The following is a 115,343-nucleotide window of genomic DNA, read 5'->3' on the forward strand; positions in this document are numbered from 1 at the left end:
CGGCGGCCATGGTCTTGCGACAGCCTATTATCTCGCCAAGGAGCATGGGATTCGCAATATTGCGGTCGTCGAAAAGGGCTGGCTCGGCTCCGGCAATATCGGCCGCAACACGACCGCGATCCGTTCGAACTATCTCCTCACCGAAAACCAGCACTTCTACGAAGCATCGATGAAGCTCTGGGAAACGCTATCGCAGGACCTCAACTACAATGTGATGTTTTCCCAGCGCGGCGTCATCAACCTTGCCCATACGCTGCCGCAGCTCGACGTTTACGCCCGTCGCGGCAACCAGATGCGTCTCAATGGCATCGATTGCGAGTTGATGAACCCGCAGCAAATCAAGAAACTGATCCCCGGCCTCGACATCAGCAACAATGCGCGTTTTCCGATTCTCGGCGGGCTCATGCAGCGCAGTGCCGGAACGGCGCGCCATGACGCAGTCGTCTGGGGCTATGCCCGCGCCGCCGACCAGCTTGGCGTCGATATCATCGAGAACTGCGAGGTCACAAGCTTCCTCAAGGACGGCGATACCATTACCGGCGTCATGACGACGCGCGGTCCGATCAAGGCCAAGAAGGTCGGCTGCGCGGTGGCCGGCCATACCAGCGAACTCATGCGCCGCGCCGGTGTCGACCGCCTCCCGCTTGAATCGCACGTGCTACAGGCCTTTGTCTCCGAGGCCCTGAAGCCCGTTGTCGACACGGTCGCGACCTTCGGCGGGGGACATCTCTATTTCAGCCAGTCGGACAAGGGCGGACTTGTGTTCGGCGGCGATATCGACGGCTATAATTCCTATGCGCAGCGTGGCAACCTTCCGGTCGTCGAAGATGTAATGAGCGAATTCGTCGCCGTCATCCCGGCACTGGCACGCGTCAAGCTGCTTCGCTCCTGGGGCGGCATCATGGACATGACCATGGACGGCTCCCCCATCATCACGACGGGGCCATTGCCCGGCATGTATCTGAATACAGGCTGGTGCTATGGCGGGTTCAAGGCGACGCCGATTTCGGGAAAATGCTTCGCCTGGACCATCGCCAAGGATGAGCCGCACCCGCTTTCCGCGCCGTTTACGCTCGACCGGTTCTATCGCGGCTATGTCATTGACGACAAGGGACAGGGCCCCACCCCGAGACTGCACTAGCGCGTCGTCCGGTCCTTCACCTGCTTGATCGCAGTATCGAGCCGCGAGGCTGCAATATTCGAGGGCTGAACGGGGTCCGTTTCCGCGACGAGCGAGGTCGATTCCACGGGCCTTTCCGATAATGCGGAAGCCTTGCGCCTCCGGACCTGGGATGCCTCCATCATTCCGATTATCAAGGCAATGCCCAAGGCGACGCCTACCGGCAGGATAATGCCCTTATCGACACTGAATAGCGTTCCGATGATGACCACGGCAACGATAAGCCACCGCAGCGGCCGGATGCCATGTGCTTTCTCGTCAAGGGCGGTGTCTGTATCGACAGGCAATTCCGCAATTGGCGCGACCTCTTCCGGCAAAGCCGGATCTTCGGCTGCGCCGCCGATCGTTTGCGAAGGTTGAGTGGCTTCCGCCAGATCTTCTACCGGCACAGGCTGAGCGTCGCCATCGCCTGGCACGATGCTGCGCGCTTCTTCGTCGCCACGCCGGTTGAGCTCGGCCTTGATCGCGGCCATCTCGGCGCGCAAGCGATCAACTGCCTCCTGTTCGGCTTCCTCCGGGGTGAGACTGCGGGCCGTTTCGGGCCACGATCGCTGCAGATCGTCGCTCGCTGCGGCCAGACGCAAAGCGCGCATACGATGATAGCGTTCGAGTTCGCTTTCGTGACGAAACGATGGCCCTGAACCTTCAGCCGGCTCTTCCGGCTGGCCCGCAAACGAGAGCAGCGACCGTGGCCGCTTCTTCGTCTCGTTCTCGCGATTACTCATCTGCAACCCAACTCCAGCACTGCCGTAACCTGTGTCTTTCGTTCATAGACGAAGGTTAATTCAATCTAAAGTGACGTCAAAAATAAATGGTTAATTGGAACCTGCACAGGTCAGTGGCGATCGGCGGTTGACCCGAAGCACCGGAGCGGATCAAAGTGCGCCAAAATCAGGGAGAAAGATAATGGCTGAGAATGTGGTTTTGGTCGGGTGCGGCAATATGGGTTTTGCCATGCTCAAGGGCTGGCTCGATGCCGGCGTGCTGAAGCCGGGCCAGGTGCATGTCGTGGAACCGACCGACGCGTTACGGGAACGGGCGGCAGGATTGGGGGTGGAAGCCGTTGCCAATGCCAGCCGCCTGCCCGCCGACCTTGCACCGCGCGTCATCCTCGTCGCGGTCAAACCGCAGGTCATGGGCGACGTGCTTCCAGCCTATCAGCGTTTCGCGAGGACGGCGACATTCGTCAGCGTCGCTGCCGGCATCACCGTCGCATTCTTTGAAAAAAACCTCGGCAAGGACGCCGCCATTATTCGCACGATTCCGAACACGCCAGCGGCGATCGGGAAAGGCATGATCGTCACCTACCGCAACAGCAATGTGGAGGACGAGGATGCGCGTTTCGTCAATACACTGCTCAAGACGAGCGGCGCTGTCGCTTCGGTCGCCGACGAGAGCCTGATCGACGCGGTGACCGCAGTTTCAGGCTCGGGCCCGGCCTACGTGTTTCATTTCATCGAATGCCTGACCGAGGCAGCAGTCGCCGCAGGGATCGAACGCAGCACCGCGGAACTATTGGCGATGCAGACCGTCTATGGCGCGGGTGCGCTTGCTGCTTCGAGCAAGGACACGCCAACGACGCTACGCGAACAGGTCACAAGCCCCAACGGCACAACCGCTGCAGCGCTCAACGTGTTGATGGGGGAGAACCGAATGCAAAAGCTTGTCACCGAAGCTGTCGATGCGGCGCACCAGCGCGCCATCGAACTTGGCAAAGTTTGAGCTTTCACCCCTGCAAGGCTTGCTCTAGCCTGCGTGCATGAACGTTCATTCGTCCCCTGATATTGTCGCGGCGACGGCGCAACGCGCTTACGGCGCCGCGCGGCTTTCCGTCAAACATGTGAACGGCCGAACCCGCATCGCCTCGCTCTATCAGGAGGGTTGCGCCAAGATTCGCCTGCCCGAGCGCGACGACCACGGTCTTGAGGCGGTGATGATCAACACGTCCGGCGGCCTGACCGGCGGCGACAGGATGCGCTGGGAGTTCGATGTCAGGGAGAACTGCAGGGCGCAGATCACGACGCAGGCTTGCGAGCGCATTTATCGCGCGTCCGCCGATACCGCCGAAGCCGAAACGAAGCTTCACATCGGCGAAGAGGCTTCGCTGGCGTGGCTGCCACAGGAAACCATTGTCTTCGAGAAATCGGCCTTGCGCCGCAGCCTGAATATCAGTCTTGCCGCGACAAGCCGCGCACTGATCATCGAGCCGATCGTTTTCGGGCGCAAGGCAATGGGCGAAAACATCGAGACTGCAACGATCCATGACCGCTGGCGCATCTGGCGCGACGACAGGCTCGTCCATGCCGAGGATTTTCGTCTTGGTCCCGATGCCGGTTCGATGCTCCGCCAACCAGCCCTGCTCGGCGGTGCGCGGGCCATGGCAACGGTATTGCTGCTCGGCGCCGATGCGGAGCGCCATCTCGATGCAGCGCGGAAAATAATTGGCGCGAGAGGCGGCGCCTCCTTCTGGTCTGGCAAGCTTCTTGCGAGACTGATCGACGGCGATGCCTATAACCTGCGAAAGCGGCTGGTTCCTTTGATCGAACTGCTGAACGAAGAGGCTGGCGTGCCTAAAGTCTGGGCAATCTAGTCGCGAATGTAAGTACAATTTCTAGGGGAAACGATGAACCTCACTCCACGGGAAAAAGACAAGCTTCTCATTTCCATGGCGGCAATGGTCGCGCGCCGGCGGCTGGAGCGCGGCGTCAAGCTCAATCACCCCGAAGCCATTGCCCTGATCAGTGATTTCGTTGTCGAGGGCGCCCGCGACGGACGCTCCGTCGCCGATCTCATGGAAGCGGGTGCCCATGTCGTTACGCGCGAGCAGGTCATGGAGGGCATTGCCGAGATGATCCACGACATCCAGGTCGAGGCAACGTTCCCGGACGGTACGAAGCTTGTCACCGTACATGAACCGATCCGCTAGGAGCAGACGATGATCCCAGGAGAAATCATCCCCGCCAAGGGCGACATCGAACTCAACGCCGGCGCGAGCACGGTGACCTTGAAGGTCGCCAACCGGGGCGACCGGCCGGTTCAGGTCGGTTCGCATTACCATTTCTTCGAGACCAATTCCGCCCTCGACTTCGAGCGCGGAAAAGCCCGCGGCATGCGCCTCGATATTGCCGCCGGCACCGCAGTCCGCTTCGAGCCCGGACAGGAGCGCGACGTCACGCTGGTGCCGCTCGGCGGGAACCGGACCGTCTACGGATTCCAGCAAAAGATCATGGGCAAGCTTTGAGAATACCGCTTGAATCTTTCATGCCGAAAAGCGACCGGAAGATATCCGATCGCAACGCGCTTACCAAATTGCCGGGCAGAAGCGGGCGGTCAGCTCGGCTTCTTGGTGACCAGCGTCAGCAGACCCTTGGAATCAAGACTTGCAATGACAACGGCAGCGGACGTCAGGCCCTTTTCCTTGAGGGCGGCCGAAACCTGGGGCGACTTGTCGATCGAGGTCCGGAGCTTCTGTACGTCCGTATCGCTGCGCTTGGCGATAGCCTCGTTGACCTGGCTCTTCGTCCCTTCGGGCAGTTCGTTGATATCGACAATGTTGATGGTGGTGATCGGCGTCGCGCCGGCTTTTGCTGGCGCCTCGGTCTTGCCGGCCGGCTGTTCAGCCGACGGGGCCTGCGGAGCGGCGGACTGCGCGTAGGCAACGGATGTCGCCAGCGGGAATGCCGCACACAGCGTCAGGACTATCATCTTTCGCATCGTTTTTCCTTTCATGCGATTGGCGAACGATCATCTACTGATGACGGGCGCAGTTCACATGCGGAATTCGATCTGAAGCGGTCAGCAATCGGGTCTTGTCGGGGCAATAACACGGCGAGAATGTGTCGCGCTGAACCGGCAATACCGCAGCCTACTCATCCAAGAGGGAATGTTCATGCCCGCTAAAATCAGCCGTTCCGCCTATGCCCGCATGTTCGGCCCGACGACGGGCGACCGTGTGCGCCTTGCCGATACCGAACTCTTCATCGAAGTCGAGAACGACTTCACTGTCTATGGCGAAGAAGTGAAATTCGGCGGCGGCAAGGTCATTCGCGACGGCATGGGACAGAGCCAGATCGCACGGGCGGATGGTGCTGTCGATACCGTCATTACCAATGCCTTGATCGTCGATCATACCGGCATCTACAAGGCCGATGTCGGCCTTAAAGACGGTTTGATTGCCTCCATCGGCAAGGCCGGCAATCCCGACACGCAGGCCGGCGTTTCGATCATCATCGGGCCGGGCACGGAAATCATCGCAGGCGAAGGCAAGATCCTGACCGCTGGCGGCATGGACGCACATATCCATTTTATCTGTCCGCAGCAGATCGAGGAAGCGCTGATGTCGGGCGTGACCACGATGTTCGGAGGCGGAACCGGCCCGGCCCATGGAACCTTGGCCACCACCTGTACCCCCGGGCCATGGCATTTGGCACGAATGATCCAGTCCTTCGACAATATTCCGATGAATATCGGCCTTTCCGGCAAGGGCAACGCCTCGCAGCCAAAGGCACTCGTTGAAATGATCCTCGGCGGAGCCTGCTCGCTGAAACTGCACGAGGATTGGGGAACGACCCCTGCAGCCATCGATAATTGCCTGACCGTTGCCGATGAATACGACGTACAGGTGATGATCCACACCGATACACTCAATGAAAGCGGCTTCGTCGAGGATACGGTCAACGCCTTCAAGGGGCGCACCATCCATGCATTTCACACGGAAGGCGCCGGGGGCGGCCACGCGCCCGACATCATCAGGATCTGCGGACTGGCGAACGTCATTCCTTCATCGACCAATCCGACCCGGCCTTATACGAAAAACACGATCGCCGAGCATCTCGACATGCTGATGGTCTGTCATCATCTCTCTTCGTCGATCCCGGAGGACGTTGCCTTTGCCGAGAGCCGCATCCGCAAGGAGACCATCGCGGCTGAAGACATACTCCACGATATCGGGGCTTTCTCGATCATCTCGTCCGACAGCCAGGCGATGGGCCGTGTCGGCGAAGTGCTGATCCGCACCTGGCAGACGGCCGACAAGATGAAGCGGCAGCGCGGAAGCCTGCCGCAGGAGACCGGCGACAACGACAATTTCAGGGTAAAGCGGTATATAGCGAAATACACGATCAATCCTGCCATCGCGCAAGGGATCTCGCGGCATGTCGGTTCGATCGAAACCGGCAAGCGGGCCGATCTTGTGCTGTGGAACCCGGCCTTCTTCGGCGTGAAACCCGATCTTGTGCTGCTTGGCGGCTCGATTGCCGCCGCGCCCATGGGCGATCCCAATGCCTCGATCCCAACACCGCAGCCTGTGCACTACCGCTACATGTTCGGCGCCTATGGCCGCAATGTCAGCAATTCGTCGGTGACATTCGTGAGCAAGGCAGCTGAGGAGGCCGGCCTGCGGCAGTCGCTTGGCGTCGACAAGCAGTTCATCGGCGTCGAGAACACGCGCGGCGGCATTTCAAAAGCTTCGATGATCCATAATGACGCGACGCCTCATGTCGAGGTCGACCCCGAGACCTACGAGGTGCGGGCCGACGGCGAATTGCTGACCTGCGAGCCGGCCACTATACTGCCGATGGCGCAGCGCTATTTCTTGTTCTGATGGATGGTAAATTGATGAAAGAGCACTTCAAGCGGCTGGCCTACTATAATAAATGGGCCAATACCCGCATATATGACGCTGCCGCGACGCTTGACAGTGAAGACTATTATGCCGACCGGCGGGCGTTCTTCCGGTCCGTGCATGGCACGCTGAATCATATTCTGGCCATCGACAAATTGTGGTTCGGGCGGATTACGGGCAATCCCTACATTCCGCCGAGCCTCGACGTCATCCTTCATGACAACCTCGCGGATCTACGGGCGACCCGCGACGCATTTGACAATCACATCATCGATGTCATCGGCGACCTCGGCGAGGATCGCGTCACCGGCGTGTTCCGCTGGACGACGATGGAAGGCGCGCCCTATGCATCGACGCTCGATCGCTGCCTGACGCAGAACTTCAACCACCAGACACACCATCGCGGGCAAGTACATACCCTGCTCAGCCAGTTGACCGGCAATGCGCCGCCGCTCGACTTCTTCTTGTGCATGAACGACGATTTCAATGAGGAAGACCATTTGCAATGAAACGGGTAACCGATCACGACCACGCCGGGCACTATCATGGCGCACCGTTCGACAGCGTCGTCCTTGCCCATGATGAGCGGCATTTGCGGCGTAAGGTTCTGACCTTACGGAACGGCGAACAAATTCTCGTTGACCTGCCCGAGGCGATCGCCTTTGCCCATGGCGACGTCCTTGTGCTCGAAGACGGGCGCATGGCCGAAATCATTGCCGCCGACGAGCAGCTTTACGAGGTCGTGCCGCGCGATCGCCAGCATCTGGCGGAGCTTGCCTGGCACCTTGGCAACCGTCACCTGCCGGCGCAGCTGGAAGAACAGCGGATCGTGATCCTGCGCGACCATGTCATCAAGGCCATGCTCGAGGGGCTGGGGGCAAGGGTCAATGAGATAGTCGCCCCCTTTCACCCGCTGCGCGGGGCATATCATGGCGGGCACGGGCACCATCATCACGGGCACGGCCATGAGCATGAGCATGAGCATGAGCATGAGCATGAGCATGATTGAGGCCGTCGCTTACGTGAGGCCTATGTCGTGAACACCCCTCACCTCATCCGCCTCATGACCTGGTTGTCGCCGGCGTTCCCCGTCGGGGCGTTTTCGTACAGCCATGGCATCGAGCGGGTGATCCACGACGGCATTATTCGCGACAGGGCGACGCTCGAAGACTGGCTGCGCGACCTCTTCCACCAGGGCTCTGTATGGAACGATGCCGTCCTTTTTGCTGCGGCGTGGAGCGAGCCTGATGCCGGTGAGGATATCGCCGCGCTTGGCGCGGCGATGGCGGGCTCGGCCGAGCGATACATGGAAACGATGCTGCAAGGTAGCGCTTTCATCCAGGCGGCAAGCCATTGGATGGCCGAGCAATCCGCAGACGATCTACCCTATCCTGTAGCTGTCGCGAAAGTCGCAGCCTCAAACGGTGTAGAACTCGAACCGGCGCTTGCGGCCTATCTCCATGCTGTCCTGTCCAACCTCATCCAGGGCGCGGTCAGGCTGGTGCCGCTCGGGCAAAGCCAGGGCGTTGCCCTTATGGCTTCGCTTGAGCCGGCGATCCTTGGCGTGGCAAGTGCCGCAGCACGGTCCAGCCTCGATGATCTCGGCTCGGCCGCGATCATGTCGGAAATCGCCGCCATGCAACATGAAACACAATATTCGAGGGTCTTTCGCTCATGATTTCCCAGAATGGACCATTGCGGGTCGGCATTGGCGGCCCCGTCGGCTCGGGCAAAACCACCGTCACGGAAATGCTGTGCAAGGCGATGCGCGGCAGATATTCCGTCGCGGTCGTCACCAACGATATCTATACAAAGGAAGATGCGCTCATTCTCAACCGCTTGCAGGCGCTGCCGGAGGACCGGATCATGGGTGTGGAGACCGGGGGTTGTCCCCATACGGCTATCCGCGAGGATGCGACAATCAATCTGCAGGCCATTGCCGAGATGAACAAGCGGCATCCCGATCTCGACATCATCTTCATCGAATCGGGCGGCGACAATCTGGCGGCGACGTTCTCGCCCGATCTTGCTGACCTCACCCTCTACGTGATCTCGGTGTGCCAGGGCGAGAAGATCCCGCGCAAGGGCGGTCCGGGCATCACCCGATCCGATCTCCTGATCATCAACAAGAAGGACCTTGCGCCCTATGTCGGCGCTGATCTCGAGGTGATGGATGCAGACACGAAGAGACAGCGCGGCGGCAAGCCCTATGTCTTTACGGATATGCTGCGCCGCGACGGGCTCGATGCCGTCATTGCCTTCATCGAAGCAGCCGGCGGCCTACGCCAAGCGGCTTAGCGCATCGCTGGGCTTGATCATCGCTTCGGCCAGGATCTCATAGGACCTGATCCGCGCCTTGTGATCGAAAATCTGTCCCGTGACCATGACTTCATCGGCGCCGGTGCGTTGCATGAACTCCCCTACACCGGCCTTGACCGTCGCGCGCGAGCCAACGACGCTGCACGACAATGCCTGCCGAAGAATTGCCTTGGAGTGCAGGTCGAGTGTTTCCTCGTAGTTTTCGACCGGCGGCGGCAGCGGGCCGGGCCTGCCGGTGCGCAAGTTTACGAAGGCCTGTTGCTGCGAGCTCTGCAGGAGTTTTGCCTCCGCATCTGTTTCGGCCGCAAAGACATTGAGGCCAAGCATTACGTAGGGCTGATCGATATGTCCTGAAGGCTCGAAGCGGGCACGGTAGATTTCGATGGCCCGCTCCATTTCCGCTGGCGCAAAATGCGACGCGAAGGCGTATGGAAGCCCGAGCGCCGCAGCAAGCTGCGCGCCAAAGAGGCTAGAGCCCAATATCCAGACCGGCACGTTCGTGCCAGCACCCGGTACCGCGATGACCCGCTGGCCGGGTTCCGGGTCCAGCAGATAGCCCATCAACTCGACCACATCCTGCGGAAAACCGTTGACGTCCTGATTGAGATTGCGGCGCAGCGCCTGCGCCGTGATCTGATCGGTCCCGGGCGCGCGGCCGACGCCGAGATCAATGCGGCCCGGATGCAGCGAAGCGAGCGTGCCGAAGGCCTCTGCTACCATCAGCGGCGCATGATTTGGCAACATGATGCCGCCAGCGCCCACGCGGATGGTCGAAGTTCCAGCGGCAATATGAGCGATGACGACCGCAGTCGCCGCGCTGGCAATACCGCGCATGCTGTGATGCTCGGCAAGCCACAAGCGGTTATAGCCGAGCCGTTCGGCATTCTGGGCGAGATCGAGTGAATTGCGAAGCGATTGCCCGGCATTGCTGCCTTCGGCGATCGGTGAGAGGTCGAGGACGGATATTGGGGTCATCGGCTTCATATAGGCGCGCCCCTGCGCGGCGCAATGCGCCCCCGCCGTTTCATGATTCACAAATATTGAAGCATCTTCCCCGAAAGGATCGGACGGTTTCATTTATCTGTAGATCGTCGGCTCCCGCATCTCAGGACTCCAAAAAAATTGCCCTTCGGTGCCGCTAACGCGAGCGGGGGGCAATCTGGCTCGAAAGCCATTTCGAGCCTGGCCGTTGATGTTTTCGATAAATTGTGGAAGAACGCGCATACTGGCGTCCAATCTTTTCCAATTGGCGTGCATGCGCACGCACATGAGTTTACCTCTAAATGTCTGACTTATCACATCAAATTGCCGCCGTTGTTCTGCGCAGTATCCATTGATCTGTATTGCGTATTTTAACGTGATTATATATGTTTATATACGTTTAATGGAGAGCTTTCTAATGGACGTCCCGGCGCTACCAAAAGAACGGCAGAAATTCATCCTCGATCGCCTGCAAAATACGGGAAGAGTCATAGCGGCAGAGATTGCGGCGGAAGTCGGTGCGACAGAGGACACGGTTAGACGAGATTTGCGGCATTTGGCCAAGGAGGGGCTTTGTCAAAGGGTCTATGGGGGCGCGTTGACGATCCATAAGATCTCCACCCCTCTGCATGTGCGAGAGGACGAGAATAGGGATCGAAAAAGGCGGCTTGCGCTACGGGCGGTACAACTGTTGAGGACAGGAGATGTCGTGTTCATTGACGCAGGTTCAACGAACACTGAAATCGCAAGGCTGCTGCCTGACAACTTGAATTTGCGCGTGATCACAAACGCGCCGGCCGTGGCAAACGCCATCTTGGGCAGGTCCGGTATTGAAGTCGATATTATCGGCGGACACCTCGATCGCACCACAGGTGGCTCGCTGGGAGCACGTGCTGTTAGCGAAGTTCGATCGATAAGGCCGAGCATCTGCTTCCCGGGCATCTGTGCGCTGGATTCTGAACTGGGACTAACGGCGTTTGATCCTGAGGACGCGTTTATGAAGGCTAACATTATAGCGTCGAGTGCTCGCGTCGTAGCTGTAGCGACAAGGGAAAAGATCGCCACGTGCGCTCCATATGTTGTCTCAGCCGCCGACAAGATTACAGATCTGGTGGTCGAGGCCGGTATCGAGGAAGACACTCTCACTGCATATGCGAAGATTGGATTGGCAATTCAGGTGGTGGATGGACTGAAAGATGAGTGAAAGCGGGGCGAAACACCGACTGATTGCCGCAAGGATTTCCACAACTATTGTTTTTCTGGTAAACGGCATTGGCATCGGCGCGTGGGCCGCGTGCGTGCCAGCTTTGCGCCACTCGCTTTCCCTAACGGATTCTGCCCTGTCTCTTTGCCTCCTTGCGTTCTCGGGCGGTGGGCTCGTTGGCATGCCTGCGGCGGCTTGGTTGGTCTCGCGTGTGGGCAGTCAATACGCAACGATGCTCTTAGGCTTGATTTTTCCGATCACAATGGTCCTTCCGGGGTTTGCACCCACGCTTCCTGTTTTGATTTTCGCTGCACTGATCTTTGGCATGGGAAAGGGCTTCCTCGATGTGGCAATGAACACGTTTGCCGCTGCGCTACAGACCGCCTGGGGATCATCGATAATGTCGTCTTTTCATGCGGCCTTTAGCGTCGGCGGTCTAGTCGGTTCGATTTCGATCGGCCTGATGTTCGTGAATGGATTGAGCGTCTTGATGGGCCTTGCGCTCCTGGCCATTTTTTCCGTGGTAGCGATAGGAGCCTGCATAGCATTTGGACTGCAAGTTAAGATTGAAGAGGGACGTGAGAGAGACACGCGTGCGTTCGCTATCCCTTCCCCTGCGTTGTTTGGAATTGGATTGCTTTGTTTTCTTGGCCTTCTGATGGAAGGCGGCATGGCCGATTGGTCCGGCGTCTACATGACGACCGTTGTCAAAGTGTCCACTGCACAAGCCGCTATGGGATACGCTGCCTTTTCTCTGATGATGGTTGCGGGCCGCGTCCTCGGTGATTGGTTTGTCGGCGTCTTCGGCGAACGGGCCTCATTGCTGATGGGTGCGACCTCAGCCGCTTGCGGGTTTGCCATCTCACTGGGCAGCCCTACATTTGAACTTTCTGTGTTCGGCTTCGCATTGGTAGGACTGGGGGCATCAAATCTTGTGCCTCTGCTCTTTAGCGCCGCTTCTCGAACTGTGGGCCTACCTCCAGCAACAGCCATTGCGATGACGGCTTCGATCGGCTACGCCGGGTTTCTGATCGGCCCTCCGCTGATAGGCTTCGCGTCTGATCATATCGGGATGCGGCTTGCGCTTGTCTCACTATTTCTCTCGGCCGTCCTTATAGGCACCTTTGGTCCGAGGCTGCTTGCCGTCCAAGCTGCGATCAAGCCCTTCAAGCTTAACGCATAGCGAGGTTCATGGATGCGATGAAACTATTTCGTGGTTGTAGTCGCTAAATCCACGGCATTGTTGTTAAAACAATCGACGAGCCTGCCGCGAGGCTAACGCGGCCGCCCAACGGCTGGTCTCAGAGCGAACGGGAGTGAAGACGCAGTTCCGGCCCTTTGAGGGCACGCGTCTCCTGCGACAACTGCTCATCGGCCTCACGAATAGCGGTCTCGATGAAATAAGCGATCATCTCAAAACCTTCATCATCTGCCATGGCGCAGAGTCTCGAGAGTTCGTCTTTTAATTCTTCAAGTTTATTGGCTCTCTTCGTCATTCCGTTCCATCCATCCAATAAATCCCGGCTCGCCCCATCACATCAGTCCGCCGGCACTAGCCATGAGCAACGCCGGGTGCAAGGCGTTCCACGATACTTCCGCGGAATTTCCCCGTCATAGTTAATGTGCTTGTTGATTCCGACAAGACTTCGCACAAACAATAATCGCAACTTGCTCGTATTGAAAAGACCCCATATATCCTCAAATCATTGTGACAACTTGTAATAGTAATATAAACTTTCATTAAAATTTTACATGACGTTGCACAAGCCACTGAAAAGCCTGTCCTATTGCGTCAAGCCGCAATTAAAGACTTATCAAAAATGTGAGAGTTGAACTTCGGCCTTGCCGCAGATTTTCTGTGATTTCGTCTTTACGGCCTGATCGATAATTCCCGATGCCAAGTCCGAGACGATCTCGACCGCGATATCCTCCGGAAGGCCGGTCTCTTTCATGCCCTTGCGCATCGCAGTTTCGCTGGCCTCGCTGGTGCCGCAAATATAGGAGCGCGCCTCAAGATAGGCTGCACGTTCAAGCTGCGGGTTGTTGACTTCGTCGCCCTCGCCGCCTTTTGGTACTGAAGACTGCACTTCGCTCTTGATGCTGAAAGCCTGGACAGGTGCATAGCCCGCGGCAACTGATATTATCAGCCCTGCTGCGAGTACGGGGATACATGATTTAGAGAATTGCATTGCCCTGCCCCTTCCAACCAAGTTCAACCGGCGCTCGCAGAATTGCTATTCGCCTCATTCATAGGTTGTTAACGGATTGGGGACTGGTTCCGTTCCAATTGTATAGTCAACGCTCCGTGATAGAGGCGTGACGGACTGGCGACGCAAATTGCTGCAATGCACCAAATGCAATGCTGCTATGCAATATTGTGCATATTAAATCAGATCAGTTGAGTTATTCTCAAATCAGGAATTTTCGGCAGCGTCACCTCCTCCCGGCTCTGTCGAAACGGATGGCCTCTCTCCTCCCAGAAGGCTTTCCATACCCAACGAAACCCACCGCACCTCCTCCCGCGGTGGGTTTTGTCGTTTCAGGGCTCTAACCGTCCAGCATCCGGTATGAAGAAAGCCGCCTCGCGAAATCGCCAGGCGGCTGCACTAAGCACGGTCGAATTCGATAAAACTATTGAGGCGCGGCGAGCTTCGCCGGCTTTGCCGCATCGGCTACGCTCGGTTCCTTCGACGGCGATGCGCGTGTGGTCAATGATTTCGGCGGCGGCACGTAGTAGGTATCCTTGGCCGGCGACGGCCCTGATGCGGCCGTGCTGCCGGCCTTCATTCCAGTGGTGCAGCCCGCAACGACGAGGAGGCCAAGGGCGATGACGGACAGTGCTGCTCGCATTCGATATTCCTTTGCGTGATGGCGCCAAAGGGGCGCTTGAGAATCGCTACCCCGTTGACCATTCAATCGTGGCGATACCGCGTCAAGGCATCAGCGAATGAGAATGGCGCGCAAGTCGTTGACATTCGTCCCGGTCGGGCCCGGCACAAAAAGATCGTCGATCGCTGCGAATGCAGTCCAGGCATCATTGCTGTTGAGGTGTGCCGACGCGTCATTCCCCTTGGCAAGGAGCCGCGCCACTGTCGTGCTGTCGGCAAAGGCTCCGGCATTGTCCTCGGAACCGTCGATACCGTCCGTATCGGCCGCAAAGGCGCTGATACCATCCACACCGTCGATATCAATGGCGAGCGACAGCAGGAATTCGCTGTTGCGCCCGCCCTTGCCTTTGCCGCGAACGGTTACGGTCGTCTCGCCGCCGGAAAGAATGACGACCGGCTTCTTGAACGGCTGGTCCTTCATAAGAACCTGCTTGGCCATCGCTGCGTGGACGTGGGCAACCTCGCGCGCTTCGCCTTCGATCGCATCCGAAAGGATCACAGCCTGTATATCCATGGCGCGCGCCACCCTGGCAGCCGCTTCGAGCGAGACCGCAGCAGATGCAATCACATGGTGTTCATGCCCCGTAAAGACGCTGTCCGAGGGCTTGGGCGCATCGGCTTTGGCCGAGTTGAGATGAGCGAGCGCGGCCTTGGGCAAATCAAGATTGTAGCGTTCGACAATGCGTAGCGCGTTTTCGCGCGTGGTCTCGTCGGTAACGGTCGGGCCGGAGGCCACGAATGCCGGGTTGTCGCCGGGAATGTCCGATACGATCAGTGAGTAGACGCGGGCCGGATGTGCCGCTGCCGCGAGCCGCCCGCCCTTGATCGTCGAAAGATGCTTGCGCACCGCATTCATCGCCGAAATGGGCGCGCCCGAGGCAAGCAGCATCTTGTTGACGGCAATCTCGTCGTCCAGCGTCATGCCTTCCGGAGGCGAAGGGAGAAGTGCGGACCCGCCGCCTGAAATAAGAGCCACCACCAGATCGTCAGCCGACAGGTCCGACACTGTTTCAAGCAGGCGCTTGGACGCGACCAGCCCAGCAGCATCGGGAACCGGATGCGATGCTTCAATGATTTCGATTTGTTTGCAGGGCGCGCCAAAGCCGTAGCGGGTGACCACGACACCTTCGAGCGGACCGTCCCAGACCTTCTCGAAGGCGCTGGCCATTTGCGCCGAGCCCTTGCCAGCGCCGATGACAATGGTCCTGCCCTTCGGCTTCGGCGGCAAGTGTGCAGCAATCGTCCGCTCAGGATCAGCGGCATCAACTGCGGCCTGAAACAGCTTTACGAAGAATTCCTTGTCCTCACCCATTTTCACACTTCCAGATCAAAAACCAAAACGCCCGCAACACTGTCTGCCGTGGCGGCAACGATGCGCCCTGCTATGGCCTGGTGTTCGGGATGGACGAGATAGGCGTCGCGCGCCGTAGCGTCGGCAAAATCGAGAATAAACCCCTCGGAATAGCCCTTGTCCATGCCTGCCTCCGGGCTGACATTGCCGCCATATGAGATTGCCAGCGCACCGGGAAGATTGTCGCAAAGTATTTGCAGATCGCGATAGATCGATTGGCGCTCCTGCGCGGTGACTTCGTCGCGAAAGCGGAGAAATACACAATGGCGGATCAAGACCGGAACCCCTCTAGAATAATGCACGGGCTGGACGTCGTAATGTCCGGCTGCGCATCCTGAACAGATTGCCGGAAATTGCGAGCGCTATTTCCGCCTTAAGCCAAAATAACATCAGGCGAAGCAAGGACTACATCGCTTTCGCAAGAAGCTGTTCAACGGAGAGAGCCATAGCAAGCAGTCGACGGTCCGCGCCGTGTCGCCCAATCAGCATCAAGCCGCCCGGCAAGGCCATGCCGGGCATAGGCAGGCTGATCGCCGTCAGATCGAACTGGTTGGCTACCTGCGTGTTGCGCAGAAGCAATCCTTCGATCTCCCGGTATCGCTGCTCGTGGGCGGCGACTTCCTTGATCAGTGGTGCAACGATTGGACAGGTCGGCACAGCAATAAGATCGAAGGCGCTGATCCGCCGATCCATCGCCTCTACAAGCGCACGCCGGCGCTGCATCAACGCGATGTATTCACTCTCGGGGACAGCAAGGCGGCGAAGCAGAGGACGACGAACACGTTGATCGACATCCAGGCCCTTATCATGCAGCCAGTCGGCGTGGACCCTGCTTCCCTCAATGCCGGCGATCGAGCCGACGGAGGTTGCGACAGCCATTGCATCGATAAGATCGTCAATCGAGCAATCTGCAAGGATGGCACCGGCGCCCTCGAAGGTGCTTAGGCTAGTCTCGAATGCCGTAGCGATCGATGGTTCGGTCAGGTCGAAGAGTTGGCTGCGCGGCACACCGATTCGCAGGCCCTTGAGCGCGATGGGCATGGGCACGGCCGGTAACACATCGGCCATGATGGCATCCGCCAGCGCGCAGTCCGCGACGGAGCGCGCCAGTGGCCCGAGAGAATCAAGGCTGGGAGAGAGCGGAAAGGCGCCCTGAAGCGGGATGCGCCTTGCCGTTGGCTTGAAGCCGACGACGCCATTCAACGCCGCGGGAATGCGGATAGAACCGCCAGTGTCGGAACCGATGGCTATTTCGCTCGTGCCTTCGGCAACTGAAATGCCGGCGCCTATCGAAGAACCGCCCGCGACCCGGTCAGGATCACCTGCATTTCCTGCGACAGGATAGTGCGGATTAAGACCGACCGCTGTAAAGGCAAACTCAGTCATGAGCGTCTTGCCGATGATCACGGCGCCGGCTTTGCGTAATCTTTCCACCACCACGGCGTCGGCTACGGCGGCTGCAGCGGTTCGTCGGATGACGGATCCCGACAGTGTCGGTTCGCCGGCGACATCGAGAAGGTCCTTGATCGAGACGATGCGCCCGTCAAGCGGACCGAGGGAGCCGCCTTCTGCGGCACGTCTGTCCGCAGCCTCGGCGGCGTTGCGCGCCGCGTCAGCATAGACCTTGACAAAGACACGCTCGTCGTCTCGGCGGGCATCGAGTTTGGCGAGCGCCAGTTCGAGCCGTTCGCGTGCTGATGGTACGGTTTGCATCTCTACCCGCTGCAGTTGTTTGCACCGAGATATAGCGGCTGGCGATCCAACTTTGGAAGAGGACCTCGCCAACATTCGGTTGCTGCTATGCAGCATCATCAATGCTGCCCTGCAACATTGGCAATTTTCTTGCCTGCCGAAGCGACGCATATTTCGTTTCAGGGAGGCCAACGAAATTAAAAAGGGGTATAAAAAAATGAGCCTTCGCAACCGTATTCTTCAGTATCGCCAGTACCGCCAGAATCTTCATGAACTCAGCCGCTGCACCGATCGCAATCTTGCCGATCTTGGTATTGCCCGCGCTGACATCCGCCGCGTTGCCTGGCAGGCCGCACTTTAATTGCCGCACAATTGATTTATGGCGTTCGTGACCATGTATTCGCGAGCGCCATGTGCATTTTTGGCTAGCGAATGAGCGTTCCGGCCAGCATGCCTGCCACCGCACCGGCGCTCTTGACCAGGAAATTCCCGAAGTCCGGATGCCGACCCGGGATGAAGTGCTGTGCGTATTCGAGCAATCCGCATGCGAGTACGATTAAGACTGTGTTTGCGACCCGTCGCGTGGGATAGGTCAGGCTGAACAGCCCTCCAACCACGACAAAGGCGGTGAGCCGCTCAACATCCGGCCCGAACGGCGTGATCGGGCGCAGGCCGATGGGGCCAACTGTTACGATGACCACCAACGCCAGCACAATCCAGGCAAACAGGTGATAGCGCGCGGGGATACCAGCGAGCGCTTTGTGAAGCCTGCGCCAGTTCATTTTGCCTCTCCCCGCGTTGCAATGGACTCAAACGTCAGCACGCTTGATATTTGGGCCAAATCCTGCGCGGAGGCAATCTGTTGGCGGCCGCTTCTCAATACTCCCTGAAGGCGCGAGACATGCTGTCGATCACGGGCTTGGCCAGATATTCAAAGAATGTGCGCTCATGCGTCTGGATCAGGATATCCGCCGGCATGCCGGGCGTTGGCGTGAAACCGTGCACCCGCGCAAGTTCGTCCGCCGGAATGCTGACACGGGCGAGATAGACTTCCTGGTGCTGGTTGGTGTCGGTCATCGAGTCGGCCGATACATAGTCGACACGCCCGTTGATGATCGGCGTGGTACGCTGATTGAGCGCGCTGAGACGTACATGCGCAACCTGCCCTTCCTTGACCTCATCGATCTGCATGCGCGGAATTTGCGCCTCGATGATGAGCGGCACGCCGGCTGGCAGGATCTCGATGATCGGCTTGCCGGTCTCAATAACGCCGCCCGGCGTGTGATAGTAGAGCCGTATGATCGTGCCGGCCACCGGCGCTTTTACAACGGTGCGCTCGAGGATGTTTTCTGCCTGGCGCGATTGCTCGCGTACAGTGTCGAGTTCGGCTTCGGCGCTTTGTATCTCGTCAAGGGCTGCCTGCTTTTCAGTATCCTTTGTCTGGATCATTTCCTTCTGCAGCTTCTCGATCTGCGCGTTGACTTCCTCGATCTCGGCGTCGAGCCGGGCGATGGTGCCCTCGCCATCGGCAATGGCGCGCTCCAGCACATTGACCTCAGAGCGAGCCATAAGCCCCTGACGGAAGAGAGAATCCTTTGCTACGTACTCGTCCTTCAAGAGGGCCAACTGTTTTTTGGTGGAGATGATCTGCGCGTTACGGCCAATGCGGCGAAATTCGAGCGCCGAGATATTACGCTGCATCATCTGGTATTCATTGGCATATTTGGAGTGAGCGGCATTGAAGTTGTCGCTCTGGCTGTCATTGACCGCCTTTATTTCGGGATTGGCGATATTATCGAGGATGATTGCCGGCGGCTGATACCGGTCTTCCCCGCGTACGATCGCGTGCAGCCGGGCAAGAATTGCCTCAAGGCGGGCCTGACGCAAGTAAAGTTGCTGCGCATTGGCGCGCGGTGCGGTTTCATCGAGCGTCAGCAGGTCGTCGCCCTCCCTGACGCGGTCGCCTTCGCGGACCAGCAGGTCCTTGATAATGCCGCCTTCGAGATGCTGCACGATCTTGTTCTTGCCGGTGGCGACGAATGTGCCTGGTGCAATCACCGCTGCGGCAAGCGGCGCCGTAGCCGCCCAAGTGCCGAAACCACCGAAACAGACGATGATCAGCATGATGCCGAACCTGGTGTAGGGCTTGATGGAGCGCGGAACCCCATCGTACCATTGAAGATCGTTAACGACGTGCGTGGCCATCTTTTATCCCACCTATTCCGCCGCTTCGATGCTCGGCATGATCCCGGCTTCCTTGTTCTTGCGCGCTATCGCTTCAAGCACGGTCGCGCGCGAGCCAAACATCGTCACCGTACCGTTGCTGAGCACCATGATCTTGTCGACGCAGCTGAGCAGCGCCGGGCGCTGCGTGATCGTGACAACCGTGATCTTGTGCTTCTTGGCGTGCGACAGCGCCTTGGTCAGCGCCGCATCGCCCTGCGAGTCGAGGTTGGAATTAGGCTCATCGAGGACGACCAGTGTCGGGCTGCCGAAGAAGGCACGCGCAAGTGCGATGCGCTGTTTCTGCCCGCCCGAGAGCGGCGCACCGTCACCTGCCACAACGGTTTCGTAGCCTTGCGGGAAGCTCGCGATCAATTCGTGCACATCGGCAAGGATAGCCGCGTCGTAAATCGCCTCGTCGGTCACGTCCTCGCGCATGCGGGCGATGTTGGCCTTGATCGTCCCCGGGAAGAGCTGCACATCCTGCGGCAGGTAGCCGATGTTTTCGCCGAACTGCCGTTGGTCCCAATTGCGTAGATCCATGAGATCGAGACGGACGCTGCCCGAAGTTGGCAGGATCGAGCCGACCAGCATCTTGCCGAGTGTCGTCTTGCCCGCGCCGGAATTGCCGATAATCGCAAGGGATTCGCCCGGCATCAGCGTAAAGGAAATGCCGTTGAGAATGACCTTCTTGTTCGGTGGCGGCACGTAGAGAATACGATCGACGTCCAGCCTGCCCTCCGGGGTCGGCAGGCGAAGCCGCTCGAAATTCAGCGGCGAGGTCTGCAGGAGGTTCTTGATGCGGCCAAAGGCGGAGCGGAACTGGATGAAGCTGTTCCAGCCTTCAATGGCGCCCTCGATCGGCGCGAGCGCACGGCCGGCGATGATCGAAGCCGCGATCACCATGCCGCCGGTCATCTGACCGTCGATGGCAAGGTGGGCACCCCAGCCGAGCATGGTCACTTGCGTCAACAGGCGCGAGCATTTGGAGATGGTCGCGAAAACGATGTTACGATCCTGCGCCTTGACCTGCGCACGCAGCGAACCGGCCATATCGCGGCCCCAGATGCGAACAGCTTCGGGGATCATGGCAAGGGCATTGATGATCTGCGAATTGCGCGACATGGAATCGAGATGCAGCATGGCGCGGCTCTGGAAGTTGGTCGCCTCGGCGAACGAGGCGGCGGTTGCGCGCTGGTTGATGAAGGCGATGCAGATCAGGATCAGCGACGACACGACAACGATGTAACCGAGGTGCGGATGGACGAAGAATACCGCAACGAGAAAAATCGGGGCGATCGGCGCATCGAAGAATGAGAGGAGGGTCCCCGACGTCAAGAAGGAGCGCAGCTGCTGCAGGTCGCCAAGCACCTGATAATCCTTGCCATTGCCGTTCAGCGAGGCGCGCGCGGCTGCGCTGAGGATTGGGGCGCCAAGCTGGACTGCGACCTCGACCGCGGTGCGCATCAGGATGAAGCGGCGTATCGCATCGAGCACCACCTGGATAACGACGGCACCGACAATCACCAGCGTCAGCATTATTAGCGTATCGGTCGAGCGGCTCGTCAGGACGCGGTCTGAGATCTGAAAGAGATAGATCGGTATGGCGAGAACGAGGATGTTCAAGAACAGGGTGAAGCCCATGACGATTACGAGATTCTTGCGAACCGCCGTGACACCGTTGTTGAAACTGTCGCTGAAACTGGCGGTGGCAACGCGCTTGTGAAAGCTGGCGGCCGCGCCGCGATCGGCCTCGCGCTTCATGACTGGCCCACGATCGCCTTCGATAACTTTCCCGACTTCGCGTGCCAGGGGATTGCCAGCGGCGGAGGTCTCCGTTTTCATATCGGGCGTTTCGCTCAAGGGGATCGCGGCAGCGTTGTCGAGCGTTTCAGGATCAACCGGTGCCGCGATCGGCATTTCCTCGACCGACGTTTTTTCGGCAGCGGGCATAGCCGTGGCGCTTTCTTCCGGCTCACGGCGGTAGAGCTTGAGAATCGTTTCCTCCATCTCGGCGAGAAGATTGTCGAAGCGGTTTTGCTCATTTCCGCGCGCTGCCTGCCGCCCATTTTCCATGGCGACCCGCAAATTTGCCTGCTCTTCATGTTTCATCTATTTCGCGCCCCCCTGGCGCACGTCTTCTTGTTCTTACGAGAGGACCGTCTGCATGACATCGACTGAGTGGCTGGTGTCGGGTACGTGAATGGATGTCGAATGGTCTGCCGGCGTCGAAGCGTCTGCGTCGTGATCGAGGAATGCTACGACCTCGTTGGCCAAAGGCTGTCCCTGACCCGGCCCTGTGCTTGGCGGCTGTGATCCGATGATTTCAGCCTGGATCAGAATGGCATCGGAATAGAGCGCGCCGCCGACATAGGACAGCCCGGTGCCGTGGGTGTCGTGGTCGACGATGGCCGCGATATTCACCAATGCATTGGAACCCGTGCTGATGTCCCATTGCGTGTTCGATGTTGCGGCAAGAAGTGAATCCTCGTAATGCGCGACATAGTCGGAATCGCCGAGAATATTCACCTGCTCGACATAATTGAGATCGTAGACGCTCCCGGTGATATAGAGCGCGCGGAGACCCTCGATGCCGTGAAAGTTCGGGTCGCTGCCAAAACCATCCGGCATTTTGTAGTTGCCGCTGGCAAGTCCTGTGAGTGCGTCCTGATAATGCTGCGGTATCCCCGTAACCCAGTTGGTCGCGTCGCCACTCTGAATACTGGCGGCATTCCACAACAGGTTGTCACTGGTCGAAAGCTTGCCGTTATTTGCGCCAGCTGCACCGCCCGTGGTCAGGGTGTCGTTGTCGAACAGAATATTCGTCTGGAAGATGAAATTGCCGTCGTAATAGTGCCCACCGATCATGACGAGATCGTAGGTGTTGCACAGTTCGGCGAAGGTTGCAGTGTTCATCGACATGTTCGCGCCGGTGGTGATCGTCGTATAGGAACCGGTCGCGTTGAGCACATGCATGTCATTGTCGGAGATGAAGCTGTACTGGGAGATCCAGTTCATCTGCAGGAGATCGCCATTGATGACGGTGATTTGCCAGTTCTGCGGAAGGTGCGTCGTATCGCCGGACGATGCTGGCGTTCCGCCGGTACTATCCGCCTGATGCACGAAGTTGGCGATGTTCATCGCGTTGGTGGAAGGCTGGCACAGGGATTGCTGTCCCGCGAAACCGTTCTCGAACGTATCGCTGTCGCTATAGGCATTGGTCTGCACGATCGCATCGATGCGATAATGATTGCCGGCCACCGCGAAATGCCCGCTTATCGCATCAAGGCTCGTGAGGACGACTTGGTTGACCATAAGGTTCGCGCCGGCCTGAACGGTCACCGAACCCGCAAGGTCCGAACCATCGGTCAATATGGATTGGCTCGACACAATGGTGGGTTGTGCCGCGTCATGGTCCGTCGCCTTGATGAAATCCGGAAGCGATTGGCTGATGCCCGGCGCGCTCGTCACCTGCTCGCCATTGACAAACAGGCCGTCAATGGCCGGTCCTGTAATAACCGTGACACCCGGTGTCGCCGCAAGCGGTCCTGTCGCTGCCGCATGGATGAAACCAAGCTGATCGTTAAAGAACTGCGCGACCTCGGCGCCGTTGCCCGGAACGGCCGCTGATGTGAAGGATTCGGAGACCGCGAATGCCTGCGAGGACAGGTGCGCGAAGCCAGCATCGTCGGTGAAATCGAGATTCACCGGCATCTTGTTGCCCATGATGACGATGTCGTTGTCCTGCATGTGGTTGGTCTGCTTTAAGACCATCGACGTCTCGGAGGCACCGGACCCGAAATAGGGTCCCTCTTCCACGACCCCATGCGCGACATCTGAACCCGATCCGTGCGGATGGGTTGGCGTGTGCGGCAGTCGGTGCATCCCGATTTCGATTTCGTCCAGATTGACGTCGACCCAGGGCATCGATGGCAGGCCGACCGGCGACCATGGCACCGGCGTGTAATCAATATGCGTGTCCGAGAACACCGGCGGCAATTGCGGAGTCGCGTGTGTATCGATTGCAAGAATGTCTTTGAAATGCGGATCGGCGTCGGGGGTGATCTTGAATTCGCGGTATTCCAGCCGCGCTCTCGCGGCTTCGATGGATGTGTGGAAATAACCTACGAAATGGGCAATTGACTCTGAAATCTGATCACTGAAACCCAGCATTGCAGTCCCCGCCACATTCACGGCATCTGCCTTTGGACAAAGAGGTCTGCGCAAATTTCGCGCAGACCAATGTCAGGCAGTTTGCCTGCGTGTTACCGTTACTCGCTGTCACCACTGATGGTGGTATGCGTGTAGGTTCCATTGATAACGGTAGCGTCGAATGCGTTTTGCTGCAGGTTAGCGCCTAGAACGATATCCTGCGTGAACGCTGTTGATGTCAGATTGGCTGCGGCACTTGCCGCACTGGAGCCAGCCACATCGTCGCCGGCATGTGCGCCGCCGCCGTGATTGCCGAACCAGCTGTCCCAACCGTCAGCACCACTTCCGATACCATCGCCCGCTGTAGCAGCGCCCCCGGTTGCATCCAGCGTTACGCTGCCCGAGTTGTCTTGGCTGACATGAGAGAGCTGATCGTTGTCGACGAGATCGGCCACCTGATTAATGGCGAATCCGGTGTTTGTTCCCGCACCGTTAAACGCGCCATTGAAGATGTCCGAAAAGTGAACGTCGTTGCCTGGATCGAAGTTGATACTGCCCGAGTCGGTTATGAACATGTTGTCGAAGTTGGTGTGGCTCAGATCGAGATCTGCAAAGTCGTTGTCGGTTGGCAGATATCCATCCAGGTTTACACCGACATCGACATGCACGGCCGTATCCGACGTGTTGGTGTTGGTATTTGCGTTGTGGTTGTCACTTTCATTGAGGTTGGCATTAAGATTGCCATTGGCATTCAGATTGCCATTGCCATTGAGGTTACCATTGCCGTTGAGGTTACCGTTGCCATTCCAGTTCGAATTGTCCGAACTTGAATGTTGATCCTGGCTTTGGCTTTGCCCCTGTCCCTGTCCTTGCCCTTGAGCCTCTAGTTGCCCCTGGGCTTGCCCCTGCAACTGTAAGGCCAGCGCGGCGGCCACAGCGGACGCATCGGCATCTGCAGTCGCTGACGGATCGCCGCCTGGGTGGAAATTGTAGGTGTTGTTCTTACTGTTACTCATAAAAAGCCCTCCGATGTTTTGTTTTCGGAGCTAGCAAGAACCTCTATGCATTTCCAACGAGGTTTTTATGCGAGCTCGCATTGGTCTTTTATTTTAACAGACGTCGGTTATTATGATAACAAACCAGCGTGTTTCTGGATTGCTATTGCCAATGGTATAGATTTTGTTTTTTACACGAGAGTTTTTACTTGCGTTTTCCCCACACACAAACGTCGCGCAAGCCTTGTAAGGTTAGCCCCAAAGCCATCCAAGGTTAAGCTACCAATTCTGTTTAGGGGTGGGATTACCACTTCACACAACCTAAGGTGCTGGCAGGCTCATCAAAAAGTGCAATCTTTTCAGCATCGTCGCGGAGCAGCTTTTTAGAGGTGGAGCGAGCCATGGATTAGGGCGTCCGGCGGGTCTTAGTCCCTATTGTCGAGGTGGCCCTTCGCGCACTAGTTCCACCTTTCAGCGCGCCTCCTGCTAGGCACAACAAACTATTGAGTTTTCGGTGGTCACGGCCGTGTCACGCACGATTTATTAATCCTTCCTTAATCAACAGGGATAGTTGAGGCGCAGGGAGCAGAACGACACTAAATAAACGAACTCACCCGAATAAAAAAACAATAAGAGCAAACAAATCCGGAGGGAAAATACTTCCCTCACTAAAAGGGCGTAGGGGCTTATTATGAGCGCAACAATATCGCATACCAGGTCGGACCATGTACATCATGGGGCGAAGAATGAAGACGGCTCTAAATTCAGAAACGGCATCTTTATCTATGCCGAAGCTGGAGTGGTTTTCCAGGGATTGGTTCAATCACTGGAACGCACCTTCCCTGATCTAAAGATCCGCCTTTCGAGCAAGCTCAACGAAACCGAAGAATTCGATGAGAACACAGGTCTCGTCCTTATTCATGCCGGCTTCGCCTTCGATCTCGCAGACAGCGTCGAACGTTGCAAGCATCGCTTTCCGCATGCTTCGATCACTTTGATGATCGATGAAAACAGCACCGGCATTCACGAATACAACACACTCTTCGACAGCAAGCAGGTTCAGGGATTGCTTCCCTTCAGCCTGAAGCTCGATATCTGGCTTGCAGTCGTATGGCTGCTGCTGAATGGCGGTGAATACTATCCGTCGACCATCGTTCGCTCGATGGAAAAGACAGCGCCTGCCAAGTCGCAAGGTGGGAACGGCCAGGCGAAGAGCGCGGCCGGACCGATGAAGTCGCTGACCATTCGCGAACATCAGATCCTCGAACTGCTTTCCGAAGGACTGCAGAACAAGATCATCGCGGATCGGCTGGCCCTGTCGGAGCACACGGTGAAGGTGCACGTCCATAATCTCATCCGCAAGCTGCGCGTCCATAACCGGACCCAGGCTGCCGCGATCTATCGCGACAGTATCGATCAGGAGGAGGCCCGGCCCCCTTTTAGAGGGTATAGCGCACCACTCCAGCATCCGCAGAGCACATATGTGATGAGCCAGGCCGTCTGAGCTAATCCGAGGCAAGGCAAATGTCCCGCATCAATGACGTACTGATGCTGGTGGGCAAACTGAACTACACGTGGACGAACACCGAAAGCCTGTTCATCTACCTGATTGCCCACCTGCTGGACACCAACAAGGAAGCGGCGACCGTCATCTTCCTGACGTTGAACACGACGCGTGCCCGCATCGATCTGATCGAGCGGCTGGCGAAGATCAGTTCGACGCCGCCTGAAACCAAGGCCGCAGTGCTCGAGATCACCGGGCGTATGTCGCGCGAACAGCGGCTGCGGAACAAATACAACCATTGCATCTATTCGTTCGATGAGGCTGGCGTGCTGACATCGACGCAGCTGATGCGCATCGTCGACATGGACGACAACCTCAAATACGGCAAGGTCGAAGCCCTGGACGACCAGGAGCTTCAGCGCATCCAGGCAACGATCGACGCCATTATCGAAGTTAATCGGGATATATGGGCGTTCATCAAGCTGTACAGGATACCGGTATGACGAGCCCCCAGTTCCATCCATCGTGATTCCCGGTGCACCGGCCCATGTCGCCGACGCGGCATGGAACCTCGTTTTGCATCATTTCTAGTAGTTATTGCTATGGCGTTTACGGCACCGTTAATCATTATTAATTATTGACGAAATATCAATATACTATACCCTATTCTTGGTACAATGATTGAGGAAATCGTGAAATATAAAGACTAACCGCTAATATTCAAATATAAATCCGAAAATTCTCCGATTTGTACACTAAACAACCAGAGACGCTTCTTTTTGTGGAAAAAGAAACGTCGAGCCGCTTAAAAGCTGCGGCTACGAATGAAGCAACGTTCTGCGTCGCCGTGGGGGAGGACGCAGGCAAGAATGAAAAGGGTCATTTTGGGGGGCCTGCAACGTGACACACATGCCAGAACCGCTGGACAAACAGCGGCGGAAAAAGACGACGATACGACGCCAGGATCAAGAAGAGACACGGCGCGCTATCGCTTCGATTGCCGGACTCGTTGACGGGTCCTTGGTGGTACTGACCGGAATTTACCCGGCCATGCGTGACAACGAGTTCAGTCGTTGCACTTCCCGTTCCGCGGCGAATGTCGACCGGGCCTAAAGCCCACCGAGTGAACAGAAAATGCAATTTCACGCAACATTATGCCAAGGGTATCATGAGTAACCGCCTGCAAAACTTCTGCCCATCCAAGACAGTGCATTCACGGATCGTCAATGCCTTGTGGATCGAATATGGCGGCACGCCATGGAACATGGCTCCCGACTGGGAGCCGGAACGCGCCTGGGCGCGCCAGCTCGACCTGACGCTCATCCCGAACCTCGGACCTATGTCCGTGGCCATTCTCGTGCAATGGCTTGCAGCCGGCGATGAGGACGAACAGTCGAAATAGTGAGATCTTCCATCACAATCCTCAGCGCACAACATTTGCTGCGTTCACCTGGAGGTACGCGCATTTTCCCGCTGTCGGGATTGGAATGGAATCGAAGTGATTATGGTCTGGGACAGGGGTGCTACGCCGAAATTCTGACTGGCATACTATAGAATTCCGGCGTAGGTCCCCCACTGACTGCCCGCTTGCTCCCACACACGCTTGAATGCTTTTTTGTTTTGTTTTCATGCGTTAAACTTGCGACCACGGGTTGAGACTATGAATGCTCCCGTTACGCAAGCGTGACTCAAACCGCGTTTTTGCGACTAAAGTCGCAGATTCGGATAATTAATTGGGTCTAGGCGCAATTAGACCGAATTCATTCATGCGATATCGGCTTCCGGCGGTGTTGTCCCGAACACTTTGAACTGCGCCAGTTATCATTTCAGGAGATAGAAGCCTTCAGCCGCGAAGCTTGCGCCACTGCGTCGTCGCGTTGAAGCGCCATCCGGCAAATTCAGGAGAAACGTCTCCAGGAGCCGAAGGCTTGCCTTCCAAGAGGATGCCGAGCAGCGCTTCCGCATCCTCGCGCTTGATGTTGCGCATATGCGGCTTCAGCCGGTCAGCCGGATTTTCGATATCCGCAGCGACAGCGTCGAAGATGCGCCGCCAGCTGCGCTCCTTGAAGAACACTGCATCCGCCCTGGCGCGGATCAGCTCATGCTCGTCCGGACGAATGGAGCCAGCGGCGAGTGCGGCGTCGAGCGTGGCGTCGACGGTCACCATGGCTTCGCTGAAGGCAAGATAGCCGAATTCGGCCGGCGCATGCACCTGCGCGACCGCCGCATCGTCCTCGAGCCCGCCATGGGCATAGCGCTCGAAAACATGACCAATACCGATCATGCCGAAGGGGTGGCACTCGGCTGCGCGCAGCGCACCCATGCTCGCCGCGCCGTAAACCGTCGCGCCGGCCGAGAGGGCGTGCAGAATCTCCTTGTGCCAGACGGCCGCGACATCCTCGAAGCGTCCGTCAACGAGCGCAATGACGTCAAAGCCCTGATCGACCGCATGGGTAATGTCGCCGCATTTCGCCGGGCCGCGGCACGTCAGGCCATATTCAGGGAGAACCCTGTCCTCGCCGCTTTTCAGCGGCACGAATTTGGTGCCGGACAGGCTCGGACCTGCAAAGAGAACCTGCATCGCCCCTCCTACTGCCGCAGCATGGCGTTGAGGGCACGCCCGCCGAAACGGTGCTTGCGCGTGCCGGCGGGACTTTCAAGCTCATTCACGAGCACGCGGCAGACCGACATGCCATAGGCTTCGCCGCCGAGCGGCACGGCGATGACGCTGCCGATGCCGCATCGACGCAGCGGTTCGAGATAGGTTTCGAGGCTGGCGCGCGCATGCGGCTCCGGCTCCTCGAAACGCCAATGGTCCGAAGGCGTCGCATGTATGTAGACGGCAAGGTCGGGTGCGAGGCGCTGGTGATATTCCGACGGGTCGAAATCGTCGCGCGCGCCGGAAATATTGGTGATGCGGGTCTGCGCCGCCTCGGTGATGGCGCGCATGGCGGCAACGCGCGGCGACAAATGGCAGCCATAGCCGGCGGCGAGGTCGAAATGCAGATAGGTTCCGTGCTGGGTGGCGGGGCTGATCGTCGCCATGAACACCGGCAGGCCGATATCGGATGTCGTGTTGAAGAGCCGCAGGACGAAATTTGCCGCCGCGATGCGCTCGGCCATCCAGTCGATGCCGGCATCGGCAAAAACCGCGGGATCGACACAGCGCGCATGAACGCCGGCATCGCGCTGGAAGCGCCACAGTTCGGTGGCGTCACGTTCGACGCGCTCACAAAGCCCGTGAATCACCGCCTCGAGCAGGCAATTGCCGGAAGCAAGGCCGTCGGTCGACTGGCAATAGTGGAAGGACTGCCGTTCCGCCGTGAAATCGAGTGTCACCAGTTCGCGCGGCACGAATACCGGACTGTCCTTCAGAAGATCGTAACCTTCGAGCCAATGATCGGTCTCGTCGGGGCCGGCCTCGTCCGCGCCGCGCATCAGCAGCATGCGCCCGTCAAAGACATCGTGGCCAGCATCGCGCAAGGCGCGGCGGCTGGCGGCAAAGGAAGCCACCGGAATGTTTTCGGCTATGGCGATTTCCGCCGCTTCCATGACCGCCGAGGCGCGGGCGTGGGCCGCGGTAACGCCCTTGCCCTGGCTGACGGCGAGGGTGCGGCTGTTGGGCCGCACAGCCATCCACACGGGAATGCCGATGCGATCGAGGCCGGTGACCTCGGCCATGCGCACGATGCCGAGCGCAGAAAAATGCGGACGCAAACGATTTACCGTCGCATCCGCATCGATCAGGCGCGTGGAGGATGGTTCGCCGGCGCGGAAGGCGGTGCGAAGCCTTGCTTCGTCAGCCGCCAACCGATCGCGAACCCCGGCCAATGGTTTCATTGCAACTCCATCTGGCCGCACATTACGCATTCAACACAAATCAACTCCGAATGCCGTTCTCGTCAGTTCAACCCTGCGTGATGTGTAGAGATCGATCGATCGGACGCATTGGAAAGGCCATCGAAGGAAAACATACGATCTGAGGCGTCGCTTCGGCGGTCAAATGACAATGCGTGGTCAGAGGTATCGCTCCTGTTATCGAAGAATAGGGCTCGATCAGACGCATCGCTTCTCTTGTCGAACGACAGGGCTCGATCGGACGCATCATTGCGACCGGTACACCCCGGCGTCATGCCGGCGATCCTATTGATTGAACTCAGAAATTCCTGACCCGCCAAACCAAGCGATCCAATCAGATCGCGATCAAGATACTCAGCGGTATGTGTGTCCAAGTTTACGAGCCAGAGATTGTTTGTTTCCGGATCATCTACGATTTGATACTTTGCCATGCGAATTACCTTTCTATGAAGGAGAGCCCACATGGCAAAACTACTCTGATTCTATGGGAGATCAAGAAGAGCGAGTAAACTCGCCTTATATCTTTTTATCCTTATACTTTTGGCTATTCGTCAATCAACATCATAGCAGATGCCTCATTACGATTATCGGACGCAATCGCAACGTCTACACCCTTAATCATTGCAATGCCGTGGCTTCTGGCCTTGTTCACAGTTCGAATAAAGGAGGCGTCTGCGCCTTCAAAGCTCTCCAATGCAGCCTCTGTGAATGGCTCGATCCGGCGTTCCTCCAGATTGATCAGCCACAGATCTTTACTGCCAGCTTCGCCCACGATGAAATATTTGGCCATGCACGCGTTCCTTACGCTAGGGGGATTACTGAAAACCTGCTTCTCGCAGGGATGCCTCATATTTTTTTAGATGAGCCGGGAGTCTAAGGCAGACACTCCTAGTCCATTCCTCGATACGAAAGCCGGGATTGTCTTCCAGAGCATATTTTCGATACTGCTCTGCTTTCTCTTTCTCACCCAGCATTGCCCAGCAAGCTGCAAGCAGACGTGCGGCCGCCCGGGGGTTTTTCATTTGTTCCAACAGATCGATCGCTTCCACATGACGATCCAGACTGTGTAGAGCACCTCCACCTACCCAGTAGTAATAGTCGGGAGCCAGGGGGTTATGGGCCAGGGCCTGCCGGATTTTCTCCAAGGCTTCTTCGAGTGCACCATAGTGGGTGAGCGCATCCGCGTAGTCGGCAAGAAGGTCAGCGTGCTGGGGATTTATCGTTGATCCCTGGTCGAAATATTCCAGGCTCTCGTCGAACTTGCCGAGATACATGCTGATCGTGCCGAGTTCGCGCAAGGGGCGCTCGTCGTCAGGATCAGCAGGAGCCGCGCGCTTTGCAACCTTTTCGCCTTCGATAAGGATATCCTTGTCGCTTCGTGCCAGAACGAGCCACTCGCGTTGCATCGTGCGGGCAATGCCGCTCAGCGCCGGCACGAAATCCGCAGAGGCGGTCAGCGCGTTCTTGAACGACTGGCGCGCTTGGCGCAGCTTCGACAGATCGAGCTTTTCGAAATCGCGCTTACCGACCAGATACCAGTAATAGGCGTTTGGATCCTGGAACAGGCGGTTGTAGCGGTCGAGTTCCGACTTCTCGATGACCGAGACGACCGAGAGGATGATACGGATCGAAAGCTGGCGATATTGCTGCTCGGGCAGGACATAATCGAACTTCTGCTTCTCGGCCCAGACGATTTCCTGTGTCGCCACATCGACAAGCTTGACCGAGAGGAAGCAGAAGCCATCGCGCCGGGTGATCTTGCTGTCGACCACATAGTTGACGCCGAACTGATCGTTCAGCCCACCGAAACTCTCGATCGGCGATTCGGTGACCACCCGTGCCGAGGTATAGGGCGCGAGCACGGAGATTGTGCGCAGGCGGCAAAGGCCGATGGTGATGTCGTCGACCAGCGAGGCGGCAAGCTGCTCCATGGGATCGGCGGCATTGTGGTGCATATAGAGCACCATCAGCCGCGGCAGGCCCACCTGCTTGTTCTGTTCGATCTGATGTTTGGCCTGCATTGCGCGCGGCGTCTGGATTTCCAGGCCATTGCCGTTGGAGGGCTGTGGCGCAAGCGGGAGGATCAGGCTGCGGGTCGTTGCGGGCGAAAGCTTGGGCAGGAGTTGCTGGTAAAGTTCGACGGTTTCTTCTTCGGGATCGACGTCGAGATCGTCGCGCAGGCGCTTGGTACATTCGCGGAAGGTGCGCTCCACCTTGGCGATGAGGCCGAGTTGCGAGGCGGTCTGCATCAGGGTGCGGTAGCCGACCTCCTGGTAGGGGTCGATCTCGATGAGCTTGCGCGCACATTGGCGCTTTTCATCGATGCTGACGCCGACAGGCTGGTTGACCATGCCGAGCAGCATCGTGATCATGTCGTCGCGCAGGCGCACGCGCTCGATGTCGAGCCACTCGTCGAAATCGGAATTCTGCGGCTCGTTGGGCGCAAGCAGATCGCCCTTGTAGAGCTCGCAAAGGGCAAGGACGGATTCGATATCGCCCCGGCGCGCATTGTTGATGTATTCAAGTAGGTCGATGCTCAACAACTCCGCCTTCACCTGCGACAGGTTCAGGTAGACGTAGGTTGCATCGCCCTGAATAAGGTTCAGGCCGTACTGTTCCTGGAACTTGCGGATGCGGGCGAGACTTTGCCTCAGGTTCATCGATGCATGGGCCTGATCAGTATCGGACCAAAGCACCTGCGAGAGCTTGCCGCGCGAGACGGAATGGCTGGCATTGACGAGCAGCAGATAGACGACGATGCGAAGGAAATTTGCGGGGACGCGCGGCACAGGCTGGCCGCCCAGACTAACAGTCGCCTCTCCAAAAACCGTCAGTTTCATTCTATGCTAAACCCCAGATTTTATTTGCTTTTCTGTATGCCGTTGCCCTGTTGCCGTAGTTGTTGCCATGCTTCTTATAAGCTAACTCTACTATAGCTTGAAGTAGTTCACTATAGGGTCTCTACGACAAAAGTCTAATAAATAGGAATTAAGGTTTCCCTGATTCCAGCCCAATTTCTTTGATGAATTTCTCCTAACCGCCCTGATTTCCCAGCAGGTTCGCCCGTAAAGGCCCCGTGTGGACTAAATCAGTGACAGCGCGGCTCTACCCGACAATGGCGGGTTTATATGACAATAATACTGCAACCGCAAATATTCATTTGCCAAAGTGAAACCGGTTTCTTTCAACCCCAAGCTTTCGTACGATTGTAAAACTTTGCTCATCCAAGCGCCTGATAACGAGCGAAAGCGCTACCGGATCCGGCGGTTAGCTTGCGGGCTCTTCCGTGCGCAAAGGGAAACCCTGCAACTATCCAAAGGTTCCACCGATAAAGATTGCGCTTGCAATTTCTGGTTTCGCGTAGTTGAAGGCGGGACAGAGGATCGGACCAGCATGAGTTTCAAATACCCTGTCAAAAGCACTGCCGATTGGCACAAGCAGGGGAGCGTGCCTGTCGTCCGGAAGCTGAAATCCTACTTTCGGCACGCGAAATCCAAAATCGGGGTTCGCGTGAACGACCCGAAGCTTGTGCGGCAATCCGGGCCGCACCATCCGCTGTTGGAACACGATATACCGGCGATCTGCGTCGTCAGGAACGCCAACAACTACATCCGTTCGTTCCTGCGCTATTACCGCTCGCTCGGCGTCACCCGCTTTATCATTATCGACGACCGCTCGGTGGATGGTACCACCGCGGCGCTTTCCAACCAGCCGGACGTCGATCTCTTCAGTTCGGAGTTCGAGTACAAGGATACCGATCGCGGCAAGGACTGGCGCGATGCTTTCTTCGACATATATGGCCGCAATCGCTGGTACCTGTCGCTCGACGCCGACGAATTTTTAGTCTTTCCGGGCTCGGAGAGCCGCTCGATCCGCGATTTTATCGGCGATCTTGAACGCGCCGGCATGTCGCGGGCGCATTGCCCGATGATCGACATCTATCCGGCGGGCGCGCTCAGCAGCGGCGTTTTCGTCGATGATGGCAGCAAATGGCCTTTCGAGGTCTCCTCCCACTTCGATGGGGATGGCTACACGGTCAAGCATGAGCGCTACGGCAATGCGCTGCGTGGCGGGCCGCGGCAACGTCTGTTCGGGCGCGACATGCGCCTGTCGAAGTTTCCATTGCTGTGGGTCGATGACGCAACGCATTACCGCCTCGGAAGCATCCATGGACCGGCACCGTCGATGCGAAATTTCACGCCGATCACGGGTGTCCTGCTGCACTACCGCTTTTCATCCGACTCCATCGACGAATTTCGCAAGATCGTCGAAGTTGGCGGCCATGCCGATGGCGGCGCCCATTACGGCGCCATTCTCGCCTCCCCGCATTTTTCTGAAGACTTCTCGCTCGCCTACCCCGGGTCATTGCGCTTCACCGGTTCCGAAGACCTCGTCGAACGCGGTTTCATGCTGGATTTGCGCCGCACAGCATAGTACTGGAGCAGCCGGTCATAGGGTCATTCGCGGGGAGACACTCGGTTTTGCCACGACATTGGCGTGGATTGGTTCGTAAATCGGGGGTTCACACGAGAAGTGGTGCCCAGACGCGAGCTTTTCAGGGAAGTCATAAAGGCAGTTAGCACAAAGTAGAATTGTTACTTCGCAACATTTTATGCTTGGATTCCCTCGGCGCCCATGGGGACTGGTCGATGGATTCTGCATATACGGTTCGATCGCGTGGGCGCTTTCTTTATTTACCACTTGCAGCAGCGTGCATCCTGCTATCGGCGTGTGGCGATCGGTCGGCGGCAATCAAAGAACTGGGCGGGAAACAGATTCTCTGTCGGACCTATGATACTCCGACCAAAGAGGTCTTCGCACGCTTTCTTGAAGCCGAGTTCGCGTCGTTTATGTTCGGTCCAGTCCCCAAGGATTATTTTGCCGAAAGTCGCCGCCTAAAGTTCACAGAAGCACTCCGCCAGATTGAAGCCTCAAAGACTTTTAAAAAAACCGAGTGCGACCAATTGAGCCACGATTTGTGCCTGATGTCGGTGCAATGCCGCGAGGTTAATCTCGCGTCAATAAAACCCGTTGGAACGACGTATTTTCTCATTATCGATACAAAAGCTGGAGCGTTGATACCCATAGAAGCAAGCCGGAAATATGACGCGAACCCTGTGGATTCCGACACTGGGCGAAGGTCAAGCGGACTAGTCTTTAGAATCCAGACATCCGCAGACTTAAGAAAGCGACTTGACGAGACATTCGAAAGGTTTTGGCCGCTTGGAGAATAGAAGGCACGATATCGTGGCTGCCGCGTCCAGATGTGGACGAATGTTATTGGCCATTGTCACGCTCGTATGGGCGACGGCCACCTTATCTGACGAATATCCTTGCAAGCCGGTCCCGCCCAACGACACGAAGACGCGCTCCTTGCCGATCGATCCCGACTACCTGGTCAAATTCAAGCTCGTGGATGGCCCGGCATTTGCAATACCTTACGGCTATTACGGCTTTGCCCTTCCCGAAAAAGTGAACTGCCAGCCGTTGCGGGATGTCTTTAGCTTCAACTTCTGGATGCCCGATCTAAGGGCGCCAAAAAAAGACCCTTACGGGTTGGCCTATTTCCGGATTCAGGAGGATGGGCATCCGAAACCCGGTCCCGATGACTATATAGTCCAGGCACTCTTTGTTAAGCGGGCCACGGACGCGGATTATGCCAAGCATAAGTTGCCCTCGAGCTGGCTTTTCACCTGGTTGGGTGTTTATGACAATCGCTTTCTTCTGAGACCCGAAGTGAATGGACTCCTGCGCGTCATCGATCTCGAGGCCGGCAGCAATCCCGCAGTAAAAACGGAAGACTACGTTCGCTTGGCCGATCCGCGCGAGGAAATTCGCTTGGAATGCTCTCCGGACACGCTCAATCCGACTTGCATATACTATATTTACCTAAGTGATTTGCAACTTTTGATCAAAGGCCGCTTTCCTTACGATGCCCTGGCCCAATGGCGCCCGATTATGTCCGCCAATCGCACACTGATCGAACATTGGATCATTAAATAGGCTCCAGTACCGTCTCGCCGCCCTGGTGTCTTTCGCTTGCAGCACCTCGGATCAATTTCGCAATATGGTTAACTTATTGAAGAAACCTATCTACCGAATGCAGCACGACAGCTACGTGGTAGCGAAATGCCAGAAGGTGCTAGCAGACCTTGCTTTTGGTCGCTTCAAAAGACCGTCAGAAATTGAAACAAGTGCCCCACTTTTTGACGAACGAAATACGCCGAGACAAAAGTGCGTTCTAAAGCATTGATCTAGAACGATAACGAGAGAAAAGTGGTGCCCAGACGCGGATTCGAACCACGGACACGCGGATTTTCAATCCGCTGCTCTACCAACTGAGCTATCTGGGCACTTCAGGGCTTTTTCCGTTGTCCGGCAAAGCTTGTGGACGGGGTTGGCTTTCCGTCAGAAGCGCGTGGGTTATAACACTAAAAATCATCCTGTCCAGCATCAACTCGCGAATTTTTTGCCGTTTTTCTGCCTCTTGCAAAGGGCATGCATTGATGCGTTTGTTGATGGCATCGGAGACGGGATTCGCAACATATGGTTGAGACGGGGGAGAAGTCCGCCAAGGCTGGGGCCTTTGGCTGGGGAATTATTGGCAGCGGGGAGAGCGCCCGGCGTTTCGCGTCCGATCTTTCGCTGCTTCCCGATGCGGCGCTCGTCGCCAATCACTCGAGAATGCTCTCCAGCGCTGAAAAATTCCGCGAGACTTTCGGCAGCGCACACGCCTATGCCGACCTTGATTCGTTCATCGCAGATCCCGCCATCGACGCCGTCTACATCGCAACACCAAGCTCGCTGCATCTCGCACAGGCGCTGAAGGCGCTGCGTTCGGGCAAGCCGGTGCTGATCGATAGGCCCCTCGCCCCTTCGCACACGGAAGCCGACGTTATCCAGCGCGAAGCCACACGCGGCAATATCCTTGCAATGGAAGCGGCCTCGGCGCGCTTCCTGCCCGCTGTGATTGCGGCCAAGAAGAAGGTCGATGCCGGCGAAATAGGTGCGGTACGGCGGATCACAGCCGAGCTGTCGGTATTGCACGCCTTCGACGCCGAAAGCCGGTTCTTCAACCGCTCGCTCGGCGGCGGCGCCGGGCTCACCTTCGGCACCGATTGCGTTTCGCTCGCCATGCATCTCCTGGGCCAGCCGCAGAAGGTCTCCGGCCTCTGGCACGCCGCGCCCAACGGCGTGGATATGCGCTGCGAAATTGCTCTGCACTACGATGAGGCGGAAGCCAGGCTATCCTCAGGCCTCGATGAGGATGGAGCCAATCACTTCGTCATTGAAGGCGCCAAAGGCGCGATCCGGATCGACGCGCCATTTACCGGCGCGCGCAGCCTGACCACCTTTCATGGCTTTGCGCTGACGCCGCCATTCGGGCCCCTGCCGGCAACGCGCGGCGTCCTCGGCAACCTCCTCGCCCGGCTGCCTATTCCCGGGCGGGCTGTCGAAGATCACCCCTTCTCAGGCACAGGTCTGCAATTTCAGACAATGGCGGTCATGGCGGCCATACGGGCCGGCAAGACGGGCGCTGAACTCATGCCGCTTGCCGACAGCATCAATGCCCTTCGCGCCGTCAACATCGTGCTGTCGCAGCCGGCAACACAGCGCATCATAAAGCTCTGATCAATCCTCACTGTCGCTGTCGTCGGCGCTTTCGACCGCCGGCAGCACATAGGCGCCGGTCAACCAGCGGTTGAGGTCGACATTGCGGCAGCGCGCCGAACAGAACGGATAATGTTCGCGGTGCGACGGGCGCTTGCATTCGGGGCAAGGACGCGTCGGCCGAAGCGGCATGACCTTGGCTGTGCTCTTGTTTTCGTCAGTCACGGGATCCGATCCCCTCAATGACCTGAATTCTGCCAATTGGCATAGACGGGGTAGCCTTCGCCATGCAAGAGGCTCGCAGTCTCATAGAGCGGCAGGCCGACCACATTGCTGTAGGAGCCGACCAGCTTGACGACGAAACCTCCGGCGAGGCCCTGGATGGCGTAGCCGCCGGCTTTGCCGCGCCATTCGCCTGACGCAAGATAACTCTCCAGTTCCTCGCGCGAAAGACGCTTGAAGCGTACGCGCGTCTCGATGAGGTCCTGGCGCTGCTTGCCCTTCGGCGTGATCAGGCAAAGCCCGGTATAGACGCGGTGGGAGCGGCCGGAGAGAAGGCGAAGGCAGGCGGTGGCGTCATCGAGGATTTCGGCCTTCGGCAGGACGCGCCGTCCTACGGCGACCACCGTATCGGCGGCGATGATATAGGCTTCACCGAACTCGGCATCGCCCTTCAACTCCTCGGCGATCCGCTCCGCCTTGATGCGGGACAGGCGGCGTGCCAGCGAGCGCGGGTGTTCGGCGCGCAGCGGCGTCTCGTCCACGTCGGCAGGCAGCAGGCGGTCAGGTTCGATGCCGATCTGGCCCAGCAGGGCAAGACGACGCGGCGAACCTGATGCAAGAACGAATTTTGGCTGATCGCTCATCAAGGCATTTCCTGCGGACGGGTCCGGGCCGATTACTTGAAGCGGTAGGTGATGCGACCCTTGGTCAGATCGTAGGGAGTCATTTCGACAAGGACCTTGTCGCCGGCGAGAACGCGGATGCGGTTCTTGCGCATGCGGCCTGCCGTGTGGGCGATGATTTCATGATCGTTTTCAAGCTTGACGCGAAACATCGCGTTGGGCAGCAGTTCCGTCACGAGGCCGGGAAATTCTAGTACTTCTTCTTTCGCCATGCGTAGTTCTATCTCCGAAAGGGCAATTTGTGGTCGTGCTCGACCGCAATTTTGGGCGGAACCTATAGTATTGCGCGCCATTTGTGAACAACGGAGTTCAGCAAATGCACGCAAGGGTTTGGCGGGTCAGTTCGCCGCCTTGAAACGTTCCTCGATGTGGCGTTTCAGGTTGTTGCGCACGTCGCGATAGGCATCGAGAATCTGGGTGCGGCGCCCGCGTACGAGCGTCGGATCGGGCGTCGGCCAATATTCGACATGCACTGACGTCGTCCGGGTCAACTCAAGTGCCATATGGTGCGCCTTGGGCGACAATGTAATGATGAGGTCAAAATAATGATCCTCCAGTTCCTCGAAGGTCCGCGGCTGAACAGCAATGCGCTTGAGGCCGATCTCCGCCAGAACTTCATCGACGAAATGATCGGGCTCGCCCTTCTCGACGCCTGCGGAGGCAACATAGACGGAAGAAGGCAGGAGGCTGCGCGCAAGCGCCTCTGCCATGGGCGAGCGGATTGAATTCTGACCGCAGATGAACAGCACCGCGCCTGGCATCGCGGATTTGGCGGGCCCTTCATCGTCCGGCAACTGGTCCGGACCGACGGGCGTCGGTTCGCCTATCCCCGCCAATGCAGCACACAAACCAAGGTGAAGATGCGGCGCGCGGTATCAAAATCCACCTCGATCTTGCCGCTCAGGCGATCCATCAGCGTCTGCGAGCCCTCATTGTGCAGGCCGCGCCGCCCCATGTCGATCGCTTCGATCTTGCTCGGGCTCGCCGAACGAATGGCTTCGTAATAGCTTTCGCAGATCATGAAGTAGTCCTTGACCACCTTGCGGAGCGGCGTCAGCGACAGGATGTGCGTAACGACATCGTCGCCGTTTTCGCGCGCGATCGCGAAGATCAGCCGCGATTCGACCAGCGACAACTTGAGACGGTACGGCCCGGGACCCTCGTCGTTTACGGGACGAAAACTGTTCTCCTCGATCAAATCGAAGATCGCGACGGCACGCTCATGCTCGACATCCGGTGTCGAACGGCCGATCGTCTCGTCCAGTTCCACATCGATCAGCCGTGCATCGGTATCGCCCGTTGCTGTCATTATCGTCCTAAAGGTTCAACCGGATCGCTACCGATCTGCCATGCGCATCAAGTCCTTCCGCGCGCGCAAGCTCGATTGCGGCCGGGCCCAGTACGCGCAACTGATCGGCGCCAAGCTTCAGGATGGAGGTTCGCTTCATATAGTCAAGCACTGAAAGACCGGACGAAAAGCGTGCCGACCGCGCCGTTGGCAACACATGGTTCGAGCCCCCGACATAATCGCCGATGACTTCGGGCGTATGACGGCCGACGAAGATCGCGCCGGCATTGCGCACGCCTGCGAGCAATTTTTCCGGCTCGGCCGTGGCAATCTCGAGGTGTTCGGCGGCGATCCGGTTGACGAGGGGGAGCGAGGCTTCGAGATCGTCTACCAGAATCACGGCGCCGAAATCGCGCCAGCTCGCGCTCGCGGTCTCCCGGCGCGGCAGGGCAAGGAGTTGCCGCTCGACCGCTGCAGTGACAGCTTCGCCGAAAGCGGCGTCGTCGGTGATGAGGATCGACTGCGCGGCGCTGTCATGTTCGGCCTGGGCCAAAAGGTCAGCCGCGATCCATTCCGGATCATTCTCCTTGTCGGCAAGTATCAGCACCTCCGATGGACCAGCAATCATATCGATGCCGACCGTGCCGAAGACACGGCGCTTGGCCGCAGCCACATAGGCGTTGCCCGGACCGACGATCTTGACCACAGGCGCGATCGTCTCGGTGCCATAGGCGAGCGCTGCGATCGCCTGCGCGCCGCCGACGCGATATATTTCCGAAACGCCCGCAAGCCGCGCGGCAACAAGGACGAGCGGATTGAGCTTGCCATCCGGGGACGGCACAACCATGACGACGCGCTCGACGCCGGCGACCTTGGCCGGAACGGCATTCATCAACACCGAGCTCGGGTAGCTCGCGGTGCCGCCTGGAACATAGAGCCCAACCGATTCGACAGCGGTCCAGCGCGAGCCGAGTTCGACCCCGAGCTCATCCGTGTAGCGATCGTCCTTGGGCAGCTGGCGCGCGTGGTGGGAGTGAATACGGTCGCGGGCGAGCGTCAGCGCTTCCACGGTCACTGCCGGCGCCGAGGCAACCGCGGCATCGATCTCGGCCGGCGAAATTGCAATGCCATGCGTTGCGAGATCGATGCGATCGAAACGCCGGGAATATTCGATCAGCGCCGCGTCACCGTCGGCGCGCACGCGCTGAATGATCTCGGCAGCCGCGCGGTCCACATCTTCCGAGACCTCGCGCTTGGTGGCAAGGAAGGCAGAAAACGCCGCCTCGAAATCCGGTTGCGACTGCTTGAGGACAATGGCCACGTCAATTGCTCCTTTGCCCGTCAGGCATCGTGGTCGGGCTTGAACGGGGTCTCCCAGGCGCCGCCAAGGTCGGTGAGTTGCGCCTCGATGGCCTCGACTTCGACCCGCAAGGCCTTGCCGGCGGCAAAGGTCAGCTCGACCTCGCCCGACGGCGCGTCGCCGACGATAAAGCGGATCGCCAGCAGCGACAGGATGTCATCCTTGTACTTGCGATCGATCCCCGTGGCCTTGACGCTCATGACGCGATCAAAAAGGACGGCCGTCCGGCGACGCTCGAAGCTGCGATGGCGCTTGCCGTCGGCGGCGAGTTCCCAGACGAAGCGATTGACGGCGAGAACGAGCTTTTTCTCGGCGGCAAGGTAATCGATATCGCTCACCTTGAGCACGGAATCCTGCAGATGCGCGGAAAGAATCTGCAGGTCTTCCTCATCGAGCGCGATGAGTTTCAAAGTGTCCATGTCTACCCTATGCACAGCTTAACCGAGGCGCGGCACCGTCCCGGCGCCGCACACCCTTTCCTGTTAGAGGAAAGTGCGGACAAATGGAATTACAGACTTGGCAAAATCCGGAGCGAGTTCGGATCGAGACCCTGCGCCACCGATCGCGACGCCTAGTCGCTGATGCGTTGAACCTCGGCGCCGCAACGGGTGAGCTTCTCCTCGAGCCGCTCGAAGCCGCGATCGAGGTGATAGACGCGGTTGACGACCGTTTCGCCCTCGGCGGCAAGGCCAGCGATGACCAAGGACACGGAGGCACGCAAGTCGGTCGCCATGACGGGTGCGCCCTTCAGCCGGTCGACACCCTCGATCTTGGCCGTCTGGCCTGAAAGGGAAATCCTGGCACCGAGGCGCGCCAGTTCCTGGACGTGCATGAAGCGGTTTTCGAAGATCGTCTCGGTAATGTGCGACGTTCCCTTCGCCTTGGTCATCAGACCCATGAACTGCGCCTGCAGATCGGTGGGGAAACCTGGGAACGGCTGCGTCGTCACATCGACGGGCATGATGCCGTGGCCATTGCGAACGACGCGCAGGCCGGAATTTGTCTCGGAGATTTCTGCACCTGCCTGGCCAAGCGTCGTCAGGGCCGCCTGCAGGAGGTTCGCGTCGGCGCCTTCAAGGATGACGTCGCCGCCGGTCATGGCAACGGCCATCGCATAGGTGCCGGTCTCGATGCGATCAGGGATGACGCGGACGCGCGCGCCCGAAAGGCTGGTGACGCCCTCGATGGTGATCGTCGCCGTCCCGGCGCCACTGACCTTGGCGCCCATCGCATTGAGGCAGTCCGCAAGATTGACGACTTCTGGCTCCTGCGCGGCATTTTCGATGATCGTGTCGCCCTTGGCGAGCGTCGCCGCCATCATCAGCACGTGGGTCGCGCCGACGGAAACCTTGGGGAAGGCAAAGCGCGCGCCGACGAGGCCGCCTTTCGCAGTTGCCTTGACGTAGCCGTTCTCGATTTCGATGTTGGCGCCGAGCGCCCGCAGGCCATCGATGAAAAGATCGACCGGACGCGTGCCGATGGCACATCCACCCGGCAGCGATACGGTGGCGGTGCCCATGCGGGCGAGCAGCGGGCCGATCACCCAGAAGCTCGCGCGCATTTTCGAGACGAGTTCATAGGGAGCTGTCGTATCGACGATATGGCGGGCGCTGAAATGAATGGTGCGGGAATAGGCGCCGTCCTGGCGCTCGCGCCGGCCGTTGACGGAATAGTCAACGCCATGATTGCCGAGGATGCGGATCAGCTGTTCGACATCGGCGAGATGCGGGACATTTTCGAGCGTCAGCGTATCATCGGTCAACAGCGAGGCGATCATCAGCGGCAGGGCCGCATTCTTCGCGCCGGAAATCGGAATGACGCCGTTGAGCTTGTTACCACCAACAATCTTGATGCGATCCATATCTATCACTTTCGCGGGAAAGTCCCCGTCCTAACGTTTGAGCCCCATGCGGAGCCGGTTGCTGTAAACCATCCCACGGAATGGTTCAAGAAAGGCTTATGACCGGTTTCCGGTCAATCATGGTCCCCTTTGGAGGAACCGGCAGGTTTTTCCGCGGCCGCGACAATCCCCTCGTCCCGGTCGTCGGCGGCGCCGGCGCGGCGCGAACGCGCCTGTTGCTTGCGCCGTGCAAGATTGGCGCGAAGCTCATCCGAGCGTCGCTTCTCGCGACTTGATTGTTCGCGATTCGGGTTTTTCGACGACGAATTCATGTCCTGTCCCACATATCCCGGACGAATAAGGTGCCAATTTATCCACAAGCAGACGTGGCTTAGGCGCCTTATGGATAATCGGGTGCAAAAAGATTGCGATTGCTTGCTTGCGATTTCACCAATGATATGGCAGAAGTCCGCCGCGTTCGCAAATCGGCTGCGGTAGCTCAGTGGTAGAGCACTCCATTGGTAATGGAGAGGTCGAGAGTTCAATCCTCTCTCGCAGCACCAGCGAATCGCTCATCAACTCCCACATCCTTCCCTCCTTTATTGGCTTAGAAACTTGTTGACGATTGCAGTCGCTGGAAAGCTACCGCGTGTCGATTATGAGGGGTTGGAACAGCTAGGGACGAACAACAACGCTGCTTTGATCACAATGGGTCCCCTCGGCCCGTTGGATGGGCGCAGCCAGATGCAACATACTGAGTAAGGACCGAAGAATGTCCGGAGCGACGGCTCGGCGCGAACAGCGACCTTGGCCGCTGTCCAAGGTCACCCTCGGTGAACCAAAAAGTCTACTGTCTGGCATCCAGCAATGCATTGACCTGACCAATCTGGTCGTCCGTCAGGGTCCGTCCGAAATCCGACTCGAGCCGCGATACGGCGTCATCGAGCGCATGATCGCGCATAACGGGGTCTGCCAATGCCAAGGCTGCTTCTCGGTTTCGCTCATAAGTTGCAATCTTGCCAACCGAGGAATTCGGCGCCGCCCGTTCCCGCGCCCGCGCCGAAGCATGCGCCGCATTCAACGCGCCAAGCGTGTTATCGTCATCGTCGTCAACGACGAAATCATCGCTAACCTTGACCGAAGCCTTCTGCAGCTTGGACTTGTCGTGTTGAACCTTCGATTTATCATTGGAGCTGGCTGTTTTGGCGTGACTGGACGCCTTGGACTGGCCCGACGATTTGCCGCCGTGATTTCCGCTGTCGCCCTTGCCGTTGCCGCCCTTGCCGCCATTTCCATGACCGCCGCCGTTGCCCCCATTGCCATTGCCACCCTTGTCGGCGAAAGCTTGTCCCACCAAATTGTATTGGCCGGTGGCCGTTCCTGCCAAAACCAACCCTAGACAAGCGGTTGCAACGAGACCGAACTTGAGCTGCTTCATATTCCACCTCCTGATATGCGACCCTATGTCAACTCAACGTGCGTTTGCGGCCCGAGTGTGGCAGGAACCGCCCGAATGCGATCAAATAGGATTTCAAGCGCTTACAACCGCGCCTTCTCCGAACCCCAGCGCAATCCGTCCATCAGCAAAGAGACGAGGCGGCGCGATTGTTCGCGCCATTCAGGGGTGTCCGGCGCCGAATATATGCCTGAGAGCGCCTGCAGGAGGTCGGCGCTGTTGATGTCGCTGCGGATCGAGCCATCGGCCACCGCCGCGTCTACAAGCTTGCGCAAGGCCCCCGCGACCATTCCGGACGTATTGGCGAAAACTTGCGAATTGCCGTCGAATAGAATGCGCAAGCTATTGGCCATGCCGCGCTTGGCGGCGATGTAATCGACGAAACGCTGCATCCATTCGCCGAGCGCCGCATCCGGCGCGTTATGGATTGCGAGTTCGTCCGCGGCGGCGCATAACCCTTCGACCTCCCGCCTGTAGACGACCTCCACCAGATGTTCGCGCGTCGGGAAATGCCTGTAGAGCGTGCCGATGCCGACGCCGGCCTGCCGGGCAATCTCCTCAAGCGAAGCGTTGCCGCCGCGCTCGGCAAAGACATGGCCGGCAATCTCGGCCAGCTTGTCGCGATTGCGGCTGGCATCGGCGCGCAGCGGCCTCGGTGCCTTTGTCTCGATCGCTTTCTCCGGCGGGGATACCAATTGTCGAACTCCAAAAATACAAAGCTGGGGCTTGAACCACCCTCGGCCAACCGCTATGTTTCAAAAACGGAGGCACCTCCGATTATAGCGTGACCTCTGAACTAATACCCTATGTGGACCCGTCGTGTCATGTTTTTTGGGCTTTTGCTCGTGGAACGCCCGGCGGCCCTTGGGACTTACTGTCATCAGAACGGAGTCAAGACGCCGATGACAAATCAAATCAGCCTCAATCTCGATATTAACGGCAAGTCGCGGCAAGTGACAGTCGAGGCGCGCGTGACGCTGCTCGACGCTCTGCGCGAACATCTGGAACTGACCGGCACCAAGAAAGGCTGCGATCACGGCCAATGCGGTGCCTGCACGGTGCATGTGGACGGCGAACGCGTCCTCTCCTGCCTTACGCTCGCCGCACAGGTCGAAGGCAGCACGATCAATACGATCGAGGGCCTTTCCGCGCCAGGCGACGCGCTGCATCCGGTACAGGCCGCGTTTCTCGAGCATGACGCCTTCCAGTGCGGCTATTGCACGCCCGGACAGATCATGTCCGCCGTGGCCTGCATTCGCGAGGGTCATGCCGGTTCCGACGATGAAATCCGGGAATACATGTCCGGCAACCTCTGCCGTTGCGGCGCCTATCCGCACATCGTCGATGCCGTGCGCGAAGCTGCAAAGGAGCTGTCATGAGGGATTTTTCCTATGTTCGCGCCGCTACGATTGACGAGGCGCTAAGCGCCGCGGCAATGCCGGCGACAATGCTGCTTGCCGGCGGTACCACCCTGATCGATCTTGCCAAATGCGGCGTGGCCGAGCCGGAGCGCGTTGTCGATATAAGCCATCTCAAAGGCCTTGATGGGGTGCGCATCGACGGCAAAGCCGCCACGATCGGCGCCTTGGCGCGCATGAGCCGCGTTGCCGAGGACCCGGCAATCAAGGGCGAGTTCCCGGCAATCTCCGAGGCGCTCTGGCAGGCGGCCTCGGCCCAGATTCGCAATATGGCGACAATTGGCGGCAACCTCCTGCAGCGCACGCGCTGCGCTTATTTTCGCGATCCGGCAACATTCCCCAATTGCAACAAGCGAAATCCCGGCAGCGGCTGCGCCGCACTGACCGGCGTCAACCGCTCGCATGCGGTGCTCGGCGGCAGCAGCGCCTGCATCGCCACCTATCCTGGCGATCTTGCGGTGGCACTGACGGCATTCGATGCTCTTGTGCATCTCGGCGACCGCCAGGTGCCCGTCGATGATTTCTTCTTGTTGCCGGGCGCAAGGCCGGACAAGGAACACGCCATGCGCCCCGGCGAAATCATAACCGCGATCTCCGTCCCGGCTTCGCCAGCGGCGCGGCGCTCGACCTTCCTGAAAGTGCGGGACCGGCAATCCTATGAATTTGCCGCGGCGAGCGCCGCCGTCGGCATCGAACTTGGCGGGGATGGCCGCACCATCACCGACATTCGCATCGCCCTTGGCGGCATCGCCACAAAACCGTGGCGCGCGCGGGCCGTCGAGGACGCCTTGCGCGGCACGGCCTTCGAGCACGACGCTATCAAGGAGGCGAGCCGTTTGGCCGTCGAGGGCGCGATCGACCATGGCGCCAACCATTACAAGATCGAACTTGCCCCGCGCGTCGTCGAACGCGCCATCCTCAAGATTGGAGCTGCGGCATGACCATCGTTGAAACCAGAGCAAAGCGTGGGGACGCCGCCGACGGCGCCTTGGGCGGACGTCTGTCGCGCATCGACGGCCCGGCAAAGATAACCGGCCTTGCCGATTATGCCCTCGAGCACCATCCGCAAGGAATGGTACACGCCGTCCTCGTCGAAAGCGCGATCGCGTCGGGCCGCGTCGTTTCCATTGACGCAAATGCCGCCGAACGCGCGCCGGGCGTACTGCTGGTAATGACCCCGGACAATGCGCTGCCGATCAAATCGGCAACCGACTGGCTCAACACGCCGCCTTCCGATGCGCCCTACGAACCGCTGGCCCGTAGCATCACCTTTGCCGGCCAACATATCGCGGCTGTCATTGCCGAAACCTTCGAGCAGGCAACGGCGGCAGCGGCGCTGGTCAAGGTTTACTACGAAGAGGCGCCGGCGATCGCGGGCCTCGATGATCCCAAGGCCGGGGACGGAATGCCACTCGACCGGATGACAATCGAATGGGGCGACGCGCATGGCGCGCTTGCGAACGCCCCTATCCGCATCAAGCATGAATACCGGACCCCGCGCGAGTATAATGTGCCGATCGAACCGCATGGGCTCATTGCGGAGTGGAAAGGCGACAGGCTGACGGTCTGGGAGCCCAGCCAGTGGATCGACGGCATGGCGCGGACCTATGCGGAGTGGTTCGACATCCCCTTCGAAAACGTTGAGTTGCGCTCGCCCTATATCGGCGGTGGCTTCGGATCAAAGGCGCTCGCCCTCGAACACGGCGCCATCGCCATCAATGCTGCGCGCATGCTCGGCCGTCCGGTGAAGCTCGCGGTCACGCGGGCGCAGACCTTTACGGCCTATGGCGGCCGGCCGGCGACACGCCAGACGATCGAACTCGGTGCAACGCGCGACGGCAAGCTCGTTTCCATCGTCCAGACAGGCGCCAACGAAACGTCGATGAAAGCCGTTCAAGTCGAGCCGCTGGGCTCGGTGACGTCGATCATGTATGCCACGCCGAATTTCAGTTCGCGCCAGAACGTCGTTCCCGTCAACACGGTGAAACCCGGCGCCTTGCGCGCGCCCGGCGAGAACCCCAGCGCCTTCGGCATTGAATGCGCGATCGATGAACTTGCCTATGAAGTCGGGATCGACCCGGTGCAGATTCGACTTCTCAACTACGCCGAGGAAGACCCGCATGCCAGGAAGCCGTGGTCGACCCGGCGCCTGCGCGAAGCCTATGCGGCCGGAGCGGAGGCCTTCGGCTGGAGCGCGCGCCAGCCAAAACCGCGTTCGATGCGCGAAGGGAATCAGCTCATCGGCTACGGTGTCGCAGCCGGCACGTACCCCGTACGACGCACCCCAGGCGAAGCACTGGTGCGTATCCTTGGCGACGGTTCCGTCGAGGTCGCCAGCAGCGGCATCGACATGGGCCAGGGCACCTATACTATCCTGGCGCAAACGGCTGCCGAAGCCATCGGCGTTCCAGTCGAGAAAGTCCGGGTCAAGCTCGGCGACTCTTCGCTGCCCCGGGCGCCGGTCGCCGGCGGTTCGCAGTTCGCCAACCTGATCACCGGCGCCGTGCACAAGGCGGCGCTCGCCGCACGCGACGAGTTGATTGGCCTCGCCATCAACGATCCAAATTCGCCGTTCCGCGACCTCCAGGCGAATACGCTCATTGTCGAGAACGGCGTAATATCGTCGCCGCGCGATACCGGCGCCGGCGTCGGCATTGCCGAAATCATGCAGCGGACGGGCCGCGAGCGGATCGAAGCTCTGCGCGATACGTTGCCGGAGAACCTGCGCAACGAGAAAGATCATTTCCGCAACTTCACCACCATCACGACGATGCTGTCGCCGACCGATGGCGACTACTCGCTGCACAGTTGGTGCGTCCACTTCGTCGAGGTGCGGGTCGATGCCGATTTCGGCACCGTCCGGGTGGCGCGGATGGTCTCGGCGCTGGACTCGGGCCGGCTTTACAATCCGAAGCTCGCCGAAAGCCAATGGAAGGGTGGCATCATCATGGGCATCGGTCAGGCCCTGCTTGAAGAAGGCATTGTCGATGCGCGCAACGGTCGGGTGATGAACAACAATCTTGGAGACTATCTCGTGCCGACCAACGCAGACATTCCGGACCTCAAGGTGATCTCGGTCGGCATACCCGATACGCACGCATCGGTGCTCGGCGGCAAGGCGGTGGGCGAACTCGGCATCGTCGGGGTCGCGCCGGCCATCGCCAATGCGGTCTATCACGCTACGGGCGTAAGGGTGCGCGATTTGCCGATTACAATGGACAAGCTGACTTGAAGGGGGCCGCTGCGGCGAGCTACGGATCGCGTTGATACTTCTATCGACGCTCCCGTTGCCCTGCCCTTCATGGATCCTCGGGACAAAAGCCCGAGGATGGCCTGGGCGGACCCGGAGGGGGCGTGGTGACTGTTTCAGTCAGCTTCCAAACCGCCCCAATTCCTGCTTGAACCGATCGATCAGCCAGTTTGAGGCCGGTCCGAGCGGCCGGTCAACAGGGTAAATAGCCAAGAGCGGATACTCGGTCTCCGGATAGGGTTCGAGATCGAGCTGCACCAGCCGGCCGGTGGCGATATCATCCTTCACCATCCATTTCGGCAGGCCGCCCCAACCGAGGCCGGCCACGGTGAGATCATATTTGGTGCCGACGTCCGTCAGGCGCCAGATCTTGTAGGCAAACACGCCGAAATTACGCCCCTTGGTCTGTTCGCTAAGATCGGTAATGACCAGTTGCGTATGATCGCGAATAAAGGAAAGCGGGACCGGCCCCTCATAAAGCGCAAGCGGGTGGCTCGGTGCCGCAACGGGAGTCATGGCCGTCTGGCCGATTTGCACCAGCACAAGTTCGTCATGGGCGTTGAGAGGTGGACCGGCAATGCCGAAATCCGCCTGTTTCTTCAGGACCAGATCCCAAACCATGCCGAGCGCGCCGACATGAACGCGCAGGCTGACTGTCGGAAACTGTTTCTGGAACGCCTTGAGCACGCATGTCATCACCGGCGACGGCAACGACACGTCTATGGCGACGGCAACCTCGGCTTCGAGGCCCATTTTCAGTCCTTCGACACGTGAACGCAGGCTCTGCAGCACGGATACCATGCGCCGCGCATCCTCGAGCATGGCCTTACCTGTTTCCGTCAGGCGGGGCTCGCGCGTTCCGCCGCGTTCAAACAATTGCAATTCCAGCTGCGCTTCGAGATTGGCGATCGTATAGCTGATCACCGACTGCGAGCGATTGAGCTTGCGCGCCGCAGCCGAAAAGCTGCCGGATTCCGCAACTGTCACGAACACCTGAAGCTGGTCGAGCGTCGGATTTGCCTGCATTGCCTGACCTATCGATCTATTAGATGGAATTGATCGATATTTTCCCAGTTTTCTAAATGGATGTCGAGTACCAAATTGCAGCCATCAGTTCTCACCCGAGAATATCAATTGAAGGAACTTAGGCTATGTCTTCCATTCTTCTCGTTACATCGAGCCCCCGCGGTGCCGCTTCGCATTCGACGCGCGTCGCTACCGAACTTGCCCAGAAGCTGCAGGCAAAGACGCCCGGCAGCGCCATCGTCAAGCGCGATCTTGCCAGCCAGCCGCTGCCGCATATCGATGCGGACTATTCGTCGGGCATTTACACCCCGGTCGAATCCCGTTCGGAGCGTCAGCAGAGCGTCGTTGGCGTATCGGATGCCATCGTCGATGAACTGTTTGCCGCCGATAGCATCGTTATCGCCACGGGCCTCATCAACTTCAACATTTCTTCGACGCTGAAGGCCTGGGTCGATCATATCGCCCGCGCCGGCAAGACGTTCAGCTATGGCGCTGAAGGCCCCAAGGGCCTGGTCACAGGCAAGAAGGTCTATATCGTCATCGCTTCGGGCGGTGTCTATTCGAGCGGTCCGGCAGCAGCATTCGATCATGCGGTACCTTACCTCAAGACTGCGCTTGGCTTCCTGGGCATGACCGATGTCGAAGTCATCCGCATCGAGGGCGTCGCGATGGGTCCTGATGCAGAAGCCAAGGCCGTATCGTCGGCTCTCGACCTTACCAGCGACCTGGCGCTTGCCGCCTAAGGGTAATGCGCTGATCGCGAAAGAGGCGGGCTTTTGGCCCGCCTCTTTTTTTGTACAAAGTTTATTTGGTCAGGACTTTCGCAAGGTCCGCTCGGCGTCATCAAGACGCCTAAGCTGGTCGAGAAGACTTTCCGGGACAGTTTCATCAACCTTGTAGATACCTGCAGCTCGTATCGCCGACCTATAGGACGACTGCGAAATCTGCCGTCTCAAAATCTGCGAGAGTTCTTTTTCGTAGGTACGGTTTCGGCCGTCCATCAATCAAGCTCCAACTAGTGCCTCGTTGAAAGAACAACCGTTCCCCAAGAAGAAGGTTCCCCTTTTCAAGCCTTAAGACTTCAATGGCAATGTGTCGCGGCGCCGCAGGCCTACGCGTCGTACGATCTCTGGGAACCGCTGACCACTACCTGGCGTTGTGCTCAACGTTCATAATGGTTGGAGACAGCGCTTGTTCGAAACGTTTCATTACCTGAATACCCTGCCGCTTTTCCCACATGCCTTTGCTTTGGCGGTGGCCTATATCCTTGCCTTTCCCATCGGGTGGGAGCGCGAACAGGAGGAGCGAAGCGCCGGCCTGCGGACCTTCCCGCTGGTAGCGCTGGCGAGTTGCGGATTCGTGCAAGGCGCCGAGCGCCTGATGACGGACAATCCCGAAGCGCTGGCGCGCATCGTTGAGGGTCTTATCACCGGCGTCGGATTTATCGGAGGCGGGGCAATCCTGCAGGGCAAGAACTCGGTACGCGGCACGGCGACCGCGGCGAGCATCTGGTCGACTGGCGCCATCGGCGTTTCGGTCGGGCTCGAAAGCTACGATGTCGCGATTATCATATCCGTGCTGACGCTTCTCACGCTGCGCCTCATGCTGCCGCTGAAGAAGGAGCAGAAAGAAGATTGATACGTCGGCTTCAGCCCTTGTTGTTGCGGTGCTGCAGCGCCTTTTCCCATTTCATTGCCGACTCGACGATTGTATCAAGATTGTCGAGCTTCGGCTTCCAGCCGAGGTCGAGGCGCGCCTTGCTGCTGTCCGCGACCACGGAGGCCGCGTCGCCGGGACGGCGTACCGTCAACCTTGCGTCGATCGGCTTGCCATGCACACGCTCGACACTCTCGATGACTTCCTTGACGGAAAAGCCGCGTCCATAGCCGCAATTCGCCACCATGCTGCTGCCACCCGAACGCAGGCGCTCCAGCGCCAGGCGATGTGCCGCCACGAGGTCGCTGACATGAATATAGTCGCGCACACAAGTGCCATCCGGCGTTGCAAAATCGTGTCCGAAGATTTCCATGTACGGGCGCTTGCCGAGCGCAGTCTCGCAGGCAACCTTGATCAGATGGGTGGCACCGCGCGTCGATTGACCGGTGCGTCCCTTGGTATCGGCACCGGCGACGTTGAAATAGCGCAGCGCCGTATAGTGGAAATCATGGGCGGCGGCGGTATCGCGCAGCATCCATTCGGTCATCAGCTTGGATAGGCCATAGGGCGATTCCGGATGGGTCGCTGCATCTTCGGTGACCGGCTTCATGCCCGCGTCGCCATAGACCGCCGCGGTGGATGAAAAGATGAAGTTCTTCACGTCCGATTTTACCACAGCCTCGATCAAGGCCCGCGACTTGCAGGTATTGTTCTCGTAATAGGTGAGCGGGTCGCGCACGGAATCGGGCACCACCACTGATCCGGCGAAGTGGATCACCGCGTCGACATAGTTGCGCTCGATCGTCTGGCGAACAAGGCTCTGATCGGCGATATCGCCGACGATCAGTTTCGCCTCGCGCGGCACGGCCCATTCGAAACCCGTTGAAAGACGATCCAGCACGATGACGGAATCGCCAGCATCGAGCAATTCCCAGACCATGTGGCTGCCGATATATCCAGCGCCGCCGGTCACAAGCACGGTCATTGACACAGCCCCTTGGTCCCCATTCTGTTGCCCAGAGTTGATCTTGTCGCATCAAGTCAGCCGTTGAAAGCTAATCATCGAGCCAATGTGATGCAACTTACGTGGTATGCGGACAAAGGGAACCGACAAAATGTGAGTAAGGTGAACGCCCGTTCCCGGCGCCGCGACTTTGCGCCCGACATCACGCGATGTCTTCGACAATTTTTGCCGGCTTCAACATTTAGGGTTAGAGTTTCGTTTAAACCGTGGCAAATTGACCCTCAACTCACAATAGATTTTGCCAGGCAAAAACGGTACTACGTTCATGATACAGGAGCAATTCATGGACTATCGTCGGTTTTTTGAAGACGCGATCGACCAGTTGCACGCTGAAAAGCGCTACCGGGTCTTTGCCAATCTGGAACGGATCGTGGGTCGTTTTCCGCGCGCGATCTGGCGCGACGAAGGTACGCAACGCGAAATTACGGTCTGGTGTTCAAACGATTATCTCGGCATGGGCCAGCATCCGGACGTGATTGCAGCGATCCATGACGCGTCGAGCCGCATGGGCTCCGGCGCTGGCGGTACCCGCAACATTTCGGGCAATAACCATCCGCTGGTTGAACTCGAACATGAGCTGGCCGACCTTCACCAGAAGGAAGCAGCCCTCGTATTCACCTCCGGTTTCGTGTCGAACGAAGCGTCGATCTCGACGATCGCGCGGCTTCTGCCGAATTGCCTCATACTTTCCGACGAGCTGAACCACGCCTCGATGATCGAAGGCGTGCGGCGCTCGGGCGCGGAAAAGAAGATTTTCCGCCACAACGACCTTGCTCATCTGGAAGAGCTGTTGAAAGCGGCGGGCAAGGAGCGCGCCAAGTTGATCGTCTTCGAATCCATCTATTCGATGGACGGCGACATCGCCCCCGTTCAGGCAATCGCCGACCTTGGCGACGAATACAACGCCATGACCTATATCGATGAGGTTCACGCCGTCGGCATGTACGGCAACCGGGGCGGCGGGATCACCGACCGCGAGCACCTGTCGGACCGTATCGATGTCATCGAGGGCACACTTGCCAAGGCGTTCGGAACGCTGGGTGGCTATATTGCCGGCCCAAAGACTGTCATCGATGCTATCCGGTCGTATGCACCGGGCTTTATCTTCACCACTGCACTGCCTCCTGTAATTGCAGCCGCAGCGACGCAATCGATCCGGCACCTCAAGGTGTCGCAAGAAGAGCGCCGCATGCACCAGTGCCAGGCAAAGCTCACCAAGGACGTCCTCGCCCAGGCCAATCTGCCGGTGATGAAATCGGAGACGCATATCGTTCCGATTCTCGTTGGCAACCCTGAACTCTGCAAGAAGGCCAGCGACCGGCTGCTGCAGAAACACGGCCTCTATATCCAGCCGATCAATTATCCGACCGTCCCGCGCGGCACCGAGCGCCTGCGCATCACCCCGACGCCGTTCCATTCCAACGAACTCGTCGTCGAGCTGAAGGACGCGTTGGTCGAGGTGTGGACCGCGCTTGGCATTCCTTTCTCCAAGGACAGCGAACCCGCCATCGAAACGAGCGAGCGGGTCGTAACGCTCGCTGTGTCAAAGGCCGGCGGCTGATTGCATCTGATTGCACGCAAGTGGACCGGCGCATGAGCGCCGGTTTTTGTTTGTGGTTCAGCGCGCGACGAAGCGGGCGAGGAACGGCACTGAGAAGGCGATCATCAGAAATCGCACCACATGATGCGAAGCCACGTAGGATGGATCGACGCCGAGGGAAAAGGCGATCACGGTGAGCGCCTCGAGCGCACCCGGCGCAAAGGCAAGCGCTATCTGTGCCGGGTGAATGTCGAGAAGCAGCCAGACGACCAGGGCGGCGACGAAGGACGCTGCCGTTCCAATCAGGAAGGCAAGAAGCGCCGCCGGCAGATAGCGCATCAATTGGGTTCTATGTTCTGCGCCGACCCGCGAGCCTATCAGCACGCCGAGCACGATAAGACCGATATCGGCAATCGAGCGTGGCACGACGGCTGTCACGATGGACGTAGCATGCAGGATACCGCTGGCAAGCAGGGCGCCGAGCATCATGCCTCCAGGAATGCGGCTGTAATAGCCGAGCAAGGCGCCGGCGCCGCCGCAGACGAGGAGAATGATTGCCTCCTGAATCGTCCAGTCATAATCGACTTCAACCACGACATGAGGGGCATTCCTTGCGATGATAGCGAGAAGCGGCGCCAGGAACCCGATGAGCAGCAACAGGCGCACGCACTGGATGACGGTGATTTTCACCATGTTGGCCGAGGTGCCCATCGCCGCGACGAGGACAAAGGAGAGCGCGCCCGGAAGCGCCGAAAAGAGCGAGGTTGGGCCGTCCCAGCCGAAACCCTTGCGCAGCATGAGGTAAGTCAGCGACGTCACGAGAACGAGCGCCACGAAAAGCATCAGGAAGCTCACCGGCCACAGCACCATCTGGTCGAGGATGCCGGGCGAGACGCCCGAGCCTGCCTGAATGCCCAGCGAAAAGAAGACGAAGCCGCGCAGCCGGTCCGGAATATAAATTCGTACCCCCGACAGCGAGGCGGAAGTGACGGCTATGGTCGAACCGAGCAGGAACGGAATCGGCAGGTCGATCAGCCAGGCGGTCAAGCCGCCGGCCGTCGCTATCAGCAATGAAAGAAGGGTGGCTTTGATCTTGTCGAGATGAACGGGGTTCGGCGTCAACGTTTCCGGATCCAGTCTGCGAGGCGGTCGGCCGCCTCCTCGACCTGATCGATCCGTCGGGCGAAGCAGAGCCGTAGAAAGGCGGCGCCACCATCGCCAAAAGCAGTCCCCGGCGCAAGGCCGACTTTAGCCTCATCGACAATATCAAAGGCAGCGCGATAGGAGTCGCTGATGCCGTCTATACCGAAAAGCAGGTAGAACGCGCCTGCGGGCGGCGACAGCCGTACCCTTCCCGTCGCCGCGAGCTTGGCACAGAGAATATCGCGTGCCTTGTGGGCGCGCTCGACCTGCATGCGAATGAAGTCGTCGCCTTGATCGAGCGCGACAACGGCGCCGCGCTGCATGAATTGGGCAACGCCCGACGTCGAATACTGGATAAGATTTTCGATCGTCTTGCCAAGCGAGGGGTGAACCACCATCCAGCCGACCCGCCACCCCGTCATCGCCCAGTTCTTGGAAAAACTGTTGACGAAGATGATGCGCTCATCCGGATCCATGATGTCGAGGAAGGAGGGCGCGCGGCGGGCGCCGTAGTAGAAATGCGCGTAAATTTCGTCGGCAACGATCCACAATCCGTGCTGACGGGCAATGCTCAGGATTTCCTTCAGCGTATCGATGTCGGCGGTCCAGCCAGAAGGATTGGAAGGCGTATTGATAAATAGCGCCTGGGTTCGCGGCGTGATGGCATCGCGTATTTTCTGGGGATCGAATCCCCAACCGTTGCCGGTGAAATCCTGCGTCACCGCTACCGGCGTCGCGCCCGCAATGCCTGCGGCGGCGGCAAAATTAGGCCAGGCCGGAGAGAGATAAATGACTTCGTCGCCCGCGCCGGCCGTTGCCTGGATTGCAAGCTGGATCGACTGCATGCCCGATCCGGTAACATAGAAATGCTCGACCGGCAGATCCGCATTGAAATGGCGTTTGTAATAAGCCGCAAGCGACTGGCGCAGTTCCGGTATGCCGGCCTGCCAGGTGTAAAAGGTCTCGCCATTGTCGAGGCCTGTCGATGCGGCATCGCGAATGAAATCGGGCGTCGGAAGATCGCCCTCGCCGGCCCAAAGCGGGATGACGCCCTTTTGGCGACGACCATGATTCATGACGGCAACGATGCCGCTCTCAGGGGCCACCGCTGCTTCATGCCGCAATTGCTGAACGAGGTTCATTATTCGTGTCTCCAGTCTGCCTGCCGCAGACCTATAACAACGAATTCTGTTTCGCACGTGGATATTTGTGATGTTTCCATCATCGCAACTGATGGGCTCCCGCCACCGTTATGGCGGGAGAGGCTTCGGTTTCGACACTCCGCAACCTGACCGCCTTGGGTGTTGGGCACAGCATTACGGCAAAAATATCAGGGATAACGGGCGACAACGGCCCGAGATCGGAGGGCTGCCCTCAGGGCAACCCTTCGGCGACACCTGTCAGGTGCGCTGGGCGAGAAGGTCGCGAATTTCCGTGAGAAGCACTTCTTCCTTCGACGGTTCGGCAGGCTTGGCGGCTTCCTTCTTCTTGAAGCGGTTCATTGCCTTGACCACCATAAACAAGACCCAGGCAACGATCAGGAAGTTGATGAGCAGAGTGATGAAATTTCCGTAAGCGATGGTCGCGCCAGCCTGCCGGGCCGCCGCGAGGGTCGGCTGCGCGTCGCCCGAAAGCTGGAGATACAGGTTGGTAAAGTCGGTGCCGCGCGTGAGCAGACCTATGATCGGCATGAAAATATCGGCGACGATCGACTCGACCAGTCGGCCGAAGGCAGCACCGATGATCACACCTATGGCGAGATCAACCATGTTTCCTTTCAAGGCGAATTCTTTGAATTCTTTCAGCATGATGTACCACTCTCCAGTATTATGTGTTAATCCAAACCAACGGTCATCGCATTTGCCATAACCTGAAAACTGTAACAGAAGTTTTGAAATTATTGATAGAGCGTTCGATTTCTTCTACCAGTATTAACGGCATGGGCAATCGGCGGGCAAGCCGAAAATGCCTGAACGCGGAGCGTGCCGAAGCAAAGTAACGGAAGGTGAAGCCCATGTCGGGCTTGTATATTGCAGTCCTTATCATTGTGCTTTACCTCGCGTTCCAGTCGATTGTGGTAAGGCGCGCGAACCGGCTTCCCAGCCGTTTTCGTCTGCCGCGGCCCTTTGTCTACTCGATCTGCCTTGCTGCAAGCGGCACGTCCTGGCTCTACTACGGCAGCGCCAGTTACGCCGCCAAGAACGGGATCGAATTTGTCGGGCTCTTCCTCGGCATTGGTCTCATGTTCACGTTGGGATTTCCAGTTCTCGGCAAAGTGAGCCAGCTCGCCAAATCGGAAGGCATCAAATCGATTTCCGATTTTGTCGGCGCACGGTACGGCAAGAGCTTTTCCGTCGCAGCGCTGGTTACTGGGATCACGACGATCGGGCTCATCCCATACATTGCGTTGCAGTTTGCCGCGATCCACCAGATGATCGATATTTATTCCAACCATATGAACGAAGGCGCAGATCACCACCACATGATCATTGCCCTGGTCCAGCTTGGGATCGCCGTCTACACCGTTTTCGTGGCCGCTCGCGGTCCGCAGCAGAAGGACCGCTACGATGGTTTCATCAAGGCGGTTGCCGTAGCTACCACGATCAAGCTCTGTGTCTTCCTGCTTGTCGGCATTGCTACCGCGACGTTCCTGTTCGGATCACCCACGGAACTCTTCGCAAAGGCGATGGCCCAGAAGCAGGACATTCCGCTTCTCACCACCGGCATTTCCGTTGCCAACCTTTTTGCCCTAATGCTGATCGGCGCATCGACGGTGCTGCTTTTACCCAACCAGTTCTATCTGACGATCGTCGAGCACCGGGGTGGCGGAGAAATGCGTCTTGCGCGCTGGTTCACACCGCTCCTCTTGCTGATCGGCGGCGTCTTTGTCATCCCCATTGCCGTGGCCGGGACGATTTCCCTGCCGCCCGAGGCTGCGTCGGACTTTTACTTCATTTGCGTGCCGATCGTTGCCGGGCAGAAGATGCTCGCCGGGATTGCGTTTCTTGGTGGCGTTCCGGCTGCAACGACGATGATCATTGCGCCATCGATATTACTGTCGATCATGATCACCAACGATTTGATGCTGCCGCTGCTGTTGCGCCCGGCTGCCGGCAATCCAGCCGAGCCAAAGGACTATACCAAGGTCATTCCCCGGATCAGGCGCTGGTCCCTCGTCGCCATTCTCGGGATAGCCTGGGCCTATCAGTATTTCGTATCCTGGAAGATGGACTTTTCCGAACTCGCGCTGATCTCGGCTGTCGCGGTCATCCAGCTGGTGCCGCCATTCGTCGGCGCCCTCGTTTGGCACCGGGGGACGGCGCGCGGCGCAAACTGGGGCATGATCGCGGGATTCAGCGTCTGGCTTTATACGATGGTCATCCCGACGCTGATCGATCCAGGCTCCGGGCTCTTGACCGACGGTCCGCTTGGGATTGCAGCGCTCAAGCCGCAGGCGCTTTTCGGCGTCGAGGCGGCAAGCTACGTGCAAGGCCTTTTCTTCAGCCTTGCCGCCAATATTGTTTGCTATGTTGCCGGATCACTATCGCGCAGCGCCACGCCGCTTGAGCGCATTCAGGCTTCGGTATTCATCACGGATAAAGCCCCGCTGTCGACGCCGGTCGGAACACTTCAGCCCTCCATCACCGTCGGGCAGCTCAAGGCGACGGTCTCGAGATATATCGGCAATGAGCAAGCTGAATTGGCTTTCGCGTCCTTTCACAAGCGTGAGGGTATTTTGCTCGACGACGAGGATGGAGCAGACTTCAAGACGGTACATTTCGCCGAACAACTGCTCTCCGGCATTGTGGGCTCGCCCTCGGCCCGCATGATCCTGTCGCTCGCCATGGGGCCGACAGGTCCCGCACAACGCCGCGCCCAGATCCTCCTCGAGCATGCAACCGATGCACTGGCACAAAACCGATATCTGCTGCAAACGGCGCTCGATCAGATGGATCAGGGGATTTGCGTGTTCGACCCGCAATATCGGCTGAGCTGCTGGAACGCCCAGTTCCGGGTATTGCTCAATCTGCCAAGGGACCTGCAGCGCATGGGCACCCCGTTTCGCAGCATCGTTCATTATCTCTACGAGCGCGGCGATCTCGGAAGCGCCGACCCGGCGCTTCTCAACGATCTTGCAAAATCGACCGCGCCGTGGCGCATCACGCTGACGGATACCGGCCAAATAATCGAAATCAGCTCGAACTCCATTCCGGACGGTGGCATCGTCACGACGTTGACTGATGTCACACAAGCGGTAAATGCCGACCATCTCTTGCGGCAGACAAATGAGTCTCTGGAACAGCGTGTACGCAACCGCACCAACGAACTCACGCTCGCCAACCAGCAACTCGCCAAGGCACAGCAGCGGGCCGAAGAAGCCAATATCAGCAAGACGCGTTTCCTTGCCGATGCCGGCCACGACATTCTGCAGCCCTTGAACGCGGCGCGGCTATACTCCTCCTCGCTGATGGAGCGCCTCGGCAATTCGCGCGAAAAGCAGCTCGTCAGCAATGTCGACTCGTCGCTTGAGGCTGTCGAGGTCATCATCAACGCCCTGCTCGACATTTCGCGCCTTGATACGGGCGCGCTCAAACCGGTTGTATCCGTCTTCCGCCTTGATTCTTTGCTTGAACAGATCGTCCGCGATTTTTCGCCGACGGCGCATGCAAGGGGCCTGACGCTGGACGTGGTCATGAGTTCGGTGGTCGTGGCGACCGACCGCAATCTTCTGCGCCGCCTCGTTCAGAACCTTGTCTCGAATGCCATCAAATATTGTCGCAGCGGCAAGGTGCTTGTCGGCGCCCGTCGGCGCGGCGACAGGATTGAACTGCAGGTGTTCGACACCGGCATCGGCATTCCCAAGTCGCAACTCGAAAACATATTCCGCGAGTTTTCCCGCCTCGCCGAAGGCATGAAGATTTCGGACGGGCTTGGCCTCGGGCTTTCCATCGTCGAGCGCATCGCGAAAATCCTCGACCTTTCCGTGCAAGTGCAATCGACGCCGAACAAGGGATCGATGTTCTCGGTTACAATTCCGGTCTCGAAGGCGGCCGCGCCTCCGGCTGCGGAAAATGTCCGGGCCATTCGGCCTGCGGCACCCCTGTCGGGATTGTCCGTGCTGTGCATCGATGACAACCCGCACTCGCTTGCCGGCATGCAGGAATTGCTGGCAACATGGGGTTGTTATGTCGTCATGCTGGATAGCGGCGAGGCGCTGAAAGCCTATTGCCAGGGCAATCCAGGCGTTCCCGACGTCATTTTGGCGGACTACAATCTGGGCGATGAAAACGGACTAGAAATGGTCGCCTACACACGCGAACACTTCCAGCGCCATATACCGGCGGCACTGGTTACGGCAGATCGCTCGAATGCCACCCGCGATCAAGCCAACGCCGAGGACATCGCCGTCATCCAAAAGCCTGTCCGACCCGCAGCGCTGCGGGCGTTGCTTTCGCATTTCCGCCAGGCAATCGCAGCGGAATAACGACTTGATTACATAAGAGACTGGCTGGGCATCGACTCTTCTTTGAAGCGTGCCAGCCGGATGACGGCTTGCGTGCGGCTCTCGACGCCGAGCTTGTATAGAACGGCGGAGACGTGTGCCTTGATCGTCGCTTCCGAAACGTTCAGTTCATGGGCGATCTGCTTGTTGAGCATGCCATCAGCCATCATACTCAATACACGTGCCTGCTGCGGCGTAAGTTTGCGGATGCAGCGAATAAGTTCGATCATCTCCGGATCGAGCACGTCGTCGTCACCATCGGCCAGCGGCGACCAGATACCCCCGTCAAGGATCGTCTGCACTGCTTCCTTGATAACGTCCGGTCCCGAAGACTTGGAAATGAAACCCGATGCGCCGAGTTCGAGGGCCGCCCGGATGGTAACCGGATCGTCGGTTGCCGAGATGATGGCGATCGGAAGCGATGCCTGCAGGGAGCGCAGCGCGACAAAGCCGGTGAGCCCACCGACACCGTTCAACGAAAGGTCAAGCAGAAGAAGATCAAGATCGGCTTCTTCCTGGATAAGAGATTTTGCAGTCTCGATATCGCCAGCTTCAATAATGTCGGTATTGTTTCTTGGCGAAGTAAGCGCCAAACGCAAGGCTCCCCTGAAGAGAGGGTGATCATCCACAATAAGAAATCGGTAGTTCATGATTTAAAAAATCCTTGTTGCTGAAATTGCAGCAGTCTTAATCCAAAAGCCGTAATGCTAACGACTAAATCTGAAACGACTGATATATCAAGAGCAATTCGGTACACGCCAAAGTTTTGTTATCCGCCTAGGTGAGGCGATCCGGTTGAAATGCCTTGGCAAAACCGCATTCCCGCGCAATTATTTGCTGTGGGGATGAAATTCTTGAAAGTGGGACGCATGATCACAAACATTCTTTATCCAGAACTTCAACCGACATCGGAGGAAATGCTGCAGGTCTCCGAGCTTCACACGATTCATGTGGAGGAATGCGGGAATCCGAATGGCAAACCGGTGATCATGGTACACGGCGGACCCGGTGGCGGCATCAATCCGACGATGCGGCGCCTGCATGATCCGGAAAAATATCGCATCATTCTGTTTGACCAGCGCGGCTGCGGAAAATCGACGCCGCATGCGGAGCTCAACGAGAACACGACATGGGATCTCGTTGCCGACATGGAGAAGATCCGCAATCATTTTAACATCGACAAATGGCAGGTCTTCGGCGGTTCGTGGGGTTCGACGCTCGGCCTCGCTTATGCGCAGACACATCCGGACCGCGTCAGCGAATTGATATTGCGCGGTATTTTCATGATCCGCCGTTTCGAGATCGAATGGTTCTATTCGAACGGCGCAAGCATAATCTATCCCGATCGTTTCGAGGCCTACCAGGCGCATATACCGGAAGACGAGCGCGACGACATGATCGCAGCCTACTACCGGCGCCTGACCGATGCCGACCCGGCCGTCCAGTTGCAGGCAGCCAAACTATGGGCGCGCTGGGAGGGATCGGCGCTATCCCTGCTTCCGGATCCTGCGCGTGAAGAAGCGTTTTCCAACGATCATTTTGCCATCGCTTTCGCCCGGATCGAATGCCACTATTTCCAGAATCGCGGCTTTTTCGAAACGGACGACCATTTGCTGCGCAACGCACATCTGATCCGCGATATTCCGGGCGTCATCGTGCATGGGCGCTATGACATGTGCACGCCGCTGCTCAACGCCTGGCACCTGAAAAAGGTCTGGCCGGAAGCGGATCTGCGTATTGTCGAGGATGCAGGCCATGCCGTCAGCGAGCCCGGCATCGTCCACGAACTCATCCACGCGACGAAGCGGTTTGCTGGCTAGATAACGACGGCCGGCCCCGCCATGGGGCCGGCACTTTACGCGGCAAGGTGCTTCTGCCGCGATTTCAGCACCCACAAATGCCCGAACGGATCAACGAGCACGCCAGCCCGATCACCGCCATCGAGCGTTTCGGCGGCGTTGCGTATCCTGCCACCCTCGGCGAGGGCATGGTGCAGCACGCGGTCCACATCATCGACATGAATATCGAGCATGACCGGCGTCGCTCCGATGGCATGGACCGAGCGCGGACCGCCGAGGGATGCGTCGGCATCGCGCTTCGGATTGGCGCCAACGATCATGAGGAACGATGCGCCCATGCGGATTTCCGCAGCGATAAGTTCGCCATTGTGTAGATAAGGCCGTCCGACAGTTTTGGCGCCGAAGACGTTCTCATAGAAATCGAGCGCCTTCTGCTGGTCACCATGACGTACAAAGAGCCTGATCGATACCTCTCCAATCAGTGTTGGCACTGCAGTCATCTCATCGCTCCCGGAAGAAAAGTTGTGAGCGGGCAGTGTCCGACAAAAGCTTGAACATATCAAGAACGGCACCTGCCAAAAACCGGCCATTCCTGACAGATGGTTGTCAGGATGATTCAGGTTTTTTCCAAGGTGTCCGGCGCCGGCTTGTTCTCTTCGGGGCTGTAGCCGAACTCCTTGGCGATACCCATGAAACGGCGCATGAATTTTTCCATGTAGCCGAGGCTCTTTTCGAACTGCTCGTCGGAAGGCAGCGCGTCGCGCACAATCGGCGGAATCTTGCCCATGGCGGCCACTGTATCCTCGAGTTTGGCGACGCGGCCCTTCAGATCGGCTATGTCCTCTTCATAGGCCGTACGTTCCTCCGCAGCGACCTTGCACACGAGTTGTGCGGATTGCTGCTGGCAGATCGACATCTCACCCGTCTTGTTGTTCATGCGCACGAAGCCGTCGGCAGTCTTCTCCAGCGTATAGCCCGGGCTCTCCTCGGCACGTGCCGGCTGGCCAACCAGCGGAGCGAGTGCAAGAACAATGAGCATTGTGCGAAAGGGTGCCATGACGGACCTCCATGTTTGCATCCTGCAAACTTATCGCAATAATACGCCGAAAATCGGAACCAGACACAGAATTCGCTCAAACGTTCGACTCCGGACTTTGCGCGGGCGGGTTTTCCGACTACTAAGAATTTCCATGACTCACCTGATATACAAGATTGCGCCGCGCACCCTTTGGCAGGCCGCCGAAGCAAAGGGTGTCTTTGACGGCGCGCCCATCGATCATGCGGACGGTTTCATTCATTTCTCGACAGCCGCCCAGGCCGTGGAGACGGCGACAAAGCATTTCGCCGGCCAGGACGACCTTCTGCTCATTGCGGTTGCGACCGACCGGCTTGGCGATGCGCTCAAATACGAGGTTTCGCGCGGAGCCGATCTCTTTCCGCACCTTTATGCATCGCTGCCGCTCGAGGCGGTCGAATGGGTAAAGCCCCTGCCCCTCGGGCCTGACGGGCACCAATTTCCGGAGATGCAATAATGAACAGGCTGTTCCAGGCGATCGGCAGGAAGGTCCTGTTCTCGTTCGATCCGGAAGATGCACACGGGCTTTCGATAAAAGCGTTGAAAAGCGGCATCGTCCCCGGTTGCGCGCCTTTGAACGATCCGGCACTGCGGGTCACGGTGGCAGGTCTCAGCTTTCCCAATCCTCTCGGCATGGCAGCAGGCTATGACAAGAATGCCGAAGTGCCGGATGCCCTGTTGAAGCTCGGATTCGGGTTTGCCGAGGTCGGAACGCTGACCCCATTGCCGCAGTCCGGCAATCCCAAGCCGCGGATTTTCCGCCTTATCGAAGACCGCGCGGTGATAAACCGCCTCGGATTCAACAATGAAGGCCACGACCCGGCTTTCCAGCGGCTTACCGAACGGCGCAAGCATGCCGGCATTGTCGGCGTCAACATAGGCGCCAACAAGGATTCAACGGACCGGATTGCCGACTACGTTGCCGGGATCCGAAAGTTTCAGTCAGTCGCCAGCTATTTCACCGTCAACATTTCCTCGCCGAACACGCCGGGACTGCGCGATCTGCAGGCGCGCGAAAGCTTGCGCGAATTGCTTGGCAAGGTGCTCGAAGCGCGCGACGCGCAAAAGGGCGTGCACCGACCGGTCTTTCTGAAGATCGCGCCCGATCTTCCAGAGGCGAGCCTCGACGATATCGCCGCCGAGATCGCGCTTCATCCACTCGACGGCTTGATAATTTCGAATACTACGCTATCGCGAAGCGGCCTCGAAGGGACGAAAAATGCGCGCGAGACTGGAGGACTTTCTGGCGCTCCACTGTTCAATCGCTCGACGATCGTCCTTGCCAAGATGCGCCAGCGCGTCGGGTCCGATTTGCCGTTGATCGGCGTTGGCGGTGTTGACAGCGCGGCGACGGCGATTGCGAAAATACGTGCCGGCGCGGATCTCGTTCAGCTTTATACGAGCATGATTTATGCAGGGCCAGGACTTGCCGGGGACATCGTCAAGGACCTTTCGGCAAGATTGAAGCGTGACCGCATCACCACCATCGCTGCACTGCGCGATTGCGACGTCAATGAATGGGCAGGCGAACCTCTGCCGGCCTAGAGCGTGTCGCTATTTCTATCTTACTCGGCAAACTGCAGGCGCGCCCGGCTCGGCAGAATCGACAGAAGCGAGATGCCGCGCAGGCCAAGGAAGAGGTGGAGCGCCAGCCAGAGGCCGTGATTGCCGAGGTACATCGGCAAGACGTAGTAGGCGCCAAAATAGCCCGCGAGCGACAGAATCATCATGTTGCGCATATCGCGCGACCAAGTCGCCCCGATGAAGACACCATCCATGTGGAAGGCGAGAAGGCCGGTGACCGGCGCAAGGGCGGCCCAGGGCATATAGATAGCTGCCATCGATTGAACCTCTTCTGACTTGATCAGGAAGGCGACGATACTGTCGCCAAAGATCAGGAAAAAGAGTGCCATGACCGATGCAAGGATCATTCCCCACAGGAATGAGAGCTTTACGCCCCGGTCGAAGGCGGGTCGGTAATTCGCGCCGACGGCACGACCGGAGATTTGTTCGGCTGCGGTGGTGACGCCGTCGATCAGATAGCCTGAAATCAGAAGGAAATTCATCAGCACCGCATTGGTCGCCAGCGTTACCGCACCGGCCTGGGTGCCCGCCCGGGTGAAATAGGCGTAGGCGATCAGCAGGAAGAACGAGCGCAGCATGATGTCGCGATTGACCGCGAACATGCGGCGGATTTCATGCGCATCCAGAACGCGTTTGCGCGATGGATTGGCAATGCTTCGGAACTGCATGTAGATCATCGAAAGGCCGACGATCAACGCCGACGTCTCGCCAAGAACCGTCCCCCAGGCGATGCCCGTGACGCCCCAACCCATGATAAGACCGAGCCAGATGGTCATCACGACATTGACGCCATTCAGCAGCAATTGCAGATAAAGGCCCTGCATGGCCTTGCCCTGCCCGAGCAGCAGTCCCAATACGACGAAGTTGCCGAGTGCCATGGGCGACGACAGGAGACGGATCGACACATAGGTCGACATGGCCTCGCTGACAGCCGGATCGGGATTCATAAAGCTGACGGTCGCCTGCAGGATCAGCGGTGTGGCCGCGATGAAGATCAAGCCGGCGACAACGGCAATGCCGAGAGCCCGCCAGAATACCGCCTGCTGCTCGACATCGTCGTGGCGGCCCATGGCCTGCGCAACAAGGCCTGTCGTGCCAGCGCGCAGGAAGTTCATCGTCGAGAACAGGAAGTCGAAGACCAGGGCGCCAATGGCAAGGCCGCCAAGCAGATGCGGATTGCCGACCTGGCCAATGACAGCAGTATCGACGAGACCAAGCAGCGGCGTCGTCAACGACGCGAGCATGACCGGAATCGTGATTGCAAGCATCAACCGGTTCGTCACCTCGAAGGGGCGGACGACCTTGGAACCGGCAGACGAAGGCACATCGATATTCATGAAGGCACCGAGATTGCAAGCCTGAAAGGCTATCCAAGCTCTATGCCACTGGTTCGCGGCGTTTACCAGTCATATCAAGGATGATGCATTCCAGCACCCAGGGACTACACGCCAAGGACCAGCGCCCAATACCTTTCTGCACCAGATTCAGCGTAGGCAAGTCCGAAATGGCTGAATTGCGGGTCGAGCATATTGCGACGGTGCGGCGGTGAGTTCATCCACTGCGCAAAGACTTGGTCCATATCCATCCGGCCCCTGGCGATATTTTCCGCAGCGGGACCGTGAATGCCCGCGCCGCGTATGCGAGAAGCAAAGTCCCGGTTCCAGCTCGTCGTATGGCTCATGCGTCCGGCGCTCGCCATATAGCCCGCCTGCTGCAAGGCCGCCTGCTCCAATGCCGAAGACGGAGCGAGGGGCCCGAGCCCCCTTGACGACCGTATTGCCCGCAGATTGGCGCTGCCTGAAGCCGAAACGCCCGCGCGCTTGCCGGTCAACCGCGGTTGCGGTGGCGTCGATTGGCATGCGGCAAGCGGCAGGAGCGCAACGCCGGCGGCAAGGCCGAGAAAATGACGACGCGGCATTAGCAATTTTGTTTCGTCCATGGAGCTTTCCTCACGACGGGTTTAGCCGATATCGGTGAAATGTGGCTCCTTCGCGCCCCGAAAGGCTCAACCACAATGTTTGGCAGTTTTAGCGACGATAGCTCAAAAGCCGCAACAGGATGAAGCACGGAATGACGACGACTGCGCCAAGCAGGAAATAGCCTGCGAAGCGTTCGATCGCGCCGAAGCCCAGATTCCAGATGCGGCGGAAGAAATTCTCGATGCCGTAGAGAATATCCATCGGAGACCAGTCGAATGCGCTCATGACCACACCCACGACAAGCGAAACGATGATGAGCTTTATGAGAACACGGGCGGGCGTATCGCCCAGGAAACGGTTCACTCCATCCGACATGTTTTCTCCGGTCCATACTTGTCTGCGCTGGCAATGACATACGGCGATACGGAATAGCGTTCAAGGTGGTGAATAACCCATGCTCTGCATCGCGTGTCGCGGCAACCGCTTGTCACGCAAACATGGCGCTGTAGCGATGAAGACGGTAGAAACTGTTTTGCGATTGCGATGCGGTCGTGCAACCCGTCTTCTATGCAACTCCTCTCACTTGGCTCATAAAATTGACGCGCTGCAGCAATGAAACGTTTCATATTGACAAGCTTGAAGCGATATGGCCCATTTCCGTACAGAAATCGTTTTGCTGAGAATCCGGTGAAACGTTTCATCGCCTTGTCGGAGGACCTGGCGAAACCACGTCTTATTCTGGGAGGAATATTATGCGATTTTCCAAGATTATTGCGGCCGGTCTGCTCGCCGGAACGCTTATGGTTCCGATTGCAAGTCATGCAGACGACAAGCCCGTCGTCGGGCTCGTCATGAAGTCTCTCGCCAACGAATTCTTCAAGAACATGCTCGAAGGCGCCAAGGCGCATGAGGCCAAGCGCGGCGACTACACGCTCAAGGCTGTCGGCATGCAGTCCGAGACCGATATCGAGACGCAGATCAACGCTGTCGAAAGCTTCATTACAGAAAAGGTCGATGCGATAGTCATCGCCCCCGCCGACTCGCGTGCCTTGGTGCCGCCGCTAAAGCGCGCGGTCGACGCCGGCATTACCGTCGTCAATTTCGACGTTTCCCTTGACGAGAAGGCCAAGCAGGAAGCAGGGCTGACACTCGCCTTCGTCGGACCCGACAATCGCGGCGGCGCCAAGCTTGCGGGCGATGCTCTCGCCAAGAAGCTCGGCCAGGGCGCCAAGGTCGTCATCATCGAAGGCAACCCCGGCGCGGACAATGCAGCGCAGCGCAAGCTCGGCTTCATGGATTCGGTTGAGGCCGGAAAGCTCGACCTTCTCGATTCGCGCACCGCACATTGGGAAACCGAGGAAGCCAACACCCTCTTTTCCAACATGCTGACGGCCCATCCCGACATCCAGGGTGTGATGGCGGCCAATGATTCCATGGCGCTCGGTGTCGTCAAGGCAATCGATGCTGCCGGCAAGACCGGCAAAATCGAAGTGGTTGGCTTTGACAATATTCCCGCCGTGCAGCCGCTGCTGAAGGAAAAGAAGATGCTCGCCACCGTCGATCAGTTCGGCCAGGAAATGGCTGCGAACGCCGTCGACAAGGCGCTCGGCGTGCTCAAGGGCGGCAAGCCGCTCGAGGGTTGGGTCAAGACCGATATCAAGCTCGTCACGTCTGACGACGTGAAGTAAAAAGTTCTGGAACTGCGGCTGCGCCCTGATCGGGTGCGGCCGGAGACAGAGGCGGCCCAACATGGAAAACAATCAGACGATGCCTGACGGTATCCGCCCAAGCGCGGACGCCGAAGCCCTGCTCCATCTTTCCGGCGTACGCAAACGGTTTGGCGGGGTCGTTGCGCTCGACGGCGTCAGTTTCGCTCTGCGGGCCGGCGAGGTCCATGCTCTTGTCGGCGAGAATGGCGCCGGCAAATCCACATTGATCAAAATTCTATGCGGGATCGTCCAGCGCGATGCTGGTGAGATCGAACTCGCCGGGGCTCCGTATGATCCGCACGCGCCCGGCGATGCGAAATCGGCAGGTATTCAGGTTGTGCATCAGGAGTTCAATCTCCTGCCTTACCTCTCCGTCGCCGAGAATATCTGTTTTGAAGACATGCCGCGAAAGCATTTCGGCATGGTCGATTATACCAGCCTTTACGCCAAGGCCCGCAAAGCGCTTGATGCCATCGGGCTTGCTGACGTCGACGTGCGCCGGCCGGTTGAATCGCTCGGCGTGGCGCACCGGCAGCTTGTGGAAATCGCCCGTGCGTTGATGGGGGAGAGCCGCATCCTTATCCTTGACGAACCTACGGCAACGCTGACCGAGCGAGAAACGCAGCGCCTCTTCACCATCATCGCCGGCCTCAGGGCAAAGGGCGTTGCCATCGTCTTCGTATCGCACCATCTGCAGGAAGTCTTCGCCATTTGCGACAGGGTAACTGTGCTGCGCAACGGCGCCTCCGTAATGACCGCCGATATTGCCGCGACGACGCCCGAGCAACTGGTCAGCAACATGGTCGGCCGGCAACTTGCCGCAGCCATGGCAGCTGAAAAGACCGTCGATACCGGCGGCAAGACGGCGCTGTCATTGCGCAATCTGCGCCACCCCGCCTCGCCATTTGCCGAGGGCGTATCCTTTGATCTGCACTATGGCGAAATGCTCGGCATTGCCGGCCTCGTCGGCTCCGGACGCACCGAACTCCTGCGCTCGATCTTCGCCGCGGATGTCGCCGTCTCGGGAGAATTGCAGCGGGAAGGCGCGCCGCGTTCCTATCGCAATCCAGGCGATGCGATCGCGGACGGTATCGGCTTCGTCACCGAAGACCGCAAGGAAGAAGGCCTGATCCTTTCCATGCCGATCGCCGCCAACGTGACGCTGGCGAGCCTGAAAGATGTCTCGCGCCTCGGCCTCGTCGACAAGAACAAGGAAAGCCGCCTGACCCAAAAGCTCGGCGGCGAGGTACGGCTCAAATATGGAAGTCCGCGTGATGCTGCGTCCACGCTTTCCGGCGGCAACCAGCAAAAGGTGGTGCTGGCAAAGTGGCTGGCCAACAAGCCCAGGGTGCTTCTGCTCGACGAGCCGACGCGGGGCGTCGACGTGGGTGCGAAGGCGGAGATCTATGCGCTGTTGCGCGGACTTGCCGAGCAAGGCCTTGCCCTTCTGATTGTCTCGTCGGAACTGCCCGAACTGATAACATTGTGCGACCGCATTCTCGTCATGTCGAAGCATCGGATTGCCGGCGAGGTCGCGCGCAAGGACTTTTCAGAAGAGCACATATTGAATCTCGCCTATAAGGATGAACGCCGCCATGGACAGCACTGATATCGACCGCAGCCCTGCCGGGCGAGCCGATTTTGCCGCCGTATCGAAGACGGTCCTGCGCGAGGCGGGCATCGGCCTTGCGCTCGTCGTGCTCATCATCGTCTTTTCGGTGACGACCCAGCACTTCCTCACGGCAAGCAATATCACCAACATCCTGACACAGGTGACGATCAATCTCGTCCTTTCGATCGGCATGACCTTCGTCATCCTCATTGGCGGGATCGATCTTTCAGTCGGCTCGGTGCTCTCGTTTTGCGCCGTCGTCGCAGGCACCGTAATGACCTTGCCCGGGCTTGACCCGGCCCTTGCCGTCACGCTTGCCGTTATCAGCGCTGTGATCGCCGGGATCGGTTTTGGCCTTTTCAACGGCTTTATCAGCGCCTACTGGGCCATACCGTCCTTCATCGTCACACTCGGCACACTCAATATTGCGCGCGGCGCGGCCCTGCAAGTAACGAACGCTTCGACGATCTACTCCTTTCCCGCAGCGTTCAATGCCTTCGGCTCGCGCACGATCTACGGCGTGCCGGTGCTCTTCCTGATTGCTCTGCTGCTTGTCGCCATCGCCTGGTTCGTGCTGGCGAAAACCGTCTTTGGCCGCGTGCTCTATGGTATCGGCAACAATGAAGAGGCAGCACGGCTCGCCGGCCACAACATCTTCTTCTACAAGATTGCCGCTTTCACGATCTGCGGAGCGCTGGTTGGCATCGGCGCGATCATCTATATGGCCCGCCTCAATATCGCGAGCCCGATCATCGGCATCGGCTTCGAACTCAATGCAATTGCAGCCGTCATCATCGGCGGGACGAGCCTCAGCGGCGGGCGCGGCAGCGTCGTCGGAACGCTGCTTGGCGCCTGCATTATCGGCGTTCTCGCCAATGGGCTTATTCTGCTTGGCCTCAGTGATTTTATGCGACAGATGATAACCGGATTTGTGATAATCCTCGCTGTGATACTCGACAAATACCGCGAAAGACTGACCAAAGCATGAGTGCACCCGACGCGCCCGACAGGACCAAACATAAGACGCACGCGAAAGTGGTGAACATCAAGGACGTTGCGGCACGCGCCAATGTTTCGGTCGGAACGGTATCGCGCGTTCTTGCAAATAACGAGACCGTCGGCACGGCCCTGCGCGAGAAGGTGACTGAAGCCATTCGCGAACTCAACTTTCGGCCGAGCGGCGTTGCGCGCGGCCTGCGCCGCAGCCGCACCGATATGATCGGCCTGGTCATCCCGGATATTACCAACCCGTTCTTTGCCGAACTTGCCAAGCATGTCGAGGCGATCGCGTCACGTTCGGGATTTTCGGTGCTGCTGTCGATCACCAATGAAGACCCCAGGATCGAGCTCAACCAGATCGAAAGCCTGTTGAAGAGCTATCCAACCGGGCTAATCGTGGTTCCGACCCAGTTTGGCGCTTCCGAGGGCTGGAAGAGCAATGTGGCAACCGTTGCGGTGGACCGGCGCTTTGCGGGCTATCCGTTGATCTCTGTCGATCATGCCGCCGGCGCCGGCCTTGCCGCACGGCATCTTCTTGCCCTTGGCCACCGGCGCATCGCCTATATTGCCGGCCCTCCCGAAGCGCCCGTTTCACGCGAGCGGCGCAACGGCTTCGTCGACGCCCTTGCCGCCGAGGGGGTGACGCCGGAAATTCTCGAAGGCTATTTCGACTATGCATCCGGCGAAACGCTGGGCCGCATGCTGCTCGACCGGGCGCCGGGCGAGCGCCCAACCGCCATTGCAACGGCCAGCGACCAGCAGGCGATCGGTCTGATGCGCGCCGCCAACGATCTCGACCTGAAAGTGCCGCAGGATATTTCCGTCGTCGGCTTCGACGATATTCCGCTGGCCGAACTCATCACGCCGCGCCTGACGACGATCCGCCAGCCCGTCGAACAGATTGCCGCACGCGCCGTGGCGCTGACGACCGGCACCAGCCCGCTTCCCATCGACGACGAATTGCTGGAAGCATCGCTGGTGGTGCGCAATTCGACGGCGGCGCGCGACTAGAGGTTATTAAGGATTTTGGAGCGGGTGAAGGGAATCGAACCCTCGTATTCAGCTTGGGAAGCTGGATCGGTATGTGCATATTCAAGAACTTATACTGCCAGACCTTCCCGAACCCATTATCTAGTGGGTCGATCTTCGTCTCCTTAAAAATCATCCAAAATTGCCCTGGTAAACGCGCTGTCCGAAATTTCTCTTGGTGCACAACTTTAGATTGCCTTTGCGTAGGCCGTCGTGTACCGGGTCCGGGGCGAGAGGTGCATCGAGATACCCGCCGGCGACCGGGCAAGGCACGAGGGTGGCCCGACCTCAGTAGCGCCGATAGGTGTGTTTCTTGATGTGCCGACGTTTCTCGCGGACACGTTAATTGCCAACAGTAACTGAGATATCTTGCATGGCAGTCCTGATCCCACGTTTGTTTACACAGTTGAAGAATCGTCCCAAACCCGGAGAAGATTGGCATCCACATCTCGGAAAGATCGGAGGGCTCACTTTGGAGTCCTGGCTTCAAAATCATCCCCGAGCGGCGAACCCAACCAAGACAATCATTGTGGCCTCCGAGGAGCGATCGGGTAGCGAATTGTTCTGTGAGATGATGGGGCAGACCGGCGTTCTTGGGCGCCCTTCGGAGTACTTCAATACGCCTTGGATGCGTACGTTCGTTAAAGACTACCCGAGCGAAGTTGCCGAGCAGATACAGATAGCTCATCGCGTCGGTGTCACCCCGAACGGTTGCTTTGCCGTCAAACTGCACTCGTGGCATTTCGACCTTATCAGTCCAACGCTTAAGTTTTCAAAAGCGTTTCCTAATCCAAGTTTTGTCAGGCTCACTCGGGCAGACCTTTTGAGTCAGGCAATATCTTTGTCGCGGGCGCGCCAGTCGGGGCAGTTTCACGGTCACATGCCATCCGAGAAGGAGCCGATATTCAGTATCGTTGAAATTCAAAGGTGCTTGCAGGAAATAATCACAGCGCGAGCGCGATGGTCTTTATACTTTGCGCGTAATAACGCACCTGTTGTCCATATAGTGTATGAGAATTTTACAGTTAACCCAAAGCATTATCTCACCAAGGTCGGCGATCTTGTATCTGAGAGTTTGGATCGAAATTTGAAATTGAAACCACGAATGGTCGTTCAGCGCGACGAACGGACAAACGAATGGCGTGAGAGGTTTGTTAAGGAGGCGGGGGACCTTGGACGCCTCGATCGTCTCGACGAGCCACCTAAATAACATCGCGATGGTTGCCCTACTCGCTTCTGCCACAGAGCTCCGGTAGCGTACTGATGTCCATCCGAACTACGCGATTAAAACGCACCCCGCCATAAGGCGCAATGCAAGATCGGCCGATGTCGCGTCGCATTTCGAGCATCGAAGTTTCGCACCAAATCGGGCGCATAGAGCCATGATTTTCGTCCGAGCGTGGCTGCCAGCTGCTCGAGATCAGTTTTCTGCAGTTTCTGGCATAACAAGGGGACACAAGGTATTGCGGTAGGCGATCATCGCGCCGATCGTGTCGTTATCACTCTTCATTCCTTCACCGGACGTCAGATGACGCGCTTCTTATAGACGCGATCGCGGTCGTGTTCGTAGGGATGCACTCTGAATGTAGAATTGAACATTGACAAATCTGATAGGGTATTCGATAGGGAACGCGATGCCAGCAGGACGAAGGTCCGCGCAGTGCTCCACACGCTTGACACGTTGATCTGCGACGGATGCAAGGACGGGTCATTGTTCCCAAGAAGGAGCCCGATTTGAGAGTAGTCCTTTTTGTACATTGCTTTTTCCCAGATCATTTCTATGGAACTGAAACCTACACACTCCAATTGGCCAAGAATCTCATCTATCTTGGTCATGAAGTGACGATCGTTTGCGGAATCTTTCAAGGAGAGCAGTCAAATGATCGGGTGATTACCGCGTACACCTATGACGGCGTTAAAGTTATCGCCTTCGACAAGAACCATGTCCCACACTCGCGCATCGCCGAAACGTATTTCCAAGAGGAGACGCGTCCATATCTCCGGCAGATATTGGAGGAAACCAAACCGGATGTTGTTCACGTCACTCATCTCGTAAACCACACGGCAGTGCTTCTGGAGGAAGTCGCGCGCGGCAACATCCCCTTGGTTGCCACGCTGACTGATTTTTATGGCTTCTGTTTTAACAACAAGCTCGAGTCGGCGAGCGGCTCCCTGTGCGCCGGGCCGAACCTGCTTCGCAGTAACTGCATTGCTTGTTATCTGAAAGCTGCCAATCATCCGATAGCGCGGAAGGTTGCTAACGTCCCGATGGGCTGGGCCGCGTCCGGCTTAGCGCTAAGCGTAGCCAATGGGTTGAAATTCGATCCGGTCGGGGATGGAGGGCAAGCGATCCATGATATAGTTGTTAGACCGGATGTCCTGAAGCGCGCATATACCCACTACGACGCAATGATTGCTCCCTCACGTTTCCTCCTTGAGGCTTACGGCGCTAACGGATTTGATCGGAAGAAGTTGCATCTCAGCCGATTTGGAGTCGATATCATTAGGCGCCCAAAGCCTATCAAGGATCCGCAGAGCCCGATCAGCATTGGCTATATCGGCCAGATCGCCCCACACAAGGGTGTTGATCTTCTAGTATCAGCGGTCCGGGACTTTACGACATCCCAGGCCCGACTCGATATTTATGGACCGGCCAATCAGGACGTTGCTTATATGCAAAAGCTGCGATCTATAGCAGCCTCCAACGTTCAATTCCGGGGCACGTTTCCGCCAAGTGAGATGGCTGAGATAATGAGCAGTTTTGATCTGCTGGCCATCCCCTCGACGTGGTATGAAAATAGTCCTCTAGTTCTTCTAAATGCCTTAGCGTCGCATACGCCAGTCATCGTATCGGATGTCCAAGGCCTGACCGAGTTTATTGAGGAAGGTATCTCCGGATGGTCCTTCAAAAGATCGGATGCGAACAGCTTGAAGCGCCTCCTCGCAAAGCTTCTGCAGAATCGCGGATTGGTCCGTGCGAATAGCCTTCGGACAACCTATGATCGAACTTCTTTGATGATGACCCAGGAAGTTGTAAGCGTGTACGAGCAAGTAAAAGCGAATCGGTGGCGCTAAAGAATTGCTAAGCGGAAGGACCTACCAGGAATTTGGTCACTATGAGAGATTACTTCGGACGTCAGCAGAACTTGCAACTACTTAATCAATCGGTGGCCAGAAATGTCCTATGACTGTCCCATTTGCGCGCAGACAGTGAATGAGAAAGTTGTAGAAGTTGAGGGCTACACAATCTTTCGCTGTCATACCTGCGCGACGGAGTTTGTGGCACCACCTCTTCGTGACAACAAGTTGTTCGATGGGAGCGAGCGCGATGTGCACAATGATGAGGCGCCGGAATGGCTTGTCCCCCTAATCGACAAGGTAGAGGAACAGAATCCTAATCCATCGATCCTCGATATCGGCTGCGTCTGTGGTACTCGTCTGGCGCTTGCTCAACAACGCGGATGGCAGTGCTTCGGGGTTGAGCCATCTCCCCATGCCCGCGAGATTGCCCAGCAACGCCATAAAGGCATATTCATCACGGAGACAATCGAGGAAATTCCGCCTCACAAATTCGACCTAATTCTGATACTTGAAGTGATCGAGCATTTGAGCGATCCCTATCCCTTGTTCTACGAGATGTTCGCAAAAGGACAGATCGGTCCTGACACGGTGGTCGCAGTGACCACAGCCAACGCCCGTTCCTGGACCGCACTGGCCGATCCAATTGCATGGGAATTGAGACCCCCGCCCTCCCATATGACATCTTACTCAGGCCTTACGTTCAAAACGCTGTTAAAGCGGTTGCGTTTTCGCGACATCGATGTGGAGGGGCAGCATCCGTTGAACATCGCCCCCGTTCGAGGCTTCGACGATGAAGATCGCCGGGGAAACGAAAAACTAGCAGGTTTTGCTGGTCTTAAAGTGATCGCCACGGGAAGCGATTTTTCTAGCTTCATGCAGGAACGTTATGTTCCCGGGACATGGTCAGAACTGACGGCCTACGAGCACTTGCCGCGGTACATGTTCGCCCAACAGTATTCCATCGACAGGCGGGTTCTCGATTTTGGCTGTGGCAGCGGATATGGAGCGAAGGCACTTTCTGAAGTGGCGGATCATGTCGTCGCTGTGGATATCGATGACGGAGCTCTCGAATACGCGCGAACTGAACACAGTCGCTTCAACCTCGAATTCGTCAAAGTAGACGATCTGTGCGACAACTATTCTGATGCGCAGTTCGATCTTGTTACTTGCTTTGAGGTTATCGAACATCTAGATGAGCTTGATCAGAAACGGCTGTTGAAAAATTTCCGGCGCCTTCTAAAGTCGCAAGGCTTGTTGATTATCTCTACGCCCAATCCGAAGACCACAGAACTGTACGGCGAAAATCCCTTTCACTTGAAAGAGATGGAACTAGACGAGTTTTCTGATGTTTTAAAAGCGAACTTTAAACATACTATAATTCTGGACCAAAAAATTCTGTCCGGCTCTACGCTTACGATTTCTAGCGATAACGGGGCTTCGAATCCTGCAGCCAGAATAGCTCCCATGTACACGAATGTGAGTCCGAAAGCGAAAACACCTGCAGCTTGGATAGCTCTGTGTAGCATGTCGCCTCTTGATAGAGTGCAACCGGTTTTCTTCTACGACAACGAGACGGACTTTATTAGGCAACGAGTTCGTGAGATCGCTACTCGACATCAGCACGAGATAAAGCTTTACACGGAGAATAAACAATCCGCGGAATTGGAACGAGCATTACTTGCTGATGCAGCGTCACTCCAGGGGAAATATGAGCACTTGCGCTCTACCCACGATCAGTTCGTTGAGGAACGTGATAGGATCTCGACTGAATCGGCGTCCCTTCAACAGCGCTACGAGGCTTTGGTCGAGGAACGGGATAAAATCTCTACCGAAGCGGCGTCCCTCCAACAGCGCTACGAGGGTTTGGTCGAGGAACGGGATAAAATCTCCACCGAAGCGGCGTCCCTCCAACAGCGCTACGAGGCTTTGGTCGAGGAACGTGCGGCGCTGCGCTCCCGCCTCCACACAATCGAAACCTCATTGCGCTGGAGGCTTGCAAACCGCCTCGCTAGGCATGCTCCGTTTTTGCGAGCGGCTCTCGCTAATATTCGGCAACTAAGGGCTGTTCTGAAGCAAAAGCGCCCTGCGGCCGCTTCGTCCGCTCCTGCGGTCCCACTTCACAAACCTGTTGCATACGAGACAGCATGCGAGCCTCAATGGAACGCGAAGCAAAATCGTTATGAACTGCTCGTTGATGAGGCCTATAGGGCCAAGCAAGAGGCGAAAACCGGTACGCTGCAGGGCCTTGTAGCTCCCTATGTCGTTCGGCCGAAAAATCTCCCCGAAGATCCGACATCGCTGCCAAAGGTGCTGCATGTGATTCCCAACGTTCACGTCGGTGGATCCACCCAGTTAATTATCGACATCGTCGAGCATCTGTCAGATCAGTTCCAACACGAGGTCGTAACCTTGGCCCTTTGGCCGGCAGGGCAGCACGTTGGGCTGACAGTGCATCAGGTCACCTACTCGAACATGCAAGTCCTCCAGTCGCTCTTGAAAGAAATGCGGCCGGATCTCGTCCATATTCATTATTGGGGCCTGACAGATGACCTCTGGTATAAGGCCGTAATGGAGCAACTTGAAGACTTCCAAAATCTTCCAATCGTCGAAAACATCAACACGCCTATCGATCCTTTAATTTCACCGCGGATTAACCGATACGTTTTCGTGAGCGAATATGTTCGCAAGGAGTTTGGAGGTAAGCTGTCTGACAAGCTCGCCACGGTGGTCTACCCCGGAATAGACTTGACTCGCTTTTCTCATCCCTACGATGGAGAGGATGCTGAGAACGCGATTGGCATGGTATATCGGCTCGAAAAGGATAAGCTGACGATTGATGCCATCGACTTATTCATAGAGGTCGTGAAGCGTCGTCCACGCACTCGGGTTTATATTATCGGCGGGGGAAGCTTTCTCGAGGCCTGGATAAATAGGACATACGCACAAGGGGTCCGACAAAATTTCCGCTTTACTGGTTACGTTCCCTATGAAGAACTCCCCGACTGGTACAATCGCTTTTCTATTTTCATTGCTCCAGTCTGGGCGGAAAGTTTTGGACAGGTCGCTCCGTTTGCAATGTCGAAGCGACTGGCTATTGCTGGCTATAGGATTGGTGCTCTTCCAGAAATCGCCGGATCTGATGAGTTTTTTGGCACAGGTGTCGAGGACACCGCGAAGATCATCATTGACTTGCTCGAAGACAAAGAGAGATGCGCTCGAATTGGTCTCGAAAATCAAAAGCGCGCCGCATCATTGTTTTCGGTTGAAGCAATGGTCTCGGCCTATCAGCATCTTTATAAGGAGGAGCTTGAACATTCGAAAGATTAAAATGACGTTGCGCCGAGCATTGCCGGGCCCGACGTCACTGGGAGTCTAAGCGCTCCGCTAAGTTCTGCACCATCTCCTGGATCGAGTTCTTCATGTTCTGGCGCGGCTGCCAACCGGTGGCTTTTTTAATCTTCGAAATGTCCAGAATGTTGGCAGGAATGTCGAAGGCACGCCCGCCGACATACGAGACGTTCGGTTCGCGCCCTGCTGCATCACCGATAATCCGCAACAGTTCGTTCAGGCTTGCTCCTTCTCCAGATCCCACGTTGAATGTGGGAATGCTATGCTCGTCGGTGACTTCAGCCATCATAATTCCAATCAATGCGCTGGCGGAGTCAGCCACGTCGATGTAGTCTCTAACGACGCTACCGTCGCCCCAAATAGTCACCTTCTCACCCAGCACAACCTGTCGGGCAAAAATAGTTGCAGCGCCTTGCAGCTTGGCAATCGATTGCGATACTCCGAACGGATTGCTCAGGCGGGCAATACGGACATCTAGACCCTGTAACTGCCAGAACCGGGATGCGTAATTTTCCGCCGCAAGCTTTGTAATACCGTATATGCTGACTGGATCGAGAGGATGATCTTCCGTGATCGGCAGCGTTCTTGCTTTGCCATATACAGTGCCCCCTGACGACACGAAAACGACAGGCACGGACAACTTCGCCGTCACCTGTTGAAAGAGCGCTAGCAAGCCGCCAAGATTGGTCTTGGCGTCGGCGGCCGGATCGTTCTCCGCCGATCCTGGAGTAGTGGACCAGGCCAGATGGAAAATTCCATCTGGCTTCGCTTCAACGATATTTGCAACCGTCGCAGCATCCACAAGGTCATATTCGACCCAATATTGGGATTCGGCATGCAAATGGCGCCCGCGCGACGCCAATATTGCATCATGCCCAAGTGCACGCAATGCATTGGCCAAGGAAGCTCCCACGAAACCTGTACCACCGGTAATTACAAATCTTGCCATCTCTCTACTTCTATTTTTTGGCCCCAGTTCCACATGCAATACCACCGAAAATAACGCAAGCGACCGCCTGACTAGAAACTGCTTTCCCCCCGGTGGCGTGGTTCGTTCCCTATCATTCCTATGAACTTGAGTTCCAGATGCTTAGAGAGCAAACAATTAGAATTCGCCTAGTCAAACATTGCCCTCGGAAATAGCGTAATTTATAGCGGGCCAATAACCAACCGGAGATATCAATTGGCCACGAATCGCGAAGCACTGGAATTAGCAATCTACGCAATTCTTGGAGCAAGCCTTGCGATCTTACCGTTCATATTGATGTGGAGGCAGACGGAAACACAACCTTGGTTCGGCAATCGCACACTCATGCGTTGGCAAGGAGCAATCGGTGTCTCGTTGTCTTTATTGTTTTTTGCAACGCTATTTGAGCCTGATACATACGTTCTGCGGAACACCATGGTTAGTCCGGTTCGTCTGTTAGTCGTCGGGATTTTCTGGGCTCTGTTTCTGATGATATTTGCAGGACATTGCAAACTAAGACGGGAGCAATCCTATCTATGCTGGATTGTCGCGGCCATGTTCCTAGTGGCTGCGATAATTCTAAACTTCTCGTCGGGACCCTATACGGCGGACGCTGACGCTCCGCTCCATACAATGTATTTTGAGTCGATGTGGTATCATTGGGGGGCTTATATCGCCTCTGCCAAAAGCCTTGCGTCTGGTTTGGCAATCTACAGAGATTTCCCATCACAGTATGGGCTTGGGCCATCCATTTTTATTGCTGCAGCATCGGGATTAGGCTGGGTTGCCGGCATGTTTATCGTGGTCGGCGTCTTGCAATTGGTCTACTGGGTGAGCATCAGTGTTATTGGCTTGGTGATCGCCAATCGCGCCGTTGGATATAACCCCATGGTGTGGATTTCCGTGCTTTTGGTTACGATTACAACGTGCTTTCTCTGGGCAGGCAGCCCAACGTTCGCGAACTTTTTCCCGTCGCTTGGAGGAGCGCGATACTTCCCCGCGGCATTGCTTTCCGCTGCAATTATTCTCTTGGACTTGTCGAGAGATAACTATGCTGAGAAGCGCGGCTGGCGCCTACATATCCTGTGGGGTCTCGGAGCGGTCTGGTCCGTAGAATCGTTGTTCATTGTGTCTTTCATCTGGTGGCCCCAATACTTGCTTCTGAAAACGCCCAATAACGCTTCAAAGGGGGAGATCGTCCGGAACCTTGGCCGATCGATGCTGATCCTGGCGGTTGTGGCGATAGTTACGTTCGCCGTATTCTTAGCGGGGTATTACGCGATATATAAAGTGCTCCCGGACATTCAAATGTTCCTGGCTTTTGCGTCAAACGTTCCTGGGTCGCTTCCTGTCAATATAGTCGGGCCGGCTCTGCTAATAACGTTTTCGCTTGTGCTTTCTCTATATGCTCTTGGGTCACTATATCGAACGAGTGGCATCAATCGGGATTTCAGAACTCTGTTCTGTGTGATGTTGCTTAGCTACGGGGCAATGGTCTACTATATTGGAAGGAGCCACGATTCAAATATTCTGTCGCTCTTCCCGTATCATGGGTTGATCTGGATATTTCTTGTTTTAAACGAAACTTCGAAATTCATCCGAACTGCGGCAGCGAGCCTACTGGCGCTTTCGTTAAGTTGGATATGTGTGGCGCAACATGCATCTCCAATCAACAGGTTCGACACCCTTTTGACCTTCAACGGGACGCAATTGGACAGTGTTATAGAGAATTACTATGAAGAACCGGTAAGCACTGATCGTGGTCGCGCAATTGACTTCATTACATCAAAATATGGCGAGGGCATTACCGCGTTTGATATATACGCCAACATCGTTTTGACTAGCCCGCAAAAAGAGTGGACATCATATAACAACGCTACAACATACGCAGGGCTTCCAAGCGAAGTGCAAAAGCTTGCCGTACACAGGGCAAGACTTCAACTCAATCGTCAAGGATGGGTCATCATCCCCTCAATAAGCCCTCCGATGAGTTTGGCATATGTTCAAGACCTGTTCGCAGCGGATTATGAAGTCGACCAAAAGCTAGCCTTCGATACCTACACTGCATATCGGTTCGTCCCGAAGCGGTAAGTGCTCAACTTAAACTGCAGTAATTGTGTGCGCTTGCGTCCTACATTGAGGTTGGGTTGGAGAAGGTCGGTTGCCTCGACAGACGATCCAAGCTACTTCCCATCCAGAGGCTGAATGATATTTTGCTCGTCTTGAATTCCCGGCGACGGGCAGTACGAAGGCAACAGCGTTCACGTGCGCTCATCGGCAGGCCATATGCATAAGTGACCCAAGAAACGTCATCAATGTAGAAGTGGACGAACTACAGCCCGATGCCGAGATGGTGGTTGACATCGCCGGCTTGGCGTTCGGTGATACGATACCAACCGAGTCAAAACGGCGAGGCTTCTTGGTGTCATCTTGAACGAATTCTCTCGGATTCTCCGAAGTTGACGACCTCTTTTACGGCGAACTGAGGCTCATGGTTCACTCGTGAGTAGATCCGCCCTACGTATTCCCCAAGCACTCCTAGAAAGAACATTTGTACTCCACTAACAAATAGCAGCGTCGCGATTGTCGATGCCCAGCCCGGCTGGTTAGCCCCGGAAAAGAACCTGTCCACTATAACAGCTGCGAACAAAACCATGCTGACGACGGAGAGAAAGAATCCTGCGGCCGTGGCAATCCGAAGAGGTACATTGGAGCGAGTGGCCATCTTCAGCCACAGTGAGAACAACTTCTTGAAAGTGTATCCGCTTTCACCAGCTGCACGACTGCCATGGTCAATCTCTACAACTGCGATTGAGTCAGTTGAGGCCAAGACAAGGCCGTCGATGTATGTGAAGGGTCCATCATAGCGGATAATCTCTCCCACCAAATCAGAGCTCATGGCCTTGAACGAAGAGAGGTATAAGTCTTTTGGTTTTTTGAGCAGTAGCCGCGCGGCTACATCGTTCACTTTACTCCCAAATGTCTTGAACGCGCTATGCTTTCGGTCCCGATAGCTGGTGTAGCAAACATCAGCTCCAAGCTTAATCTTCTCAACAAGCTGGCTCAACGCAGCCGGTGGGTGCTGCAAATCATCATCCATGACGATGACGATATCTCCGGTCGCATGATTCAGGCCGGCCATTGTCGCGTTATGCTGGCCGGCATTTTTGCGTAAGGATATTCCCTTCAGCCAAGGCCTTCCCTCGGATAATGACTTTATGACCTTCCAGCTTTGATCAGGGCTTCGATCGTTCACCAGAATTAATTCAAATCGTTCGGGGGCGATGCGTGAAAGCTCAAAAGAAATTTTATCGACAAGTGCCGGAAGAATTTCAGCGCTTTTATACACCGGCACAACGACAGACACGCTGGAAAGGACTTGATTCATTTAATCGCTCACATCGAAAATTCAGCAACAATGGTGTCACAATAGGGGTTACCAATCTTATCAACCCCAATGAATAAATTCTCTCCAACGGGAATACGTGCGGCTTGAGTTTGTCCAGGACCCAAAACGCCTTCCCAAGTAACGTGTCCGTCCACTGAAACTGAAATCGACACACCGTCGGCATTCGGGCACGACACCAATGCCTGTGCGGGCATAGAAAATGTAATTGATTTCGGTGACTTGCTTTCAAGAAACCTCAGGGGAACGGTTATTGATGTCCCCGTCGTCTCTCCAGGATGAAGCGAGACCGAGTTGCTCCCGGACGGGGTAACCCTACCCCATTTATCGCCCAAGATTTCAGTTCTAAGTGCAAGCCTCGGTTCCATCGATTCAAAGAACATTGCACGCCATGATGGATTCACCTCAAGCAATACAGGGAGCAACTGAGCCATATCTTCGGCCGTCATAGCTCGGCTTCTTTTATACAAAAATGCGTCAACACCCACTGACAGACGGTATGGGCCCCCAATTTTCGAGTAGCCGCTACCGAATCCTTTGCCCTCGACTATTAAATCATTCGGGACCTGCAAGTGTCTCTGAGTGCCTGGTGCAAGTTGTGTCAACGCAGGGACGGTTGCTATCTGATACTGGGCACGTAGATGCTCAAATCTGAATGGATGCGTCGACGCAACGTGTGGCGTAAAGGGTACGTAATCTGCTAAGTCCGGAGATAGGCTCCGCAAGAGGTCGTCTGACAGGATCAAACTTGACCCAAAAGTGTTCACTTGGTCAGTGTCTTTTCGATTTTCATGTATAGCACGCAGAAGTTTCTCGTAACCATCGCGATTATCAAGAGTTAGCGGCCTGACTTCAGTTGGGTAAAATGCTTCAGGAAACACCCGAGGAAACAGGGTCGCTCCAAGTAAAATGGTTATCGAAAACACAGCACATAGGCCTAGTATCGACTTATCGTGAAGCCTAATTATCGACCCGACAGATTTTATTCCAAATATCAGGACGGGAAACGACCAGAATGCCACGGGCAGAAAATGATGGACACCCATCAACTGCGTTCTGGTGAAAAGAAAGTATACGGTGGTCGCGACGATCCCGCAAAACAGTACGGCTGGGACTCTAAAAATCACGGCCGAAATAAATCCGATGCCGATCACGATACAATTCAATATTCCCGTCCGTTCGAGAGCCATAGCGAGATTTTCAGAGAACGATTTGTGATAAGCTGCATATAGCTCACCATAATCAGTGACGAGGATTCTGCTTATAAGACCGAATTGGGTATAAAGCGCCAAGCCACAAAACACGCTGGTGACAATTGCAAATTTGACCACAAGTGACAGTACGGTTCCCAATTTTAACAGGTCCCGTCTGCTGCTAGCCATTGCAAAAAACAGCGTCACAACCATTAGAGACATCACGCTATAGGCATACCATCGCCGCAAAAGAAATGCGGCCCACAATGAGACGCCGACGAGAATGAGTTGGCGAATTGTAGCTCTTGTGAGATAGGCAGTTTTCAATATCACAATTGTCGCGATGCCAAGAGGTATTAGCCCGGCGATATCCCACATACCGCGCAGGGTGGGTGCGAGTAGAGGCAAAGTCGATGCCGCTATCAACAGCGTTGCTCCTTTGGCGTAAGTATTCTCCAATGACGCGCTCTCTGCCGCGATGTAGGAGGCTATTGCTACTGCAGGCATGCTGTATAAAGCCGCTATGGTCGCGACATATGGTGCGCGGCCACCCCCAAATAGTAGATAGGATGGAATGAGAGGCAGTGCGCCGGAAATATTATAATCGCCGGTGGATATAGAATTCGCTACACCGCCGAGCCAACCGGGGGTGCCCAAGCCGGCTCCAAGTCGCTGGTACATTCTCCAAAATTCGCCGAAATCCCACACGTAAATCGGGTCTTCGTGAGCTACGAAATATGTGCAAAACGCGATATAGAGGATGGCAATCGACAGCAAGATAAGGGTGTAAACCCAACGTGGGCGTGCGGCAAACAAGGCAACTCTCCAATTCGGGGCAACGTGAATACGCCCTGGATGAGGTTGTCAATATCTTGCGTTGTAAATCTTGAGTGTTAAGTAAGAGGCGAATTAAATGGCTGGAAAGTGTGATGAGCGACAAGAGCGAATTTGACGCATATAGGACGACCTACAAGGAAACCGTTAATCAAGCGATTTCATTCTCTGGATTGGACGTCGACTTCTTCACAAAAGTAAAGGCCGTAAGGCTTGTTGATCTACTCCGCGATCGACTGGGAGATCCCCTGTCTCTTTCTATTTTAGATGTTGGATGCGGCGTGGGAACCTATCATCCCCTATTACGTGGGAAAGTTCGAAAAATCACCGGCATCGACTTATCCGAAGAGTGTCTTGAGGAAGGTCGGGCGAACAACACCGACGTGGACTACCGTCACTATGACGGTCTTCGAATGCCCTTTCCAGATAATTCATTTGACGCCGCGTTTGCCATCTGCGTAATGCACCATGTTCCGCCGGAGCAGTGGCCGAGCTTTAGCAGGGAAATGGTTCGTGTTACGCGGCCGGGGGGATTGGTTGTGATCTTTGAACACAATCCGTACAATCCATTCACGAGGCGTGCGGTAAATACCTGCCCGTTCGATGCTGATGCAGTTCTCCTGACAAAATCACAGACGACCACCCATTTTAAATCGGCCGGTCTCAAAGATGTGGAGGGCAGATACATCCTCTCGGTACCCGCAATGAAGGGGTTGCCCCGGTCGTTGGACGACCTTCTCGGCGCCCTTCCTATAGGCGCCCAGTATTTTGTATCCGGCCGTCCGTAATGCTCACGGCTGCGAATAAGGTGCATCGTTTGATCAGGTTCGGTCTGGTTGGTGGCGCCAACACGGTAGCCTACTTCATACTGGCCAACGCATTAGTGTATATTATAGGTGTCCAACGCGAACTTTCTGCATATTTTGCTTACGCATTGATTTTACCATTTTCTTTCTTCGGACATCGGCGTTTCACTTTCCGATCGAGAGGAAACGCCATGTCCGAGTGGGTTCGATTTTGCGTAATGCAGGGTGTTTGCCTGTCAATAATCGCGGGAGTAAACGCTATTTCAAAGCACTATCCAGCTTCTCTAAGCTGGGTTGCGTTTGCCGCTATCAGCTTCCTAATCCCGGTTATTAATTTTCTCATGATGCAGGCTTGGGTTTTTGCGACGAGAGGAAAGGCAAGCTAGATACTTTTACGGCCCTGCGGGGATCTGAAGCAATAACCCCATAATCCTATCAGTAAAAATCCTGATATCATTGTTTTCCATAAAGCGCGCCACGCCTACCTCACCCAAAGATTTCCTTCGCAACGGATTTTCAGCCAGTTCTATTACGGCTGCCACCATTTCAGGGACATCCAAGTAAGGAACGATGATACCCGCCTCCCCGAGCGCTTCTGCCGCACCTCCCGCACCGGAAAATGCGATGACGGGAACCGCTGAGGCCATCGCAGTCAGGCTAACTAATGGATACGGATCTTCCCTAGATGGAAGCAAAAATATATCCGCAACTGATATAAAAACGTCGGCGTCGACGCGCGAGGTCATGAACTCCACCCGCCCTTGGAGGCCGAGACGTGAGACATCATGCGCAATCCACGACCCATACGCTCGGTTGATTGCTGAGCCAATCCATAAAAAATGGATGGGTAGATCAGGCCGCAGACGGAGGACGGCTGACGCAACTTGCAAAAAAACGTCCGGGCCTTTTCGATGATCGACCGTGCCACAGGCAACCACCAAGACATTGTCTCTCGAAGAGTCGGCATTTATTAAAACTTGCGAGCGTACGACATCCCGCTGCTGTGCGGAAAAAAATGGCACATTGTGCCCCGTCGGAACGATATGGATTTTCGCTGTGCCGATACCGAAATCTTGGATGACTTGGTCACGGGCGTACGACGAACCATAAACGACGTACCTTGCATGCATGTTTATTTTGTCAATCAATTGCCGCCCGAACTGATCGATACTGGTGGAGAGTTCGTGAATTAGACTAACCACTGGAATGTCAACGTCGTCGAGCGCCTCAACAAGCTCAGCACAAAGGATTGTATTACAGATTGCTCCCCATACCGGCACGTCCAAATCGTTCAGGATTGCCTTAAACGTTGCAGTGGGAGGACTCGAATCTCTAATTTCAGACAATACATATAATGGGGCAAGTTCGGCGAATTCGCGTGAGAGTTCCCCGCCATTGATTGCGACGACTAACAATCTAAAGTCATCACGTTTGGACAACTCGCGTGCGAGATTTAAGCACATTACGGGCGCTCCAGTTCGGGAGCAATCGTGAGTTGTCAATAATAGTATAGGGCGTTGGTCAGACTGGGCAGCTGTAGATATTGAGAGTTTTACGCTTTCGGCAGCCGCCGAACGTTTACTGCTTTCAACATTCGGTGGCGTCCGTAAAGTTGAAAAGCCAGCCGACACGATGCTTTTCAGCGCTCGTATCGGACGTGTGACTCTCCAAGACGTTGAAGTATAAATTTGGTAGAGCTGGGATAGCGTCAGTTGACTAGATAATTCAAGTTCCGCGATGTGCTTCAGAGCTGCATCGGTTTTCGCTCGTTCCGTTTGAAGTTCTCGCCGTAGCCGATCGTGCTCTTGATTGAGCAAGTTGCTTTTTGTACCTTTTTCAAACGCTTGATTAGCTTCAGTCACCTCTTTCCCAAGGCGTCCCACTTCTGATTGTAACAGAGCCTCTGTTTCCATCAAACGTAGTTGGATCCCATAAAGGAAATCAGGATTATCGAGGAGACCCCAGCGTATGGAAGTTAACGGTGAATCGGAGGCGAGGCCGATAAGATAAGGCGCTTTGGGTGGGACATCCGTTAGTTCGTACGTTAACTCGTTGGACCTATGGAATACCTCCAAAACAAGGTCGCATTTCGCGGCTGGGACAATTACAGAGCCGCTTGTGGCCTTTTGTAGCCCGACGGTTTTATGAGCAAAGTGTTTCGAAAGCAGCGTCTCAAATTCCTGATGTGAAAGCTCGAATTGTTGAAAAGGATTCTGCTTTCCTGGAGAAGAATAGACTTGGCGATTTGGCGTCGACAGCACAAAAAGCCCTTCGGGACGAAGTACTCGCTTCACTTCGTCAAGAAATGCCGAATGTTGATCATTGTGCTCGAGTGTTGCGAATGAGACCACGACGTCAACGCTGGCAGGCACAAGGGGAATAGACTGGCAAGAGCCAACGTCAAAAACTAGCGAGGCCGAACCGTACGCTCGTCGCGCCTGCGAAACCACATCAGGGTCGATGTCAATACCAATAACTGATTTTGCGACTTGCGAGAGCAGGTAGCTACCATAACCTTCGCCACTTGTTATATCGAGGACATCCCTCCCTTTGCAAAATTGGGTTGCAAATAGGTAACGGTGATGGTGTTCAACTTCAATCTCGCCGCTGCGGTTGGTAATAAACCTCTCGCCCGTCCTATCCTGGTATTCGGAAGGTGCGAGAAGTTTGAATTTCATTTGCCACTCCAACGATCCACACTAAGTCGAATGCTAGCGTGTCGTAATGAGCGACGTAAAAATAAGCAAGTAAGAATGCATGAGCAGGCGCAGAGCGTTGATAGTGAGATACCATCGTTTAAACTGGCTGAAGTCTTTGTAAAAAAACGTGTAAACTGCTTCATCCCATACATTTAACAACGCGTCGGACTACCGCAAAACGCAAAAAAGCGCCCGGATAATCCAAGGGCAGCATACCGAGAATTTCCCATTATCGGTACCGTGTGCAACAGGTGAGGGCCGAAAATTAGATCGGAAGACGTCCGATCAGGCGTCCCATGGACTATTGCTAGTTTAGTTGAAGATCAGAAGCCCGGTGGTGAAATGAAAAAGCATTTTTTCTGATGATCCTTACGATCGCTCTGCCTTTCCTCGCCACGCTGCGTCTAAGTTCATTTGCTGGCTCCCAGAAGAGTTTAACTGGTCAACGTCCGGCGGCGTAAAGCAAGCGTTCGGCGCGTACCGGTAACGACTGTGGGCGATCGATAAACCTACCTGGTTCCTGATTGGAGACGTCACGGTGCCACTCCATACGAGACCGATCTGAAGCAATGGTCCAGTTAAAAATCCCGTAGTCTTCAAGGGGGACATTCACGGGTTGGGCGGACTCCGACGTCACTCCGGCTGGTGTAACGTCCTCGCCGAGAAAATAGGGAACTACTTACCGAGACGACATTTGGCGGGAAGCTGCCGAAATCATTATGCTGCGTTCGATCTGATCGTAAAAAAAGGCTCGCCGAAGCGAGCCCTTTTTGTCAGCGGATGAACGCTATTTCCTCAATGTATCCCGCTCGCATGGGAGCCGGATAGCGCATCAGCTCAATATAAGGTGCATGGGCCTTGATGACTTGGTTAGCCGTGAAGCTGTTCACCTCGTGATTGATTGACAGGAACCTTAGCCGTTTCCAGCGCGTGCTTCACGTAGGTATCGGCGGCTGATCGGTCCATCTCCGTCAGCGAATCCACATTAACGACGACATCGGCTTTCACGTCGCTTAGGCACGCTGGCGGGAGAATACGCACCGCACCGGGGCGGTAATCCTCACCGAACAGGCAGACGTTCTCAGCACCAAGCGTCCGGCCGAGGAAATAGCCTTGAGCCAGGTTGGTCATCGGAAGGTCGATGATAGTGTAGTCCTTCACGCCCGATTGGTGGCAGTAATAGACCGTGCGGCCAAGGCCAGCGCCGATCTCAAGGACTGAACTGCCATTGCCTATCCGCAACATCTGCAATGTCCGATATTGCTGGTAGATCGCAAAGACGGCTCGAAGGTTTGCAACCCCTGCTTTCAAGCTAAGGCCGAACTCGTTGGGAAACGGGTTCGGGAATTCTGCGCGAACGATGGGATTGATCAGATCAATCAATTGATCGCTCGTGTGCTGTTCAGGCGGATAATGGTCCGGCGCTTCCGGATTGTTTACCCTTGCCACACCGACGGCTGAAGCAAGCGCTTCAATCGCATGAGCCACTAGCATAGCCTGATGGTCTCGAAATCCCGAATCATTGTTTAGAGCCTGGGTGCGCGATGCGCCGATCAGATCGAACCCATAGAATAATTCGATTGTAGCTGGATTGCGCAAGGCATCAGTCAAATCGTCGTCGGTTCCCCGGACGACGAGACTGTGGATTGCCGATTTCCAACTATCGAGAGTGCCCCACTGCGATTCACCGTAATCGGAAAACGTTGCGTGGGCTGCCTTATAAGGCTGCCGCACGCGGCGCACGAGTTGGATATCGTCTATACCCCCAAACCGCGGGACTGAACTGATGCACTATTGTAACGGCTCCCTTGAGCGAAGATTATGGTCTAAGCTGTGGAGCGACCTTTTTCAACACTTTCAAATCCTCTCAACGTTGATTGGTGGCAATAGTGAACCGACGGCGCTTTTTGCCGGACGCGACGTGATTCACGTGCTGTCGTTCCAACCTCTTGCGTTGCGTCGGTATTGACATGGTAGCAGTCGCCGCTTGTTGCCTTGTTGGCGTCATCATTCATCAGCTCAGATTGCTGACTTTGCTATCTTCGAATTTGTTCAGCGACGCGGCGGGGTATCGACCAGACCGAACTCGACTGATAGATCAGAATGTCGGAGACGTTCGATTGAGGGTGCGGGTTTATTCACCATCGCCATGACATCTAGCGCCTCGAAATGTGGAATTCCGGTCTTTAGGTCCCGTATGGGATTATTAATCGCCGATGGACGCCCGACCATTTGTTGTTCAGCAATGTTAACCTGAGCCTCTATTGCTTCGGCAATTTCCTCAGGTGTCACGCTATCAATGCTGATGATCAAATCGCTTCGCTCAGATAGGTTTTTGCACTCATAAGAGTTTGTAATGGTCCTGATGCCAGCGTACGCCATCTCGAGCGGTGGATAACTGGGATGCGGAGATATCATGAGTGAGAGTCCGACCGAAGCTCTGCTCAAGAGATCGGCATAATCCGCTAAAGGCATTTTACCTGTGATTGTGATATTGTAGAGATGGCCAGCCCGATGCTTTTCGAAGGCCTCTCCGATGCAATAAATTTTCCATGCTGCCGCTTGAGTTGGGTTTCTGCGCCGCCAAAGGTGAAGACCATCGATTCCGGCCTCAAAGCAGTTCCTGACAGCTGACGGCCGCGAATAAAAAAGAATGATCTTCTCTCTTACTGCGTCACTGTTGAGAGAGGCGTCAATCTTCGCATTCGGTCTATATGGGATCACCGCCTTTTTCTGATGGTGGTAATACTTTTCCATGTAAGTGGCGAGCTCTTCCGAATTGAAGATTGCAACGGTATCGTCGTCTCTCCGATACGTCGCGTCGGCTAGTGCGTATTTTGTAGACCAGCCGTAAAAGCCGGGTTCGAAATCTTGGATAATGTATATTACTCTCGCAGCATTGCCGAAGAACGCCTTTTGAAAGTCCTGCAGGCGGTAGGCGTTCACAGCGGTCCACCAGGCTGTAGCCACGAAAATGTCTCGTTCTGACAATTCCAAAGGCTCGTAAAGCCGATCTGTCGCATCAACGACAACCCTGTGCCCCCTTTTTTCGTGACCAAGTTTCTGAACATCAAAACTCTTTAAGACTTCTGGAAGCACAAAGTCATCGCCGTCTCGATCGACCTGGCTTTCAGTAACGATAACGCGAATGTCCGAATTCGGTGCGGCGCCGGCAATCTCCAAGAATATCTTTAAGGCCGTATCGATGCCGCCAAATATGTGCGCCGGCGAGATCGTTGGAACAAGCAAATTGAGACGTTCTCGCTCTTCGCATGTCGGGGTGACGGTTAGGCGCAACGTTTCCCGATGAGTAACCTGCGTTATGCCCGGGAACTGACTCTCTGAACTTATAAGGGGCGAGAACCCCCTCTCGTCTCGATCAACCCTTGACGACTTAGGTTCTTCCGCAGTTATCCTTTTCCAGGTATGACCAGATTTTTCAATGAAAAGTAGGAGCGTTCGCTCGATTGCGTGAGCAAGAGTTCCATCTATCTGACCAGCCTCCTCAGGAAAATCCGCATAGTCTAGATTGAGATCGAGCAACGGCCGGATCGCGTCAGACCTTCCCCAGTACATTGATCCAGAAGGAAATTCAAGCGTGCCGTATACATCGAGCTTCAGCCCGATTTTTGCGACCAGCTCTTTCGCGATCGGGAAGTCGTATCCCCAGTTGATAACGTTCTTGATGAAATCTGCATGTTCTGGATAGACCGCGCCGACATTTTCCGACGATAGAAGCGTAAGGTTATCGGTGGCTATCGCCTTTGACCCAATGAGGTTCCCCAGAAGGTAGTCCCGCCAAGTCGCATATGCGCCTGCAGCATGAAGCGACTGCTTGGAATGAAGATGGATGAAGGCGGGATATCGTCCGTATACATCTTTGAATGCGATATATTTGGGAGCGACGTCGCGGCCCCTATTAGGAACAACCCGTATTTCCACCTCGATAGGGTGCAGCCCGGACGCAGAGATCGCGCGGTCGAGGCTCTGTCTTTTATCCTCAGTGTCCGTTGTAACAAAAAGACCAAAAGGCACAGGTATATTCTTCAAATGCTGAAAAATGCTCTCCGTGACCTCCGGATAAAAAATATGAGCAACTACCGCCACCTTGTCAAAAATTATGCGGCCTGGGATTCTTCCTTGTCCGACATGGGTAACTGGATTTGTTTCGTCTGTGATCGGGCGCGCGATAACTGCCCCGATTTGATCCAATGCTCCAATGTTGCGCATTTTCGTATCAGCCGGCGAAGTCACATTGGGAAATAGCCACATGAGCGGATTGCGAGCGTTCTCGATGCGAGATGCGAAATATCTCAGCAATTGCGCCAAAAAGCCGCGGGCGCCCTTGGTTTTAAAAACGATTGCTGCTTTTTTTGCGGTTCTCAACACCATCAACTCTGCATGCACCCTGCTTCACAATTATAAACATCGCTAGACGAAGGTCGTTGCTTTGTAAATCAGGGACCCTGTTGTTGCGGGGTCAAATTGGCAAGGGCCATAATGGACGATGCGAGAAAAGACGTGAGCGATGCAAATTTATTTGAGAGAGGACCGCAATCAAAAATTGCGCGACCAGCCAAAACGATTCCTAGCGAGACTAACGTAATTTCTTTCCGCGATCATCTCATAACGGATACAATGGAGAAGTTTCATCGGAGCGCCATGTTCCGGTTCGCCTAGGAGTAGGCGCCCAGGCGAAATTGAGGCGCTTTACTCCGATATACTTTTGGCGATTTATATGTTGGGTTAGTCTTTTTTTAAGGTCCCTTGCCTTCTTAAAGCTTGCACAAAAGCAACACCCCAAAGGCAATTGCACGAAGAAGTACTATTTCCATTTGATCGCATCGATTCTCTACGGCACATTGATTTTGTTGAGGAGGACGAGCCATGGACGAACTCACGGCTATCATCACACTGTTTGCGCCGTGCGCATTGTGGGTGGGTGGTCTTTACCTTCTGGTCGTATGGCGGACTCGCCGACCTTCGTCGAAAAGCGAAATGTAGCGATCCCCACCCCGCTATCTGTTGAACAAGCGCGAGACCCACTCGAACGAATTGGCGATGCTGACGACGCCGGTTTCGATTTGCGACTCGCCGGTCACAATCTTGCTATCCTTCACCCGTTGAGTGATCGAGCACCCAAAGTGCAGGGCCAAGCACCAGCGTATGGCGCCGCGCCCGCCGCGCCTTGCCCAATGCGGTTCATCAAGCGTTGCACCTGCGACGAGCTATCGACAATATCGAGTTGGATATCGGCTATCAGCCGGACGATTGCCGTCGAGCGCTTCGAAGGCGGCGTTGTGGATTGCCGGTACCGTCTTGGTATTCCATCCCTCCTCGGCCCAAGCCTCATAGGCTTCAGCAGCGTATCGCGAAAATGACGGTAAGTATCTGAAAAGTTTGATGGAGCGGGTGAAGGGAATCGAACCCTCGTATTCAGCTTGGGAAGCTGGAGCGATCTGTGCATATTCAACAACTTACACTGTAAAACCCGCCCGGACTGCCCATAATCATATCAATTACTTAGCGGACCAGTGTAAAACTTTCTGACGGCATTAGATGGACACAGGAACCCCGAATTACTTTCAAGAGCGCATGTCGGAAATAGACGCCGATCCAAGCTTGCGAGCGAAGTGGTTCAGCCTTGAAGGTTCTCTGGTGAGTTTCTTATACTGAGACATGCACATCACTTGGAAACGCACAATCATTGGAGGAGACGAACTCAGCCACGACTTCTGCGCCTATGTCGAGAACATCCCGATTGCACGCATCATGAGAGATCACGATGTTGATCACCGGATCTTGTGGAGCGTCAACTTCCATATCGGGGATGCGGCGAGTGATTCATGCCTGATCAGGCGTGAGGCCATAGAGTGGGTGGAGCATAGGTTCGCCCACTTCTTGACAACCGAGGCCGGCAAGCGTGATCCGCAGGAATGGCCGCACGATCAGAGATCAGCGCAGCTGTGGTTTCTGCGGCATGACAACCCGAAGCAGTATGCCGTGCTTGTCGAGGACCTGCGCAACGGCCGGGTGGAACGGATTGCACGGAAGACATGACTGAAACTGAGGACATCGAGCGCAAGGCCAAGCGCGCAGCGTACATGCGGGCCTGGCGCGCCAAGAATCCGCCATTGTTAAACGCAAAACGCAAAGCCAAGGCCGCAGAGAAAATGCGGAAATGGCGCAAGCAAAACCCGCTATCAGCGGAGAAGAAAGCGAAGGAAGCCGCGCGCGCAAAACAGTGGCGGGATGCAAATCCAGAGAAATATCGGGACCAGCAAAACGGGTGGTATGCCAAAAATCGCGAGCGGATACTTGCCAAAGATCGCGAGAGACGCCGCGCTCGGAAACAACTTGGCCCATTGCCTTCGCAGGTATAAAATGAAGCTGCAAGTTGGCCCAATATGCTTGCAACCCCCGGGAGCCCGTCGTTGAACATCCAATGGCGGGCTTTCGAGTGTTTCACGCTACATCGCGCCGCACGTTATTTCCGCTCGCGGACAGGGAACCGTACTAGCCATGCATGTTTCTGTAGGCTGACGTCATTCACGTCAGTAAAGTCCGTGCTCATGGCCAACCGAGGCCGGCCTTAATTTGGGCGGTGGGGCGCACATGGCTCACCGCCCTTTTTGTACGCTTAGCGAATTTGGTCGACTCCAAATTTCGAAAACTTCTTTTACATTCGGGCCATGTATGAGGATTACAAAACATTCCAGCGAGTGCAGGTGTTCGGGCGGCAGCCCGAGCAATTGATCAGTGTCACCTCGGCTTACGATGCGGCTGTGTTCCTGCTGCAGCAATGGCCGGACGAGACCGGCCCCAAGCATCTTATGGCGCGCGAGATATTGCTGAAGTGCCTTGAAGGCAATTGCTCGGCTGCGGTGGCGCGTGTGGCTTTCGTCGAGGCAGCGAGAGAACCCGGCATTTACATGGAAGCCGAGCCGATGCGACCGGCCTATACCGGCAAGCCCAACCCGAAGTGGGGAAAGCGTAAACCACGCTGGCGCGAGACTGCAGGCTAAACAGCCCTAAGCTTTCGCAATGAAATCATCGGAGGCATCCAAGTATGGCGTTCCAAGCAAAACGACCTTGGCCTGGGCTAACCGTCGATAAACGCTCCGTTGCTGCGCTACTGGCCACCAATCGTAAAGGAAAATTTCTAGGGGGCGCCAATTGGCGACCCAGCCCACGATGATAAGTCCTTCCTCTATGAAATCCCCAAAATAGCCGGGAGGCAAAAGCGCCGACAACGCTTGTCCCGACAGCAGACAAAACAGGAGGACCACCAACCCGATGAACAGTGATAGGCGTCCAGCGGCAAAAAGTTCGGACAGTTGACGCGACAATGCTTCTGCCCTGAACCTAAAATACTTGACGAATGGTTCGGTCAAATTGATCGGCGTTTTTTCGTCAAGGGCGGCCTGTGGAATGTGGACCAAGATCTCAAGGGCATGGCGGGCCGGAATTGCTCGGGCACGTGATAAAATGTATTCATCCGCATCTTTCGCCAAATCACGCTCCCTGAACGGGAATGGATCCATAGTTCCGAAAAGCTGGGAGATGGTGTCCACCCTTATATCGATCATCTCGATTTTGTCTTCGGTCATCCCGAACATCCTTGACGCTGAACAAAACTGACTTGGCAATGTTATAATCGGATTTTTTCCAGTGACGAAAGCGAGGCGGCCTCATCATGAAGGTGGCAACCCTTCGTCTCGGTCCTTACTAGAAAGCTTAACGTGGAGAGCTTGGAGGTAAATTGTGCCGTGACCTTTAGTTCCCTGCGCTTCTCCGTTGAGGTGGACACGCACAACGGGGTGTCTCCTTCTCTATTTTGGCGCTTGTCCAGGTGGTCGGTCGTCTCCCGTTAAGTGTTCCACATCAGCTTCGTTCTGTTCGGATACCTGCTCGAGGGCGTTTGGCAGTTTCACATCGCCACCAGCTTTGCTCCCAAGGGCAACTATCACCGCCTACTTGATTCGCTGGACGGCGACCAACATGGTGCACCTTAACTATTCTGGTGGCGTCGTTGAGGTCCATTTGGTCGAGAAGATATTGGGCAGGAGACTAAGTTCGCCGACAAGATGTTCAACGAGCCGGTCTTCTTCTTTAACGCTGTGGACGACCGCCTGGTTGGCGCCGGTGCCATCCGAAGATTTGCAAGCCAGCATGGGTCGTGGCGGCATCAAGCATGTCTTGAGACTGGCGATTCAACACCGCGTTGACCATTCCTTGTGAAGCGCCTTTCGACGAAGACATACGAAAATGAAGCGGCGCAGATAGTTAGCGTGAATTCCAGCGCTAGGAGCGGAATTCCTGCAAACCCCTTAAGCAATAAAACGAATAGAATTGGAAAATGCCACAGATATACACCGTAACTAATTCGCCCCAGATATCCGACAGGTAGCCATGTAAGGACTGAGTGCAAAGCTCACCCGGCCCGACAGTGAGAAGGCAATAAACTAGCAGCGCCGATAAACTGGCAATAGCCGTGAATCCCCATTGTTGTATCCAAGGCGCATAATGTCCAAAGAGCGAAAACGCGCCTAAGGTTAATAGGACTATCCACTGTACAGGTTTCGTCCATTTTTGATCGTTGATGGGTAGGAAGGCCAACGCACAGCCCATAAAGATTGAATCGATCCGGGTGTCCAGCCCGTTGAAAATTCGCTGGCTCGCGGCGGAATTCCCGCATAACGGGCCACGTCGAGGAGAAAGAGCCAAGGCTGCGAGCACACCTACATTTGCAAGCCTAGGAACTTGAAAGGTTCGGCCGGCTTGAAGTCGCTGGTCGCGTCGCCCGAATAGGTGTGATTCTGGTTGTCGCCAAGGTCGAGCTTCATCACCTCGCCGGTCTCCTTGGCAAAATCGATCTTCTTCAGATCGACCCAGAAGGTGTTCGGCGTGAGCGCCGACTCGAAGAAATAGAGCTTGCGCTTGTGATCGACGACTGTGCGCCAGCGGGTCGAAGAGATGTTCGGCTCCTCCGGCGTGTTCAGTCCGTAGGGCACGGAGACATTGCGAATGACGCTGAAGACGCTTGCGAGCGCGCGATCGGGACTCTCGTCCTTCGGGATGGCATTCACGTAGAAGGAGGCTCGAGCAAATCGGTCCGATGCGCGGTTGGTGCCGGGCAACATCACCGTGCCGCCGATCTGCTTCCAGTAGGCGTTCAAGGCCAGCTGTTGGTCGAAGACAGGTGAATTGGTCATCACTTGGTACTTGCGGTCATGATGGATGACCTGCTTGCCGCCGATGTATTCGACAATGGCGCTGTCGCCGGTCTTGTCCGAGATCGAAAGGTGCAGCGTGGTCAGCCGGTTCTCGCCCGGCACGTTGTCGGTAACGATCGTGAACGGCTCTTTCTCAAGCGCCTGCACCGCTTCCTCGACAGTTGCGAAACTGTCGAGGACATATTGCGCCCAGGCAGAGATCGTCAGGCCCGGTTTCGATTTGTCGTCAAACTTCGGGTATTCGGATTCGACCAGCCACAGGAGGTTGGCGTTGAGACCCGACTCGTTGACGCCATCGGTGGTTGAAACATCATAGCCAGTCGCAACGACGCTGCCATATTTTGCGGTCCACTTGAATGAATTAGGTCCGGCCTGGCCCGTCCGCTCGATGCCGCGCGGCAAGATCCAAAGATTGGTCGCGACGTCGCTTTTCCAATCCATGGAGCGTGCGGTGACAATGTTGTCGTTCGGGCCGAGGTAAACGAGGCGGGTGCAGGCTTCCCCGATGGTTTGCCCCAGCATGAGAAGGGCGGCAAGTGCGCAGATCATCGATCGGGCAGCGGAGTTTCCGATAAACATCAAACCATTCTCCTTTGCGGGTTAATGCGGAGCGTGAAAGGATGAGCCCTCGGCGGACTAGAACAGCATCGAAAACCCGATGACCGGGCCGTGCTGGTTCACGTCCCAGCGGAACCTGTTCGTTCCGGTAAAGTCGTCACTTTCGTAGTCCTGATAGAGCAACCGGTAGCCAGCGCGAACGATCGTCGGCTGGCCGAACATTTCGGTGCGGTATCCGAGATAGGTCTGGACGTTGACGCTGAGCTTCGAGCCTAGATCGAAGCCGCCGACATCGGCCTCGGCCACGAGGTTCCAGCGCTCGCCGAGATCGGAGTTGGCGCGCAGGCCAACGAAGGGGTCGGCCCAATCGGCGCTCTTGCTCGTGTTGAAGCCCGCCACGGATACATCTGCCTCAAGCTTGGTCCAGCGCAGGCCGAGGGTGGGCTCGAGCGACAGTGTCCGGGGCTTGCCGAAGATGGTTTTGCCGCCAAGTTCCTGTTCGTAGACCTGGTAGAACGCACCGAAAGCCAGCGTCGTCATTTTGATGTCAAGGCCGATCACGTGGGAAAGCAGCTCTTCGTCCTGGCTGGTGCGCACGTGTTGGCCGTCGAAGTAGACGCCCCACTGACCGTTAGTCAGCTCGATGTTGCCCATGAGAGCCAGATCAAGATGGTCGAGTGTGTCGGAGAAGGGTACGTCTACATCGGTGTCGAAACCGGCGAGGGATGCGTCGCCCTTCAGGCTGGCCGCCCAGACATAGGGACTGACGATCACTGTCCATTCGCTCTGTGGTGCCATGCGCTCGGAGTCGAAATCTGCGGCACGCACCTCTGTTGAGCCGAGCAGCGTCAGCAAAAATGCGCTGGCAAGGTAGGCTGCAACGCGTCCGGTTGCGAATGTGCGGAGTTCTTGCATTGCTGCCCCTCGATCCCTCGGTGAAAACCTAGCTCTGATGACGGCATCAGCAAGAGCCTCTTCTTGGAACCGCTGATGCGCCTAGTATCTCGTAACGATGCATTTATAGTGGTCACAGACGACCCGCCGGAACGGGATGGGAGTTCACGATTACCGAGGACCCGGAGGATTGGTGAACGACCGCTCTTGGGCTAAGGCGGAAGATTGGTCGCTTTATCCCCCGCGGCCGAAAGCGGCCGTTCGTCTTGGCAGAATTGACAATCACACAGGTCCTATGGAGCGGCGCAGCTTCATTTTTCATGCTTGAATGCCCGCAGTCGCAACTTGCTTTGGTGTCCTCCAGGCGCAGGTTCCCCAGAGGGACAGACGCCCTGGAAATAAGATTTCTGCCATTTCTCCTTTGCGGCCTTTGAAGCGGGGTCACTGAGAGCTGCATTGAATTGACCTCGGCCGCTGGACCACAGCAAGTATTCCCGCTCAAGTTCGGGTTGCGTCGAGAGCGCCTGCACGGTCGGCGTTATGACCTCCAGTTCGCCGCGTTTTACCGGGAAGATATGGCAGAACGGCTCATCAGCGGAAAAGTGCACGCGCACGCCAGGGCGTGTGAACTGCCAGTTCATAGTGAAGGTGTATGGCGACCAGTCGGTTTCGATAATGCCGGTCAGTGGTGCAATGCCATCCTTTGGCCGGTTGATCGGCCCGGTGGCAAAAAGGTCGACACCGGGATCGGTCTGGAACAGGCAGGGGACGTGAAACGTCAATATTCCCCTGCCAAAATGGCTGATCGCCGGTAGCGGTTTGCCGTCCCTCGACCTGAAATGAATCGCCTCAGTCGTCGGGTGGCCATTCCACATCGCTGAAAAGCTGGCATTACACATTATCTCCCAGCCATGCGCATTGGCGATATTCAAGGGAAGGCAGCGATACGCAAAGCGCTGGTCGCTGCCGTCCATCCAATCTCGATCGGGCGGCGCAGGCCGGATACGAAAGTCATGTCCGTCGATGACGTAGGCTATCAGTTTTGTCATGCTTCCATTCTACCACTGAACCCGAAGCCCGACATTGCCTCCTATCGCCTGCGCCTTGTCGTCATCCACGTTGGTCGAGAAATTGGCAGCTCCGTAAAGACTTACGCTCGGTGTCAACTGGGCCGTCAAGCCGGCGCCAAATGCCAGGACTGTCCCGCCTTTGCTGACCGTAACGTCCCTGGTGTTGAAAGTGGCCGTGTCTGTGACCGAAGAAAACTGCCAGAGGTTTGCATCGAGGAACGGCTGCAGCACGGTGCTCCCGCTATTCCACTTGCCCTCGAGACGCACGCCTATCCGCCCGGCAAAGGCATCGTCTTCATCGTAGCCAATCGACGTAAAGCGATCGCTTGTATCATCGAGATCGACGCGCTGCCAGATACCCTGCAGTTGAGGCTCCAGCGTCCACTTGTCGTTGAGGACGATCGGATAGCCGCCTTCAAGCGAGGCTGTAATGGCCGAACCGCTCATGTCGGCCCCGATGCCTCGATCCGACGTCGCATCTCCACCGACCCACGTGTACATTGCGACCGCATCGAGATACCAGCCTTTGGTCCCGATGTGGGTCCAGTATCCGCCAAGACTGTCGCCTGTGAGATCAAGATTGCCCGAATTTTGCTTCAGCTTGCCGAGCGTATTGCCCGTGACATCGCCGCTGGCTTCGGCATGAGCATAGAACAAGCCGGCGCGGTCCTGGCTGCCGCCGTCATGCTCAACGCCGACTATGTCGAGACCCAACTGGAGACCCCATATTGACCCCTCGAATTCCGGTTCGAGTCGATTGCCCAAGCCCAATATCCTCGGATCCCATCGCTCCTCATAGGACTTACCAAAAACCCGCCCCCAGGCAGCGGGGAACCTGCCTTCACTTGTCAGCAGGAACTGGTCACCCTGGCGCTCGTGGAAGGTGCCAAGTGTCGCCAATCCCATCTGGCGCGTTACAGCCGGGGCAATCGTATAGGCCGGAATCTCCGGGCGAATGTTTGCGGGTCCAACCGGAGGAGGCGATGGAGGGGATGGCGGCCTCGGCGGCAAAGGTGGCCCTGGTGGTGACGGAGGCGATGGCGGTGATGGAGGCGATGGCGGTGATGGCGGGGATGGCGGCGACGGGGGAGATGGCGGCGATGGAGGAGAAGGCGGCGATGGAGGAGAAGGCGCGTCCGAGCGCAGGAACCAGTCGTTTTCAGAGCCCGCCGATACGCCGCCGCGAAATAGCTCGTACTCAAAGATTCCTGCGCCGACAGGCCCGCCGAGACTAAACGCGCCGGTGGTCGTTATCGCTCCGTTCGTCGCATCTACCACCCGGATGCCATCGGCAACTGTCAGGTCGCCAGGACCATTGACGTTGGTGATGTAGAGCAACGTGGACCCGGAACCGCTCGCACCTGATCCGTTGATCCAGAGTTGATCCGACGGTGAATTGTCACTGGCGAGATAGGTCTGCAGGTTCACCCTGCCGCCCTGGCCCACAAAATTGCCGTTGACGACGAACCGGTCAGTCGTGTTGGTATTGTTGTTGGTAAGGTCGATTGTCCCCGCATTGTTGACGGTAACGAGCTGGCCAGATGTGAACGGCGAGACAGAGTGCGTGCCGTTGCCAGCAAGGATCGTGCTTGTACTGTCGATCGAAAGCGTGCCCGTGCCCGTCCCCGAATCCCCCATCGTGAGCGTATTATAATCGGTGAATGTGAGCACGGAACCCTGGGTAAGGTCGAAGAATTCCCAATTGGTATAGCGGTAGACACCGTCGCCCGTGGTATTTGTGAACACCAGGCGATCGTCAGCTCCAAGCCCGCCATTGACCGGCAATCCGCTCTTCAGATTGGCTGATGTCAGGCCAATCAAGTTGGCAAAATCAGTGCCGGCTCCCATATCGATGCCAATTAGTGTTCCGCCAGTCCATATCAATACGTCATTTCCGTCCCCGGCCTGCACGGTGTTGGTGATGTCGCCTGCCTCGATCCGTGCAAAATCGTCGCCGGGTCCAAGGGCGACGTTACCGTTCACCACGCCGCCGAGCATGTAGAATTGGTCCGCACCAGCACCGAGATTGATCGTGCCCGATATGACGTCCCGCAGAAGAGGGTCCGCCACAACCGCTCCCGGGCGGTTATAGACGATGTCGTCGCCATCACCTGTGGCCACGGTACTGTTTATGCGCCCGATATTGTCGATGATATCGCGGGCCAGGCCGTTACTTGTTAGGCTTTGGATCGTTCCGCTAGAGCGGTTGGTGACCGTGTTGACCCCGTCGCCCGTCAGCGTGATGCCAGAGTTGAAGATGGCATAATTATCGATCGTATTGTTCGGACCTGTCAGACTAAACGTCCCGCTGACATTCGAACCCGGGTTCATGACGACCTTGTTGGAGATCGTGCCGATCATGACCAGCCCGGCATTGAAGCCACCGGAATTGTTGACGACATTGGTCGCCCCCTCGACACTTGCTAGGCCGTTGACGGTTTTACCGCCGAAAACATTCAAAGTATTCTGGCCATTGCCGGTGATGGTAATGCCGCCACCGTTGATGACGCCATTCTGATTGATGATAATGACGCTGTCGCCGCTGCCGACGATCCCGGAATCCATTGATCCGTTGTTGTTCAGCGTGTTGGTAAAACCGGCAACGCCGTTCAAGAGCCGCACGGAACTTGGGCTGCCTCTCAAGGCGCCATCGTTGGTGATGGTGCTGTCACCCGAACCCGAGACCTCAATTCCCGATCCAGCCACGGTGGCGCCGCTTTGGACATTTACGGTCACCGGCGTGCTCGTGGGTGCGGTGAACCCATCATCATCAGTACCTGAGCAGGTTACAGTGCCGCCAGCGCTTGGGGTATCGGGTGTACAATCAGCCAGGGCACGGCCATTTTGGAGGCCCATCATCGCGATAGATGCCACCGAACCCATGAGGATGGTGCGCAGACAGAAGTTTATCCTGGGTTGGTCGCGGTCAAAACACTTGATGGTATACTTCGCAATTGCCACCGTCCGAAGCGAATGAGAAGGTAAATGAGGTAATGTTATTGAACGTTTCCGCAAACGTACCCCCCGCCAATGCAACATTCAAACCGTTCTACATAGTCCATAATGATTAGATTCAGCGGGCACGTCAACCAAGATGTAGAACAGGATATTGCGCTGTCGTAAAGCTTTGGTAACTTCTCTTGAAGCTTGTGTCGCAGTTGATCGCAGAATACACACGGCAAAGAAAGGGCCGCAATGGGCCCTCCTGGACCTTGGCGGAACGACTCCGATATTCCGCTTCTCGTGTTGGGTGTCCCAACAGCAGACAGTCGGTCATCAGCCCATATCGTTGTTAATCCGACTTGGTGAATGTCGCTCATTGGCGTTCCGCAGACCTTCACATTCCCACGGATATCCGGTGAAACCATCTCACAAAAGTTGAGTGTCATCAGAACCAACAATCCGTAGCAGGCGCAATATATCTGATCCAGCCTCCCGTTCAGCCACCACCCGGCTCAAACCCCGCTGGGGGCGGCCCGCCAACCGGATAACCGGCGGCGGGCAAACAAACTATTTGATCTTTGCCTAGAAGTTACGCTGAAAGCGAATGATGCCGCCAAGTGCGTCATCCTCGCCAAAGTCGCTCTCTGCCACTTCCTTTCGGTCGCCGCCGAACTTGGTGTAGTCGATTTCCGGTCTGATGAAGAAGCCCGGCACCAGCTCGTAGTTGACGTTGAGGGCGAGAGCCCAGGTGCCCTTCTCCTCATAGGCCGCCTGGCCGTTGATCGTCGCCTTGTCGGTAACCTTGATGGCAAAGCCACCCCAGCCGGCCCAGTCGCCTTCCCACAAGCCGTACCAGTTTTTGTTCTGATTGGTGATGAAAGAATCAGAATCATAGTCGGATTGATAGCCGGCCATGATCCAGGCGGATATTGCATCCGTCAGGCTCACGTCGAGCCGCGCCTTGACGCCGACGGCATCCTGCACGGAATCATAACCGACGACAGCACCAATCTGGCCCCAACCCTGTTGATATTTCACGCCGGCAAGGACATGCGGCATGTAATCATCGATGACGTAATCATAACCGTTGAATACCATACCCTGTTCCGCGGCGACGACAGCGGAAAATCCGTTTCCACCCTTGAAGGTGTAGCTGATCTGATTGCTGGAAATGCTGTCGGATCCATACTGGATCACGTCGTCCTGAATAATCGTTCCAGCATAGCCGAGCCAGGAGCCGAAGAGGACATCGTTGACGCCCAGCTGGAACCCGCCCAGCTCGATAAACCCCTGATGCAGCGTGCCTCCAGCGTCGTCGCTGTTTGTATTCTGGAAACGGGTATCAATAAATGACCGCAGCGTGCCAAGTTCTGTTTCGGAACGCGCGTCAAAACGAATTTCGGCGCGAGTGCGGACACGCCAGGTATCATTTCCGCCTGCACCAACTGGGCCACCGGTAAACACGTTGTCCCCGCCGGAAAACTCGAAGCGCAGGTAACCGTTGACCTTTAGGCATGTTTCGGTTCCCGGGATATAGAAGAACCCCGCCCCATAGGCATCGCATACCCGGACATATTCCACAGGCTCGGCCTCCGCAACGACGACTGCATCCGCCGCATAGGCCGACGTGGTCATGAGGACTGCACCCGACATCAGAAAAAGCCTCCGAATAGCCATGCGATCCCCTCCAGATTGCCCGGCCGAGCATTTCTGCTTCAGCAATCGGTGCAGTTTACCCCTTTCAGGTGTCGAGGATCATAACCTTGATCAAAAAATGCATCGTGTGGCTAACCTGCCACACTAATCGAAGCTCACAACCTCATTTTGGGTGGCCACAATAGGCCAAAGTGCAGGTATAGGCCTGGATACCTTCCGGCGTTGACTGTGCGAGTTGGGCCTCACCGCTTTGAAAAATAATCCCGTAGGGTTGCGCCAGCGCCGTCGCCATCGAACCCGCGATGTCGTCTTGAAGCTGAAACAGGCCATGGGGTCGGATATCGCTTTCGTAGCTGTTCGTCCACAAAATGGAACCATCGGCACGATCGACTAGGCGCGTGCTCACCCGAAGACTCTCGCTCTCGATGCGGACAGCTGTTTCCAGCACAACGGTTGGGTACGGATCGACGTTAGTACCGGATGAGCCGCCTGCTATGACAACAATTTCCTTAAATTTTGCGAGCTGATTGATGACTTCGTCAGTCAACCCGTCCGCTATATTTGCAGAACGTTGCGTCCCTGAAAGGTCTCTAAACGGCGCGACGAGTAGTCTGGGAATATGCGGTCCTGATCCTCTGATCGTGACAGCGGTCTTGTCGGAAAAGCTGGCATAAGAGCGGATCACGTAGGCGCTGGCGGACAGCGCCAGGCCGATGAAGGCGATCGCAGCAAAACTCCCCCACGTGCGAGGCAGTTCGTTCAAAAGAAATTCTTTGGAAGGGCCCGCTAAAGAATGGAATTCGATGGCAGGTGTTACGGTACATCTTGGCGAGAAGATGGGCACGTACCCGCCTTTTGGCATGGTGATGATGACTGGATCATCCCGGCCCGCCAACAGGTAATAATGTTCGAGGCCACGCCTGATGAGACCTGCCTGGATGCGGACCACCGGGTCCGCTTGCGCGTCAAAGGATGAATCGCGCCCAAAGATTTCAATGGCAATTGAGTAGGCCTTGATCCGGTTGGCGCGGCCAGCAATTGCCTCTCCAACAACATAGTTCAGGAGTTTCCGCGCGCGCTCCGGCACACGGAACTCTGGGCTCGATTGGATGCGATTAAGTTGTGCAAGAATTTCAGTATCGGTTGGGAGCGTTGGCTCCTCATTCGCCAAACGGTTCGCGATAACGCTCATGCCTTGTTCCCCAAGTAACAGCCGTTTCACCGCCTTATATCATAGTATCTTGGACTAACCTTCTGAATTGTTGCACTCTATTCGCGCAGTGTGATTTGCATAACTGCAGAAGGAAAGTGGCCTTCATAGTCTGAGTCAGAACGCTTCCGAAGGGGCGGCTCTTGTCGGTGCCCATCAATTCGACAATTGAAGTTATCGTGAGTTGACCAAGACACACGCCAAGCGCATGCTTTGTTTTCCCCCGATAGACCGTCTTGGTCTGCTAGGCTCGGCATATGTCCTCTCTGACCTGTGCCGGGCCTTTTCGCTGATTCTGCTACGTCTATTATTCAGTTCATTTCCCTTGTAAGATGTTGACAGTTTAAAACGGCACAGCAAATGTTTTCCTGTCGAGAGGCCAACAAACCTCGACTATGAGGTCCAGTCTGCAGGTTCTGCATGCTGGGCCTCATTCGTCGATGCCGCTAAAGAGGCCAGATGTTGAGCGACGATCCTGCTGTGCAGTCCGCAACCTCTGTGGCTCTATCGACGTCAGCTATTCTTGCGGCACTCGTGTCCCACCTGAAGCGAAAGGACCTCATATCCGAGCAGGACGAGCGTGAGATTTACGAGTTCGCCCTCCAGTTGCTGGAACAGAACCAACCGGGGGGACCAGCAACAGTGTTCGAAATGGCACGGGAAGTCATCGAAGAGCGACCAAAGCCATAAAACGCAAAAAAAGCGCCCCACCATCCCGAAGGACAGTAGGGCGCACGAATTGCTCAGAAGCCCAAACCAGTGACGCTGTTACTGCGTCGTCAAGCGTATCAAAGGGCTCGGGCTGGAAGTATGCGGGCCCGTCCATTGCGCTCACCGTGCCATCGGCTACAAATTTGCCATCAACCTTCTCGATCAGCACCCAGTCTTCCTTTTCAGGCGGGTTTGCAGAGTTATCAATGTCCTTGACATGGGTCATGGTTTCTCCGTTGATCGGTGGAATACCCTATCTTCTTGGCCGAACTCGAAATAGCAGTATGTGTAATCTCTATAACGCGACCACGACACATGAAGCGATGCGGCAACTGTTTATGCCGATCCATGATCTGACCAATCGACTGACGCCGCAAATCGATATTTTCCCTGATTATCACGCCCCAATCGGGCGAAAGAACGCCGATGGTGAGCGCGAACTTGCCCTCGCCCGCTGGGGCATGCCAACGCCCCGGCAATATCTGAAATCCGAGGTCGATAGCGGCGTGACCAACATTCGCAATCCCACGTCTTCGCACTGGCGCCGATGGATGGGACCAGAAAGCCGCTGCGTCGTTCCCGCAACCAGCTTTTCCGAATATGGCAGGGTGGCTGATCCCGTCACCAAAAAGAAGCCGATTTACTGGTTTGCGCTCAACCAGGAAAAGCCACTCTTCTGGTTCGCCGGTATATGGACGAGCTGGTATAGCGTTCGCAAGAAGAAGGAAGGCCCGGTACAGGCCGATATCTTTGCTTTTCTGACTACCGATCCCAACAGCGTCGTTGCGCCGATCCATCCCCAGGCGATGCCGGTCATTCTCACCACGACGGATGAAATCGACGTTTGGATGAACGCTCCGGCCGAGGAGGCATTGAAACTGCAGCGACCGCTGCTCGACGAGCAGTTGATCCTGCTGCCTCAATCGGCGGCCGAAGAAGATCAGCCCTCATTGCTTTAAGCGCGAGATCATCTGCAACCCAAAATGTACCATCAAAACGAGACCAAGCGGCACTTTGAGTTAAACGACCTTGAAAAGAACGCGGCTGACGCGCTTCGCGTCATGTCGTCCGAAGAGGCCCGCCAAGTTCGAAGGACGAACAGGTACCTCGCGCTGGTCTTTGTCGGCATTATGTTGGGCGTTTGTCTTGCTTGGCTTTTATGAAGAAAACCGATGTCTAAGATAGGGCGCACAGCGGACATAGAGGAATGTCCCAGGTTGGCCCCATAGCGGAAGTCAGAAGTTTAGAAACGCACCGTCTATCCGTGCATTCAGAATTTCGTGAAAGGGGATAGGAATTCCCGATGTTGCCCCCACCATGCCTCGCGCCTTTGTAACCGTTACGTACTTCGCTTGGACCTGGATGTAGGATATTTCGTGGGGGTGTTCCCACTAGACACGATCTAGATCACGACACTTCGCGACCGAACATGCTTCAGCGTCATTCCAAATCGAGACTGCAAATTAATCAACTACTCATTGACGGCAACTCAACGCCGCATTGCTTCGGTCGCTCATAATTTGGTTCCTAATCCAAGGAGGGAGTTGGAGATGACTGGCAAGTTCCTGAAGTACGGTCTTGGTGCGTTGATCGCCGGGACTGTTCTGACCGGTGCGTTTGCCCCCGCGCAAGCGCAGGAGGCGCAAAAGAAGCCCAATATACTGTTTATTGTGTCCGACGACACCGGGTATGGTGATCTCGGTCCCTATGGCGGGGGCGCAGGAAGAGGCATGCCGACGCCCAGCATCGACAAACTGGCAGCAGCAGGGATGACATTCTTTTCGTTCTATGCCCAACCCAGTTGTACGCCGGGTCGTGCCGCCATGCAGACGGGGCGCATTCCCAACCGCAGCGGCATGACGACCGTGGCGTTCCAAGGCCAGGGGGGCGGGCTTCCAGCGGCCGAGTGGACCCTGGCGTCGGTGCTGAAACGCGGAGGTTACCACACCTACTTCACCGGCAAATGGCACCTTGGCGAAGCCGATTACGCGTTGCCGAACGCCCAAGGCTATGACGAGATGAAGTATTGCGGTCTTTATCATCTCAACGCTTATACCTATGCAGACCCGACCTGGTTCCCGGATATGGACCCGGCGCTTAGGGCGATGTTCCAGAAGGTGACGAAGGGAGCGCTTTCGGGCAAGGCCGGAGGACCGGTCACGGAAGACTTCAAGATCAACGGCCAGTATGTCGACACACCGGTCATCGACGGCAAAGAGGGCGTTGTCGGCATTCCTTTCTTTGACGGTTACGTCGAGAAGGCGGCAATCGAATTTCTTGACGAGGCGGCCCAAAAGCCGGACGAGCCCTTCTTCATCAACGTGAACTTCATGAAGGTGCATCAGCCGAACATGCCGGCACCGGAATTCCAGCTCAAGTCCATGTCCAAATCCAAATATGCGGATTCGATCGTGGAACTCGATACGCGCATCGGCCGCATCATGGACAAACTTCGTGAGACGGGGATGGACCGTAACACGCTTGTTTTCTACACGACCGACAATGGCGCATGGCAGGACGTCTATCCGGATGCCGGTTACACGCCTTTCCGTGGCACCAAGGGTACCGTGCGAGAAGGTGGCAATCGTGTTCCGGCCATTGCGGTATGGCCCGGAAAGATCAAGCCCGACACCAAAAACCACGAGATCATCGGTGGCCTTGATCTGATGGCTACATTTGCCTCCGTCGCGGGCGTCCCGCTCCCCGACAAGGATCGCGAAGACAAACCTATCATCTTCGACAGCTATGACATGACCCCGGTTCTGACCGGTAGCGGCCCGTCGCCGCGCAAGGAGTGGTTCTACTTCACGGAAAACGAACTTTCGCCGGGTGCGGCACGCGTCGGCAACTACAAGGCCGTCTTCAATCTGCGCGGTGACAACGGACAGGAAACGGGCGGACTTGCTGTGGATTCAAACCTCGGCTGGAAGGGTGCCGAGAAGTACGTGGCGACCGTTCCGCAAGTGTACGATCTCTGGCAGGACCCGCAGGAGCGCTATGACATCTTCATGAACAACTACACCGAACGCACCTGGACGATGGTGACGATTTCGGACGCAATCAAGACCTTGATGAAAACCTATGTCGAATATCCGCCCCGCAAACTGCAGAGTGAAAGCTACTCGGGACCAATAACTATAACCCAATACCAACGGTTCCAGTTCATGCGCGATGAGTTGGGGAAGGAGGGTTTCCAGATTACGCTGCCTTCGGGCAACTAGCAACAAAGCCTGACCGGCCGCCGGAGCTCGTCCGGCGGCCGGACAGGAACCAAATCTTGTACCGAGAGATGGAGCGTTTGAATGCCTTGTATCCGACAAATAATCGCAGGGGTCGTGATCGCCGGGGCTTTGGCGCTCGCCTCGGCATATACAGCAATGGCCGACGAACTGGCGTCCTGGAACGATGGACCCGCCCGGAAGAACATCGTGGACTTCGTGACTGCGGTGACATCGCAGGGTGGGCCGGACTATGTGGAGCCGGCTGCCCGTGTGGCCGTCTTCGACAATGACGGTACGTTGTGGGGCGAGCAGCCCATATATGTTCAACTCGCCTTCGTGCTCGATCGCGTCAAGGCCCTTGCACCCGAGCACCCTGAATGGAAAGACACCGAACCGTTCAAGTCGGTCTTGGTGGGAGATATTGCGGGTGTCGCCGCGTCTGGAGAGGAAGGGCTCACGCAATTGTTGGGCGCAACCCATGCAGGCATGAACAGCGACGATTTCACAAAAATTGCCACGGATTGGATTGCGACGGCCAAACATCCGAAAACCGGCAAGCCTTATACTTCGATGGTTTACCAACCCATGCTGGAGCTCATCGATTACCTGAAGGCGCATGACTTCAAGGTCTTCATCGTATCGGGCGGCGGCATCGAGTTCATGCGTCCCTGGACCGAACGCATCTACGGAATTCCGCCCGAGAATGTTGTCGGGTCGTCGATCAAGGCGAAATACGATGTTAATGATGGAAAGCCCGCCATCGTTCGATTGCCGCAGATCGATTTCATCGACGACGGCCCGGGGAAGCCGGTCGGGATCTACGACCATATTGGCAGGCGACCCATTGCGGCCTTTGGAAATTCCGACGGCGATTTTCAGATGCTGGAGTGGACGACGTCGGGAGCCGGACGCACGCTTGGATTGATCGTCCACCATGACGACGCCGAGCGTGAATATGCCTATGATCGCAAATCGCCCTTCGGACGCCTTGATCGCGGCCTTTCAGAAGGACCAAAGCGTGGCTGGACCATCGTCAGCATGAAGGATGATTGGAACGAGATTTATCCGCAGTAGAATTGCCGGCGATGGCATCTTCGCAGCATCACGGGATTTACGAGTAAGGGACAGAAAGCGGTATGTTCTCATCCGAAACGCAGCTCGAAAAGAAGGCGAGCAAATCCGGCATGGCATGGGTCCCCGGCGGGACCTTCATGATGGGATCGAACGATCATTATCCGGAGGAGGCGCCAGTCCACCCCGTGGAGGTCGATGGCTTCTGGATGGACGACGCGCCGGTGACGAACCGACAGTTCCTGGAGTTCGTAAACGCAACCGGTTACGTTACATTTGCCGAAAAGCGCTTGATCGCCAAAGACTATCCGGGAGCGCCACCGGGCAACCTGAGAGCTGGTTCGCTTGTTTTCACGCCGCCCACAAAGCCGATCGTCGGAGTGGATATCACACAATGGTGGGTCTTCACCTATGGAGCCAACTGGCGGCGACCACTTGGCCGCAAAAGCAGCATCGGCAACATTCTCGACCATCCGGTGGTGCACGTCGCTTTCTGTGATGCAGAGGCCTATGCCGCCTGGGCGGGCAAGGAACTGCCGTCGGAAGCGGAATGGGAGTTAGCCGCCCGCGGTGGTCTCGATCAGGCGGAGTTTGCGTGGGGCGACGAGCTCGTGCCGGGCGGGAGGCACATGGCTAACATTTGGCAGGGCAGTTTCCCGGTCGTAAACCTCTTGGAAGACGGTTACGAGCGCACCTCACCGATCAGGTCCTTTCCACCCAACGGCTTCGGCCTTTACGACATGATCGGCAATACGTGGGAATGGACGACGGATTTCTGGACCACCCAACACCCACAGGCTGCGGCGAAGGCGTGCTGTATTCCTTTAAATCCACGCAACACTGATATCGAAGCCAGCATCGATCCCGCCCAGGCTGATCTCGCGATTCCGCGCCGGGTGCTGAAGGGGGGGTCTCACCTCTGTGCACTCAACTATTGCCGGCGCTACCGTCCGGCGGCGCGCCATGCGCAAGAAATCGACACGACCACGAACCATGTCGGCTTTCGTTGCGTCGTTAGGACTCGCGCATGATTCAGTGCTACAGGCAATCACCATCCGTTCGTTGGGTCCATACAGATCGGCAGGCGCCTTTAAAGTCTCGCAGGTAAGGCTACCGACCCATTTCATTTTCTATTTTCTTCCTGTCACCACCGTGCTTTGTAATCAACTTGAGCACGCGTGGTTTGGACAGGTTGTAGCGGTTCATGAAGTATTCGACTTCATAATCCTCGTTCAGGGCAGCTTTGATAGGATTTGATTTCGCTTGCTTTGATGGGGCGTCTGACATGGCGTTTCCTTCTAATATGAAGAATAACCGGCAGTCATAGGTTTCGTTCCAGGGTGGTCATTTTCCAAGCTTGACTAAAGTCTCCCTATCAGAACAACTAGTGGGCGATGTGGCCTGCTGTCGACGTGGAACACTTCGCTTCGGTGGATGGTTGATAGTCAACGATTCCCATCTGTCCAAAGAGTTCTCAATCATGGCACCTAGCGAGTCGGCGTCTCCTCTCTGGAACATCCAAAATCTGCGCCGTGCTATTGAGGCAGCTGGTGTGGCCCTATGGTCGTGGAACGTCGATAACGACCAGTTCGCGATGGATGAACGAGCCTTCGAACTATGGGGCCTCGCCCCGAGCGATGAGGTTTCGTTTGAAGCCTTATCAGCCCATATTCATCCCGCCGATAGAGACAGGGTGCGCGCCGCATTCACTGCAACGCGGGGTATTATAGGGGCCTATGAGACCGACTTCCGGATTTTGGTGGGGGACGAAATTCGATGGATTTCAGCGCGTGGCCTAGGCGGCGACTCTGGCCTGCACAAGCACCATATGTTTGGTATTTTCCTGGACGTTACCGGCCGTAAGCAAGCTGAAGAAGGGCATGAGCTAATGGCGGGAGAAATGAGCCATCGTGTAAAAAACCTTCTGGCGATCGCCAGCGGTCTAACTCAAATCACTTCCAGGTCCACGACTACGGCAGCGGAAATGGCCAAAGAGCTGATAGCGCGACTGACAGCGCTTGGACGAGCGCATGACCTTGTGCGCCCACTCCCCGGACATCAAGGACACACTGCACTTCTAGGCGATCTATTGTCGGTGTTACTTTCGCCGTATGAAGACACGGGAGCGTTCAGCGGTCGCATTCGTGTAGCAGTGCCGCGTATGGGGGTTGGCGAGGGTTCGGCGACCGCAATAGCGCTGGTCATCCATGAGCTTGCGACGAATTCATTAAAATATGGCGCACTCTCCGCAGATGACGGAACCCTCGACGTCTCAGGTTCTACGGACGACGAGCACGTAACGCTTGTTTGGACCGAACGAGGCGGGCCAAAGGTCAAAGCCCCAAACGAGGCCGGGGGTTATGGGAGTAAACTGGTCAATCGAAGCGTATCAGGCTCGCTGGGTGGCTCGATTACATACGACTGGTCAGATCAGGGTGTGATTGTCGTGCTCAAGCTAAGGGCCGAAAAGTTGGCTGCATGACCATGAGCTGACCGACGTTTCTCAACATCTGCAGCGGAATGGCTTACCCTAGAACCAATTCGCCAGGTCCGAAACGATTGGTGCGAACTACCCAAGAGTTGGACCTGCACTCCGCCTGTTTGATCTGGGTCATCGCGACCCCGTCATCATCGCCGCAATCGCTGCCGAAACGGAACGCGCTCGAGCCGGACAGGCAGACAACCGCAATAAAGCGCTGATGCTTGTCCCATGGGCCAATGAACTTCCGACGCTTGCGGGCAGTCGCGAACGGATCACGGAGTTGTAAGCTAGGCCGTTGTCCGCTGTCGTTTCGGCATCAACTGTTGCAGTACCGCAACTGCTTACGCGTTTGTGGCTTCGTTATCTTCGATCCGCTTGAGCTCAATTGTTGACCGCCCCGCCAATAGATTGGTAATGCCGAGTGTCACCTCGTCCTGCTCCCAGCCGGCCGTGATCGACTCATGATAGAGCAACATTAGTTCCCCATTCGACTCGACCAAATCAACAAAGCGAGCCTCCATTGCTTCGTCCCGGGCGAGAGCCCGCTCGGGGTCGTCGAGCGGAACTTTGGGTGAATGAACGGTCATCGGATTTGTCTATTGTCCATCTAGTTCAACGCAGTGCGGTCAAAGGCGTTCCTTGGCCCTTTATAAGGACGGCATGTTTACTCTGGACCTCATGGAACAAATTCCGCCAAATTTGCATTCTGAGAGAAGCTGGGGATAACAGCATCGGCTTGATGTCCAACCACCCCTTGCCATCCACCAGCAACGGGCTCGGATTTGCGCCCCCCGTCTTTTCCGAGCCCGTTTTCATTTCCTTAACCATGTAAGCGCGCGTTAGAACCGCAGACGCGTCCCAATGCTCAGCGGAACCCGCCCGTCGCTGTGTTGCGTAAATCGACGGGTCGGGTTCCACAGGCTGAGCGAATTTGCCTTATTCTCGCACAGCCCGCAGCGTATTGGTGAGCGTTTCCATAAAAGTGGTGTTACCTTCTTCGACGCGGATGCCAGCGTCCAATAGCGCATCGAGAAAGGCAGCTCGGGCCTCCACCGGACTGAAGTGTCCTTCCAAGGCTCCGGTGCAAGTCAGTTTAGCGCGTAGGCAGGCAGGACCTTGCTTGTGAGTCCAATCGTTTTTTAGGAACGCAAGTGCTTGGCCGACGGAGCTAACATGTCTAGGTTTGCCGCGTCGAGCAGGCCGGAGGACCAGTGATTGGAATGGGACGTCGTCCATAAACC

The 115,343-nt window shown here is 56.5% G+C and carries 107 protein-coding genes and 2 tRNA genes (1 of these 109 only partly in view); 49 read left to right on the top strand and 60 right to left on the bottom strand.

Translation table 11 applies throughout. The annotated features are described in order from the left end of the window. A protein-coding gene (locus HQ945_RS04670; protein ID WP_027230276.1) for a sarcosine oxidase subunit beta family protein crosses the window boundary here: on the top strand, positions 1-1,141 show its 3' portion. Its footprint begins 113 nt before the window's first position; the window shows 1,141 of its 1,254 coding nt (coding positions 114-1,254); the start codon falls outside the window, past its left edge; it ends in the stop codon at positions 1,139-1,141. On the opposite strand, the gene HQ945_RS04675 is transcribed toward HQ945_RS04670, so the two are convergent. Then, positions 1,138-1,905 carry a hypothetical protein gene (locus HQ945_RS04675; RefSeq protein ID WP_113279823.1) on the bottom strand — a complete coding sequence of 256 codons (768 nt, stop codon included), beginning with the start codon at positions 1,903-1,905 and terminating at the stop codon, positions 1,138-1,140. The genes HQ945_RS04670 and HQ945_RS04675 overlap by 4 nt on opposite strands. Before the next feature lie 181 nt (positions 1,906-2,086). Here HQ945_RS04675 and proC point away from each other — a divergent pair, with 181 nt between their 5' ends. The 4 genes from proC to HQ945_RS04695 are packed head-to-tail and all read left to right on the top strand — an operon-like array spanning position 2,087 to position 4,421. Beyond that, complete coding sequence (gene proC / locus HQ945_RS04680; protein ID WP_113279822.1) at positions 2,087-2,902, top strand: pyrroline-5-carboxylate reductase; 816 nt, start codon at positions 2,087-2,089, stop codon at positions 2,900-2,902. A 37-nt stretch (positions 2,903-2,939) separates the two neighbouring features. Next, entirely contained in the window at positions 2,940-3,770 is an 831-nt protein-coding gene (locus tag HQ945_RS04685) for an urease accessory protein UreD (protein ID WP_113279821.1), read from the top strand. A gap of 33 nt (positions 3,771-3,803) precedes the next feature. Continuing rightward, on the top strand, positions 3,804-4,106 hold the full coding sequence (locus tag HQ945_RS04690; protein WP_027230281.1) for an urease subunit gamma: 303 nt from the start codon (positions 3,804-3,806) through the stop codon (positions 4,104-4,106). A gap of 9 nt (positions 4,107-4,115) precedes the next feature. Then, positions 4,116-4,421: an urease subunit beta gene (locus HQ945_RS04695; RefSeq protein WP_091919710.1), complete on the top strand. Its 306-nt coding sequence runs from the start codon at positions 4,116-4,118 to the stop codon at positions 4,419-4,421. An 89-nt stretch (positions 4,422-4,510) separates the two neighbouring features. Here HQ945_RS04695 and HQ945_RS04700 read toward each other — a convergent pair whose 3' ends face one another. Further along, a complete protein-coding gene (locus HQ945_RS04700; protein ID WP_027230283.1) occupies positions 4,511-4,894 on the bottom strand; it encodes a hypothetical protein in 384 nt (127 codons plus the stop codon). A gap of 175 nt (positions 4,895-5,069) precedes the next feature. Between HQ945_RS04700 and ureC the strand changes: the two genes are divergently transcribed. Genes ureC through ureG form a run of 5 tightly spaced genes read left to right on the top strand, consistent with a single transcriptional unit; the run spans position 5,070 to position 9,101 of the window. Then, complete coding sequence (gene ureC / locus HQ945_RS04705; protein ID WP_113279851.1) at positions 5,070-6,782, top strand: urease subunit alpha; 1,713 nt, start codon at positions 5,070-5,072, stop codon at positions 6,780-6,782. Positions 6,783-6,796: 14 nt separating this feature from the next. Beyond that, positions 6,797-7,312, top strand: coding sequence for a DinB family protein (locus HQ945_RS04710; RefSeq protein WP_081815758.1), 516 nt, complete (start codon positions 6,797-6,799; stop codon positions 7,310-7,312). After that, positions 7,309-7,812, top strand: coding sequence for an urease accessory protein UreE (gene ureE, locus HQ945_RS04715; protein WP_174207693.1), 504 nt, complete (start codon positions 7,309-7,311; stop codon positions 7,810-7,812). Before HQ945_RS04710 ends, ureE begins: the two co-directional genes overlap by 4 nt. Before the next feature lie 54 nt (positions 7,813-7,866). Further along, the gene (locus tag HQ945_RS04720; RefSeq protein WP_113279819.1) at positions 7,867-8,481 is read left to right on the top strand and encodes an urease accessory protein UreF; all 615 of its coding nucleotides are present in this window, start codon (positions 7,867-7,869) and stop codon (positions 8,479-8,481) included. Next, entirely contained in the window at positions 8,478-9,101 is a 624-nt protein-coding gene (gene ureG, locus HQ945_RS04725; protein WP_091919715.1) for an urease accessory protein UreG, read from the top strand. Before HQ945_RS04720 ends, ureG begins: the two co-directional genes overlap by 4 nt. Here the strand turns inward: ureG and HQ945_RS04730 are convergent. Then, on the bottom strand, positions 9,084-10,097 hold the full coding sequence (locus HQ945_RS04730; RefSeq protein ID WP_113279849.1) for an LLM class flavin-dependent oxidoreductase: 1,014 nt from the start codon (positions 10,095-10,097) through the stop codon (positions 9,084-9,086). The genes ureG and HQ945_RS04730 overlap by 18 nt on opposite strands. 424 nt (positions 10,098-10,521) lie before the next feature. Here HQ945_RS04730 and HQ945_RS04735 point away from each other — a divergent pair, with 424 nt between their 5' ends. Together HQ945_RS04735 and HQ945_RS04740 are read left to right on the top strand one after the other, a co-directional pair. Next, positions 10,522-11,307, top strand: coding sequence for a DeoR/GlpR family DNA-binding transcription regulator (locus HQ945_RS04735; RefSeq protein ID WP_162737108.1), 786 nt, complete (start codon positions 10,522-10,524; stop codon positions 11,305-11,307). Continuing rightward, a complete protein-coding gene (locus HQ945_RS04740) occupies positions 11,300-12,490 on the top strand; it encodes an MFS transporter (RefSeq protein WP_113279817.1) in 1,191 nt (396 codons plus the stop codon). Before HQ945_RS04735 ends, HQ945_RS04740 begins: the two co-directional genes overlap by 8 nt. A 118-nt stretch (positions 12,491-12,608) precedes the next feature. Here HQ945_RS04740 and HQ945_RS04745 read toward each other — a convergent pair whose 3' ends face one another. The 6 genes from HQ945_RS04745 to HQ945_RS04770 form a co-directional block, all read right to left on the bottom strand. Further along, positions 12,609-12,803: a hypothetical protein gene (locus HQ945_RS04745; protein WP_027230288.1), complete on the bottom strand. Its 195-nt coding sequence runs from the start codon at positions 12,801-12,803 to the stop codon at positions 12,609-12,611. Between the two features lie 318 nt (positions 12,804-13,121). Continuing rightward, complete coding sequence (locus HQ945_RS04750) at positions 13,122-13,496, bottom strand: hypothetical protein (RefSeq protein ID WP_113279816.1); 375 nt, start codon at positions 13,494-13,496, stop codon at positions 13,122-13,124. 442 nt (positions 13,497-13,938) lie between these two features. Further along, complete coding sequence (locus HQ945_RS04755) at positions 13,939-14,157, bottom strand: hypothetical protein (RefSeq protein ID WP_113279815.1); 219 nt, start codon at positions 14,155-14,157, stop codon at positions 13,939-13,941. Between the two features lie 90 nt (positions 14,158-14,247). Continuing rightward, positions 14,248-15,507 (bottom strand): glycerate kinase type-2 family protein, encoded by a 1,260-nt coding sequence (locus HQ945_RS04760; protein WP_113279814.1) that lies wholly within the window; start codon positions 15,505-15,507, stop codon positions 14,248-14,250. Positions 15,508-15,509: 2 nt separating this feature from the next. Next, the gene (locus HQ945_RS04765) at positions 15,510-15,821 is read right to left on the bottom strand and encodes a Dabb family protein (protein WP_174207694.1); all 312 of its coding nucleotides are present in this window, start codon (positions 15,819-15,821) and stop codon (positions 15,510-15,512) included. Positions 15,822-15,951: 130 nt separating this feature from the next. Beyond that, positions 15,952-17,259: an amidase gene (locus HQ945_RS04770; protein ID WP_113279812.1), complete on the bottom strand. Its 1,308-nt coding sequence runs from the start codon at positions 17,257-17,259 to the stop codon at positions 15,952-15,954. Positions 17,260-17,311: 52 nt separating this feature from the next. Between HQ945_RS04770 and HQ945_RS22785 the strand changes: the two genes are divergently transcribed. Next, positions 17,312-17,599, top strand: a complete 288-nt coding sequence (locus HQ945_RS22785; protein WP_246272509.1) for a DUF1127 domain-containing protein — start codon at positions 17,312-17,314, stop codon at positions 17,597-17,599. 64 nt (positions 17,600-17,663) lie between these two features. Here HQ945_RS22785 and HQ945_RS04780 read toward each other — a convergent pair whose 3' ends face one another. The 5 genes from HQ945_RS04780 to HQ945_RS04800 all read right to left on the bottom strand — a co-directional run bounded on the left by HQ945_RS04780 (position 17,664) and on the right by HQ945_RS04800 (position 24,629). Continuing rightward, entirely contained in the window at positions 17,664-18,020 is a 357-nt protein-coding gene (locus HQ945_RS04780) for a VanZ family protein (protein WP_113279811.1), read from the bottom strand. Positions 18,021-18,114: 94 nt separating this feature from the next. After that, positions 18,115-19,443, bottom strand: coding sequence for an HlyD family type I secretion periplasmic adaptor subunit (locus HQ945_RS04785; RefSeq protein WP_113279810.1), 1,329 nt, complete (start codon positions 19,441-19,443; stop codon positions 18,115-18,117). A 12-nt stretch (positions 19,444-19,455) separates the two neighbouring features. Beyond that, positions 19,456-21,573, bottom strand: coding sequence for a type I secretion system permease/ATPase (locus tag HQ945_RS04790; RefSeq protein WP_027230296.1), 2,118 nt, complete (start codon positions 21,571-21,573; stop codon positions 19,456-19,458). Between the two features lie 36 nt (positions 21,574-21,609). After that, positions 21,610-23,634: a hypothetical protein gene (locus HQ945_RS04795; RefSeq protein ID WP_174207695.1), complete on the bottom strand. Its 2,025-nt coding sequence runs from the start codon at positions 23,632-23,634 to the stop codon at positions 21,610-21,612. Positions 23,635-23,732: 98 nt separating this feature from the next. Further along, complete coding sequence (locus tag HQ945_RS04800) at positions 23,733-24,629, bottom strand: hypothetical protein (protein WP_091950397.1); 897 nt, start codon at positions 24,627-24,629, stop codon at positions 23,733-23,735. A gap of 670 nt (positions 24,630-25,299) precedes the next feature. On the opposite strand from HQ945_RS04800, the gene HQ945_RS04805 reads away from it, so the two are divergent. The 3 genes from HQ945_RS04805 (at position 25,300) to HQ945_RS04815 (ending at position 27,514) form a co-directional block, all read left to right on the top strand. Beyond that, positions 25,300-26,112 carry a helix-turn-helix transcriptional regulator gene (locus HQ945_RS04805; RefSeq protein ID WP_113279806.1) on the top strand — a complete coding sequence of 271 codons (813 nt, stop codon included), beginning with the start codon at positions 25,300-25,302 and terminating at the stop codon, positions 26,110-26,112. A gap of 20 nt (positions 26,113-26,132) precedes the next feature. Then, complete coding sequence (locus HQ945_RS04810; protein ID WP_027230299.1) at positions 26,133-26,615, top strand: hypothetical protein; 483 nt, start codon at positions 26,133-26,135, stop codon at positions 26,613-26,615. A 665-nt stretch (positions 26,616-27,280) separates the two neighbouring features. Beyond that, the gene (locus HQ945_RS04815) at positions 27,281-27,514 is read left to right on the top strand and encodes a hypothetical protein (protein ID WP_139202545.1); all 234 of its coding nucleotides are present in this window, start codon (positions 27,281-27,283) and stop codon (positions 27,512-27,514) included. 441 nt (positions 27,515-27,955) lie between these two features. Here the strand turns inward: HQ945_RS04815 and HQ945_RS04820 are convergent, their stop codons facing one another. From HQ945_RS04820 to HQ945_RS04840, 5 genes are all read right to left on the bottom strand, one after another. Further along, a complete protein-coding gene (locus tag HQ945_RS04820; RefSeq protein ID WP_113279804.1) occupies positions 27,956-28,693 on the bottom strand; it encodes a TfuA-like protein in 738 nt (245 codons plus the stop codon). A gap of 8 nt (positions 28,694-28,701) precedes the next feature. Beyond that, positions 28,702-29,952 carry a YcaO-like family protein gene (locus HQ945_RS04825; protein ID WP_162737107.1) on the bottom strand — a complete coding sequence of 417 codons (1,251 nt, stop codon included), beginning with the start codon at positions 29,950-29,952 and terminating at the stop codon, positions 28,702-28,704. A 62-nt stretch (positions 29,953-30,014) separates the two neighbouring features. After that, entirely contained in the window at positions 30,015-30,401 is a 387-nt protein-coding gene (locus HQ945_RS04830; protein ID WP_139217619.1) for a hypothetical protein, read from the bottom strand. A gap of 113 nt (positions 30,402-30,514) precedes the next feature. Next, the gene (locus HQ945_RS04835) at positions 30,515-30,760 is read right to left on the bottom strand and encodes a hypothetical protein (protein WP_091919752.1); all 246 of its coding nucleotides are present in this window, start codon (positions 30,758-30,760) and stop codon (positions 30,515-30,517) included. Between the two features lie 25 nt (positions 30,761-30,785). Beyond that, positions 30,786-32,810 (bottom strand): BTAD domain-containing putative transcriptional regulator, encoded by a 2,025-nt coding sequence (locus HQ945_RS04840; RefSeq protein WP_091919759.1) that lies wholly within the window; start codon positions 32,808-32,810, stop codon positions 30,786-30,788. Positions 32,811-33,363: 553 nt separating this feature from the next. Here HQ945_RS04840 and HQ945_RS04845 point away from each other — a divergent pair. The 3 genes from HQ945_RS04845 to HQ945_RS04855 all read left to right on the top strand — a co-directional run bounded on the left by HQ945_RS04845 (position 33,364) and on the right by HQ945_RS04855 (position 35,973). Beyond that, positions 33,364-34,404 carry a glycosyltransferase family 2 protein gene (locus tag HQ945_RS04845; RefSeq protein ID WP_113279801.1) on the top strand — a complete coding sequence of 347 codons (1,041 nt, stop codon included), beginning with the start codon at positions 33,364-33,366 and terminating at the stop codon, positions 34,402-34,404. Between the two features lie 215 nt (positions 34,405-34,619). Next, on the top strand, positions 34,620-35,204 hold the full coding sequence (locus tag HQ945_RS04850; RefSeq protein ID WP_162737106.1) for a hypothetical protein: 585 nt from the start codon (positions 34,620-34,622) through the stop codon (positions 35,202-35,204). A 46-nt stretch (positions 35,205-35,250) separates the two neighbouring features. Further along, on the top strand, positions 35,251-35,973 hold the full coding sequence (locus HQ945_RS04855) for a hypothetical protein (RefSeq protein WP_113279799.1): 723 nt from the start codon (positions 35,251-35,253) through the stop codon (positions 35,971-35,973). 274 nt (positions 35,974-36,247) lie between these two features. Here HQ945_RS04855 and HQ945_RS04860 read toward each other — a convergent pair. Beyond that, a tRNA-Phe gene (locus tag HQ945_RS04860) sits at positions 36,248-36,323 on the bottom strand. Between the two features lie 193 nt (positions 36,324-36,516). Here HQ945_RS04860 and HQ945_RS04865 point away from each other — a divergent pair. Next, the gene (locus tag HQ945_RS04865) at positions 36,517-37,602 is read left to right on the top strand and encodes a Gfo/Idh/MocA family protein (protein WP_113279798.1); all 1,086 of its coding nucleotides are present in this window, start codon (positions 36,517-36,519) and stop codon (positions 37,600-37,602) included. Here the strand turns inward: HQ945_RS04865 and yacG are convergent, their stop codons facing one another. The 9 genes from yacG to HQ945_RS04910 form a co-directional block, all read right to left on the bottom strand. Then, complete coding sequence (gene yacG, locus HQ945_RS04870; protein WP_091921417.1) at positions 37,603-37,806, bottom strand: DNA gyrase inhibitor YacG; 204 nt, start codon at positions 37,804-37,806, stop codon at positions 37,603-37,605. Between the two features lie 14 nt (positions 37,807-37,820). After that, entirely contained in the window at positions 37,821-38,447 is a 627-nt protein-coding gene (locus HQ945_RS04875) for a Maf-like protein (protein WP_091919769.1), read from the bottom strand. Positions 38,448-38,479: 32 nt separating this feature from the next. Further along, positions 38,480-38,698: a translation initiation factor IF-1 gene (infA, locus tag HQ945_RS04880; RefSeq protein ID WP_008122731.1), complete on the bottom strand. Its 219-nt coding sequence runs from the start codon at positions 38,696-38,698 to the stop codon at positions 38,480-38,482. Between the two features lie 126 nt (positions 38,699-38,824). Then, on the bottom strand, positions 38,825-39,247 hold the full coding sequence (locus HQ945_RS04885) for an arsenate-mycothiol transferase ArsC (protein ID WP_051614812.1): 423 nt from the start codon (positions 39,245-39,247) through the stop codon (positions 38,825-38,827). A 62-nt stretch (positions 39,248-39,309) separates the two neighbouring features. After that, complete coding sequence (locus HQ945_RS04890; RefSeq protein WP_027230310.1) at positions 39,310-39,795, bottom strand: UPF0262 family protein; 486 nt, start codon at positions 39,793-39,795, stop codon at positions 39,310-39,312. Between the two features lie 7 nt (positions 39,796-39,802). Next, positions 39,803-41,095: a histidinol dehydrogenase gene (hisD, locus tag HQ945_RS04895; protein ID WP_113279797.1), complete on the bottom strand. Its 1,293-nt coding sequence runs from the start codon at positions 41,093-41,095 to the stop codon at positions 39,803-39,805. A 20-nt stretch (positions 41,096-41,115) separates the two neighbouring features. Beyond that, positions 41,116-41,553, bottom strand: a complete 438-nt coding sequence (locus tag HQ945_RS04900; protein ID WP_091919773.1) for a DUF2948 family protein — start codon at positions 41,551-41,553, stop codon at positions 41,116-41,118. Between the two features lie 152 nt (positions 41,554-41,705). Beyond that, the gene (gene murA / locus HQ945_RS04905; protein ID WP_027230313.1) at positions 41,706-42,995 is read right to left on the bottom strand and encodes a UDP-N-acetylglucosamine 1-carboxyvinyltransferase; all 1,290 of its coding nucleotides are present in this window, start codon (positions 42,993-42,995) and stop codon (positions 41,706-41,708) included. Positions 42,996-43,108: 113 nt separating this feature from the next. Continuing rightward, positions 43,109-43,306 carry a hypothetical protein gene (locus tag HQ945_RS04910; protein ID WP_113279796.1) on the bottom strand — a complete coding sequence of 66 codons (198 nt, stop codon included), beginning with the start codon at positions 43,304-43,306 and terminating at the stop codon, positions 43,109-43,111. 156 nt (positions 43,307-43,462) lie between these two features. Here HQ945_RS04910 and HQ945_RS04915 point away from each other — a divergent pair. Beyond that, positions 43,463-43,537 (top strand) — tRNA-Thr (locus tag HQ945_RS04915). 284 nt (positions 43,538-43,821) lie between these two features. On the opposite strand, the gene HQ945_RS04920 is transcribed toward HQ945_RS04915, so the two are convergent. After that, positions 43,822-44,412 (bottom strand): hypothetical protein, encoded by a 591-nt coding sequence (locus HQ945_RS04920; protein ID WP_051614552.1) that lies wholly within the window; start codon positions 44,410-44,412, stop codon positions 43,822-43,824. Positions 44,413-44,513: 101 nt separating this feature from the next. Continuing rightward, a complete protein-coding gene (locus tag HQ945_RS04925; RefSeq protein WP_113279795.1) occupies positions 44,514-45,125 on the bottom strand; it encodes a TetR/AcrR family transcriptional regulator in 612 nt (203 codons plus the stop codon). Between the two features lie 207 nt (positions 45,126-45,332). Between HQ945_RS04925 and HQ945_RS04930 the strand changes: the two genes are divergently transcribed. Genes HQ945_RS04930 through HQ945_RS04940 form a run of 3 tightly spaced genes read left to right on the top strand, consistent with a single transcriptional unit; the run spans position 45,333 to position 49,080 of the window. Continuing rightward, on the top strand, positions 45,333-45,809 hold the full coding sequence (locus HQ945_RS04930) for a (2Fe-2S)-binding protein (RefSeq protein WP_174207696.1): 477 nt from the start codon (positions 45,333-45,335) through the stop codon (positions 45,807-45,809). After that, positions 45,806-46,789 carry an FAD binding domain-containing protein gene (locus HQ945_RS04935; RefSeq protein ID WP_174207697.1) on the top strand — a complete coding sequence of 328 codons (984 nt, stop codon included), beginning with the start codon at positions 45,806-45,808 and terminating at the stop codon, positions 46,787-46,789. The genes HQ945_RS04930 and HQ945_RS04935 overlap by 4 nt, the downstream gene beginning before the upstream one ends. Continuing rightward, the gene (locus HQ945_RS04940; protein ID WP_174207698.1) at positions 46,786-49,080 is read left to right on the top strand and encodes a xanthine dehydrogenase family protein molybdopterin-binding subunit; all 2,295 of its coding nucleotides are present in this window, start codon (positions 46,786-46,788) and stop codon (positions 49,078-49,080) included. The genes HQ945_RS04935 and HQ945_RS04940 overlap by 4 nt, the downstream gene beginning before the upstream one ends. Positions 49,081-49,218: 138 nt before the next feature. Here the strand turns inward: HQ945_RS04940 and HQ945_RS04945 are convergent, their stop codons facing one another. Continuing rightward, the gene (locus tag HQ945_RS04945) at positions 49,219-50,124 is read right to left on the bottom strand and encodes a LysR family transcriptional regulator (protein WP_174207699.1); all 906 of its coding nucleotides are present in this window, start codon (positions 50,122-50,124) and stop codon (positions 49,219-49,221) included. A 125-nt stretch (positions 50,125-50,249) separates the two neighbouring features. Here HQ945_RS04945 and HQ945_RS04950 point away from each other — a divergent pair, with 125 nt between their 5' ends. Beyond that, positions 50,250-50,867: an FMN-dependent NADH-azoreductase gene (locus HQ945_RS04950; protein WP_027230319.1), complete on the top strand. Its 618-nt coding sequence runs from the start codon at positions 50,250-50,252 to the stop codon at positions 50,865-50,867. A gap of 448 nt (positions 50,868-51,315) precedes the next feature. Then, positions 51,316-51,762, top strand: coding sequence for an MgtC/SapB family protein (locus HQ945_RS04955; RefSeq protein ID WP_051614557.1), 447 nt, complete (start codon positions 51,316-51,318; stop codon positions 51,760-51,762). 10 nt (positions 51,763-51,772) lie between these two features. On the opposite strand, the gene galE is transcribed toward HQ945_RS04955, so the two are convergent. Beyond that, positions 51,773-52,765 carry a UDP-glucose 4-epimerase GalE gene (gene galE / locus HQ945_RS04960; protein ID WP_113279790.1) on the bottom strand — a complete coding sequence of 331 codons (993 nt, stop codon included), beginning with the start codon at positions 52,763-52,765 and terminating at the stop codon, positions 51,773-51,775. Positions 52,766-53,087: 322 nt separating this feature from the next. Between galE and hemA the strand changes: the two genes are divergently transcribed. After that, on the top strand, positions 53,088-54,365 hold the full coding sequence (hemA, locus tag HQ945_RS04965; RefSeq protein ID WP_174207700.1) for a 5-aminolevulinate synthase: 1,278 nt from the start codon (positions 53,088-53,090) through the stop codon (positions 54,363-54,365). Positions 54,366-54,422: 57 nt separating this feature from the next. Here hemA and HQ945_RS04970 read toward each other — a convergent pair whose 3' ends face one another. The 3 genes from HQ945_RS04970 to mscL form a co-directional block, all read right to left on the bottom strand. Continuing rightward, the gene (locus tag HQ945_RS04970) at positions 54,423-55,466 is read right to left on the bottom strand and encodes an AbrB family transcriptional regulator (protein ID WP_174207701.1); all 1,044 of its coding nucleotides are present in this window, start codon (positions 55,464-55,466) and stop codon (positions 54,423-54,425) included. Further along, the gene (locus tag HQ945_RS04975) at positions 55,463-56,629 is read right to left on the bottom strand and encodes a pyridoxal phosphate-dependent aminotransferase (protein WP_174207702.1); all 1,167 of its coding nucleotides are present in this window, start codon (positions 56,627-56,629) and stop codon (positions 55,463-55,465) included. The genes HQ945_RS04970 and HQ945_RS04975 overlap by 4 nt, the downstream gene beginning before the upstream one ends. Positions 56,630-56,887: 258 nt before the next feature. Next, entirely contained in the window at positions 56,888-57,295 is a 408-nt protein-coding gene (mscL, locus tag HQ945_RS04980; protein ID WP_027230325.1) for a large conductance mechanosensitive channel protein MscL, read from the bottom strand. Positions 57,296-57,501: 206 nt separating this feature from the next. On the opposite strand from mscL, the gene HQ945_RS04985 reads away from it, so the two are divergent. Beyond that, complete coding sequence (locus tag HQ945_RS04985; RefSeq protein WP_174207703.1) at positions 57,502-60,972, top strand: hybrid sensor histidine kinase/response regulator; 3,471 nt, start codon at positions 57,502-57,504, stop codon at positions 60,970-60,972. Positions 60,973-60,980: 8 nt separating this feature from the next. Here the strand turns inward: HQ945_RS04985 and HQ945_RS04990 are convergent, their stop codons facing one another. After that, a complete protein-coding gene (locus HQ945_RS04990; protein WP_027230327.1) occupies positions 60,981-61,640 on the bottom strand; it encodes a response regulator transcription factor in 660 nt (219 codons plus the stop codon). A 219-nt stretch (positions 61,641-61,859) separates the two neighbouring features. On the opposite strand from HQ945_RS04990, the gene pip reads away from it, so the two are divergent. Beyond that, on the top strand, positions 61,860-62,810 hold the full coding sequence (gene pip, locus HQ945_RS04995; protein WP_027230328.1) for a prolyl aminopeptidase: 951 nt from the start codon (positions 61,860-61,862) through the stop codon (positions 62,808-62,810). A gap of 35 nt (positions 62,811-62,845) precedes the next feature. Here the strand turns inward: pip and HQ945_RS05000 are convergent, their stop codons facing one another. Both HQ945_RS05000 and HQ945_RS05005 read right to left on the bottom strand, forming a co-directional pair. After that, on the bottom strand, positions 62,846-63,289 hold the full coding sequence (locus HQ945_RS05000) for a VOC family protein (protein WP_027230329.1): 444 nt from the start codon (positions 63,287-63,289) through the stop codon (positions 62,846-62,848). A gap of 116 nt (positions 63,290-63,405) precedes the next feature. Continuing rightward, positions 63,406-63,846 (bottom strand): hypothetical protein, encoded by a 441-nt coding sequence (locus HQ945_RS05005; protein WP_091950469.1) that lies wholly within the window; start codon positions 63,844-63,846, stop codon positions 63,406-63,408. 133 nt (positions 63,847-63,979) lie between these two features. On the opposite strand from HQ945_RS05005, the gene HQ945_RS05010 reads away from it, so the two are divergent. Continuing rightward, complete coding sequence (locus HQ945_RS05010; protein ID WP_174207704.1) at positions 63,980-64,321, top strand: DUF952 domain-containing protein; 342 nt, start codon at positions 63,980-63,982, stop codon at positions 64,319-64,321. Then, entirely contained in the window at positions 64,321-65,409 is a 1,089-nt protein-coding gene (locus tag HQ945_RS05015; RefSeq protein ID WP_113279785.1) for a quinone-dependent dihydroorotate dehydrogenase, read from the top strand. Before HQ945_RS05010 ends, HQ945_RS05015 begins: the two co-directional genes overlap by 1 nt. A 20-nt stretch (positions 65,410-65,429) precedes the next feature. Here the strand turns inward: HQ945_RS05015 and HQ945_RS05020 are convergent, their stop codons facing one another. The 3 genes from HQ945_RS05020 to HQ945_RS05030 all read right to left on the bottom strand — a co-directional run bounded on the left by HQ945_RS05020 (position 65,430) and on the right by HQ945_RS05030 (position 67,742). Further along, positions 65,430-66,785: an MATE family efflux transporter gene (locus tag HQ945_RS05020; protein WP_051614561.1), complete on the bottom strand. Its 1,356-nt coding sequence runs from the start codon at positions 66,783-66,785 to the stop codon at positions 65,430-65,432. A gap of 104 nt (positions 66,786-66,889) precedes the next feature. After that, on the bottom strand, positions 66,890-67,387 hold the full coding sequence (locus HQ945_RS05025) for a CAP domain-containing protein (RefSeq protein WP_113279784.1): 498 nt from the start codon (positions 67,385-67,387) through the stop codon (positions 66,890-66,892). Positions 67,388-67,475: 88 nt separating this feature from the next. Continuing rightward, complete coding sequence (locus tag HQ945_RS05030; RefSeq protein WP_027230335.1) at positions 67,476-67,742, bottom strand: DUF6460 domain-containing protein; 267 nt, start codon at positions 67,740-67,742, stop codon at positions 67,476-67,478. A gap of 377 nt (positions 67,743-68,119) precedes the next feature. On the opposite strand from HQ945_RS05030, the gene HQ945_RS05035 reads away from it, so the two are divergent. The 7 genes from HQ945_RS05035 (at position 68,120) to HQ945_RS05065 (ending at position 79,124) form a co-directional block, all read left to right on the top strand. Further along, complete coding sequence (locus HQ945_RS05035) at positions 68,120-69,055, top strand: sugar ABC transporter substrate-binding protein (RefSeq protein ID WP_113279783.1); 936 nt, start codon at positions 68,120-68,122, stop codon at positions 69,053-69,055. A 61-nt stretch (positions 69,056-69,116) separates the two neighbouring features. Continuing rightward, positions 69,117-70,685, top strand: coding sequence for a sugar ABC transporter ATP-binding protein (locus HQ945_RS05040; protein WP_246272511.1), 1,569 nt, complete (start codon positions 69,117-69,119; stop codon positions 70,683-70,685). Continuing rightward, positions 70,672-71,676, top strand: a complete 1,005-nt coding sequence (locus tag HQ945_RS05045) for an ABC transporter permease (RefSeq protein ID WP_113279782.1) — start codon at positions 70,672-70,674, stop codon at positions 71,674-71,676. Before HQ945_RS05040 ends, HQ945_RS05045 begins: the two co-directional genes overlap by 14 nt. Continuing rightward, positions 71,673-72,698 carry a LacI family DNA-binding transcriptional regulator gene (locus HQ945_RS05050; protein WP_113279781.1) on the top strand — a complete coding sequence of 342 codons (1,026 nt, stop codon included), beginning with the start codon at positions 71,673-71,675 and terminating at the stop codon, positions 72,696-72,698. Before HQ945_RS05045 ends, HQ945_RS05050 begins: the two co-directional genes overlap by 4 nt. 391 nt (positions 72,699-73,089) lie before the next feature. Beyond that, positions 73,090-73,926 (top strand): Stf0 family sulfotransferase, encoded by an 837-nt coding sequence (locus HQ945_RS05055; protein WP_113279780.1) that lies wholly within the window; start codon positions 73,090-73,092, stop codon positions 73,924-73,926. 524 nt (positions 73,927-74,450) lie between these two features. Further along, positions 74,451-75,791, top strand: a complete 1,341-nt coding sequence (locus HQ945_RS05060) for a glycosyltransferase family 4 protein (protein ID WP_113279846.1) — start codon at positions 74,451-74,453, stop codon at positions 75,789-75,791. A gap of 102 nt (positions 75,792-75,893) precedes the next feature. Further along, on the top strand, positions 75,894-79,124 hold the full coding sequence (locus tag HQ945_RS05065) for a methyltransferase domain-containing protein (RefSeq protein ID WP_113279779.1): 3,231 nt from the start codon (positions 75,894-75,896) through the stop codon (positions 79,122-79,124). Positions 79,125-79,158: 34 nt separating this feature from the next. Here the strand turns inward: HQ945_RS05065 and HQ945_RS05070 are convergent, their stop codons facing one another. After that, positions 79,159-80,094 (bottom strand): NAD-dependent epimerase/dehydratase family protein, encoded by a 936-nt coding sequence (locus HQ945_RS05070; protein WP_113279778.1) that lies wholly within the window; start codon positions 80,092-80,094, stop codon positions 79,159-79,161. 234 nt (positions 80,095-80,328) lie between these two features. Here HQ945_RS05070 and HQ945_RS05075 point away from each other — a divergent pair, with 234 nt between their 5' ends. Next, positions 80,329-82,203, top strand: a complete 1,875-nt coding sequence (locus HQ945_RS05075) for a DUF2339 domain-containing protein (protein ID WP_113279777.1) — start codon at positions 80,329-80,331, stop codon at positions 82,201-82,203. A 334-nt stretch (positions 82,204-82,537) separates the two neighbouring features. Here HQ945_RS05075 and HQ945_RS05080 read toward each other — a convergent pair whose 3' ends face one another. Both HQ945_RS05080 and HQ945_RS05085 read right to left on the bottom strand, forming a co-directional pair. Further along, positions 82,538-83,500 carry a glycosyltransferase family 2 protein gene (locus tag HQ945_RS05080; protein WP_113279776.1) on the bottom strand — a complete coding sequence of 321 codons (963 nt, stop codon included), beginning with the start codon at positions 83,498-83,500 and terminating at the stop codon, positions 82,538-82,540. An 8-nt stretch (positions 83,501-83,508) separates the two neighbouring features. Next, complete coding sequence (locus HQ945_RS05085) at positions 83,509-85,527, bottom strand: hypothetical protein (RefSeq protein ID WP_113279775.1); 2,019 nt, start codon at positions 85,525-85,527, stop codon at positions 83,509-83,511. Between the two features lie 113 nt (positions 85,528-85,640). On the opposite strand from HQ945_RS05085, the gene HQ945_RS05090 reads away from it, so the two are divergent. Next, positions 85,641-86,333, top strand: coding sequence for a class I SAM-dependent methyltransferase (locus tag HQ945_RS05090; protein WP_091950501.1), 693 nt, complete (start codon positions 85,641-85,643; stop codon positions 86,331-86,333). After that, positions 86,333-86,737, top strand: a complete 405-nt coding sequence (locus HQ945_RS23175; RefSeq protein ID WP_091950503.1) for a GtrA family protein — start codon at positions 86,333-86,335, stop codon at positions 86,735-86,737. The genes HQ945_RS05090 and HQ945_RS23175 overlap by 1 nt, the downstream gene beginning before the upstream one ends. A 6-nt stretch (positions 86,738-86,743) precedes the next feature. On the opposite strand, the gene HQ945_RS05100 is transcribed toward HQ945_RS23175, so the two are convergent. The 3 genes from HQ945_RS05100 to HQ945_RS05110 form a co-directional block, all read right to left on the bottom strand. Continuing rightward, complete coding sequence (locus HQ945_RS05100) at positions 86,744-89,029, bottom strand: glycosyltransferase (protein ID WP_113279774.1); 2,286 nt, start codon at positions 89,027-89,029, stop codon at positions 86,744-86,746. 891 nt (positions 89,030-89,920) lie between these two features. After that, a complete protein-coding gene (locus HQ945_RS23085; RefSeq protein WP_174207707.1) occupies positions 89,921-90,784 on the bottom strand; it encodes a putative sugar O-methyltransferase in 864 nt (287 codons plus the stop codon). Between the two features lie 318 nt (positions 90,785-91,102). Beyond that, positions 91,103-93,442, bottom strand: coding sequence for a rhamnosyltransferase WsaF family glycosyltransferase (locus HQ945_RS05110; protein ID WP_113279772.1), 2,340 nt, complete (start codon positions 93,440-93,442; stop codon positions 91,103-91,105). Between the two features lie 1,287 nt (positions 93,443-94,729). Between HQ945_RS05110 and HQ945_RS05115 the strand changes: the two genes are divergently transcribed. From HQ945_RS05115 to HQ945_RS05125, 3 genes are all read left to right on the top strand, one after another. Next, positions 94,730-95,110: a hypothetical protein gene (locus HQ945_RS05115; RefSeq protein WP_174207708.1), complete on the top strand. Its 381-nt coding sequence runs from the start codon at positions 94,730-94,732 to the stop codon at positions 95,108-95,110. Then, a complete protein-coding gene (locus HQ945_RS05120; protein WP_174207709.1) occupies positions 95,107-95,433 on the top strand; it encodes a hypothetical protein in 327 nt (108 codons plus the stop codon). The genes HQ945_RS05115 and HQ945_RS05120 overlap by 4 nt, the downstream gene beginning before the upstream one ends. A 309-nt stretch (positions 95,434-95,742) precedes the next feature. After that, positions 95,743-96,075 (top strand): DUF982 domain-containing protein, encoded by a 333-nt coding sequence (locus HQ945_RS05125; protein WP_174207710.1) that lies wholly within the window; start codon positions 95,743-95,745, stop codon positions 96,073-96,075. Between the two features lie 6 nt (positions 96,076-96,081). On the opposite strand, the gene HQ945_RS05130 is transcribed toward HQ945_RS05125, so the two are convergent. From HQ945_RS05130 to HQ945_RS05170, 9 genes are all read right to left on the bottom strand, one after another. Then, positions 96,082-96,660 (bottom strand): hypothetical protein, encoded by a 579-nt coding sequence (locus HQ945_RS05130; RefSeq protein ID WP_246272524.1) that lies wholly within the window; start codon positions 96,658-96,660, stop codon positions 96,082-96,084. Positions 96,661-97,065: 405 nt separating this feature from the next. Beyond that, a complete protein-coding gene (locus HQ945_RS05135; RefSeq protein ID WP_174207711.1) occupies positions 97,066-97,239 on the bottom strand; it encodes a hypothetical protein in 174 nt (57 codons plus the stop codon). 552 nt (positions 97,240-97,791) lie between these two features. Beyond that, the gene (locus HQ945_RS05140; RefSeq protein WP_246272598.1) at positions 97,792-98,835 is read right to left on the bottom strand and encodes a linear amide C-N hydrolase; all 1,044 of its coding nucleotides are present in this window, start codon (positions 98,833-98,835) and stop codon (positions 97,792-97,794) included. Between the two features lie 87 nt (positions 98,836-98,922). Continuing rightward, entirely contained in the window at positions 98,923-99,759 is an 837-nt protein-coding gene (locus HQ945_RS05145) for a hypothetical protein (RefSeq protein ID WP_175584952.1), read from the bottom strand. Positions 99,760-100,049: 290 nt separating this feature from the next. After that, positions 100,050-100,787 (bottom strand): DUF6065 family protein, encoded by a 738-nt coding sequence (locus tag HQ945_RS05150; protein ID WP_174207713.1) that lies wholly within the window; start codon positions 100,785-100,787, stop codon positions 100,050-100,052. Positions 100,788-100,796: 9 nt separating this feature from the next. Next, positions 100,797-103,544: an autotransporter domain-containing protein gene (locus tag HQ945_RS23090; RefSeq protein WP_174207714.1), complete on the bottom strand. Its 2,748-nt coding sequence runs from the start codon at positions 103,542-103,544 to the stop codon at positions 100,797-100,799. A 789-nt stretch (positions 103,545-104,333) separates the two neighbouring features. Next, entirely contained in the window at positions 104,334-105,428 is a 1,095-nt protein-coding gene (locus tag HQ945_RS05160; protein WP_174207715.1) for a porin, read from the bottom strand. Between the two features lie 142 nt (positions 105,429-105,570). Next, on the bottom strand, positions 105,571-106,599 hold the full coding sequence (locus HQ945_RS05165; protein ID WP_174207716.1) for a hypothetical protein: 1,029 nt from the start codon (positions 106,597-106,599) through the stop codon (positions 105,571-105,573). Between the two features lie 682 nt (positions 106,600-107,281). Then, the gene (locus HQ945_RS05170) at positions 107,282-107,554 is read right to left on the bottom strand and encodes a hypothetical protein (RefSeq protein WP_174207717.1); all 273 of its coding nucleotides are present in this window, start codon (positions 107,552-107,554) and stop codon (positions 107,282-107,284) included. A gap of 58 nt (positions 107,555-107,612) precedes the next feature. On the opposite strand from HQ945_RS05170, the gene HQ945_RS05175 reads away from it, so the two are divergent. From HQ945_RS05175 to HQ945_RS05190, 4 genes are all read left to right on the top strand, one after another. Then, on the top strand, positions 107,613-108,287 hold the full coding sequence (locus HQ945_RS05175) for an SOS response-associated peptidase (protein ID WP_174207718.1): 675 nt from the start codon (positions 107,613-107,615) through the stop codon (positions 108,285-108,287). A 591-nt stretch (positions 108,288-108,878) separates the two neighbouring features. Next, the gene (locus tag HQ945_RS05180; RefSeq protein WP_174207719.1) at positions 108,879-110,549 is read left to right on the top strand and encodes an arylsulfatase; all 1,671 of its coding nucleotides are present in this window, start codon (positions 108,879-108,881) and stop codon (positions 110,547-110,549) included. A gap of 81 nt (positions 110,550-110,630) precedes the next feature. Next, complete coding sequence (locus HQ945_RS05185) at positions 110,631-111,623, top strand: HAD family hydrolase (protein WP_174207720.1); 993 nt, start codon at positions 110,631-110,633, stop codon at positions 111,621-111,623. 62 nt (positions 111,624-111,685) lie between these two features. Further along, positions 111,686-112,651, top strand: a complete 966-nt coding sequence (locus HQ945_RS05190) for a formylglycine-generating enzyme family protein (protein ID WP_246272531.1) — start codon at positions 111,686-111,688, stop codon at positions 112,649-112,651. Between the two features lie 79 nt (positions 112,652-112,730). Here HQ945_RS05190 and HQ945_RS05195 read toward each other — a convergent pair whose 3' ends face one another. Beyond that, the gene (locus tag HQ945_RS05195; protein ID WP_174207721.1) at positions 112,731-112,907 is read right to left on the bottom strand and encodes a DUF3606 domain-containing protein; all 177 of its coding nucleotides are present in this window, start codon (positions 112,905-112,907) and stop codon (positions 112,731-112,733) included. Between the two features lie 193 nt (positions 112,908-113,100). Between HQ945_RS05195 and HQ945_RS05200 the strand changes: the two genes are divergently transcribed. Continuing rightward, entirely contained in the window at positions 113,101-114,102 is a 1,002-nt protein-coding gene (locus HQ945_RS05200; RefSeq protein ID WP_174207876.1) for a sensor histidine kinase, read from the top strand. A 341-nt stretch (positions 114,103-114,443) separates the two neighbouring features. Here HQ945_RS05200 and HQ945_RS05205 read toward each other — a convergent pair whose 3' ends face one another. Continuing rightward, positions 114,444-114,689, bottom strand: coding sequence for a hypothetical protein (locus HQ945_RS05205; RefSeq protein ID WP_174207722.1), 246 nt, complete (start codon positions 114,687-114,689; stop codon positions 114,444-114,446). Positions 114,690-115,038: 349 nt separating this feature from the next. Beyond that, a complete protein-coding gene (locus HQ945_RS23180) occupies positions 115,039-115,338 on the bottom strand; it encodes a DUF982 domain-containing protein (protein ID WP_174207723.1) in 300 nt (99 codons plus the stop codon). Between the last annotated feature and the right edge of the window lie 5 nt (positions 115,339-115,343).

The organism is Phyllobacterium pellucidum, assembly GCF_013327855.1.
Lineage (GTDB): Bacteria > Pseudomonadota > Alphaproteobacteria > Rhizobiales > Rhizobiaceae > Phyllobacterium > Phyllobacterium pellucidum.

What these genes read in the sequence shown, in the direction of transcription:
- HQ945_RS04675 (WP_113279823.1), bottom strand. Translation starts at nt 1,905, where the DNA reads ATGAGTAATCGCGAGAACGAGACGAAGAAGCGGCCACGGTCGCTGCTC.
- proC (WP_113279822.1), top strand. Translation starts at nt 2,087, where the DNA reads ATGGCTGAGAATGTGGTTTTGGTCGGGTGCGGCAATATGGGTTTTGCC.
- HQ945_RS04685 (WP_113279821.1), top strand. Translation starts at nt 2,940, where the DNA reads ATGAACGTTCATTCGTCCCCTGATATTGTCGCGGCGACGGCGCAACGC.
- HQ945_RS04690 (WP_027230281.1), top strand. Translation starts at nt 3,804, where the DNA reads ATGAACCTCACTCCACGGGAAAAAGACAAGCTTCTCATTTCCATGGCG.
- HQ945_RS04695 (WP_091919710.1), top strand. Translation starts at nt 4,116, where the DNA reads ATGATCCCAGGAGAAATCATCCCCGCCAAGGGCGACATCGAACTCAAC.
- HQ945_RS04700 (WP_027230283.1), bottom strand. Translation starts at nt 4,894, where the DNA reads ATGCGAAAGATGATAGTCCTGACGCTGTGTGCGGCATTCCCGCTGGCG.
- ureC (WP_113279851.1), top strand. Translation starts at nt 5,070, where the DNA reads ATGCCCGCTAAAATCAGCCGTTCCGCCTATGCCCGCATGTTCGGCCCG.
- HQ945_RS04710 (WP_081815758.1), top strand. Translation starts at nt 6,797, where the DNA reads ATGAAAGAGCACTTCAAGCGGCTGGCCTACTATAATAAATGGGCCAAT.
- ureE (WP_174207693.1), top strand. Translation starts at nt 7,309, where the DNA reads ATGAAACGGGTAACCGATCACGACCACGCCGGGCACTATCATGGCGCA.
- HQ945_RS04720 (WP_113279819.1), top strand. Translation starts at nt 7,867, where the DNA reads ATGACCTGGTTGTCGCCGGCGTTCCCCGTCGGGGCGTTTTCGTACAGC.
- ureG (WP_091919715.1), top strand. Translation starts at nt 8,478, where the DNA reads ATGATTTCCCAGAATGGACCATTGCGGGTCGGCATTGGCGGCCCCGTC.
- HQ945_RS04730 (WP_113279849.1), bottom strand. Translation starts at nt 10,097, where the DNA reads ATGACCCCAATATCCGTCCTCGACCTCTCACCGATCGCCGAAGGCAGC.
- HQ945_RS04735 (WP_162737108.1), top strand. Translation starts at nt 10,522, where the DNA reads ATGGACGTCCCGGCGCTACCAAAAGAACGGCAGAAATTCATCCTCGAT.
- HQ945_RS04740 (WP_113279817.1), top strand. Translation starts at nt 11,300, where the DNA reads ATGAGTGAAAGCGGGGCGAAACACCGACTGATTGCCGCAAGGATTTCC.
- HQ945_RS04745 (WP_027230288.1), bottom strand. Translation starts at nt 12,803, where the DNA reads ATGACGAAGAGAGCCAATAAACTTGAAGAATTAAAAGACGAACTCTCG.
- HQ945_RS04750 (WP_113279816.1), bottom strand. Translation starts at nt 13,496, where the DNA reads ATGCAATTCTCTAAATCATGTATCCCCGTACTCGCAGCAGGGCTGATA.
- HQ945_RS04755 (WP_113279815.1), bottom strand. Translation starts at nt 14,157, where the DNA reads ATGCGAGCAGCACTGTCCGTCATCGCCCTTGGCCTCCTCGTCGTTGCG.
- HQ945_RS04760 (WP_113279814.1), bottom strand. Translation starts at nt 15,507, where the DNA reads ATGGGTGAGGACAAGGAATTCTTCGTAAAGCTGTTTCAGGCCGCAGTT.
- HQ945_RS04770 (WP_113279812.1), bottom strand. Translation starts at nt 17,259, where the DNA reads ATGCAAACCGTACCATCAGCACGCGAACGGCTCGAACTGGCGCTCGCC.
- HQ945_RS04780 (WP_113279811.1), bottom strand. Translation starts at nt 18,020, where the DNA reads ATGAACTGGCGCAGGCTTCACAAAGCGCTCGCTGGTATCCCCGCGCGC.
- HQ945_RS04785 (WP_113279810.1), bottom strand. Translation starts at nt 19,443, where the DNA reads ATGGCCACGCACGTCGTTAACGATCTTCAATGGTACGATGGGGTTCCG.
- HQ945_RS04790 (WP_027230296.1), bottom strand. Translation starts at nt 21,573, where the DNA reads ATGAAACATGAAGAGCAGGCAAATTTGCGGGTCGCCATGGAAAATGGG.
- HQ945_RS04795 (WP_174207695.1), bottom strand. Translation starts at nt 23,634, where the DNA reads ATGCTGGGTTTCAGTGATCAGATTTCAGAGTCAATTGCCCATTTCGTA.
- HQ945_RS04800 (WP_091950397.1), bottom strand. Translation starts at nt 24,629, where the DNA reads ATGAGTAACAGTAAGAACAACACCTACAATTTCCACCCAGGCGGCGAT.
- HQ945_RS04805 (WP_113279806.1), top strand. Translation starts at nt 25,300, where the DNA reads ATGAGCGCAACAATATCGCATACCAGGTCGGACCATGTACATCATGGG.
- HQ945_RS04810 (WP_027230299.1), top strand. Translation starts at nt 26,133, where the DNA reads ATGTCCCGCATCAATGACGTACTGATGCTGGTGGGCAAACTGAACTAC.
- HQ945_RS04815 (WP_139202545.1), top strand. Translation starts at nt 27,281, where the DNA reads ATGAGTAACCGCCTGCAAAACTTCTGCCCATCCAAGACAGTGCATTCA.
- HQ945_RS04820 (WP_113279804.1), bottom strand. Translation starts at nt 28,693, where the DNA reads ATGCAGGTTCTCTTTGCAGGTCCGAGCCTGTCCGGCACCAAATTCGTG.
- HQ945_RS04825 (WP_162737107.1), bottom strand. Translation starts at nt 29,952, where the DNA reads ATGAAACCATTGGCCGGGGTTCGCGATCGGTTGGCGGCTGACGAAGCA.
- HQ945_RS04830 (WP_139217619.1), bottom strand. Translation starts at nt 30,401, where the DNA reads ATGGCAAAGTATCAAATCGTAGATGATCCGGAAACAAACAATCTCTGG.
- HQ945_RS04835 (WP_091919752.1), bottom strand. Translation starts at nt 30,760, where the DNA reads ATGGCCAAATATTTCATCGTGGGCGAAGCTGGCAGTAAAGATCTGTGG.
- HQ945_RS04840 (WP_091919759.1), bottom strand. Translation starts at nt 32,810, where the DNA reads ATGAAACTGACGGTTTTTGGAGAGGCGACTGTTAGTCTGGGCGGCCAG.
- HQ945_RS04845 (WP_113279801.1), top strand. Translation starts at nt 33,364, where the DNA reads ATGAGTTTCAAATACCCTGTCAAAAGCACTGCCGATTGGCACAAGCAG.
- HQ945_RS04850 (WP_162737106.1), top strand. Translation starts at nt 34,620, where the DNA reads ATGGATTCTGCATATACGGTTCGATCGCGTGGGCGCTTTCTTTATTTA.
- HQ945_RS04865 (WP_113279798.1), top strand. Translation starts at nt 36,517, where the DNA reads ATGGTTGAGACGGGGGAGAAGTCCGCCAAGGCTGGGGCCTTTGGCTGG.
- HQ945_RS04875 (WP_091919769.1), bottom strand. Translation starts at nt 38,447, where the DNA reads ATGAGCGATCAGCCAAAATTCGTTCTTGCATCAGGTTCGCCGCGTCGT.
- infA (WP_008122731.1), bottom strand. Translation starts at nt 38,698, where the DNA reads ATGGCGAAAGAAGAAGTACTAGAATTTCCCGGCCTCGTGACGGAACTG.
- HQ945_RS04885 (WP_051614812.1), bottom strand. Translation starts at nt 39,247, where the DNA reads ATGCCAGGCGCGGTGCTGTTCATCTGCGGTCAGAATTCAATCCGCTCG.
- HQ945_RS04890 (WP_027230310.1), bottom strand. Translation starts at nt 39,795, where the DNA reads ATGACAGCAACGGGCGATACCGATGCACGGCTGATCGATGTGGAACTG.
- HQ945_RS04900 (WP_091919773.1), bottom strand. Translation starts at nt 41,553, where the DNA reads ATGGACACTTTGAAACTCATCGCGCTCGATGAGGAAGACCTGCAGATT.
- murA (WP_027230313.1), bottom strand. Translation starts at nt 42,995, where the DNA reads ATGGATCGCATCAAGATTGTTGGTGGTAACAAGCTCAACGGCGTCATT.
- HQ945_RS04910 (WP_113279796.1), bottom strand. Translation starts at nt 43,306, where the DNA reads ATGAATTCGTCGTCGAAAAACCCGAATCGCGAACAATCAAGTCGCGAG.
- HQ945_RS04920 (WP_051614552.1), bottom strand. Translation starts at nt 44,412, where the DNA reads ATGAAGCAGCTCAAGTTCGGTCTCGTTGCAACCGCTTGTCTAGGGTTG.
- HQ945_RS04930 (WP_174207696.1), top strand. Translation starts at nt 45,333, where the DNA reads ATGACAAATCAAATCAGCCTCAATCTCGATATTAACGGCAAGTCGCGG.
- HQ945_RS04935 (WP_174207697.1), top strand. Translation starts at nt 45,806, where the DNA reads ATGAGGGATTTTTCCTATGTTCGCGCCGCTACGATTGACGAGGCGCTA.
- HQ945_RS04940 (WP_174207698.1), top strand. Translation starts at nt 46,786, where the DNA reads ATGACCATCGTTGAAACCAGAGCAAAGCGTGGGGACGCCGCCGACGGC.
- HQ945_RS04945 (WP_174207699.1), bottom strand. Translation starts at nt 50,124, where the DNA reads ATGCAGGCAAATCCGACGCTCGACCAGCTTCAGGTGTTCGTGACAGTT.
- HQ945_RS04950 (WP_027230319.1), top strand. Translation starts at nt 50,250, where the DNA reads ATGTCTTCCATTCTTCTCGTTACATCGAGCCCCCGCGGTGCCGCTTCG.
- galE (WP_113279790.1), bottom strand. Translation starts at nt 52,765, where the DNA reads ATGACCGTGCTTGTGACCGGCGGCGCTGGATATATCGGCAGCCACATG.
- hemA (WP_174207700.1), top strand. Translation starts at nt 53,088, where the DNA reads ATGGACTATCGTCGGTTTTTTGAAGACGCGATCGACCAGTTGCACGCT.
- HQ945_RS04975 (WP_174207702.1), bottom strand. Translation starts at nt 56,629, where the DNA reads ATGAACCTCGTTCAGCAATTGCGGCATGAAGCAGCGGTGGCCCCTGAG.
- mscL (WP_027230325.1), bottom strand. Translation starts at nt 57,295, where the DNA reads ATGCTGAAAGAATTCAAAGAATTCGCCTTGAAAGGAAACATGGTTGAT.
- HQ945_RS04985 (WP_174207703.1), top strand. Translation starts at nt 57,502, where the DNA reads ATGTCGGGCTTGTATATTGCAGTCCTTATCATTGTGCTTTACCTCGCG.
- HQ945_RS04990 (WP_027230327.1), bottom strand. Translation starts at nt 61,640, where the DNA reads ATGAACTACCGATTTCTTATTGTGGATGATCACCCTCTCTTCAGGGGA.
- pip (WP_027230328.1), top strand. Translation starts at nt 61,860, where the DNA reads ATGATCACAAACATTCTTTATCCAGAACTTCAACCGACATCGGAGGAA.
- HQ945_RS05000 (WP_027230329.1), bottom strand. Translation starts at nt 63,289, where the DNA reads ATGACTGCAGTGCCAACACTGATTGGAGAGGTATCGATCAGGCTCTTT.
- HQ945_RS05005 (WP_091950469.1), bottom strand. Translation starts at nt 63,846, where the DNA reads ATGGCACCCTTTCGCACAATGCTCATTGTTCTTGCACTCGCTCCGCTG.
- HQ945_RS05010 (WP_174207704.1), top strand. Translation starts at nt 63,980, where the DNA reads ATGACTCACCTGATATACAAGATTGCGCCGCGCACCCTTTGGCAGGCC.
- HQ945_RS05015 (WP_113279785.1), top strand. Translation starts at nt 64,321, where the DNA reads ATGAACAGGCTGTTCCAGGCGATCGGCAGGAAGGTCCTGTTCTCGTTC.
- HQ945_RS05020 (WP_051614561.1), bottom strand. Translation starts at nt 66,785, where the DNA reads ATGAATATCGATGTGCCTTCGTCTGCCGGTTCCAAGGTCGTCCGCCCC.
- HQ945_RS05025 (WP_113279784.1), bottom strand. Translation starts at nt 67,387, where the DNA reads ATGGACGAAACAAAATTGCTAATGCCGCGTCGTCATTTTCTCGGCCTT.
- HQ945_RS05030 (WP_027230335.1), bottom strand. Translation starts at nt 67,742, where the DNA reads ATGTCGGATGGAGTGAACCGTTTCCTGGGCGATACGCCCGCCCGTGTT.
- HQ945_RS05035 (WP_113279783.1), top strand. Translation starts at nt 68,120, where the DNA reads ATGCGATTTTCCAAGATTATTGCGGCCGGTCTGCTCGCCGGAACGCTT.
- HQ945_RS05040 (WP_246272511.1), top strand. Translation starts at nt 69,117, where the DNA reads ATGGAAAACAATCAGACGATGCCTGACGGTATCCGCCCAAGCGCGGAC.
- HQ945_RS05045 (WP_113279782.1), top strand. Translation starts at nt 70,672, where the DNA reads ATGGACAGCACTGATATCGACCGCAGCCCTGCCGGGCGAGCCGATTTT.
- HQ945_RS05050 (WP_113279781.1), top strand. Translation starts at nt 71,673, where the DNA reads ATGAGTGCACCCGACGCGCCCGACAGGACCAAACATAAGACGCACGCG.
- HQ945_RS05055 (WP_113279780.1), top strand. Translation starts at nt 73,090, where the DNA reads ATGGCAGTCCTGATCCCACGTTTGTTTACACAGTTGAAGAATCGTCCC.
- HQ945_RS05065 (WP_113279779.1), top strand. Translation starts at nt 75,894, where the DNA reads ATGTCCTATGACTGTCCCATTTGCGCGCAGACAGTGAATGAGAAAGTT.
- HQ945_RS05070 (WP_113279778.1), bottom strand. Translation starts at nt 80,094, where the DNA reads ATGGCAAGATTTGTAATTACCGGTGGTACAGGTTTCGTGGGAGCTTCC.
- HQ945_RS05080 (WP_113279776.1), bottom strand. Translation starts at nt 83,500, where the DNA reads ATGAATCAAGTCCTTTCCAGCGTGTCTGTCGTTGTGCCGGTGTATAAA.
- HQ945_RS05090 (WP_091950501.1), top strand. Translation starts at nt 85,641, where the DNA reads ATGAGCGACAAGAGCGAATTTGACGCATATAGGACGACCTACAAGGAA.
- HQ945_RS23175 (WP_091950503.1), top strand. Translation starts at nt 86,333, where the DNA reads ATGCTCACGGCTGCGAATAAGGTGCATCGTTTGATCAGGTTCGGTCTG.
- HQ945_RS05100 (WP_113279774.1), bottom strand. Translation starts at nt 89,029, where the DNA reads ATGAAATTCAAACTTCTCGCACCTTCCGAATACCAGGATAGGACGGGC.
- HQ945_RS05110 (WP_113279772.1), bottom strand. Translation starts at nt 93,442, where the DNA reads ATGGTGTTGAGAACCGCAAAAAAAGCAGCAATCGTTTTTAAAACCAAG.
- HQ945_RS05115 (WP_174207708.1), top strand. Translation starts at nt 94,730, where the DNA reads ATGCACATCACTTGGAAACGCACAATCATTGGAGGAGACGAACTCAGC.
- HQ945_RS05120 (WP_174207709.1), top strand. Translation starts at nt 95,107, where the DNA reads ATGACTGAAACTGAGGACATCGAGCGCAAGGCCAAGCGCGCAGCGTAC.
- HQ945_RS05125 (WP_174207710.1), top strand. Translation starts at nt 95,743, where the DNA reads ATGTATGAGGATTACAAAACATTCCAGCGAGTGCAGGTGTTCGGGCGG.
- HQ945_RS05130 (WP_246272524.1), bottom strand. Translation starts at nt 96,660, where the DNA reads ATGACCGAAGACAAAATCGAGATGATCGATATAAGGGTGGACACCATC.
- HQ945_RS05135 (WP_174207711.1), bottom strand. Translation starts at nt 97,239, where the DNA reads ATGCCGCCACGACCCATGCTGGCTTGCAAATCTTCGGATGGCACCGGC.
- HQ945_RS05140 (WP_246272598.1), bottom strand. Translation starts at nt 98,835, where the DNA reads ATGATCTGCGCACTTGCCGCCCTTCTCATGCTGGGGCAAACCATCGGG.
- HQ945_RS05145 (WP_175584952.1), bottom strand. Translation starts at nt 99,759, where the DNA reads ATGCAAGAACTCCGCACATTCGCAACCGGACGCGTTGCAGCCTACCTT.
- HQ945_RS05150 (WP_174207713.1), bottom strand. Translation starts at nt 100,787, where the DNA reads ATGACAAAACTGATAGCCTACGTCATCGACGGACATGACTTTCGTATC.
- HQ945_RS05160 (WP_174207715.1), bottom strand. Translation starts at nt 105,428, where the DNA reads ATGGCTATTCGGAGGCTTTTTCTGATGTCGGGTGCAGTCCTCATGACC.
- HQ945_RS05165 (WP_174207716.1), bottom strand. Translation starts at nt 106,599, where the DNA reads ATGAGCGTTATCGCGAACCGTTTGGCGAATGAGGAGCCAACGCTCCCA.
- HQ945_RS05170 (WP_174207717.1), bottom strand. Translation starts at nt 107,554, where the DNA reads ATGACCCATGTCAAGGACATTGATAACTCTGCAAACCCGCCTGAAAAG.
- HQ945_RS05175 (WP_174207718.1), top strand. Translation starts at nt 107,613, where the DNA reads ATGTGTAATCTCTATAACGCGACCACGACACATGAAGCGATGCGGCAA.
- HQ945_RS05180 (WP_174207719.1), top strand. Translation starts at nt 108,879, where the DNA reads ATGACTGGCAAGTTCCTGAAGTACGGTCTTGGTGCGTTGATCGCCGGG.
- HQ945_RS05185 (WP_174207720.1), top strand. Translation starts at nt 110,631, where the DNA reads ATGCCTTGTATCCGACAAATAATCGCAGGGGTCGTGATCGCCGGGGCT.
- HQ945_RS05190 (WP_246272531.1), top strand. Translation starts at nt 111,686, where the DNA reads ATGTTCTCATCCGAAACGCAGCTCGAAAAGAAGGCGAGCAAATCCGGC.
- HQ945_RS05195 (WP_174207721.1), bottom strand. Translation starts at nt 112,907, where the DNA reads ATGTCAGACGCCCCATCAAAGCAAGCGAAATCAAATCCTATCAAAGCT.
- HQ945_RS05200 (WP_174207876.1), top strand. Translation starts at nt 113,101, where the DNA reads ATGGCACCTAGCGAGTCGGCGTCTCCTCTCTGGAACATCCAAAATCTG.
- HQ945_RS05205 (WP_174207722.1), bottom strand. Translation starts at nt 114,689, where the DNA reads ATGACCGTTCATTCACCCAAAGTTCCGCTCGACGACCCCGAGCGGGCT.
- HQ945_RS23180 (WP_174207723.1), bottom strand. Translation starts at nt 115,338, where the DNA reads ATGGACGACGTCCCATTCCAATCACTGGTCCTCCGGCCTGCTCGACGC.